We start from the raw sequence: 114,129 nt of genomic DNA, 5'->3' as shown, positions 1-114,129 counted from the left end.
TCCATGTCCAGGTACATGCGCAGGATGGCGCAGCCATAGCGCAGATTCGTCTGCATGTGGAACAGCTTGCTGCGGTCGCTGTCGCCGATGACGCCCGTCCAGAACGGCATCACCTGCATGTAGCCGCGCGCGCCGGCCAGCGAGACGGCATATTTGCGGTAGGCTGACTCGACCTGGATCAGGCCCAGCACAAGGGCCGGCTCCAGGCCCGCGCGGCGCGACTCATACCAGACGGTTTCCAGAAATTCCGTGCGCAGCTGGGCATCCGGCAGCTTGCGCTGCAGGCGTTGCGACATCTGCGCCAGCCATTGCTGGTAGCGCTGCAGGTCGGCAGGGGTGGCAAATCGGGGTTGCGGCGGACGCTCGTCGCGGATCGCGTGCGACAGCGCCAGGCGGACGGAGTCGGCCAGCGCCTCCTCCTTCTGGTTGCCCGCCTGCGCCAGAGAGACGCAGGCCAGGCAGGCGGCCAGCGCGAGCGCGCCGGCCGTCTTGCTTAACGAGCAGCGCTTCACTGCGCCATTTGACCCTGGATGAAGGCGACGATCTCGTCCGGCGCCACGCCGGTGGCTTCCGCATCGCGGCGGCCCTGGTATTCCAGCTTGCCTTCTTTCAGTCCCCGTTCGCCGATGACGATACGGTGCGGCACGCCAATCAGTTCCCAGTCAGCAAACATGGCGCCAGGACGCAGGCCGCGGTCGTCGACGATGACATCCACGCCAGCGCCTTGCAGGGCCGCGTACAGCTTCTCCGTCTCTTCCTTGACCAGTTCGCTGCGGTCCATGCCCATCGGGCACAGCACGACCTCGAACGGCGCGATCGACGCGGGCCAGATGATGCCCTTGTCGTCGAAGTTCTGTTCGATGGCGGCGCCCAGGATGCGCGTGACGCCGATGCCGTAGCAGCCCATCTGCAGCGGCGCCGGCTTGCCGTTTTCATCGAGGAAGGTGGCTTTCATGCTTTCCGAGTACGCCGTACCCAGCTGGAACACGTGGCCCACTTCGATGCCGCGCTCGATGGCCAGTGCGCCCTGGCCGTCCGGCGAGGCGTCGCCGGCGACGACATTGCGCAGATCGGCAACGATGGCAGGCTCGGCCACGTCACGGCCCCAGTTGGCGCCCGTGTAGTGGAAACCGGCCTCATTCGCGCCGCAGACGAAGTCGCTCATGTGCGCAACCGTGCGGTCCGCCACCACGGTGACGGGGACGCGGGTGCCAATCGGGCCAAGGTAGCCAGGAACGGTGCCATAGACTTCCAGGATTTCCGCTTCCGTCGAGAAACGGTGACCGGCCAGGCCGGCAACCTTGCCCACCTTGATGTCGTTCAATTCATGGTCGCCGCGCAGCAGCAGCATGAAGTGCTGTTTCGTGACTTTCTCGTCCTTGCCAACGATTTCCACCGTCAGGGCGATGGTTTTCACCGTCTGCGACAGGGCTATGCCCAGCAGGCTGGCCACGGTTTCGCACTTGACGGTGTCCGGCGTGGCCGTCTTCGTCAGCGTCTGGCTTGCTGCCGGACGCTCGCCCGCTGGCGGCAGCGCTTCTGCCGCTTCCATGTTGGCCGCGTAGTCGGACGTCGGGCAATACACGAGCGCGTCTTCACCCGTGTGGGCGATGACGTGGAATTCGTGCGAACCGGAACCGCCGATGGCGCCGTTATCGGCCGCCACGGCGCGGAATTTCAGGCCGAAACGCGTGAAGATGCGCGTGTAGGCATCAAACATGACCTTGTACGACGCCTGCATGCCGGCCAGGTCGCGGTCGAACGAATAGGCGTCCTTCATGGTGAATTCGCGGCCGCGCATCAGGCCGAAACGGGGACGGCGCTCGTCGCGGAACTTGGTCTGGATATGATAAAAGTTCAGCGGCAGCTGGCGGTAGGACTTGATTTCCGTGCGCACGACGTCCGTGATGACTTCTTCCGACGTCGGCTGGATCGCGTATTCGCGGCCGTGGCGGTCTTTCACGCGCATCAGTTCGTCGCCCATCTTGGTCCAGCGGCCCGTTTCCTGCCACAGTTCGGCTGGCTGCACGAGCGGCATCAGCAGTTCGATGCCGGCGGCCTTGTTCATCTCGTCACGGATGATGGCTTCCACCTTGCGGATCACGCGCAAGCCCATCGGCATGTAGGTATAGATGCCGGAACCGAGGCGTTTGATCATGCCTGCACGCATCATCAATTGGTGGCTGACGATTTCCGCGTCAGAAGGTGCATCTTTAAGTGTGGAAATAAAAAAACGGGAGGCGCGCATAACGGTGAATTCTTTTTAAAAAGAGAGGGTTATAATCAACCTAATTTTAAAGGATTAGCTGGCTGATGCGTCCATACTTTACACAAATGCGCTCAATTGGTGCGATTCCGGCCCTTTTCGCACCCCGAAAAGGCTGCCGGCTTGCGGAGTTGTGGGTAATTATGTAAAAAAAGACGCTCTGTCGCAGAAAGTTTGAGGTGCATTATGCTCGACCGTGAAGGGTTTCGGCCCAACGTCGGCATCATCCTGCTAAACGCCCAGAACGAGGTGTGGTGGGGCAAGCGGGTGCGCGAGCACTCATGGCAGTTTCCGCAAGGCGGTATCAAATATGGCGAAACTCCGGAACAAGCCATGTTTCGCGAACTTGAAGAGGAAATCGGACTCAGACAGGAACACGTCAAAATTGTCGGCCGCACCCGCGACTGGCTGCGCTATGAAGTGCCAGACCACTTCATCAAGCGCGAGATTCGCGGCCACTACCGTGGCCAGAAGCAGATTTGGTTTCTGCTGAGAATGTGCGCGCGCGATAACGACGTCAATCTGCGCCTGACCGACCATCCCGAGTTCGACGCCTGGCGCTGGCATGAGTACTGGGTCCCGCTCGATGTCGTGATTGAATTTAAACGCGATGTGTACCAGCGCGCCTTGCAGGAGCTGTCCCGCTTCCTGACCTGGCCCGTGCATGGCAACGCACAGCAGCAGCACCGCCACACGGCGCGCTACCTGCGCCAGCCCCACGCGCCGCGCGCGCAGGACGGCGTGGCAGCGGCAAAACCTTGCGACGGTCCCGCCGCCGAAGGACGCACGCCGGAGCTGATCCTGCCGGGCAAGGGGTAGTCCGCCGCAATGAACGCATTCTCCCACGCAAAAGGGGCAGCCTGACCAGGCTGCCCCTTTTTTCATGCCGACAGGAAACTCCCCTGCCGGCCAGTCTTGCTTAGTTTGCCGCAGGCGCGGGCGGTACGTCGAGCGTGAACGCCTTCAAGCCCAGGATGCCGCTGCTGTACTGGCGGATCTTGTTGGCCAGGGCCGGGTCGCTATTGAGCTTCTGGCCATACGACGGCACCATTTCCACCATCTTCGCTTGCCATTCCGGCGTCGCCAGGCGGCTCTTGAATGCCGTCTGCAGCACCTTGATCATGATGGGCGGCGCGGTCGAGGCGCCAGGCGATGCGCCCAGCAGGGCCACGATGCTGCCATCGGCGGCGCCGACGACTTCCGTGCCGAACTGCAGCAAGCCGCCTTTGACAGGGTCATCCTTGACGATCTGCACGCGCTGGCCCGCGTTTTGCAGGGTCCAGTCTTCCATCTTGGCGTTCGGCAAGTATTCGCGCAGGGTCTTCAGGCGGTCTTCCGGCGTGTTCATGACTTGCTCGACCAGGTATTTGGTCAGTGGAATATTGTCGTAGCCCGCTTGCAGCATCGGCTTCACATTGCCCGAGCCGATCGAGGCCGGCAAGTCGGTCCACGAGCCGTTTTTCAGGAACTTGGTCGAGAAGGTGGCAAACGGGCCAAACAGCAGGGCTTTCTTGCCGTCGATGATGCGCGTATCCAGATGCGGCACGGACATCGGCGGCGAACCGACGGATGCCTTGCCATAGACCTTGGCCGCATGCGCCGCCACCAGTTCCGGGTTGGTCGTCACCAGCCATTGGCCGCCGACCGGCACGCCGCCGTAGCCCTTGGCTTCCGGAATGCCCGATTTTTCCAGCAATGGCAGCGAACCGCCACCCGCACCGATGAAGACGAACTTGGCGCGCATGGTCTTTTCCTGGCCATCGGCCAGGTTTTTCACCTTGACGTTCCACACGCCATCGGCGCCGCGCTGGATGTCTTCCACCTGGTGGCGCAGGTGCAAGGCCATGCCATGGCTGTCCGTCAGGTATTTCACGAGGCCGCGCGTGAGGTTGCCGAAATTGACGTCGGTACCGATTTCCATGCGCGTCGCGGCCACTTTCTGGCCCTTGTCGCGGCCCTGCATGACCAGCGGCGCCCATTGCGCGATCTGCGCCTGGTCTTCCGAGTACAGCATGCCCTTGAATAAGTTCTGCTTTTGCAGCGCGTCATAGCGCTTGTGCAGGAAAGCAATGTTCGCATCGCCCCACACAAAGGCCATGTGCGGCACGTTGTTGATGAAGGTCTGCGGCGCGCCCAGGTGCTTGTTGGCGACCTGATAGGCCCAGAACTGCTTGGAAATTTCGAATTGCTCGTTGATCTCGACGGCTTTCTTCGTCTCGATGCTGCCATCGGCCGCTTCCGGCGTGTAGTTCAGTTCGGCAAATGCCGAGTGGCCCGTGCCCGCGTTGTTCATCGCGTCCGAGCTTTCGGCGGCCACGGAATCGAGGCGCTCGACCATTTCCATCGTCAGCGAGGGATCGAGTTCCTTGAGCATGCTGCCCAGGGTGGCGCTCATGGTGCCGGCGCCCACCAGCAGCACGTCGACCGGTTTTTCAGACGAGGCCGGCGGGGTCTTGTCACATGCCGCCAGGATCAGGCACGACATCAAAAGTAATAGCGATTTACGCATACGTAACTCCATTGAGGGATACTGAAGGATGATTCTTGTGCGCCACCTCGACAGCGCCATCGCTGCAGCCGATGCAAACAGTCCGCCATCCGGAACGCCAGGGCGGCCGGAAAGGTGTAGGGCTATGGTGTCAGGCATGCTGCCGCGCTCCGGTTGGATGGGGAGCGAGTACGGGTGGCAACGGTGCGGGCAATGGACGGCGCGACATCGTTGTCGGCCGAAAACCGGCAATGAAATCGCCGTCATGTCCAGAGCAAATATCAAGAACGGCGATTTTATCACCGTTATTTGGCGCCGCCGGGGCGCGGGGATCGTGGATAATACTTACTGCAAGGTATTAAATTTCGGTAACTATCGGGTCATGGAGACGGACGGACAGCATAAAAAAGGCCTGCCGCTGCCCACTATTTGCCTACGCGTTACAATGCCGGCTGCCCTTCAGCCATCCAGCCAGCCAGAATACTCAGCCATGTTCAACCCCTCTTCAGACGATGTACGCCGTTTCTTTTGCGAAACATTGCGCAAGCACCGAGCCCACGAAATCCTCACGCCCATGGAAGCCATCGCGCTCGACTGGATCCTCGAGCACCCCGAATACGAAAACGAACTCGCCGACGTGGAAGCGGCGCTGGCGCGCGATTACTCCGTCGAAGGAGGGCAGGCCAATCCTTTCCTGCACCTGTCCATGCACTTGTCGATCACGGAGCAGGTGCAGGTGGACCAGCCGCGCGGCATCCGCCCGGCCGTGCAGCAGCTGACGCAGCGCCTCGATTCGGCCCATGCGGCCCACCACGAGGTGATGGAATGCCTGGGCCAGATGATCTGGGCCTCGCAGCGCTCGGGCTTGCCGCCCGACACGGACGCGTATATCGACTGCGTCCGCCGCCGCTGATACGGCGCACGCCCGCACAAACAAAAGCCACGTCGAGACGTGGCTTTTTGCATGGCGGCGCCGTGTCAACTCAGCGATGGATGACCAGGGTCGTCGGCAGGCTGTGGAAATAGGCCGCCAGGTCCTTGATGTCCTGGTTGCTCAGCGGCTTGACCTGGCCCGTCATGATGGCGTTGTTGCGGCCGTTCGGCTTGTCTCCCCGTTTATAGGCGGTGAGCGCGTGCTCCAGGTAATCCTTGTGCTGGCCCGCCAACTTCGGATACGACGGGTCGATGGGCGAGCCGTAATCCTTGCCGTGGCAGGTGGCGCAGCTGTATTTTTCCGCCAGGGCTTTCCCCGTGTTGATATTGCCGGCGGCGCTGGCACCGAACGAGACAGTGGCGCACACGAGGGCGGCGAGTAATGTTTTCATCTGGCTAGTCCTCAGTTCGACTTGGCTTGTTGCGCATAATAGGCGGCGACGTCGGCGATATCCTGGTCCGACAGGCTGCTGGCGATGCCCTTCATGCTGGGGTGCTTGCGGTCGCCTTTCTTGTAGGCTTGCAGCGCGTTCTCGATGTATTTGGCGGGCTGGCCGCCGATCATCGGCACCTGGAATACTTCGGGGAAGGTTGCCTTGTAGCCGGGAATGCCGTGGCAGCCGATACACATTTCCACCTTGGCAGTGGCTGCCTTGGCGTTTCCTACAATGTCAGCCGCTGTGACGGCATTGGCGATGCCGGCAAGCACGAGAAGTGCAAATATTTTTTTCATAGTGGCAAAGTGAACAAAGGTAATCGGAGAAACGCCAGAGCTGGTTTTTTTTGATTTTATGTGTTGACTTTAAATGTAGACAATTAAACTGTTGATTGCCGATTCTAACCAAGATGTTCTTGCAAGTCCACTCACAAAAAATACACTGTCGCAGGCGGACACAGGCCGCCCGCGTGGCAGTGCGCCACAGTTCTGTTTATACTTGCCCTTTCCCTACTTTGGCAGACCGCTCATGCAAGCACCGCACTCCCAGCAAGGCCAACGCTTCGAAGGTTCCGACAGCTACGTCGCCACCGCCGACCTGAAACTGGCCGTGAATGCGGCGCTGACCCTGCAGCGCCCCCTGCTGATCAAGGGCGAGCCGGGCACCGGCAAGACCATGCTGGCCGAGGAAGTGGCGGCCGCGCTGAACATGCCGCTGATGCAGTGGCATATCAAATCGACCACCAAGGCGCAGCAGGGCCTGTACGAATACGACGCCGTCTCGCGCCTGCGCGATTCGCAGCTGGGCGACGAGCGCGTGCGCGACATCCAGAACTACATCGTCAAGGGCGTGCTGTGGCAAGCCTTCACGGCGCCCGAGCCGGTGGTGCTCCTGATCGACGAGATCGACAAGGCCGACATCGAATTCCCCAACGACCTGCTGCGCGAGCTGGATCGCATGGAATTCTACGTCTACGAGACGCGCGAAATGGTCACGGCGCGCCACCGCCCGCTCGTCATCATCACCTCGAACAACGAGAAGGAACTGCCGGACGCCTTTTTGCGCCGCTGCTTCTTCCACTACATCAAATTCCCCGACAAGGACACGATGGAGCAGATCGTCGCCGTCCATTACCCGCACCTGAAACAGGAGCTGCTGGCGCAGGCGCTGCAAACCTTCTATGCCGTGCGCGACGTGCCGGGCCTGAAGAAAAAGCCGTCGACCTCGGAATTCCTCGACTGGCTCAAGCTCCTGCTGGCCGAAGACATTCCCGCCGAAGCGCTGCGCAGCCAGGATAACAAGACCATCGTGCCGCCGCTGCATGGTGCGCTGCTGAAAAACGAACAGGACGTGCACCTGTTCGAGCGCCTGATGTTCATGTCGCGCACCAACCGCTAGGACGCGGCGATGAACGACATCGTCCCGGACAGCGTCTTTGTCCCCCTGGAACTGCACGGCATACGCCTCGAAGCGCTGGCGCCGCATCACGCGCCGGGCCTGCGCGCGGCAGCCGCCGATGGCGAACTGTGGAAATTGCGCGTCACCTCCGTGCCCGAACCCGAGCACGTGGAACAGTACATCTTCAAGGGCATCGAGATGCGCCCCGCGCGCTTCGCCTTTGCCGTCATCGATACCGCCAGCGGCGAAGTGCTGGGCACCACCAGCTACCACGACGTGGTGCCCGCCATCGGACGCCTGGAGATCGGCTACACCTGGTACGCCAGGCGCTGCCAGCGCAGCCACGTCAACACCACCTGCAAACTGCTGTTGCTGACGCACGCCTTCGAGACGCTCGGCTGCGCACTGGTGGGTTTTCGCACCGATAATTTCAACCGTGCCTCGCAGGCGGCCATCGAGCGCCTGGGCGCGAAAAAAGATGGCGTGCTGCGCCACCACGCGCTGCGCCGCGACGGCACCGTGCGCGACACGGTCATGTACAGCATCGCGCGCGGCGAGTGGCCGGAAATCGCCGCGCACCTGCGCTACAAGCTGGCGCAGCGGCCCATCGCGCCGCTGCCGCTTGCCGGAGAAGCGTCATGCTGATCGATTTTTTCTTCACCCTCAAGGATGCGAAGATCCCCGTCTCGATCAAGGAATTTTTGACCTTGCTCGAGGCGCTGCACAAGAATGTCATCGGCGCCTCGATGGACGATTTCTACTATCTGTCGCGCCTGACCCTTGTCAAGGACGAGGCGCATTTCGACAAGTTCGACCGCGCCTTCGCGCAGTACTTCAAGGGCGTCAATGCGGCCTTCGACGCGAACGCGGCGATTCCCCTGGACTGGCTGTTGAAACGCATGCAGCGCGAGCTGACCGACGAGCAGAAGGCGCAGCTGGAAAAATTCGGCTATGACAAGCTGATGGACCGCCTGAACGAACTGCTGAAGGAGCAGAAGGAGCGCCACGAAGGCGGCAGCAAATGGATCGGCACGGGCGGCACCTCGCCGTTCGGCAATGGCGGCACGAATCCGGAAGGCATCCGCATCGGCGGCAAGGGCGGCAACCGCACGGCCGTGAAAGTGTGGGAAGCGCGCAGCTACCAGGACTACGACAGCGAACGCGAGCTGGGCACGCGCAACCTGAAGGTGGCATTGCGCCGCCTGCGCAAGTTCGCGCGCGAAGGCGCGGAAGATGAACTGGCGCTCGATGCCACCATCGCCGCCACGGCGAACAACGCGGGCTACCTCGACATCAGGATGCGCCCTGAACGCAAGAACCGCATCAAGGTACTGATGCTGTTCGACGTGGGCGGCAGCATGGACGACCATATCGAGCGCACGGAAGAACTGTTCTCGGCGGCGAAGACGGAATTCAAGAACATGGAATTCTTCTACTTCCATAACTGCGTCTACGATACCCTGTGGAAGAACAACCGGCGCCGCAACGCCGAGCGTTTTCCCACCTGGGACGTGCTGCGCAAATACCCGCCCGACACCAAGCTCATTTTCGTCGGCGACGCCACCATGAGCCCCTATGAAATCCTGCAGCCGGGCGGCTCCGTCGAATACAACAACGAGGAAGCGGGCTCCGTCTGGCTGGCGCGCTTTACCAGCGCCTTCCCGAAATTCATCTGGCTCAATCCCGAATCGGAAGGCCTGTGGCAGTACCGCCAGTCCATCGGCGTGATGCGCCAGCTGATGAACGACCGCATGTTCCCGCTGTCGATCGACGGGCTGGAACGGGGCATGCGCTTGCTCAGTAAATAAAGTCGCGCAACAAAAAGTCCATGGCGGCATGCCGCCGCCATGTCGTACACTGCGGTAGAAACACCCGTGCGGAGCATCTCCGCCGCGGGCGGCGCGCCATGATACTGGCCTGCCCCGCCCTGCTGATCTTGTGGCCGGCCGCCATGGCCGTGGCACTGTTCGATTGCGCACATCGTGCGCGCCATCTGCTCCGGTAGAATCGGCGCATCGCGCTGCGCAAACAATGCACCATCGCTGCACCATGCCGTTGCCGCGCCAGCCTCCATGCTGCCGGCCGGTGCCAGCGCAATTTCAAAGGAATGAGCATGCAAAGTCTGATCTCGATCGCCGCCGACCTGTCCTGGCCGTTCGCCATTACCCTGGCCTGGGTGGTCGGCGAATTCGGTCACCGCTGGACGGGCCTGCCGCGCATCAGTTTTTATGGCGTGATCGGTTTCATCCTGGCGCAAACCCAGGTCGGCATCCTGCCGCAAACGGACGCCGGCCCCATGCTCGTGCTGGCCGATGTGGCCTTTGGCCTGATCCTGTTCGAGGTCGGCTACCGCATCAACCTGCGCTGGCTGAAAAACAATCCCTGGATCGCCGTCACGGGCCTGGTGGAATCCCTGCTGACCTTTGCCGTCGTCTACTTCATCGGCATCGAATTCGGCTCCACCTCGATGACGGCGCTGCTGCTGGCATCCCTGGCCATGTCCACCTCGCCCGCCACCATCATGCGCGTGATTAACGAGGAACGCAGCTCGGGCCAGGTGACGGAACGCATCGTCCACCTCACGGCACTGAACTGCGTGCTGGCCGTCTTCATGTTCAACATCATCGTCGGCTTCTGGATGTTCCAGAGCTCCACGGACCTGATCGAAGCGACCAGCAGCAGCGCCGCCGTGCTGGCCGCCTCGGTGGCCGCCGGCACCGTCTTCGGCATCGTCGTGCCGGCCATGCTGCGCCGCCTGGGCAACATGGCGCAGGACGCCACCGTGGCCTTCGCGCTGTCGGTGATGCTGCTCGTCGCCCTGACCTACACCACCAGTCTGTCGCCGCTGCTGGCAACGCTCACCTTCGGCCTGGTGGCGCGCCACCGCCGCGTGGCCTTCAGCCAGGCGCAGCGCAACTTCGGCGCGCTGGGAGAACTGCTGACGGTGCTGCTGTTCGTGTATGCCGCCTCGACCCTCGAATGGGCCAGCGTGACGGCAGGCGCGGGCCTGGCCCTGGCCGTCGTCGGCGGTCGCCTGCTGACGAAAGTCGTCGGCGTGGCCGCGTTCTCGCACGTCAGCGGCATTTCATGGCGCAAGGGCGTGCTGACGGGCGTGGCGCTCACGCCCGTTTCCGTCTTCATCATCCTGCTGCTCGAACACGCGCGCCAGCATGGCGTGAACTTCGGCGACGAATTGAATGCACTGGCCGCCGTCACCCTGGGCCTGGAACTGGTCGGCCCCGTGCTGGTGCAGCGCGTGCTGATGCTGGCAAAAGAAACCCACGAAATCAAGGAGCGCTAAATGCCGCTGGAACCCTTTGGCCAATCGGCCGCGCTGACTTTCGGCGTCGAACTCGAACTGCAGCTGGTGAACCTGTCAGACTACGACCTGACGGCCGCCAGCCCCGACCTGCTGCACCTGCTGAACAAGAAGCCGTTCCCCGGCAACGTCACGCCGGAGATCACCGAGAGCATGATCGAAATTAATTCGAGCGTGCACACGCATCACGGCCCCCTGCTGGAGCAGCTGCAGGAAATCCGCGACACCCTGATCACAGCGGGCGACAAGCTCAATATCGGCATCGCGGGGGGCGGCACGCACCCGTTCCAGCAATGGTCGTCGCAAAAGATCTTTTCCAAGCCCCGCTTCCAGGAAATCTCGGAGCTGTACGGCTACCTGGCCAAGCAGTTCACCATCTTCGGCCAGCACGTGCACATCGGCTGCGCCTCGGGCGACGACGCCATGTTTCTGCTGCACTCGCTGAACCGCTACATCCCCCACTTCATCGCCCTGTCGGCCTCCTCGCCCTACGTGCAGGGACGCGATACCCTGTTCGATTCGGCCCGCCTGAATTCCGTGTTCGCCTTTCCCATGAGCGGACGCGCGCCGTTCACCCTGAGCTGGGAACAGTTCTCCAACGAGTATTTCGCCAAGATGGAGAACACGGGCATCATCAAGAGCATGAAGGACTTTTACTGGGATATCCGTCCCAAGCCGGAATTCGGCACCATCGAACTACGCGTGTGCGACACGCCGCTGACGGTGGAACGGGCCGCCGCGCTGGCCGCCTACCTGCAGGCCCTGTGCCGCTACCTGCTGGAACAGAAGGAAGCGCCACCCGTGGAAGACGATTACCTCGTGTACAACTACAACCGCTTCCAGGCCTGCCGCTTCGGCCTCGATGGCGCCATCACGCACCCGAAAACCTACGAGACGATGTCGCTGCGCGAAGACATCATGACCACCCTGCGCAAGATGGAGCCGCACGCCGAGGCCCTGGGCAGCACGCAGGCGCTGAAGCACCTGTCGGACGTGGCCAAGCAGTGGAGCGACGCGCAATACCTGCGCAAGCAGCACAGCCTGCAGGGCAGCGCCGAGGGCATGGTCGATTCGGCGATCCGCTGCTTCCGCGGCGAGCCGATGATTTACTGACGCCACGCGCGCTGGTAGCGTAGGTCGGATTAGCCCATAAGGCGTAATCCGACAATATTGTTAGCGCCAGTGGTGGCGTCGAATGACGCGCTTGCGCGCTCATCCGACCTCCCCACCCCTCGCCCCAAAAAACCACACCCCGCCTCCCCCATCATTTACAGCTCCCTCCCCTGCTTGTTACAATAAGTGAGAATGATTCTTATTATTGTTTAAACCAATCAACCAGCCCGGCACCGCCGGTCAAGCAAGGGGAACGCGATGCCGCTGGCAGAGCCGCTACACCGCCAGGAAATCGCGACGCTGTACGCCGACCACCACGGCTGGCTGCAGGGCTGGCTGCGCAAGAAGCTGGGCAGCACGGCCTGCGCGGCCGACATGGCGCAGGACACCTTCCTGCGCCTGCTGGACCGCGAAGATGCCGTCGCCGCGCGCGAGCCGCGCGCCTTGCTCGCCACCGTCGCGCAGCGCGTGCTGTTCAACCATTACCGCCGGCAGAAACTCGAAGCGGCTTACCTGGAGGTGCTGGCACAGCTGCCGTCCCGGCATGCCCCCTCGCCCGAGGAACGGGCCTTGCTGCTCTCCACCCTGTTTGATCTGGACCGCATGCTCGACGGCTTGCCGCCGCCCGTCAAGCGCGCCTTTCTATTGCGCCAGCTCGACGAGCTGCCGCAGGAAGACATCGCGCGCCAGCTGGGCATTTCGCTGGCCACCGTGAAACGCCATCTGCAGCGCGCCGGCAGCGCCACGCAGGCGTGGCAGCAGCTGCAACTGCAGCACGAGCACCTGCCTCCCGAGGCGCACGCCATCTTGCTGCGCGCCTGCGTGCAGGCCAATGCGCCGCGCCGCCATGCCGTCAAGACCCTGGCCCTGCTGCTGGCCTGCGGCGCCTCGCTGTATGCGTTCGAACGCCGCAGTCCTTGGCGCAGCTGGACGGCCGACTACCGCACCGGCATCAACCAGCGCCGCGTCGTGACCCTGGCCGATGGCACGCAACTCACGCTCAACACGAACAGCGCCGTGAATATCGGCTACAGCGGCGAACAGCGGCAGATTCAATTGCTGGCCGGCGAAATCTTCATCGCCACCGGCAAGGATGCGGCGCAGCGCCCCTTCTTCGTCGGCACGCCGCATGGCCAACTGCAGGCGCTGGGCACGCGCTTCACGGTGCGCGTGCACGATGGCTATGCCAGCGCCGGCGTGCTCGAAGGCGCCGTCGCCGTGCTGTCCGGCGACGGCAGCCAGCGCCTGGTGCTGCGCCCGGGCGAAGGCGCCCATTTCGACAGGAACAGCCATCACCGCCAGGCCCTGGCGCCGTATGGCGGCGCGTGGCTGGGTGGCATGCTGGTGGCGCGCGACATGCGCCTGGCCGATTTCCTGGCCGAGCTGTCGCGCTACAGCGAAGTCCCGCTGGGCTGCACAGTGGCCATCGCCGGCGCGCGCGTTTCCGGCTCCTATCCGCTGGCCGACGTGAATGCCATCGTCGACGCCGTCAGCGCCAGCCTGCAGCTGCGGCGCAATACCGTTACGCGCTTCTGGGGCCGCCAGGTGGTGCGCATCGAACTGGCGCGTCTCTGAGATTATTTTCTGCAAAGTGAGCTGTTTTGCCGTGCTTGCGTGACCTGGAAGATAGGCAGTCTCCATCTCGCGCATCCACGAAAGGTTTTACTCCATGCATCACGCTTCGCGTTCCCTCCTTACCCGCACCGTCCTGGCCTGCGCCCTGTCGCAGATCGGCATGGCGCTCACCCTGCCGGCGCTGGCCCAGGCACAAAGCCAGCAAGTGCGCGTCTACAGCATTCCCGCCGGCGCGCTGGGCGACGCGCTCACGCGCTTCGGCAGCGACAGCGCCATTTTATTGTCGTTTTCCAGCGAGTCCACGCAAGGTTTGCGCAGCGCCGGCCTGCAGGGCAGCTATGGCGTGCACGATGGTTTCCGCGTGCTGCTGGCCGGCAGCGGCCTGCAAGCCGTGCCGCAGCCGAATGGCGGCTACCTGCTGCAAAAGATCCCCGCCAGCGCGCATGCCGCCACGGCGGACAGCCGCGGCGTGGCCGTCATGAGCGGCGTCACCGTGGTGGCGGCGGCCGAGCGCAACGCCGCCACCAGCGGCACGGGCAGCTACACGGGAGGCCCCGCCAGCGGCGCCACGGGCCTGGCCTTGACGCAGCGCGAGACGCCGCAATCGCTGACCATCGTCACGCGCCAGCAGATGGATGACCAGAACAGCAATGCCGTCTCCGACGTCATGAAAAACGTCAATGGCGTGAGCGTGCAAAACTACGACAGCGACCGCTGGAGCTTCCAGGCGCGCGGCTTTGCCGTCACCAACTTCCAGTACGACGGCGTCTCGGCCATCTATGACGGCGTGTACGACTGGGGCACGACCAACAGCGACATGGCCATCTACGACCGCATCGAAGTGCTGAAAGGCGCGACGGGCCTGATGAGCGGCTCGGGCGACCCGTCGGCCACCGTCAACATGGTGCGCAAGCGCCCCACCGCCGACTTTGCGGGGGCAGCCACCCTTGGCGCCGGTTCCTGGGACAACTACCGCGGCGAAGTCGATGTCTCCGGCCCCTTGAACGCCAGCCGCACGGTGCGCGGCCGCCTGGTGGGCGCCTACCAGGACAAGCATTCCTACCTGGACCGCTACAAGCAGCAAAAATCCGTCGCCTACGGCGTCGTCGAGGCGGACCTGACGCCCGTGACCCTGCTGACGGCCGGCTTCACGCACCAGGACTATAAGCCGCGCGGCTCGACCTGGACCGGCTTCCCCGTGCTGTTTTCCGATGGTTCGCGCACGGATTTTCCCACCTCGTGGAATCCGGCCACCGGCTGGAGCCGCCGCGACATGCAGAACACCTCCCTGTTCTCGTCGCTGGAACACACGTTTGCCAACGACTGGAAAATCAAGCTGAGCGCCAACCAGCTGCGCAGCAAGCATGACAGCGTGCTCGGTTCGGCCAGTGGCGGCAATCCCGATCCCGTCACGGGCGAAGGCGCGTATTTCTTCATGGGCAAATACAAGGGCGACCGCCGCCAGAGCACCGTCAACGTGGACGCCAGCGGCCCGTTTACGGCCTTTGGCCGCCAGCATGAAGCCATGTTCGGCTATTCCCGGTCGAGCGCGAAGCAGGATGGTCCCGTCTACGAATCAATTTATCCGCCCGTCGAAGGCAGTTATTTCGACTGGCGCGGCCAGTATGCGGAACCGGCCTTCAAGCGCCTGGGGAACGACAACGACAGCACGCGCCAGAGCGGCCTGTATGGCGCCTTGCGCCTGCATCCCGTCGACGCGCTGTCCCTCATCGTCGGCGCGCGCGTGAGCGACTACCGGCAGGACCAGGACCGCAGCTTCCTCGACGGCACGACCAGCGACATCACTTCGCGCATCAAGGAAAGCAATGTCATCACGCCGTATGCGGGCGCCGTGTATGACCTCGACCAGACCTATTCCGTCTTCGGCAGCTACACCAGCATCTTCGCGCCGCAAAGCAACCGCGACGTCAACCGGCGGTTCCTCTCGCCCGTGCGCGGCAAGGGCTTTGAAGCGGGCGTGAAAGCCGAATACCTCGATGGCAAGGTCAACGCCAGCGCCGCCGTCTTCCAGATCCGCCAGAGCAATGTGGCCAGCTATGTGGGCGAGGTGAATGGCGAGGAGGCGTATAAAGCCGTCGACGGCATCACCAGCCGTGGCCTGGAAATGGAAGTGACGGGCGAAGTGGCCAGGGACGTGAAGCTGAGCGCCGGCTACACATACGCGCATGTGCGCGATGCGGATGGCAAGGACGTCTTTTCCACCATGCTGCAAACCACGCAGCCGGCCCATTTGGTGCGCGTGCAAGGCAGCTGGCGCCTGCCCGCCAGCCTGGACAAGGTCACGGTGGGAGGCGGCATCAACTGGCAAAGCAGCTATTACGGCAAGCTGTGGAATCCGGCCACCGACGACTATGCGCGCATAGGCCAGGGCAGCTACGCGCTGGTCAACCTGATGGCCCGCTATGAAATCGGCAAGAACATGACGGCCAGCCTGAATGTGAACAACCTGATGGACAAGAAGTACCTGACGGGCCTGGGCCTGTTCGAAACGGGCTTTTACGGCGAACCGCGCAATGTGATGTTCACCTTGCGCACGAAGTTTTAACGATCCGGGCTAAGCGCCATACAGCGCCAGCGCCCAGGCTGGCGGGCGCAGTTCCAACGCCAGGGGCAACCAGGCGGGATCGAAGCGCGCCGCCAGCAGGTACACGTTGGCGGCGCCGCCGCGCTCCCATGCGCCCGTAAAGCCTTTTTCGCCTGCCGCCGCCCGCTTGCGATCGAACGGCACGGCGCTTTTCGCGAACTCTTCGTGCGTCTTTCTGCCCTGCGCATACGGCGACAGCCAGGCCAGCGCCTCGCCCAGGCGCTGCGCTTCCGGCGCGCCATACCAGTCATCGCCATGCGCCTGCGCCATCAGCGCCGTCGCCAGCAGCGGCTCCAGGCTGTAGGTGGTGTAATGCAGGGCGTCGCGCTGCTCGAAGTCGAACGGCAGGCCGCCGGCGCCGATATTGCGCGGCACATGGGCCAGGAAGCGCTCCTTCGCGCGCGCGATCAGCAGCGCCTCGCCCGCGACATAAGCGGCGGCCGTGCCGATCTTGATGCGGTGGCTATGCCAGTTGTTGCGCGCCGTCGAGGGCCCGCCCACCTTGACGGGATCACTCAGGTAGCCCTGCGCCAAAGTGCGGCAAAAGGCCCGCACCTGCTCGCGCTCCACGCCGTTCAGGCGCTCCTGTATCAGGTCAAAGCCCATCAGCAGGCTGGCCAGCTCCGTCTCGTCGACGGGACTGAACGACGGCTGGTAGCCGCTGGTCCACGCCAGCACCAGCTGGCGCGACGCCTCGAAATGCGCCATTTCGCCCGACAGTCGCCAAGCCAGCGCCTGCAGCCGCGCCTGGCGCCAGTCTTCCTGCGCCTGCTGGCTTTTTTCGCGTCCGCCTTCGCCCTTCAGCAAGCCGCCCGTGCGTACTTCGGCCATCAGGTGCACGGGCCGCGCGGCATCCTTGCGCGCCCCCTTGAGCACCTGCCCGGCGATGGCCGGCGCCACGCGCGCCTTGAGCGTGCGGGCGCGGGCGGCGGACGTCAGGGCGAACGCCAGCGCTTCCTCGTGCGGTCGCGGCGCCGCGCGCAACCCCGCCAGGGGCAGCGCCAGCAGGGCGGCCAGCACGCTGCGCCGGCGCATCAGGTGCGCACTCAAAACCGCGTCTCCCGCGCCGCGCGCAGGAAGTTATCGAGGATGGGCGTGCAATCGAGCAGCTCGACGCCGCCCGCCGAATGGAACTCCGGATGCCACTGCAAGCCCATGACGAAGCGCGCCCGCTGGTAGCGGATGGCCTCGACGATATTGTCGCCTTGCGAATACGCTTCCACCGTGATGTCGCGCCCCAGGTCCTTGACGGACTGGTGGTGGATGGAATTGACCAGCGCCTCGCCCGTCTTCGGGAACAGGCCGGCCAGGGACGAGCCTTTCGGGAAGACGATGGTGTGGCGGTGGCGGTCATACAAGTCGTTGACGTGCGAAGTGGCGCCCTCCACGTCCGAGGCGATGTCCTGGTACAGGGTGCCGCCGAAGCCCACGTTGATGAGTTGGCAGCCGCGGCAAATGCCCAGCACGGGCTTGCCCGCGTCGACGAATTCATGCAGCAGCTCCAGCTCGTACAGGTCGCGCGCGCGGTCGCCGCTCCACTCGGGCCGCGTGGCCGTCTCGGAATACGTCTGCGGCGAGACGTCCGCGCCGCCCTGCAGCACCAGCCCGTCCAGGTGGCGCGCATAGTGGCGCAGGGTGATGTTACTCGGATGTAGCAGGCCGCTGGTATTGACGGTCGGGATCATGAATACCAGCACGTCGCGCGACATGACCCACTGCGCGATCGACTCTTCCAGGTACTGCAAATTCTTGCTGCGCAGGCCAGTGGCGCCCGGCTCCGGGTGGAAAATGCGCGCCGAGATGCCGATGCGCAGGGTGCGCCGCATGAAGTCGCGGCTGGCCTTGTCTCGCATGGAGCGGTAGCGCGATGTGATCACCCGCCAGGCCAGCGCCAGCGGCGTGTCGTTGTCCTTCAGGTAGCGCGGCGCGGCGTCGCGCGCGCGGTGCTCGTCATCGGCGGCGCGGCCAACCCGGTCGGGCCGCGCAGGGGGCGCTGCTTCGCTGGAAGGGGGATGCGGCGGATCTTTTTCGTCTGACATGGCGGGGCTGACTGAAAGCGGAGACGTTTTCAATATAAACCCCCGCCTCCGAAAGCACGATTCAATTTTGTAACAAAAGCATACTCGCGGGGCATCCGCGCAACACGCGGGCACGCTTTGCATACAGTCCGTTTACGCCCATCCGCCCGCTTTTTAGAGAATCTTTACGCCCCCGCTGCTACTCTTGAACGTACCTCAACCACCGCTGCAAAGCCGCCATGGAACCCGATACCCGCCCAACCATACGCCACGCCGTCAGTCACCCGGCATGCCATCCCCTGCCCCGCCGCCATCCCCGCCTGCCCGTGTTCCTCATGCATATCACCGTCGATGCGGCTTGCCTGGCCCAGCTGCGCCGGCTCGTCGTGCAGACCTGCGGCACGATGCTGTCCTTCATGCGCGTCGAGGCGGTCGACCATGCCGCACGCATGAAGGTATGGCTGTGCGTGACGGAACCGGCCCTGCGCCTGACCATGGATGCCGTCATGCGCCTGTTGCCGGCGGCGGAATTTGGCCGCATCAGCCAGGGGAAAACCACATGAACCAGCATGCCTGCGACCACGCCATGTCTTGCGCGCGCATCACCGCGCACTTCCAGGGCATCTGGGTGCCGATGGTCACGCCCTTCCGCCATGGCGAACTCGATCTCGACGCAGCCCAGCAGCTGGCCAGCGAACTGGCCGCCAGCGGCATCGATGGCCTGGTTGTCTGCGGCACCACGGGCGAAGCGGCCATGCTGGACGCGCATGAGCAAACCCTGCTGCTCGATAGCGTGCTCGAAGCCGTCGGTCCCCGCTTCCCCGTCGTCATGGGCGTGGGCGGCAGCGATACGCGCCAGGTCAGCGCCACGGTGCAGCGCTACCACGACCACCCGCTGGCGGGCCTGCTGATCTCCGCCCCCGCCTACGTGCGCCCGTCGCAGGACGGCATCGTGCGCCATTTCCAGGCCATCGCCGCGGCCACCGACCAGTCCATCGTGCTGTACAACGTGCCGGCGCGCACGGGCGTGCAGATCGCGCCGGCCACGGCCGCCCTGCTGGCGCGCGACTCGCATTTCGTCGCCATCAAGGAAGCGGGCGGTTCGCTGCAGCAGTTCGCCGAGCTGCTGCTCGAGACGCGCCTGGACGTGCTGTGCGGCGACGATGCGCTGCTGCTGGCCAGCCTGTCGATGGGCGGCCACGGCGCCATGTCGGCCGCCGCCCAGGTGCGTCCCGACCTGTACGCGCAGCTGTACCACCTCGTCAAACATGGCCGCCACGGCGCCGCCGGTGCCCTGTTCAAGGTCATGCTGCCCGTCATCCGCCTGCTGTTCGCCGAACCCAATCCCGCGCCCATCAAGGCGGCGCTGGCCATGCAGGGCAAGGTGCGCGAGGAGCTGCGTTTGCCGATGACGCCCATGTCGGCCGCAGGCCAGGCCGCGCTGGCCGGCGCGCTGGAGCAGCTGATGGCCCTGCCCGCGTGGACGGCCAGCGACAAGGAGGAGCCACGCGAAGGCTGCCTGCTGCAGCTGGTGTCCGCCGCCAATATCATGCCATCCGCGCGCCAAGATGATCATCGCCATCACGGATGATCGGGGAGGATTGGAAAAATCCATCGTCGCCGGACGGCTGGCCGCCTCGCGCGCGCTGGCCGGACGCAAGGTGCTGCTGCTCGACGCCGATCCGCGCCAGGCAGCCCTGGCGCAGGCCGGAAACCTGCGCGCCGGCGGCATGCGGGGCGGGGTGACGGCGCCCCGCCTGATGGCGCGCGCCATCAGCGCCAAGGGCTTGCAGCCGGAACTGGAACACCTGGTGAACTGCTACCACGACATCGTCATCGACAGCGAAGGGCGCGATTCCATGGGCAGCCGTTCCGCCCTGGCCGCCGCGCGCGTGCTGGTGGTGCCGCTGGACGGCGTCGCCGATGCCGCCGCGCAGGCCAGCCTAGCGCGCCGCATCGCGCATGCGCGCAGCGTCAATCCGGAGCTGCGCGTGCTGCTGGCGACAGATACGCACACGGCCGCCGCGCATGCGCTGGCGGCACGGATTCCCGCAGCCCGCGTGGTCAGCCTGGGGCAGCTGTATTGCGCGGTTTTCAAGCTGTCCAACTAGCCCGGCACATGAAAAAAGGCGGCGCCTGCGCCGCCTCTCCCCTCCGTCAATTAAAACGTCTTGCTGAGCGTCAGCAGCAGCGCCGTCTTGCCCATGAACTTGCCATTCACGGGCGAGGCATAGGCGGACTTGCCCGCGTTCGTGCCGACCACGGCCAGCGCGCCCGTGACCACGCCGAAGTCGCGCGTCACGCCCACTTTCCAGTCCGTGTAGCTCGACGCGTCATTGTGTTTCACTTTCTGGTGGCCCGCATGCAGGTTGCCCGTCCAGCCATGGCTCAAATCGATGTTCGCGCCGATATCCAGGTAGCCGCTGTTCTTGCTGTTGACGATGCCGAACAGGTTAGACACGGCATGCGAATACTTGACGTAGGCGGGGCCGTACGACAGCTGGCCATAAACTTCCTGCGTATCCGCGTCGGCCAGGCCGGCGATATGCTTCAAGCCGTTGTCCGCATACACGTACGCCAGCACGCCCACGTCATAGCCAGCATCGCTGGTCAACTGGCCGCGCTTGCCCGCATACAGGTCCACTTCCACGTCGCCGCTGCCGCCCGCGTCCCTGGTCCACTTGATGGTGGACGCCCAGGCGCCCGCGTACAGGCCGGTAGGATTGTTGACGTAGTCAAAGCCGCCCTGCAGGGCGGGCTTCAGGCGCGTCTGCGAGATGCCGCGATAGCGGTAGTCCGAGACACCAGCCAGGTTGAAACTGACTTCATTGTCCGGCTTGGCCTCGTCCGCGCGGGCCAGGCTGCCCGTGAAGGCTGTGGCGACGGCGAGTGCGAATAGCATTTTGTTCATGGTTTTTTCTTCTTCATGGGTGGTATGGGCCTTTGCCAACATGGCGCAGCTGGCCCGCCGCTGCAAAAATTTTGGGTCAAGCGTCCCCCTGGCGCGCGCGGCGCCAATTTTCAAACGGGGGAAGGAATGCGGTTTAGAGCGGCAGCAGCAAGCGGTAACCGACCGCCGTTTCCGTCAGCAGATACTGCGGCTGGGCGGGATCGGCTTCCAGCTTCTGGCGCAGATGGCCCATGTAGATGCGCAGGTAATGGCCATTCTCGCTGTTCGACGGCCCCCACACTTCGCGCAGCAGTTGCGGATTGGTGACCACCCTGCCCGCGTTTTTCACGAGCACGGACAGCAATCGGAACTCCGTCGGCGTCATGTGCACCAGCTGCTTGTTGCGCGTCACCAGGCGGTCCTTCAGGTCGACGCGCACGTCGCCGAACTGCACCACGCCATCGTCGCTGGCAGCCGGCTGGCGCTGGCGGCGCAGGGTGGCGCGCACGCGGGCCAGCAATTCCCCCACGCCAAACGGCTTGCTCAGGTAATCGTCCGCGCCCGCGTCCAGCGCGCGGATCTTGTCCTGCTCGTCAACGCGCGCGGACAGCACGATGATGGGCACGGCCGACCACTTGCGGATGTCGGCGATGAAATCGATGCCGTCGCCATCGGGCAGTCCCAGGTCCAGCACGATCAGGTCGGGCCGGCGCGTGCCGGCGTCGATCAGCCCCCGCTGCATGGTGGCCGACTCGAAAATCTGCCAGCCCTCTTCTTCCAGCGCGGCGCGCACGAAGCGGCGGATTTGCGGTTCATCCTCGACCAGCAGGGCGGTGGCGGAAGGTTCGTTCATGATGGTTTTCCTGTATCAAAATCGTTTGCATCGTCCAGTTCCGCTTCCGGCAAGGCCGGCGGCGTGCCCAGCGGCAGGGTAAATACGAGGGCCGCACCCTGTCCCGGCGCTGGCGGCTGCGCGTGGATGGTGCCGCCATGTGCTTCGACGATGGCGCGGCAGATGGCCAGTCCCAGTCCCACGCCCGGCTTGTTCGATTCGCGCTCGCCGCGCGCGAATTTTTCAAAAATCGCTTCTTCGCGGCCCGGTGGCAGGCCAGGGCCATCATCGGCCACCGTCACCTGCAGGAACTGGCCAAGCGTCCTGGCGCCGATGGTAATGGTGCTGCCCGGCGGCGTGTACTTGGCCGCGTTTTCCAGCAAATTGCACAGCACGCGCTCGACCAGCACGGCGTCATAGCGCACCAGCGGCAAGTCCGGCGCCAGCTGCGTCTGCACTTTGTGCTGCTGCAATTGCGGACCGCTGGCGCGCAGCGCGCTGCCCACCACTTCTTCCAGCGCCTGCCACTGCAGATTCAGGCGCACATTGCCGCTCTCGATGCGCGCCATGTCCAGCAAGTTCGCCACCAGGGCGCTCATGCGCACGGTCTCGGACTGCAGCGAACGGGCCATGTCCAGCTGCGCGGACGACAAGGCGGGCCGCGACAGGGCCAGCGATTCGGCCAGGCCCACCAGCGACGTCAATGGCGTGCGCAGGTCGTGCGACAGGGCCGCCAGCAGCGAATTGCGCAGCCGTTCTGACTCCATCTGCAGCAGCGCCCCCTGCGCCACGTCGATGTAATGCACGCGCTCGAGGGCGATGGCCGCCAGCGCGGCGAAGGTGTCGAGGTGCTGGCGCTGTTCCGGCACCAGCAGCCAGCGTCCGTGCTGCGGCGCCTGCAGCGGCAGCAGCGCCAGCACGCCGCGCGTGCGCATGGGCGCGATCAGCGGCAGATAGAAAATCGGCGAGGCGGGCAAGGTATCGGTGCCCGTGCCGGCCGCCTGCGCATGGTCGAAGGCCCACTGGGCGATGCCCAAGTCCATGCCCGTCTCCAGCGACTCCGCGATGCTCGGCGCCTGCAGGCGGCCCTCGTCGTCGGGCAGCAGCAAGGTGGCGCGCGCGCGGAAAGCCCGTTCTATGGCGCTTTTCGTGATGTCGAAAATCTGCTCTGTCTGCAGCACGCCCGACAATTCCCGCGAAAATTCGTACAAGGCGCGCGCGCGGGCTTCGCGGTGCGACGCCACGCGCGCCTGGAAACGCAGTCCCGCCGTCAGGTGGCCCGTGATCAGGCCCACGGCCAGCATCACGCCAAACGTGATCACATACTGGAAATCGCCCACGGCAAATGAAAAGCGCGGCGGCACGAAGATAAAATCAAAACAGGCCACGCCCACCAGGCTGGCCAGCGCCGCCGGCCCGCGCCCCAGGCGCACGGCCACCAGCACCACCGTCAGCAAGGACAGCATGGCGATATTCGCCAGGTCAAGATAGGGCTGCAGCGGCACGCAAGCGATGGCCGTGGCCAGGCTGGCGCCGGCCGCCAGGAGGTAGCGCCAGTGGCGCGATGGCCGGCGCGCGGCCGGGCCATCCGCGTCCGCCGCGCGGCGCGGCGCGCTGTCGGCAGGCGGCAGCCCCACTTCGACCAGGTCGATATCGGGCGCCAGGCTGGCCATGCGCGCGGCCGGCGGCGCGCTCCACAGGCGCGCCAGCGCACCGCCGCTGCCACGGCCGCGGCCGACGATGACCTTCGAGATATTCGCATTGCGCGCATAGTCGACCACGGCGGCGGCGATGTCGCCTGACGGCACAATGGCCGTGCGCGCCCCCAGGTCCTGCGCCAGTTTCAGGGTTTTCAGGATGCGTTCGCGCGCGGGCGCCGGCAGGCGCTGCAAGCGCGGTGTTTCCACGTACAGCGCATGCCATTCGGCGTTCAGCTGGCTGGCCAGGCGCGCCGTGCTGCGGATCACGTGTTCGCCCCCCGCGCGCGGCCCCACGCAGGCCAGCAGCGCGGCGCCCGTCTTCCAGACGGGGTTGATGGATTTCTCCACGCGGTAAGCCTGCACGTCATCCTGCACGCGGTCCGCCGTGCGGCGCAAGGCCAGTTCGCGCAGGGCGATCAAATTCCCCTTGCGGAAAAAGTTCTGCGAGGCGCGCTCTGCCTGCAGCGGCTGGTACACCTTGCCCTGCTTCAGGCGGCGCAGCAGTTCGTCGGCGGGGATATCGACCAGCACCACTTCATCGGCGCGGTCGAACACCGTATCGGGCAGGGTCTCGGCCACGCGCACGCCCGTGATCCCGCCCACCACGTCATTGAGGCTTTCCAGGTGCTGCACGTTGACAGTCGAGAGCACGTCGATGCCGGCCGCCAGCAATTCCTCGACATCCTGCCAGCGCTTCGGATGGCGCGAACCGGCCACGTTCGAGTGCGCCAGTTCATCCATCAGTATCAGCGGCGGCGCGCGGCGCAGCGCTTCGTCGAGGTCGAACTCAAACAGCGTCTTGCCGCGGTACTCGATCGCCTTGAGGGGCAGCACGGGCAAGCCGTCGAGCAGGGCTGCCGTATCCTGGCGCCCATGCGTCTCCACCACCCCCACCAGCACAGCCTGGCCATCGGCCAGCAGCTTGCGGGCGGCGGCCAGCATCGCGTAGGTCTTGCCCACGCCGGCCGAGGCGCCAAAATAAATGCGCAGCCTGCCGCGCGCGGCTTTTTTTTCCTGCGCCTGCACCTGCGCCAGCAGGGCATCAGGGTCGGGGCGTTGGCTGTCGTTGGGGAGCATGTTGTATTTTAAATCTACTTGGAGCATTGTAGGTCGGATTAGCGCGTCCGAAGGGCGCGCGTAATCCGACGACATTGTTGGCTGCACCGTGGGTAATGTCGGCTTACGCTGCGCTAAGCCGACCTGCGCCGACCTGCGCCGACCTACGCACCGTTGCCGGCTTGCTTTGCCATGGCATCCAATGCCAGATTCAGTTCCAGCACATTCACGCGCGCTTCGCCGAAAAAGCCGATATACGCGGTTTTCTGCACTTTGGCGATGGCATTTTCCACCTGCGCCAGCGGCATGGCGCGCACGCGGGCCACGCGCGGCGCCTGGTAGAGGGCGCCGGCCAGGCTGATTTCCGGGTCCAGGCCGCTGCCCGATGCGGTCACCAGGTCGACGGGAATCGGCTTGCGGTTGCCCGGATCGGCCGCCTGCAGGGCCGCGATGCGCGACTTGACGGCGTCGACCAGGGCCGGATTCGTCGGCCCCAGGTTGGAGCCGCCCGAACCGGCGCCATTATTGGCCATCGGCGCAGTGGCCGACGGGCGGCCCCAGAAGTACCTGGGCGAGGTGAACGACTGGCCGATCAGCGTCGAGCCGACGGGGCGGCCAGCCCGCTCGACGATGCTGCCATTGGCTTCGTCATTGAATGCCAGCTGGCCGATGCCGGCCGTGGCAAACGGATAGACGACGCCGCAGATCACGGTCAGCGCGGCAAACAGGACCAGGGCGGGACGTACGATGGTGCTCATGATGGTTCCTTTAGACGAGATTGAGTGCGGACAGCAGCATGTCGATCAGCTTGATGCCGATGAAGGGCAGGATGATCCCGCCCACGCCATAGATCAGCAGGTTGCGGCGCAACAGGCTGGCCGCGCCGATGGCCCGGTATTGCACGCCCTTTAACGCCAGCGGAATCAGCACGACGATGATCAGTGCGTTGAAGATCACGGCCGACATGATGGCCGAGGCGGGACTGGCCAGCTGCATGATGTCCAGCGCCTTCAATTGCGGATAGGTGCCCACGAAGGCGGCCGGGATGATGGCGAAGTACTTGGCGATGTCGTTCGAGATGGAGAAGGTGGTCAGCGAACCGCGCGTCATCAGCATCTGCTTGCCGATTTCGACGATTTCCAGCAGCTTGGTGGGGTTCGAATCGAGGTCCACCATATTGCCGGCCTCCTTGGCCGCCTGCGTGCCCGAGTTCATCGCCACGGCCACGTCGGCCTGGGCCAGCGCCGGCGCATCGTTGGTGCCGTCGCCCGTCATCGCCACCAGCCGGCCTTCGGACTGGTAGCTGCGGATCAGTTTGAGCTTGTCTTCCGGCGTCGCCTCGGCGAGGAAATCATCCACGCCCGCCTCGGCGGCGATGGCCGCCGCCGTCAGCTTGTTGTCGCCCGTGATCATGACGGTCTTGATGCCCATGCGGCGCAGTTCCGCGAAGCGTTCCTTGATGCCGCCCTTGACGATATCCTTCAGCTCCACGGCGCCCATGACGCGGCCGTCATCAACCACCACCAGCGGCGTGCTGCCGCGGCGCGCGATATCGTCGACGGCGCGCGCCACGTCGTCCGGATACGGCTGGCCCAGCGCTTCCACGTATTTTTTCATGGAGTCGGCCGCGCCCTTGCGCAGCTGGCGCACCTGCTGTTCGCCGGGAATGTCCACGCCGCTCATGCGCGTCTGCGCCGTGAAAGGCACGAAGGTGGCGTGCAGGCTGGCCATCTCGCGCTCGCGGATATTGAACTTCTGCTTGGCCAGCACGACGATGCTGCGCCCTTCCGGCGTTTCATCGGCCAGGGAGGCCAGCTGCGCCGCGTCGGCCAGCTGCTGCTCCGTCACGCCGGGCGCCGGCACGAAGCTCGACGCCTGGCGGTTGCCCAGGGTGATGGTGCCGGTTTTATCCAGCAGCAGCACGTCCACGTCGCCGGCCGCTTCCACGGCGCGGCCCGACGTGGCGATCACGTTGGCCTGCATCATGCGGCTCATGCCGGCCACGCCGATGGCCGACAGCAGACCGCCGATGGTGGTCGGGATCAGGCACACCAGCAGCGCGATCAGCACGGTGATGGTCACGGGCGTGCCACTGCCGGCTGCCGCCACGGAAAACAGCGAATACGGCAGCAGAGTCACGGTGACGATCAGGAAGACGATGGACAGGGCCACGAGCAAAATCGTCAGGGCGATCTCGTTCGGCGTCTTCTGGCGCTTTGCGCCTTCGACCATGGCGATCATGCGGTCGATGAAGGCTTCGCCAGGGTTGACGGAAACGCGTACCAGCAGCCAGTCCGACAGCACGCGGGTGCCGCCCGTGACGGCGGAAAAGTCGCCGCCCGACTCGCGGATCACGGGAGCCGATTCGCCCGTGATGGCGCTTTCGTCGACGGAGGCCACGCCGGCCGTCACTTCGCCGTCGGCGGGAATCACGTCGCCCGCCTCGACCAGCACCGTCATGCCCTTGCGCAGGTCGGTGGCCGGCGTGGGCAGCCACGACGTGCCGTACTTCGGCGTCTGCATTTTCTTCGCCATCACCGTTTGCTTGAGGGCGCGCAGCGAGGCCGCCTGCGCCTTGCTGCGGCCTTCGGCCAGCGCTTCGGCGAAGTTTGCGAACAGCACGGTAAACCACAGCCACACGGCGACGGCGACGATGAAGCCGAACGGCGCCTCTCCCTGGCCGCCGCTGATCCCGGCCTGGGTCGCCAGCAGGGTCGTGATGATGCTGCCCACGTAGACGACGAACATCACGGGGCTGCGCCACTGCGTGCGGGGGTCGAGTTTTTTGAACGCATCGACGATGGCTGGGCCAATCAGTGCGGAATCGAACAAGGTCAGGCTTGTGCGTGACATGGTAGCCTCTTATTTTGTGAAAAGTTGCAGGTGTTCCACGATCGGGCCCAGGGCCAGCGCGGGAACGTAATTGAGCACGCCGACCAGCACCACCACGCCGATCAGCAGGCCGATGAACATGGGGCCGTGCGTGGGCATGGTGCCGGCATTGGCCGACAGGCGCTGCTTGCCCGCCAGCGAACCGGCCACGGCCAGCACGGGCACGATCACGCCGAAGCGGCCGAACCACATGGCGATCGCCAGCATCACGTTATAGAACGGCGTGTTGGCGGACAGGCCGGCAAACGCGCTGCCGTTGTTGTTGGCCGCCGACGTGAAGGCGTACAGGATTTCGGAAAAACCATGCGCGCCCGGATTGGCCACGCCCGCCGTGCCCGGTTCCACCATCACGGCGATCGCCGTGCCCGTCAGCACCAGGGCCGGCGTCACCAGGATGGCCAGCGAGACCATCTTCATTTCATAGGCCTGGATTTTCTTGCCCAGGTATTCCGGCGTGCGGCCGATCATCAGGCCGGCGATGAAGACGGCCAGGATGGCGAACATCAACATGCCGTACAGGCCCGTGCCCACGCCGCCGAAGATCACTTCGCCGAACTGCATCAGCAGCAGCGGCACCATGCCGCCCAGCGGCATGTAGGAATCGTGCATGGAATTGACGGCGCCGCACGATGCCGCCGTCGTCACGGCCGCGAACAGGGCCGATGAGCTGATGCCGAAGCGCGTTTCCTTGCCTTCCATGTTGCCGCCCGATTGCAGGCTGCTGGCCTGCTGGTCCACGCCCAGCGCCTGCAGGGCGGGATTGGCTTGCTGCTCGGCGCTCATCACGCCCGCCGTCATGACGACGAAGATCAGCGTCATGGCCGCCAGCACGGCCCAGCCCTGGCGCATGTCGCCAGCCATGCGGCCAAACGTGAAGCACAGGCCGGCGGGAATGAGGAAAATAGCCAGCATCTGCAGGAAGTTCGACAGCACGCTGGGGTTTTCATACGGGTGGGCGGAATTGGCGTTGAAGAAGCCGCCGCCGTTCGTGCCCAGCAGCTTGATCGATTCCTGCGAAGCGACGGGACCCATGGCGATGGTCTGCGTGGTTGCCACTTGCGCTTCCATCACGGGCTTACCGGCCGCATCGAGCACGGCTTGGCCATCGGCCGCCACCTTCGGCGTTGCATACGCCACCTGGTCGAGCAGGGTCACTTCCTTGTACGGCGAAAAATTCTGGATCATGCCTTCGCCCATGAAGACCACGGACAAGGCCAGCGACAGCGGCAACAGGATGTACAAGGTGGAACGCACCAGGTCGACCCAGAAATTACCGATCGATTTGCCCGAGCGCGAGGCAAAGCCGCGCACCAGCGCAAAGATCACGGCGATGCCGGTGGCGGCCGAGAAGAAGTTCTGGCACGCCATGCCCAGCATCTGCGTCAGGTAGCTCATGGTTTGTTCGCCGCCGTAGCCCTGCCAGTTGGTGTTGGCGACGAAGCTGACGGTGGTATTGAACGAGGAATCGGGGCTGACGGCGCCGAGTCCCTGCGGATTCAAGGGCAAGAAGCCCTGCAGGCGCTGCAGGCCGTAGACAAAGAAGGCGCCCACGGTATTGAAGAGGATCAGGGCGATGGCATAGCTTTTCCAGCCCATGGCCTTGTCGGCGGGCAGGCCGGACCAGCGGTACAGCAGGTTTTCCAGTTTTTGCAGCCAGCCCAGCCCGCGCACGGGCGCATCGCCTGCCACCTTCGCCATGTACAGTCCCAGCGGGTAGGCCCCCGCCAGCAGCACGAGCAGGAAAGCGGCCAGCAGGAGTATCGATTGCGTCGTCATCACAGTTCCTCCGCCTTCAGCAGCGCCACCAGCAGATACACGAGCAGGCCGGCCGAGACGACGGCGCCCAGCACATAAAAGGCATTCATTTGAAGCTCCCCAGTTTGTCGCAGGCCACGGCAAAGCCGGCCACCACGACGAAAAAAACGGCAATCAAGCCGAGATACACGATGTCCATTCCCACCCTCATACAGGTTTGTTTTGATAGTGAGCAGATTAGCCAAAAGGGTCTAAAAAATTCGTAAAGACTGGGGAGGCGGCTGTAAACAAGATGTAAAAATGGCGGCTTTACCGCATAAAATCCTTCACAATTGGCGCCAAAGCGCGCGCACGGCGCACCGTTGTTGCCCTGGAGTAGCGCTATTGCTCGCGGGACAAGATAGAATGCGCGAGCGTCCGCACAAGGACGCCTAGCCTGCCGCACTGCCCTCCCACAGTGACGCTGGACGGGATATACTGTATATTCATACAGTTATCGCCGCCGCTGTCACTGCGCCGCGCAGTGCCCCGGCCTGGCGTTCCAACCCTAGTCTTTATTTAGCTTGAACACGTATGGCCACTAAAAAACCAGCATCTGACTACAGCGAATCATCCATCCGTGTCCTGAAAGGACTGGAACCCGTCAAGCAGCGCCCGGGGATGTACACCCGCACTGAAAATCCGCTGCATATCATTCAGGAAGTGATCGACAATGCCTCCGACGAGGCGCTGGGCGGTCATTGCACGCATATCGCCGTCACGCAAAACACGGATGGCAGCATCACCGTCGAAGACAATGGCCGCGGCATTCCCGTCGGCCTGCACCCGGAAGAAGGCGTGCCGACGGTGGAAATCGTGTTTACGCGGCTGCACGCGGGCGGCAAGTTCGACAAGGGTTCCGGCGGCGCCTACGCGTTCTCGGGCGGCTTGCACGGCGTCGGCGTGTCCGTCACCAATGCGCTGTCCTCGCGCCTGGAAATCACCGTCTGGCGCAAGGAAAGCGACGGCAACGGCTTGCATCACATGGTGTTTGCCAACGGCGACGTGATCGAGCCCCTGAATTCCCGCCCTGCCCCGCGCGACGGCAAGAAGTCCGGCACGCGCGTCACCGCCTGGCCCGATCCGAAGTATTTTGATTCGCCCAACATTTCGCAAACCGAGCTGCAGCGCCTGCTGCGCTCGAAAGCCGTGCTGCTGCCCGGCGTCACCGTCACCCTGACGAATGCCAAGACGGGCGATACCCAGACCTGGCAGTACGCGGAAGGCTTGCGCGGCTACCTGACCGAAACGCTGGCGCAGGTATCGAATGGCGAAACCCTGATTCCCCTGTTCGAAGGCGCCCAATATGCGGGGCCAGACTCGGAAGGCTTTGCCGAAGGCGAAGGCGCGGCATGGGTCGTGGCCTGGACGGAAGAAGGCGCCATCGTGCGCGAATCGTATGTCAACCTGATCCCCACCTCGAATGGCGGCACGCACGAATCGGGCTTGCGCGACGGCCTGTTCGGCGCCGTGAAAAACTTCGTCGAAATGCACTCGCTGCTGCCCAAAGGCGTGAAGCTGCTGCCGGAAGACGTGTTCGCGCGCGCCTCCTTCGTGCTGTCGGCGAAAGTGCTGGACCCGCAATTCCAGGGCCAGATCAAGGAGCGCCTGAACTCGCGCGACGCCGTGCGCCTGGTCTCGACCTTCACCAAGCCGCCGCTGGAACTGTGGCTGAACCAGCACGTCGACTACGGCAAGAAGCTGGCCGATCTGGTGATCAAGCAGGCGCAGTCGCGCCAGCGTTCGCTGCAAAAAGTGGAAAAGAAAAAATCCTCGGGCGTGGCCGTCTTGCCGGGCAAGCTGACGGACTGCGAATCGTCGGACATCACGCGCAATGAACTGTTCCTCGTCGAGGGCGACTCGGCGGGCGGTTCGGCCAAGATGGGCCGCGACAAGGAATTCCAGGCGATTCTGCCCCTGCGCGGCAAGGTGCTGAACTCATGGGAAACGGACCGCGACCGCCTGTTCGCAAATAACGAGATCCACGATATCGCCGTGGCCATCGGCGTCGACCCGCACGGCATCGGCGACACGCCCGACCTGTCCGGCCTGCGTTATGGCAAGATCTGCATCCTGTCCGATGCGGACGTGGACGGCTCGCACATCCAGGTGCTGCTGCTGACCTTGTTCTTCAAGCACTTCCCCGCGCTGATCAACAAGGGCCATATCTGCATCGCCCGTCCGCCCCTGTACCGCGTCGACGCGCCCGCGCGCGGCAAGAAGCCGATGCAGAAGATCTACGCGCTCGACGACGGCGAACTGCTGGCCATCGAGGACAAGCTGCGCAAGGAAGGCGTGAAACAGGGCGCCTGGTCCATCTCGCGCTTCAAGGGCCTGGGCGAAATGAACGCGGAACAGCTGTGGGAAACGACGATGAACCCGGACACGCGCCGCTTGCTGCCCGTGACCCTGGGCGAAATCGACCACATGACGTCCGCCGCCCGCTTCAATATGCTGATGGGCAAGGGCGAGGCGGCTGGCCGCCGCGCCTGGATCGAGGAACACGGCAATGAGGCGGAGGCGGATATCTGATGATCATCGGCATCGACCTTGGCACCACCAACAGCCTGGCCGCCATCTGGCGCGACGGCAAGGCGAGCATCATCCCGAACGCCCTGGGCGAGCACCTGACGCCGTCGTGCGTGAGCATCGATGACGATGGCACCGTGCTGGTGGGCCGCGCCGCGCGCGAGCGCCTGCAGACGCACCCGCAGCTGACGGCGGCCGTCTTCAAGCGCTACATGGGCAGCGAAAAGAAAATCACCCTCGGCACGCAGCAATTCCGTCCGGAAGAACTGTCGTCGATGGTGCTGCGCGCGCTGAAGGAAGATGCCGAAGCCTTTTTGGGGCACAAGGTCGAGGAAGCCATCATCACCGTGCCCGCGTATTTCAGCGATGCGCAGCGCAAAGCCACGCGCATCGCCGGCCAGCTGGCGGGCTTGCGCGTCGAACGCCTGCTGAACGAGCCGACGGCCGCCGCGCTGGCCTACGGCATCCGCGACAAGGAACAGGAAAGCAAATTCCTCGTCTTCGACCTGGGCGGCGGCACCTTCGACGTGTCGATCCTGGAGCTGTTCGAGGGCGTGATGGAAGTGCGCGCCTCGGCCGGCGACAATTTTTTAGGGGGCGAAGACTTCGTCACGCTGCTGGTCGACGCCTTCATGGAAGGCAGCGGCTTGCGCGGCGCCGTCGGCAGCCGCCTACTCGACCCGCGCCAGCAGCAGTTGCTGCGCGACGAGGCGGAACGCGCCAAGCGCCTGCTGTCGGACCAGCCAGCCGCGCGCATGGCCACGCGCTACCTGGAGCAGGAATACAGCTGGGAGATCAACGAAGACAGGCTGGCGCAATTGTGCGAACCGCTGCTGGCGCGCCTGCGCCTGCCCGTGGAACGGGCGCTGCGCGACGCCACCATCCGCGCGGCGGAACTCGATGAAGTGGTGCTGGCCGGCGGCGCCACGCGCATGCCGCTGGTGCGCAAGCTGGTCTCGCGCATGTTCGGCCGCTTCCCCGCCATCCACCTGGACCCGGACGAAGCGGTGGCGCTGGGCGCCGCCGTGCAGGCGGGCCTGAAAATGCGCGACGCCGCCCTCGACGAAGTCGTCATGACGGACGTGGCGCCGTATTCGCTGGGCATTTCGATTTCGCGCCAGATCGGCCCGAACCAGTATGAAGGCGGCCACTACCTGCCCATCATCGAGCGCAATTCCGTGGTGCCCGTCTCGCGCACGGAAAATATCATCACCATCCACGACAACCAGAAGGAAATCAACGTGGCGATCTTCCAGGGCGAGTCGCGCCTGGTGGCCGACAATGTCTTCCTGGGCAAGATCAGCTTCCCGATTCCCGCGAAAAAGGCGGGCGAGATCGGCATCGACGTGCGCTTCACCTATGACATCAGCGGCGTGCTGGAAGCGGAAGTGACGGTGCTGGCCACGCAGGAAAAGCACAAGATGATCATCAGCGACAATGCCGGCGTGATGACGGCCGAGCAGATCGAGCAGCGCTTTGCGGAACTGGCGGATTTGAAGATCCACCCGCGCGAACAGATGGAAAACCGTACCCTGATTTCGCGCGCCGACCGCCTGTACGAACAGTCGCTGGGCGACGTGCGCCAGTACCTGGCCGCGCATACGGCCAATTTCCAGGCCGCGCTCGAGTCGCAGGACCCCGCCATCATCCGCAAGGCGCGCCAGGCGCTGGATGACGCGCTGCGACACGTCGAAAGCGAGAGTTTCCTGTAAATGGACGGCGGCATGCACAACGCGACGCGCGGCCTGTGGGATATCCTGGGCACGGAACCGACGGGCGACGAGCGAGCGCTCAAGCGCGCGTATGCGAAACGCCTGAAAGTGACGCGTCCCGAGGACGACCCGGCCGCCTTCCAGGAACTGCGCGATGCGTATGAGTATGCGCTGCGCCACGCGCACCTGATCGCCGCCGAACTGCAGCAACAGGGGCAAGGAGCGGAAGAACGCGAAAGCGCAGCGACTGTGGACGAAGCCGAGGCGCTTCCAGCAGCGGCGCCAGATGCGCAGGCCGAGGCCGCGCCAGCGGCGCCGGCCGAACTATGGGGCGTCATCGCCGATGCGGCGCAGGAAGCGCAAGAGTCGCAGGAGGCGCCAGCGGAGAAGTGGGGCGTCATCGCACAGGAACAGGCACCGCCGCCGGAGCAATGGGGCGTGGTCGCCATCGACCCGGCGCAGGAAGCGGACCATCTGTGGCAAGGCTGTCTCGCGCTGGCGCGGCACGCGGATGCCAGCGAGGTGCTGGCCCGCGTGCTGCAGGACGACGCCTTGCTGAACCTCGACGTGCGCGAGGAGTTCGACCTGTGCGCGTTGCGCTACTGCGCCAGCGCCGGCTATGACCTGGCGCTGCGCCAGGCCCTGTTCGAACAACTGGGCTGGGAGCACGATTTTTCCTATCTGGCGCGCAGCCACGCGGACCTGGTGCGCAGCGCCGTGCAGCGCTACCGGGCAGACCGCTCGTTTGCCCATTTCAGCGACAACCGCGACAGCTATCCTGGCCTGGACTGCATCATGTCGCAGCAATCGCCATCGGCCTACGCGCGCCAGCTGTTCGATCAAAAATTCAACCAGCAGCTGCGCGAGCTGCTGCAGGCCATACGCTGGCAGCATGGCGAAATGCTGGCCTACAAGCTCGATACGGCATTGTTCGAACAGTGGGAACACGCCGTCTTTTCCAGGCGCTACTTCAAGCAGACGGCGCTCGCCTCGTGCGGCCTTGGCTTCGCGCTGCATTTCATGCTTTCCGGCGTGCTCGATTCCGCCGGCGTCAAGCTGGGCGACATCGGCGCCTATGCCAGCCTGCTGGGCTTCCAGGCGCTGGCATTCCTGCTGCTGGCCATGAACGCATGGCAAAAGCCGGCGCCCGTCCATGCATGGCTGGCGTCCCTCGGCGAGGAACTGCACGCCTGCCTGCCGGTGCTGCGCAGGCAGCCGGGCCTGGAGCAATTGGGCTGGCTGCTGCCCTTCCTGTGCCTGGCCCTGCTGCTGTTCATCCCCGAGCCGGAAGCTCCGCTGCGCATCGCCACCTCGGCGGGACTGTGCATCGCGGCGCTGCTGGCCACGAAAGCCAACTACGCGCTGCTGCGCGGACGCCTGCTCGCCTGCATCCTGATCGCCTTTGCGGCAAGCATGGTTTTCACGCTGGACAAGACCGATACCGGCCTGGCAATGAGCGACGGCATCCTGCTGCTGTTCTGCGTGCAGGTGCTGGCACTGCGCTCGATGGCGGGACTGTATGTCGATTGCGGCGGGCAGCCGCGCTCCCTGCCGCGCCTGCGCGCTGCCTGGATGATCGGCTGCGCCATCGCCTTCCTGGCCGTGCATCTGCATGCCGCGCCAGCGCATGTGCTGGGTGCCATGCTGTTTGTCTGGTCCTGCATCGGCATGCTGTTTGCGCCGTTCGAATTGAACTGGCGCGCCGCGTGGCCGCTGGTCATCACGCCCGCAGCCGCCACCTTCCTGCTCGCCGGCCGGCTCGGCGGTCCGCCGGACCAGGCCATCGTCAAGCTGAGCGCCGTGCTGGCACTGTCCGTCCTGTATTTCACCGTGCGTCACCTGTATCTGCAGCAGCGCAGGTCCGCACAAGCAAGCGGGCTGTCATAATCAGTCCCAAGAATTCAAACGCCACTACTACATACTGAAACAAGCGCCATGTCCACACAAACCAATTTATTTGACGATGCCCAGCCTGAGCCGATCGAGCCGGATGAACCGGTATTCGACGGCGAAGCGCTGACCCTGTCCACCTTCGCCGAGCGCGCCTATCTCGACTACGCCATTTCCGTGGTCAAGGGCCGCGCCCTACCCGACGTCTGCGATGGCCAGAAGCCCGTGCAGCGCCGCATCCTGTATGCGATGAACGAGCTGGGATTGAATGCCACGGCCAAGCCGCGCAAATCGGCAGCCGTCGTCGGCGACGTGCTGGGTAAATTGCATCCGCACGGCGACCAGTCCGTGTACGACGCGCTGGTGCGCATGGCGCAGGATTTCTCGCTGCGCTACCCGCTGATCGACGGCCAGGGCAACTTCGGCTCGCGCGACGGCGACGGCGCGGCGGCCATGCGTTACACGGAAGCGCGCCTGACGCCGATCGCCAAGCTGCTGATGGATGAAATCGGCATGGGCACGGTGGATTTCCAGTCCAACTACGACGGCTCGACGGAAGAGCCGAAACTGCTGCCGGCGCGCCTGCCGATGGTGCTGCTGAACGGCGCCTCCGGCATCGCCGTCGGCCTGGCGACGGAAATCCCGTCGCACAACCTGGCGGAAGTGGCCAAGGCAGCCGTCGCCATGATCCGTGATCCGAAGATCACGCACGCCGAACTGATGGCCATTATGCCCGGCCCGGACTTCCCCGGCGGCGGCCAGATCATCACGCCGCCTGCGCAGATCCAGGACATGTACGCGAGCGGCCGTGGCAGCATGAAAGTGCGCGCGCGCTGGAAGATCGAGGAACTGGCGCGCGGCCAGTGGCAAGCCGTCGTCACGGAACTGCCGCCCGGCACCTCGTCGCAAAAGGTACTGGAAGAAATCGAAGAACTGACGAATCCGAAGATCAAGCTGGGCAAGAAGGCGCTGTCGCCGGAACAGGTGGCCCTGAAGGCGCTGATCCTCAACTCGCTCGACACCATCCGCGACGAATCGGGCCGCGCCGCGCCCGTGCGCCTGGTGTTCGAGCCGAAATCGAAGAACCAGGACCAGACGGAATTCATGCTGATGCTGCTGGCGCATACCTCGCTGGAATCGTCGACCTCGATCAACCTGGTGATGATCGGCGGCGATGGCCGTCCGCGCCAGAAGGGCCTGGGCGACATCCTGCGCGAATGGATCGATTTCCGCTTCGCCACAGTCACCCGCCGCACCGGCTACAAGCTGGGCAAGGTCAAGGACCGCATCCATATCCTGGAAGGGCGCGAAGCGATACTGCTCAATATCGACAAGGTGATCCAGATCATCCGCAATTCGGACGAGCCGAAAGCGGCCCTGATCGAGGCGTTCAAGCTGTCCGAGCGCCAGGCCGACGATATCCTGGAAATCCGTTTGCGCCAGCTGGCGCGCCTGGAAACCATCAAGATCCAGCAGGAGCTGGCCGAGCTGCGCAAGGAAGAAAAGTCGCTGCAGGATCTGCTCGACAACCCGGGTTCGATGAAGCGCGCCATCATCCGCGAAATCGAGGCGGACGCCAAGCAGTTCGGCGACGCGCGCCGCACCCTGATCGAGGAAGCGCAGAAAGCCGTGGCCGAACAGAAGGTGGTCGACGAACCCGTCACCGTCATCATTTCGGAAAAAGGCTGGGTGCGCGCGCGCACGGGCATCGGCCACGATGCGGCGCAGTTCACCTTCAAGGCGGGCGATTCCCTGCATGGTGCCTTCGAGTGCCGCACGGTCGACACCTTGCTGGGCTTTGGCAACAACGGCAGGATTTACTCGGTGCCCGTCTCGGCCCTGCCCAACGCGCGCGGCGACGGCGTGCCGATCACCACCTTGTGCGACCTGAGCGGCGGCACGCCGGGCAATGCCGTGCGCATCCTGCACTATTTTGCGGGCAATGGCGCCACCAGCCTGCTGCTCGCGTCGAGCGCCGGCTACGGCTTCATCGCCAAGGCGGGCGACATGGTCAGCCGCCTGAAGGGCGGCAAGGCCTTCATCACCCTGGACGATAGCGACGTGCCGCTCGAACCGAAAGTCATCCCGGACGCGGCCAGCGCCGTGGCTTGCCTGACGCAAGGCGCGCGCCTGCTGGTATTCGGCCTCGATGAAATGAAGACCCTGTCCAAAGGCGGCACGGGCGTGAAACTGATCGACCTGGAAGGCAAGGACAAGCTGCTGGCCGTGCAGCCGATCACGCAGCGCGGCGTGGTGGTCTCGGGCATCGGCCGGGCGTCGAAACCGCAGGATGCATCGCTGGGCGCCACCGCCCTGGCTGACCATTTCGGCAAGCGCGCGCGCAAGGGCAAGCAGCTGGCGGCCAAGCTCAAACCCGTGTCGATGGCGGCCATCGGCTGAACAGTGCCTGCATAAAACAAAAAAGACAGGCGTGCCTGTCTTTTTTTTCGCCTGGCCGGCACGGCGTGCTAGCGTTGATTCCCCTGGTGCCGCGCCAGTCGCAGGATTTCCGGCGTCGCTTCGACGATTTCAATCACGTCCTGCGGCGCCGCCAAGGAACCGGCCAGGGCATAGCGTCCCATGCCCAGCGGCTGCAATGGCGCGGCAGCCCCGGCACGGGGACGGTCGTCGGGGCCGGGCGCCATCGACGTCAGGGTGGCGCCGGCGCCGTCCTGGCCGCCGCTGCCCGCACCGAATTCCAGCACCTTGCGCCCCTTGCGGCTGGGTGGAAAGGGGAACGTGGCCGTGGGCCGGTACACCTCGATGCCATCCGCATCCTCCTCGAACGAATGCGTCCAGCTGCCGCTGGGCAGCGTGCCTGTCATGCCATGCATGCTCATTGCTCTCCCCCCTCCGTCAGAAACACGATACCACGCCGTCCAGGCTTTCATAGCCGCTGACGGACGGCGACCAGGCAGTGCCGTTCCACGCCTTGTGGAACAGGGCGCCATTTGTCCCCGTGACAAACACGTCGAGGCGGTTTGCCGCCCACGCCGTGGCCCGTGGACGCGAAGTACAGATGCCGCCCAGGCTTTCAAAACCCGTCAGCGATGGCGACCAGGCCGTGCCATTCCACGCCTTGTGGTACAGGGCGCTGTCCGTGCCGATAACGAACACGTCGAGCCGGTTGGGCGCCCACGACACGGCTTCCACCTCGCCCACGCAGATGCCGCCCAGGCGCTCGAAGCCATCGTTGGACGGTCCCCACTTCGCCCCGTCCCACCACTTGTGGTACAGCGCGCCATCGGTGCCGGTGACAAACACGTCGAGACGGTTCGGCCCCCACGCCACGGCCTTCGGCGACGAGGTGCAGATGCCGCCCAGCCGTTCATAGCCCGTCAGCGACGGCCCCCAGGCCGTGCCGTTCCACCACTTGTGGTACAGCGCGCGGTCGGAGCCGACAACGAAGACGTCGAGGCGGTTCGGCCCCCACGCCACGGCCTCGGGCTGGCCCAGGCAGATGCCGCCCATGGCTTCATAGCCCGTCAATGACGGTCCCCAGGCGGCGCCGTTCCACCACTTGTGATACAGGGCGCGGTCCGTGCCGACGACAAACACGTCGAGCCGGTTCGGCCCCCAGGCCACGGCGCGCGGATCGCCCACGCACAGGCCGCCCAAGGCTTCATAGCCCGTCAACGACGGTCCCCAGGCCGTGCCGTTCCACCATTTGTGGAACAGGCCGCTGTCCGTGCCCGTGATGAAGACATCGAGCCGGTTCGGCGCCCACGACACCACTTGCGGCGCGCTGGTGCCGATGCCGCCCTGTGCCTCATAACCGGTGATGGACGGTGCCCAGGCCGTGCCATTCCACGCCTTGTGGTACAGCGCGCGGTCGGTGCCCAGCACGAAGACGTCGAGGCGGTTCGCGCCCCACGCCACCACGGGCGAGGAACTCTGGCGCGGCGTGGCGCCGCCGCCCCCGCCGCCGCCCGCCGTGCCGATGCTGGCCCGCGGACCGTCGAGGCACGCCTGCATGCGCGCCACCTGGCCTGCGGTAAACATGAACATGGCGGGATCGTCGACGTAATCCATGTAATTCATGAACATGTCGCCGTTCGGCCCATTGCTGCAGGAAACGTGCGGAAACGATGGCTGTCCCGTATTCGGCCCGCCCTGGTTCGGCGTGTCGGCCACGTTGTCCGTGCCCGTGCATCCCGTGCCATCATCGCCCCAGATGTGGTTCAGGTTCAGCCAGTGGCCGATTTCATGCGTGGCCGTGCGTCCCAGGTGGAAGGGCGGCGCGGCCGTGCCGATGGTGCCGAAGGCCGATTGCAGGATCACCACGCCGTCGGTGGCAGCCGGGCCGCCGGGAAATTGCGCGTAGCCGAGCAAGCCGCCGCCCAGCTGGCAGACCCAGATATTCAGGTAAGTGTCGGCGGGCCAGGCATTCATGCCGCCCGTGGCCTGCGACTTGACGGCATCGTCGGCGCCAAACGAGGTCACCGTCGTCTGGCGCCGCTCGATGCCGCTGCTGGCAGCCCCGTTCGGATCGGTCGTGGCCAGCGCGAATTCCACGCGCGCATCGGCCGTCAAGGGCAGGAATGGCGCCGGCGTGCCGCCCACATCGGCGTTCGTGCGCCGGTAATCGCGGTTGAGCACATCGATCTGGCTGGCGATCTGCGCATCCGAGATATTCTGCGCCGCCGTGTTCCACACCACGTGCACCACCACCGGTATCTGCGTCACGCCCGCGCGCCCGGCGATACTGCCGTCGCCCTCGTACAGGCTGGCCAGGTTTTCGATTTCGTCGCGCACGCTCGCATAGGCCGGATCTTCGCTCAGCAGGCGGCGGTGCACGTCCATCGTGGCGCAGGTGCGCACTTGCGGCGTGCCGCCGCCCTGCCCGCCGGCACCGCTGCCGCCCATGCCGCCACCGCCACCACCGCCGCCCGCGCCGCGCTCGCCGTCATGGCCCATGCCCATGCCGCCGCCCTCGTGCGCCGGCATGCCGCTGCCGCCCGCCGGCCCTGGCGCTGCCGGCTCCTGCTGCATGCCGCCGGCCGCCTCGCCGGCTGCCTGGTCGGCGTAGGACACGCCCTGGCGCGCGCCTGGCATGGCATCATCGCCATCGGTCGCCCGCACATCACCCTCGACGGGCATGGGCAGCATCGCAGACATGGCTGGCATGCCGGCAGCGGAACCGGTGGCCGGTGATTTTTTCGTTTTGGAAGTGCTCATGATGTCTCCTTCGTCTGTTTGCCAACTCACTATGGCATGGCGAAAAGAGGAGCATTTGCGCCAGATCAAAACTGGCAAGCGACACCGGGGAAAAGGGATGGGCAAAAAAAAAGACAGCCGAAGCTGTCTTTCCGAGCGCGCGGGCCGCAGCCCGCAAACGCTGCATTACTTGGCGGCGGCAGCCTTGACTTCAGCGTCGGCCTTGGCCTTGGCTTCTTCCGTCTTGGTGGCGGCGATGGCCTTGTCCTGGTTCGCTTCCACTTTTTCCTTGGCGACCTTGGCATTCGCTTTCACGGCAGCCTTGTGTGCTTTCGCATCGGCCTTGGCATCGGTTTTATCCGCCTTGGCTTCCGCTTTCATTTTGTCTTCCGGATCGGCGTCAGCCACTTTGTCGTGGGCCTTGGCCTTGGTTTTGTTGGCCTTGTGCTGGGCGTCGGCTTTCTTTTCGTCAGCCTTCATTTCCGCCTTGGCGACATTGGCATCAGCCTTGGCATCGACTTTGGCTTCCTTGTTGGCAGCCTTGTTGATGTCATGCTGCGCAGACGCCTGGGCGCTTGCAACGGCTGGGGTAACCGGCGCCGTTTGCGCGATGGCAGCGGTGGCGAACAGGGTAGCGATCAGGGTGGCGAGTAATTTGTTCATGATGTGACCTTTCAATATGGATTCGATTTATTTTTACTAAAGGCGGGCAAAATGTTCCAAATTTGCCAGGCACCGCGCTGTGGTTGTCAGCAGCTCGATGGCATGACTTCATAGTAAAGACAAGACGCAAACCACACAGTGCGTTAGCGCACTCAAGGAGAAATATGTGCAATTCGGCAAATTTCCCCCTTGAGCCCGCTACGACGCGTCCTTTACTCATGCGCCCACGGCCAGCGCCGCGTGGCGCGCGGCCACCCACTCCTCGTTGGCCGGCTCCACTCCCACCACAATGCGGCTGGCATCGCTGGAAATACGGCTGGCATTGCGCGCATTCGCCTCGCCGTCGAGCACGGGACCGATGAAGCCCAGCTCGGCGCAGATGCGCTGGCGCAGCTCCGCGCTGTGCTCGCCGATACCGGCCGTAAACACCAGCATGTCCAGCCCGCCCAGCACGGCCGTCAAGGCGCCGATCTCGCGCACGATGCGGCGGATGTACAGCGCCAGCGCGGCGCGGATGCGCTCGCCCGTCGCATCCTGCCGGTCCTGCTGCGCCAGCAGGATGGGCGGATCGGCCGACACGCCCGACACGCCCAGCAGGCCCGATTCGTGGTACAGCACGTGCGCCACTTTTTCCAGCGACAGTTTTTCGATTTCCATCAGGTAGATGACGGCGCCCGGATCGAGCGAACCGCAGCGCGTGCCCATCATCAAACCGTCCAGCGCGGAAAAGCCCATGGTGGTGGCCACGCTGTGCAGGTTCTCCATGGCGCACAGGCTGGCGCCGCTGCCCAGGTGGGCGACGATGACCTTGCCGCGCGCGACAGCACCAAAACGCTGTTCCAGCACCAGCGACTGGTATTCATACGACAGGCCGTGGAAGCCATAGCGGCGCAAGCCCCGCTCCCACGCATCGTACGGCAAGGCCAGCATCTGCTCGACCTGCGGCACCGTGTGGTGAAAGGCCGTGTCGAAGCACGCCACTTGCGCGATGTCGGGCCGCGATTCGAGCAGCACCTCGATCGCCTCCAGGGCGAACGGCTGGTGCAATGGCGCCAGCGGCACGAAGCTTTTCAGGTCGGCCAGCACGGAAAAATCGATGCGCACGGGGGCGAAATACTTGCTGCCGCCATGCACTACGCGGTGCGCCACGGCGCGCAGCGGACGCCCCGCCAGGCGTTCGACGACCTTTTCGCGGATGTGCGCCAGGGCCGCGTGGTGCGGCTGTTCGGCGTCCAGCTGCAGGGCCTGCGCCGGCTGGCCGCCGGCGCGGTAACTGGCGCTTTCGCGGCCGATGCCTTCGACCTTGCCGCTCCATTCGGCCTGCTGCGGCAGCACGCCGCCGGCCTGCTCGAACAGGGCGAACTTGATGCTCGACGAGCCGCAATTGAGCACCAGGATCAGGCTGCCGTCTGCATGGGGGACTGGCGCGTTCATGGCGGCGTGCTCCGGTAATGGTTGGCCAGCATCACGGCGATGGCGCACGAAGCGATGCGGCTGGCGCGCGAGTCGGCGCGGCTGGTGAGGATGACGGGGATCTTCGCGCCCAGCACGATGCCGGCGCTGTCCGCGTCGCCCATGTATTCGAGCTGCTTGGCCAGCATGTTGCCGCTTTCCAGGTCGGGCACCAGCAAAATATCGGCGCGCCCCGCCACCTCGGAGACGATGCCCTTGACCGTGGCGGCAGCGATCGAGACGGCGTTGTCGAAGGCCAGCGGGCCGTCGAGGATGGCGCCGGTGATCTGGCCACGGTCCGCCATCTTGCACAGGGCGGCCGCGTCCAGGGTGGCCGGCATGTCCGCGTTCACCGTTTCTACGGCGGCCAGGATGGCCACGCGCGGCTGGGCCACGCCGATCACGTGCGCCAGGTCGATGGCGTTGCGCACGATGTCGGCCTTCATGGCCAGGTTCGGCGCGATATTGATGGCGGCGTCCGTGATGATGAACGGGCGCGGATACGCAGGCGTCTGCATGAGGAAACAGTGGCTGATGCGGCGCTTGGTACGCAGGCCCGCGCTGGCCACCAGCACGGCCGACATCAGTTCATCCGTATGCAGGCTGCCTTTCATGATGGCTTCCACTTCGCCCTTGCCCGCCAGTTCGGCGCCGCGCGCGGCAGCCGCATGGCTATGCTCGACGTCTTCGATGGCGATGCCTGCCAGGCTCAGTCCCGCTTCCAGCGCCACGGCTTCCAGGCGCGCGCGCGGCGCCACCAGCACGGGCGTGATCAGGCCGGCCGCATAGGCGTCAAGCGCGCCGGACAGGCTCAGTTCATCGCACGGGTGCACCACGGCCACCTTGATGGGGCCCAGGGTGCGCGCGTGTTCCAGCAGGCGGCGCGTGCCGTCGCCGTTATGCAGGCGCACTTCGGGCAGGGTGGCGCGCTGGCGCTCGATCTGCTCGGCGGGCGCGATCACCTGCGCTTCGCCATCGAGCACCACGGCGCCATGCTGGTTGACGCAGCGGCAGGCCAGGGTCACGTGGCGGCTGCGCGCATCGAGTCCGGTGACGGTGACGCTGATGGCCAGCGTATCGCCCACCCGCACGGGTTGCAGGAAGCGCAGGGTCTGGCCCGTGTACACGGTGCCGGCGCCGGGCAGGCGCGTGCCCAGCACGGCCGAAATCAACGCCGCGCCCCACATGCCATGCGCGATCACGCCCTGGTAGCGGCTGGAGGCGGCGAATTCCGCGTCCAGGTGCTGCGGGTTGTCGTCGCCCGACATCACCGCGAACAGGGCGATATCGTCCATGCTCAGGGTGCGCGTGATGCTGGCGGTATCGCCGATGGCGATCTGCTCGAAGGTGCGGTTGCGCACGATATTCAAATCATCGTCTTGGGTGGTAGTCATCTTGGCCTTCTAGGCTGGGGTAATGTTCTTGGCGGATTTGGCTTTTGGCTTTGTCGTTGCGGCAGATACCGGCGTCGATTCTGCCACGGCGGGCGCCTGCGCCTGGTTTTGCAGCTTGTCCTGCGTCTTGCCTTGTGCCTTGGCGGCGCGGTCGAAGACATCGAGCATCTGCTGCAGGCTCGCTTCCTCGTCCGGCGTCGGCGCGTCGGGCACCAGCAGCACCTGCTGCAGCCATTCGGCCAGCGCGTGGATGGATTCCGGGTCGGCGCGCGACAGCAAGGTTGGCAAGGCGGCGACGGCGGCGTCGAAATCATGCATCATCAGGCGCGCCTGCTGGCGCACGATATGGCGGAATTCCTCCATGCTGACATCCTGCCGGTACTGCGGCTTGATCAGTTTCAGCGCCAGGTTGACACGGCGTTCATCGGCGATCATGCGGAAGCGGTAGATATAGAACAGCGCGCGCACGGCCGCTTCCACCAGGCCGCCCCTTTCCATGTCTTCGTCCATCTTGCGCGTTTCGCAGCGCACGTATTCGCAATGCTCGGGCGAGATGCCGGGGTGGGGGCGCGGCGGATTGGCGTCGCCGGGACTTTGACCCGTCAGCGCCTGCACCAGCGGCGAGCCGTACACCATGTCGAAGGTGGCTTCCTGCATGCTGTCGCGCCAGTCGCGCCAGCTGTTCAAGCCCGCCGTGATGGCGCCGGAAACCGCCTCCTGCATGGCCAGCAGCGGATTGTCGGGCGCCACCGGCTGGCGCTGCGCGCGCACTTTTTCCGCCTCTTTCGCCACCAGCCTGGCCAGCGGATTATGGTCGGTCCAGCGCTCGTACGACACGCGCAGCGGGTGCGACAGCTGCAGGAAGCGCGCCGTCTGCGGCGTCACCATGGCGCGCACCCACGGCTGCGCGAAGGTGCGGTACAAGGCCAGGTTGACTTCGGAGACGCGCGCGGCGGCGGCGAACTTGCGGTCGTTTTCCACGCTTGGCTGCACGATGGCGCGCACGTCCTCGATGCTGCGGCGCTCCACCTGCAGCACATAGTCGCCGCTGGCCAGGTCGGCGTTCGGCGTGTCGGGCGTCTTGTCGACGATCAGCGCCTGGTAGATGCCGGCCGGCAGCAGGTTGATCAGGTCGATATTGCTGGCGAATTTCTGGTGCTCCTTGCGCCCCACCTTGGCCGAGACGAAAATGCCCAGGTGGCCGATGCTGTCATGCACGGCATACACGATGGTCTGGTCGTGCATCAGCACGTCGGTGTCGTCGCGGTACAGGTCCGTGATCCAGCCCAGCGCCTGCGGCGGCGGCGTGATGTTGTCGCCGTTCGAGCAGAACACGACGATGGGCGAGCGGATATTGCGCAGGTCCAGGCGCACGCCGTCCGAGGTGATCAGTTCGGCCGTGGCCAGGCGGTTGCCGATGAACAGATTGTCGACGATGTACTGCATCTCGACGTCGTTCAGGAAAACGTGGCCACCCCAGTATTTTTCAAATTCCAGGTAGCGCGGCGCTTCCGTGTCGATGTTCGCATACAGGTTGTACTGCTTGGTCCACAGGGTGTTGGCCGGGTTCAGGTTCTCGAAATTCTGCACCAGGCTGGCGCCGTCGAAACGGCCGTTGCCCAGGTCGCCCGCCAGCGCCGTGGCCCAGCTGCCGCCCATCAGGCCGCCCGCGTAGCGCATCGGGTTGCGGCCATGCCAGCCGGCCCAGTACGACACGGGCGCGCCGGCCACGATGATGGGGCCGAACAGGTCGGGCCGCATGGCCGCCGTCATGAGGATTTGCCAGCCCGCCTGGCAATTGCCGATGACGACGGGCTTGCCTTCGCTGTGCGGATGCAGGGCGATGACCTTTTCCAGGAACTGCGCTTCCGCGTGCATGACGTCTTCCACCGTCTGTCCCGGCACGGGGTCGGGCAAAAAGCCGATGAAATAACACGGGTGGCCCGCGCGCAGGGCCACGCCGATCTCGCTTTCCGCCTTGAAGCCGCCGATGCCGGGGCCGTGGCCGGCGCGCGGATCGACGACGACGAACGGCCGCTTCGTCGGATCGGGTTCCGGCGCGTCCGGCGTCAGGATGCGCGCCAGGCCGTAGTTGACGGGGCGCGCCAGCTCCAGGCCGGACATCACCAGTTCGGCGGGAAAATCAAGCACGTTCGGCACTTCCTCGGCCAGGTGCTCCTGGTACTGGTTGCCGCGGCGGCGCATCACGTCCGCATACAGCACGATGCGCTGCCAGGAGTCGCGCGCATAGTCGCCCAGCATGCCCAGCGACGGCAGGCCGCCGGTGGAGAAAAATGGTGCAGCTTCGGTTTTCATGGCTATCCTTTTCATGCGAACAAGCGCCGGACCATTCCGGCGCGGGGTCTACGCCATCTGGCTAATGGTCTTGCGAAAACGGGCAAGGGCAAACGTGAACAGGGCCGTGCCGATCGCCAGCAGGGCCAGGAAGGGCTTCCACACGACGTCGATGCCGGCGCCGCGGTACAGGATCGCCTGGCTCAATTCGACGAAATGCGTGGTCGGCGCGATCAGCATGATGTTTTGCACCAGCTGCGGCATGCTTTCGCGCGGCGTGCTGCCGCCCGACAGCATCTGCAGCGGCAGCAGCACGAGGATCAGCAGCATGCCGAACTGCGGCATGCTGCGCGCCACGGTGGCGAGGAAAATCCCCATCGAAGTGGTGGCAAACAGGTGCAGCGCCGCGCCGCACAGGAACAGCGCGATGGAGCCCTCGATCGGCACGTGCAGCATGCCGCGCACCACCAGGTTCAGCGACAGGGCGGCGGCCAGCAGCACCACCAGGCCCATCGACCAGACCTTGCCCAGCATGATTTCGGCCGGCGTCACGGGCATCACCAGCAGATGCTCGATGGTGCCGTGCTCGCGCTCGCGGATCAGGGCCGCCCCCGTCAGGATGATCGACAGCATCGTCACCTGGTTGATGATTTCCATCAGCGAGCCAAACCAGGCCTGGCTCAGCGAGGGATTGAAGCGCGCGCGCATCACCAGTTCCACGGGCGACACCGTTGCGCCCCGGTAGCGCTTGGCGAATTCGGAGATCTCGCCGGCAACGATCTGCTGGATGTAGCCGCTGCCGCTGAAGGCCTGGCTCATGCGCGTGGCGTCCACGTTCAGTTGCAGCTCCGCCTGGCGTCCGCCCAGCACGTCGGCCTGCAGCTTGGGCGGAATCGTCAGCACGAAGGTGTACTGGCCTGCATCGAGGCCCGCGTCGACCTGGCTCTGGTTGATCATGGCCGGCGGCGTGAACTGCGGCGGGAAGAAGGCCGAGGCGATGCGCCCGGACAGGGGCGAGCCATCCTCGTCGACGATGGCGATCGAAGCCATGTGCAGGGTTTCCGGCTTGGCCGTGGCGGCCACGTAGATGGCCAGGGTAAACGTGTAGAGGATCAGGATCAGCATCATGGGATCGCGGATCAGGCTCCAGATTTCCTTCACGCCCAGGCGGTAAATGTTTTCAAGGTGTCGCAAATCAGCTCTCCTGTTTCTTCAGCAGCGCCACCGTCACGCCAAGGATCACGGGAATGGCGATGATCAAGGGCCAGAACGAGGCGTGCAGGTCGCCGAAGCCCAGCGCCTTGTTGAACACGCCGCGGCTGATATTGAGCATGTGCGTGGCCGGGTACATCAGGCCGATGGCCTTGCCCACGCCTTCCATCGACGAGACGGGATTGAGCAGGCCGGAAAACTGGATGGCCGGGATCATGGTGCCGATCATGGTGACGAACAGGGCGGCGATCTGGCTGCGCGTAAACGTCGAGGCGAACAGGCCGATGCCGGTGGCGCAGATATTGAAGATGAAGGTGGCGCCGATCAGGGTCGGCAGGCTGCCCTTGATCGGCACGCCGAAGGCGGTCACCGCCAGCAGGGCCATGAGGACGAAGTTGAACATGGCCAGCACCACGTACGGCACCTGCTTGCCGAGCAAGAATTCCAGGCGCGTGACGGGCGTCACGTACAGATTGATGATGGAACCGAGCTCCTTCTCGCGCACCACGGACAGCGCCGCCAGCATGGCCGGCAGCATCAGCAGCAGCAGCGGAATCACGGCCGGCACCATGGCGGGCAGGCTTTTCACGTCCGGGTTGTAGCGGTAGCGCGTTTCGATGGCGACGGGGTTGGCCGCCTTGACGCCGTAGCGGTGCAGCGCCTGGTCGGCCAGCCACAGCTGGTGCATGCCCTGCACGTAGCCCTGCACGGTTTCCGCGCGCATCGGCATGGCGCCGTCGATCCAGGCGCCCACCTGGGCCGGCGCGCCGCGCTGCACGTCGCGCGCGAAGCCGGGCGGGATCTCGATGGCCAGCGACAGTTCGCCGCTGCGCATGCGCTTGTCGATATCGGCATAGTCGCGCAGCGGCGGACGCTCGATGAAGTAGCGCGAACCGGCCAGGTTGTTCGCGTAATTCTGGCTCAGGGTCGTCTGGTCGTGGTCGAGCACTGCATACGTCAAGTCTTCCACGTCCAGGCTGATGCCGAAGCCGATGACGAACAGCAGCAGCACGGAGCCGCCCAGCGCCAGCGTCAGGCGCACGGGATCGCGCCGCAGCTCCAGGGTTTCGCGCCACATGTAGCTGAGCATGCGGCCCAGGCTGAAGCGGCTGCGCCGGCGTTCCGGCACGGGCTTGGCGGGTTTGCTGTCAGGCGCCTGGCTGGCTGGCGCCGCCGGTGCGCTTTGCGCCTCCGGCGGCGTGGCGCCGCCCGCCTCCTTCAGGTAGGAAATGAAGGCTTCCTCCAGGGTGGCGCTGCCGCGTTTTTTCACCAGCTCGGCCGGCGCATCGCTGACCAGCACTTTGCCCGCATGCATCAGCGAGATGCGGTCGCAGCGCTCGGCCTCGTTCATGAAGTGGGTGGAAATGAAAATGGTGACGTGGTCGCGCCGCGCCAGCTCGATCATCAGACGCCAGAAATTGTCGCGCGCGATGGGATCGACGCCGGACGTCGGTTCGTCGAGGATCAGCATTTCCGGCTTGTGCACCATGGCCACGGCCAGCGACAGGCGCTGGCGGATGCCCAGCGGCAGGCTGTCGGGCAAGTCGTCCATCACTTCGCGCAGGTCGAAGCGCTGCGCCATCTCGTCGACGCGGGCGGGAATCTCGCCTTCCGGCACGTGGAACAGGCGCGCGTGCAGCACCAGGTTCTGGCGCACCGTCAGTTCGCTGTACAGGGAAAAGGCCTGCGACATGTAGCCGACCCTGCGGCGCGTGTCGATATCGTTGGAATCGACTTCCTTGCCGAACAGCCAGGCCTTGCCTTCCGTGGCGGGCAAGAGGCCCGTGAGCATCTTCATGGTGGTCGACTTGCCGCAGCCGTTCGAGCCGAGGAAGCCGAAGATCTCGCCGCGGCCGATGCGGAAATTCACATGGTCGACGGCCGTGAAATCGCCGAAGCGCATGGTCAGGTCTTTTGCCTCGATGGCGACGTCCTGCGCGCTGGCCGCGTCCAGCGGCGTGATGACGACGGGCTGATGGCCCGCGCGCTTGGCCTCGGGCAGCAGCTTGATGAAGGCCGCTTCCAGGTTGCTGCTGCCGGTGCGCGCCAGCAGTTCTGCCGGCGTGCCCGTACCCCGCACCTTGCCGTCATCCATCGCCACCAGCCAATCGAAGCGCTGCGCCTCGTCCATGTAGGCCGTGGCGACCATCACGCTCATTTGCGGGCGCTGCACGCGGATGCCGGCGATCAGGTCCCAGAACTGGGCCCGCGCCAAGGGATCGACGCCGGTAGTCGGTTCATCGAGGATCAGCAGGTCGGGATCGTGGATCAGGGCGCAGCACAGCCCCAGTTTCTGCTTCATGCCGCCCGACAGCTTGCCCGCCGGGCGCGCCAGGAAGGGGTGCAGGCCCGTGCTCAGGGTCAGCTGGTCGATGCGGCGGCGGCGTTCTGCCGCGTCGTGGCCAAACAGGCGCGCGAAAAACTGCAGGTTTTCCTCGACCGACAGGGTCGGGTACAGATTCTTGCCCAGCCCTTGCGGCATGTAGGCGATGCGCGGGCAGACGTCGTCGCGGTGGCGCGCATCCTGCATGTCGCCACCGAGCGCCATGACCGTGCCCTGCTGCACGGCGCGCGCGCCGGCCACCAGCGACAGCAGGCTCGATTTGCCCACGCCATCGGGGCCGATCAGGCCCACCATGCAGCCGGCCGGCACGTCCAGGTCGATGGCGTCGAGCGCCACTGTCTTGCCGTAATGCTGGCTGACGCCCCGGATGCTGACGACAAAGGAAGCGGCGGCCACACTCACTGCGGAACCTTCGCCGTCAGTTCAGCTGGCCATGCCTGATTTGCATCGAGGCGCACCCAGGCGACGCCGGGCAAGCCCACCTTGACCAGGGCCAGGTGCTTTTGCAGCAGTTCGCGGCTGATCTGCGCCTTCACGCGGAACATCAGCTTCTGCCGTTCGCTGGCCGTTTCCACCGTCTTCGGCGTGAACTGCGCGCTGGCGGCGACAAACGAAATCGTTGCCGGAATCACGTAGCTGGGCGCCGCGTCGAGGATGATGCGCACTTCGCCGCCCAGCGCCACCTTGCCAGCCGCCGTTTCGGGCAGGAAGAAAGTCATGTACACGTCCGACAGGTCGACCAGGTTGAGCACCTTGCCGCCGCCGGCCAGCACTTCGCCCTGCTGCGCCACCAGGTATTGCACGCGGCCGTCGCGCGGCGCCGTCAGCTGGCCATCGGCCAGGTCGGAATCGATGCGCGCCGTGGTCGCCTCGGCGGCGGCAACGGCCGAACGCGAGCCCACCACCTGCGCCTTGGCCGCGTCGATGGCCGCCTGCGCCGCCGTTACCTGCGCCTTGGCCGCGTTCAGGGCGGCAGCCACGCTGCGCACGCGGGCGCGGTCGTCGTCGAGTTCCTGCACCGAGGAAGCCCCCTCCTTCGACAGGGTTTCGGAACGGGCCAGGCGGCGCTTGGCCGCATCGAGTTCGCTTTCGCGCTGCGCCACCATGGCCAGCGCGGCCGCCTTGTCGCTTTCGCGCACGGCCACCTGCGCCTGCGCGCCCACCACGGCATCGGATGCCTGCTGCTGGCGCGCGCGCGCCTCGTCGCGCTGGGCCGTCAGCGAGTCGACCTGCATGGTGGCCAGCGGCTGGCCCGCCTTGACGAAGTCGCCCTCGCGCACGAGGATTTCCTTGACGCGGCCCGCCAGCTTGGTGGCGACGTCGATCTCCGTCGCTTCGATGCGGCCATTGCCGCTGACGAAACCTTCACCGGGACCCGTGGGACGCATTTTTTGCCAGGCCACGTAGCCCAGCACGAGGACGGCCACGACCAGCGCGGCGGGAACGAGTTTTTTCTTCAGTTGTGGATTCATGGTGTCGGCGATCGCAATTAATTGGTGAAAGTGGCGGCGGCAGGGGCGCCGCCGCCGAGGGCGGCGTACAGGCTGACCTGGCTGGACAGCAGCGCGCGGCGCGTCTGCACCAGCTGCTGTTCCACCGTCAGCAAGTCGCGCTGTGCGTCCAGCACTTCCAGGTAAGGCGCGGCGCCATTGTCATAGCGCAGCTTGGCCAGGCGCGCGCGTTCGCTCTGCGCGGCCAGGGTCGTCTTGCCGATGTCGACCTGCAGCGCCAGCCAGCGCCGGTTCGACAGCGCGTCGGCCACTTCGCGGAAGGCGCCCTGCACGCTTTTTTCGTAATTGGCCACGGCCACGTCGCGGCGCACCTCGGCCAGGTCCATGTTGGCGCGGATGCGGCCCGCGTCGAAGATCGGCAGCACCAGGCGCGGCGCGAAATTCCACGCGCCGCTGCCCGAATCGAACAAGCCGCTCAATTCCGCGCTGGCCGTGCCATACGCCGCCGTCAATGAAATCGCCGGGAAGAAGGCGGCGCGCGCGGCGCCGATATTCGCCTGCGCGGCGCGCAGCTGGTGCTCGGCTGCCGTCAGGTCGGGACGCTGCGCGAGTAAGGCCGAGGGCAGGCCCGCATGCAGCGGCTGCAGCACGCTGGCGTCGTCGAAGCGGCGCGTGTCAGGCGTCAGGTCGACGGGACCGCCCACCAGTTGCGCCAGCGCGTGCGCCTGCACGGCGCGCGCCTGCTCCAGCTGGGCTGACAGGGACAGGGCCTGGCTGAGCAGGGTTTCCACCTGCGTCAGGTCCAGCTTGGAAATCGCCCCCACTTCAAAGCGCCGCGTAAAGATGCGCAGCGATTCGGCGCGGCTGTCCACCGTGGCGCGCGCCAGCGCTACCCGCTCATCGAGTTCGCGCAAGCCCAGGTAGCCATTGGCCACCTGCGCCACCAGGGCCACGCCGACGGCGCGGCGCGCCTCGTCGCTGGCCAGCAGGGTTTGCAGCGCGCTGTCCTTCAGGCTGCGCACGCGGCCCCAGAAATCGAGCTCCCAGGCGCTCACGTTCAAGCCCACCTGGTACTGCGCGCTCGTCATCGGCCGGCCCGTCAGGCTCAAGTCGCCGGGCACGCGCGTGCGGCTGCCTTCCGCGCCCAGCGCCACTGTCGGGAACTGTTCCGCGCGCTGGATGCCGTACGCGGCGCGCGCCTCCTCCACGCGCAGGGCGGCGATGCGGATGTCGCGGTTGCTGGCCAGCGCCTGGGCGATCATGGCCTGCAGGCGCGCATCGGCGAAGTAGCTTTGCCAGGCGATATCGGCAGCCTGCGCGCCAGCGGGATCAATTTCAGGATACTGCGCCGCCACGGGCAGCGGCGGCGGCGCGTACGGCGGCGCCATCGAGGCGCAGCCGGCCAGCAGCACGCTGACGGTCAATGCCGCCAGCGTGGCGCGCGGGGATAGAGCGGGAACAGCCATGGTCATCATCTTCCAGTCAGTTCAGAATGTTGTAGCCGCCGTCGACATACAGGGTGCCGCCCGTGATGGCGCGCGCGCCGTCACCGGCGAGGAAGGCGCACAGGGCGCCCACGTCCCCGATGGTGGCCAGGCGCCGCAGGGGCGAGCGTTCGATGGCGTCGGCCATCAGGCGGTCGAAGTGGGCGATGCCGGAAGCGGCCCGCGTTTCCAGGGGACCGGGTGAAATGGCATTGACGCGGATGCCCGCCGGGCCCAGTTCCGCCGCCAGGTAGCGCACGGAAGACTCCAGCGCGGCCTTGACGGGGCCCATCAGTCCATAGTCGGCGATGACTTCCTCGGCGCCCAAATAGCTCATGGTCATCAGGCTGCCGCCGTGCGGCATCAGGGGTTCGGCCAGCTTCGCCATGCGCATGAAGGAGTGGCAGGAAATATCCATCGCCTGCGCGAAACCGTCGGCCGAACTGTCCGTGACCCGGCCATGCAAGTCCTGCTTCGGCGCGTAGGCGATCGAATGGACGACAAAATCAATCCGCCCCCACTGCCGCTCGATCTGCGCGAATACCGCTTCCAGCTGGCCCGGCACGGAGACGTCGAGCGGCGCCATGATGGCCGCCTGCACTTGCAGCGCCAGCGGCTCCACGTGCGGACGCGCCTTGTCGTTGAGCCAGGTGACGGCCAGTTCGGCGCCAGCCGCGCGCAAGGCGCTGGCGCAGCCCCAGGCGATGCTTTGCGCGTTGGCGATACCCACCACCAGCCCCCGCTTGCCCTGCAGGGAGGCCGTCATGGTTTTTGCGGCCGCAAGGCGGGCCACGGCGTGGCCGCATTCACGCACTGCACCGCACCGGCGCACACGGAAGCGGCGCAGGTCGCCAGGGTGACGCCGCCGGCGCGCGCATACGGCAGCACGATGGGAGTGTGGGGATGGAGGGTGCTGCATGCGTCAGGCGCGGGGATCTGCATCTTCATGAATCTGGCTTCCGTCACTGAAAATTCGAGGCCAATGCCAGGCCAGGGGAAGTGGACTGGTACGGGGCGAAATTACTCTACAGCATTTAGATGCGTGATTTATGAAGAGTCCCATCCGCATGCTGAATGCCTTGAGCGAGGACAACTATAAGTGCGATTGCGGCGATGCAACATTGATGTACATCAAATTCTACCGCAATATTATTTAAATGAAACAAATTGTAAGCAATCGAATCGCGGTATTTATCTGATAACTATTGTGTGCTGGCGAGAATGAAAGTTACTGCGGGAATGCGAAGTGGTATTAGCGGGTAACGCGAGGATGGAATCGTATTGCAGGAGGGAAATGGGACGAAAGACATGAAAACAGGGGCCATGCTATTGCGACGCAACATGGCACCCCATAGACTACGGGAAGGAATTTTCGTGCTTAACGGGCCACGGCCGGACGCGAATACAGGTCGATGATGGTGCTGATGCCATCCTGGCACACGGAACAGAAGGTCTCGCTGCGGTCGAACATGATGCATTGCATCTCCGGGCGGTAATAGCCGGACGATTCATAGTTCGCGCCCTCGAAGGCGCCCACCGCATGGCGCTGCGGCGCCTTGGAAAACAGCTGCTGCGTGTACGCCAGGTCGGCCTTGAACAAGGCGCTCATTTCGCTCTCCGGGCGGTTGGCCGCGCGCAGGGCGGCGCGCTGCTGCTGGTATTCGCGCGCATGGCTGTCGTACGCTTCCTTCGGCCATGGCGTCGGCAGCGGCGTGCCGGCCTTCACATGGTTTTTCCATTTCAGCCTGGCCGGATCGCGCAGCGCCGTGGCGTTCGGCTCCCACGGTTCCTGGCGCTCGCCATTCGACTGATAGGCCACGGGCGAGGTGTAGTACTCATCGGCCAGGCCGGCGAAGTGGTGGCCGAATTCATGCACGAACAGGTAATTGGCCCAGTCATTGTTGGCCGCCGCCGTGCTGAACTGGCCGAAGATGCCGCCGCCGCCATAGGTGTCGTTGTTGACGAGGATTTCAATGAATTCGTACGGCGCGTATTGCGCCAGGTCGCGCAGGGCGCGGTTGTCCGTCGTCAGCACATAGCGCTCGCTGCGGAAGATATCGTAGCGCGTGCCCAGCGGCGAGGCATGGTGCACGCCCGTCGACGGGCGCGACACGCCCGATTCCTGCGTCGGCGCGGCCATGGCCCACACGTTGAAGTCATTGGCCCGCTCGCGGAACGGCGATACCGTGAACAGGTGCTCGGCCAATTTCCGCGCCGTCGCCTCGAACTTGCCCATTTCCGCCGCCGTGTAGCCGTCGCCCATGATCAGGAGGTCCACCTTGTCGGACGACGGGCCGCTGACGCGGATCGGGATCGGCTTGACGGGCGCCGGCGGCTGCTTGCGGATCACGTCCTGCGCGGCCGGGTCGACATCGGTGCTCCACACGATGGAAAACAGGCCGCGCTCGTCGCGCTTGAGGATGCGCACGCGCACGGGCTGCTCCGGCTGCGGGAAGCGCACCGATTCCTGGAACGCGCGCGTGGTGCTCTTCGCTTCATCGGTGCTGGCCCACTCGCCAAAGATGGTGGAAAAGCCGCGCGAATACAGCACCTTGCCCGACTTGATGTCGACCACTTCCAGCAGGTTGTTGCCACGGTTGCTGTCATCGATGGTGCGCGCCATGTTGCCCGGCCATGGCAGCGGCTCGACCAGCACGCGCTCGACCGCGTAATGCTCGCCCAGCGCATTGCCGCTGTGCTGGTAATCGAGGCGCATGGTGGCTGGCTGCGCAGTCGCAGCGTGCGCCAGCGGCGCAATCCCGGCGGCCAGCGCCAGCGCGCACAGGAAGGATCGGATCGGTGTCTGCGGCATGGCATTCCTAAAACGGTAGAAAAACAGGTGAAGGGAACGGTTTTCCAAACAATCGGCGGCCTTGCCGGCGCGCCTGCGAAAAACCGCTGCGGCACATTGTAGCGACAGCAAGGGAGCCTGCAAAGCCTCCATTTCAGCGCATGCACTTGACCTGCCGGCATGCTCCGATTATATTAGATTGACTAGTTGATTAATAAAAGAAACTACAATATGCGCACCATCGATCCCGACAAGCATGCCGCGCGCCGCGACGCCATCCTGGCCGCCGCGCGCCACTGCTTCGCCCGCAAGGGCTTTCACCAGACCAGCACTGCCGCCATCTGCGCGCAGGCGGGCATGAGTCCCGGCAACCTGTTCCACTATTTCCCCACCAAGCAAGCCATCATTGCCGCCATCGTCGACCAGGAAGGCAGCGAGACGGCCGCCTATTTCGACGCACTGCAAGGCAGCGCCGATGCGTACGGCGCCGTGCTCGCGTTCATGGATGCGGTGCTGGCGCTGGCCGCCGACGGCGGCGTTGCCGGCCTGGCGCTGGACATTGCCGCCGAGGCGCTGCGCGATGCCGATATCGCCGCCCGGGTAGCGCGCAACGACACCACCTTGCGCGCCGGCGTGCAGGCACTGCTGGAAAGCGCCGCCGCCCGGGGCCAGATCGACGCCGCGCTGGAACCGGCGCAAACGGCCGGCTGGATCGCCGCGCTGGTCGATGGTATCTTCAACCGGGTCGCCGTCGATCCGCATTATGCGCCGCTGGCGCAGCGCGCCAGCCTGCACCTGCTGCTGGCGCGCTTCCTGCGTCCGCCCCAGGCATGAGCGCCGCCGTGACGGCAACACCGGCGCGCATCGCCGACGTCGATGCCCTGCGCGGCTGCGCCCTGTTCGGTATTTTGGTGGTGAATATCGGCGCCTTTGCCACGCCATGGTTCGGCCTGGGCCTGACCGATCCCGCCTTTCACGGCGGCGTGGACCGCGCCACGCACTTCCTCGTCGCGCTGCTGTTCGAGACCAAGTTCTACCTGCTGTTCTCGTTTTTGTTCGGCTACAGTTTTACCCTGCAGATACAGGCGGCCGCGCGTGCCGGCGCACCGTTCGCGCCGCGCATGCTGCGCCGCCAGGCGGGCCTGTGGCTGCTCGGCGCCCTGCACGCCGTGATCCTGTTTCATGGCGATATCCTCACCACCTATGCCGTGCTGGGCATCGTGCTGCTGGCCCTGCACCGCTGCAGCGAACGCGCGGCGCTGACTCTGGCCGCCATCCTGCTGACGGTCTGCGTGGCGTTCTGGGGAGCCATGGCGTGGCTGCAAGGCCTGCAGCCGCCAGGCGGCGCGGAGCATGCCGTGGCGATGGCGCGCCAGGCGGCCGCCGCGCTGGCGGCTTACCGCGGCACGCCGGCCAGCGTCGTCGCGCAGCATGTGCGCGAATTGCGGGAAATCTGGATCGTCCTGCTGCTGGTGCAGGCGCCGTGCGCGCTGGCCATGTTCCTGTGCGGCCTGGCCGCCGGCAAGCGCGAACTGCTGCTGCATGCCGCTGATTATCTGCCGCTGCGCCGCCGCCTGCTGCGGGCCGGCGCGCTGGCAGGACTGCCGGGCGCCGCCTGCTATGCGTGGAGCTCCGTGTACGGCGACAGCCAGGCCTGGCAGGTGGCGGGACTGGCCGTCGGCCTGGCGACGGCGCCGCTGCTGGCGGGCGCCTATCTGTCATGCGCGCTGGCCTGCTTTGAACGGCTGCGCGGCGGCACGCTGTTTGCCCTGCTGGCCGACACGGGCCGCATGGCCCTGTCGAACTACCTGTTGCAGTCGGCCGTCTGCGCCGGCCTGTTTCTCGCCTATGGCGCGAGGCTGATGGGCAGCGTCTCGCCGCCGGGTGCCCTGGCGCTGGCCATCGCCATCTTTTGCGCGCAGCTGCCACTGAGCCGCTGGTGGCTGCGCGGCCACGCGTATGGTCCCGTCGAATGGCTGCTCAGGGCCTTGACGATCGCCGCCTGGCCCCGCTGGCGGCGTGAAGCCGCCGGCTATTTATAGCGGTACAAGGGCTGGCGCAGCTGGATGGGACGGATATCGAGGCGCAGCTTCAGCACCGAATACGCCTCCGCCTCGGTGGAGCTGTAGCCGACGCTGTTGACAGTCTTGCTGAACCTGAACTCGAAGCCCAGGTCCGGATACGGATCGCGCGGGTTGCCGAAGGCGATGCCGATGGCTTCCTGCTGCGCGTTGTCGATCAGGTTGCCCATCAGGTCCAGCACCGCGTTGTTGCCAAGGATATCGTTGGTGAACACGGGCTCGCGCATGTCGGGCTGGTTCGGATCGAGCTTGTTGTCGGCCTTGTCCGGCGATGGCGTAAACACGCGCGTGACGAGATTGAACTTGTCGCCCCGGTCCAGGTAACTGATGGCGGCATTACTGATATTGAAATTTTTCACGCCGCGGTCGCTGATGGCACCCGACAGGTCGATCAGCAAGGCGCCGCTGTAGCCGATGACTTCCACGTCGCGCATGGCGTCGACCACCATGGCGCTGTTTTCATCGATGCCCAGCCCCAGGTGATAGCCTTTCTTCAGCATCACGGGAATCATGCGCGCGAAGCGGCCGCGCACCAGCAAATGCTGGTCGACGAACACATCGCTGCCGATGAAGCCCAGCCCTGGCGCGATTTCGCGGCCATCCGTGACGCCCATCTTGAGCATGTCGAGCACCGGCTTGGCATCGTAGAACATGGTGGTGCTCATGATGGCGGCACCGGCGCTGGAGCCGGCGATGACGCCGCCATTGCGGTAGACCGACCAGATGGCTTCCAGCGCGGCCGTGCGGCTGCCGTCCGGACGCAGCAAGGCTTGCGTGATGCGCCCCTGGTCACCGCCCGCAAAATAGATGCCGGTGGCCGACTTGATCTGCGTGACGATGGACGGGTCTTCGGCCGCCTTGCGGTAATCGCTATTGGGCAGCTTGACGGCCAGCGGCACGAAAAACGCGTCGGCGCCGTATTGCTTGAGTTTCTTGATGATGCTTTCACCGGATTTTTCCGGATTCATCGCGGCCGACGCCAGCACGGCGATGCGCGCGCCTGGTCCGCCCGACAGTTTGACGATGCGCTGCCAGACTTCGGCGTTATCGGCCCGCAGGCCGCCGCCGATGATGACGAGAGTACCCTGCGGCGCGGTGCCGATGGCACTGCCGGCCGGCGCCGCCATGGCATGGATGCTGCAAAACGCCAGCGCGAACAGCAGCGCGGCGCACAGTTTTTGATACAGGCTTGCGGATGATTTCATGGTGCCTTTCGAATGCAAGGAAAGTGGCGCGCACCTGGTGATGCAGGCACGCGCCATTGCTGCCAATACTGCTGCTTGCAACCCAACTTCATCGAACTACGATACTACGTGCTGCATATGACAGCGTTGTTGCGGTATCTCCGGTTTTTTACTTGAAGCTGTAACTGGCGCTGGCATAGAAACGCCGGCCGCGCGGGTCCGCATAGCTGGGGTCATAGCCGGACAGGAAGAAATACGCCTGGTTCGAGTACGGCGGGCTGGTATTGAACATGTTCTGTATGCCCGCGCGCAGCTTGAACTGCTTGCTGACGGCGTACGCGCCCGACATGTCCCACAGCGTGTAGGCCTTCACCCGGTTCGCCGCGACCACGCTGCCGTCATCCGTGTTGATGGCCGAGTTCTGGTCATCGTAGCCGCTCGAATACGTGTTCGACAGACTGGCCGAATACGGACCATTGTCCCAGTCCAGCGTGATGGTATGGCGCCAGCGCTGGACCACGCCGTCCGTGACGAATTTATTCAGGTTGCTGATGAAGACGTCGCCCGGGCTGGTCTGGATTTTTGAATCGAGCACATAGGTGCCGCTCAGGTGGCCGCCGAAACGTCCCCACGCCGTTTTCACGCCGTGCAGGTCGGCCGTGATGTCGATGCCGGACGCCTTTTGCGCGCCGCGGTTTTCCTTGCGCAGTTCGATGTAATCGATCAAGCCGTCTTCATCGCGGTGCACCAGGTCGCCGTACTTGGACAGGTTGGCCAGGATGATGTCGTCGCCGATCTCGCTGATCAGGTCCGTGCGCTTGATGTTCCAGTAGTCGGCGCTGAAGGTCCAGTGCTGGCTCGGCTCGAGCACCACGCCGGCGGAAAGCTGGCGGCTGCGCTCCGGTTTCAGCTTGTCATTGCTGTAGCGGCGCGTGTCCCAGTTGTCGGCACAGACGGAATAATCATTGCTCTCGGCCGCGCAATACACGGGGTCGGGCAAGGTAGCCGTCTGGCTGTAGACGGTGGGACGGTGCAGATCCGACATCGACGGCGCGCGGAAGCCCTTGCCGGCCGAAGCGCGCATCAGTACCTGCCGGCTGGGCATGTAGGTCAGGCCGATCTTCGGACTGAGGGCGCCGCCCACCTGCTGGTAATGGTCATAGCGGCCCGACAATTGCGCCTGCCACTGCTTGGTAAAGGGCAGCAGCAGTTCGCTGTAGATGGCTTGCACATTGCGGCTGTCGCTGGTGGGGCCGCCCCCTTCCGGTGCCGCATCGTTATTGATGTTGTCGCTCATCAGCAGCGCCGATGGGCGGAACTCGGTGCGCTCGCGCCGCACTTCGCCGCCCACGGCCAGCGCCATGTCGCCGCCGCCCAGTGCCATCAGCGCGCGCGATGCCTTGAAATCGAGCGCATCCATGGTGCCGCGCGCATGGCGCACTTCGTCGTTGACCTGGATGCTGTCGATCAGCGCCTTGCCTTCCGCGCTGGATGGGCCGAAGGGATTGATGCGGCCATCGGCGATGCCTTCCAACAGCTTGTCGTACAGGACGTAGCCATGCGTATCGCGGTCCTTGACCACATTGACGCTGTGGTTCAGGCCCACGTCGTAATCCCAGCCGGCCAGCGTGCCGGTGGCGCCCACGACGAAACGCTGGCTCTCGCTGGTCAGCTCGCTGGTGCGCATGCCCGCCTCGTTCAGGCGCATGCGCAGTTCCAGTTCGCGCCCGGTCTGGTTGCCATCTTCGTCGACAATGCCATCGAGGCCCGTATTGGCCAGCTGCGGCACCTTGCTGTAATCGAGATAGCCGGTGACGCGCGCCGACGAGCCCACGTAATAGCTGCGCGAGCGGCTCAGCGCCACTTCCACATACAGCTGGTGGTCGCCGTTCAGTTTCAGCACGCCGCGCGTGAGCAGGTTCTGCTTGTCCGTTTTCGGATACAGTTCCGTGTCGCCCATATAGTCGTAGGTGCATGCATCGACGCCGCCGGTGCCCGCCGGCAGGTACAGGTTGGCCGGCGGCGCGCAATTCGGGATCGACAGGTTGATCTGCCGGTTGGTGATGGGCCGCCCATTGAGCAGGAAGCCGTTGTCCTGCAAATAGTCGCGCTGCTCGCCCGACAGGCGGATATTTGCCGGGCTGGTAAAACTCGACAGCAAATGCCCGAGGCGCTGCGGGATCTGCAGGTTCGGAATGAACTTGCGCTGCGAAGTGCTCAGGCGGTCGGTTTTTTGCAGGTCGACGACGGCAAAGATATTGTAGCCATCGGTGGCCAGGTCGCCCGTGCCGGCCGTGATGCTGGCCGTGCGCTTGCCGGCGCCGCCTTCATCGGTGCCGCTGCCGTAGGCATTCAGTTCCACGCCCTGATAATCCTTGCGCGTAATAAAATTGATGACGCCGCCGATGGCGTCCGTGCCGTACAGGGCCGAGGCGCCGTCGAGCAGTACTTCCACGCGCTGCAGGGCGGCGGCGGGAATGTTATTCAGGTCCACGCCCGCGTCGTCGCCGGGCGAGGCAAAGTTGGCCATGCGCCGTCCATTGAGCAGCACCAGGGTGGACGAGGTGCCCACGCCGCGCAGGTTGGCGCTGTTGAAGCCGCGCTGGTCGCCGCCCACGTTGATGCTGGCGCCATCCGTCAGGCCGCCCACGTTGGCCGACACGCGCGCCATCAGCTCGGCCGCCGTCGTCACGCCCGCCTTTTCAATATCGGCGCGCGTGATGACCTGCACCGGCAGCGCCGTTTCCGATTCCAGCCGCTTGATGGCCGAACCGGTGATTTCCACGCGCTGCATTTTCTTCTGTGCCGGTTCCGCATCCGTCCCCTGCTCCTGCGCCAGCGCGCCGCCGCCCAGCGTGCCCAGCGCCGCCGTGACGCTCAAGGCGCCGACGGCCAGGCGCACGGCATGCGCCAGCACCGCTACCCGTGGCAGTGTGCGACTGCCGTCCTGTTTTTCTGCTTGCATGCAAACTCTCCCAGATGGTGTTAACCCTGATTTTTATAATGACTGCTTTTTATGCACTGCCTTGCGCTGCTTGACTGCTGTTTTCCGGGGGCCCTGCGCGCCATGTTCGCCGCCGTACAGGTAGGCGGCGATCACCTCGCTCAGGCGGGCGGCTTTCTCGACGTTGTCCTTGTTCGATACCATCAGCGCCACGGCCAGCGCCTCGATCATGGCCAGCGCCGTGCTGGCGCTGCTGGGCAGGACGGGATGCGTGCTTTGCGCATACAGCGCATGGTCGGCCAGCTCGGCCAGGGGGGAGGCGGGAGAATCGGTGAGCGCCACAATGCAGGCGCCGCGGTCACGCGCGAAGCTGGCCAGGCCGATGCAATCGAGCGTATAGCGGGGGAAGGAAATCACCACCAGCACGTCGTGCACCGTCAGGTTGACCAGGTGGCCTGCCGCCACTTCCGAGCCGCCGATGCCCACCACTTCGACCACATGCGGACAAAATGGCTGCAAATGCTGCACCAGCATGCCGGCCAGGTTGGCCGACAGGCCGAAACCCATCACATACACCACCTTGGCGCGCGTCAGGCGGCGCACGACGGCGTGCATGTCGGGCAGCGACAGCGCGCCCGAGGTGGCGGCGATATTCGCGGCCGCATATTCCAGGCTTTCCGTGATGGGCGAAGTGGCGCGCGCGCGCCGCTCTATCGTGTGGCGCAATTTATCGACAGGCTGCAACAGTGCCTGCAGGGTTTCCGCCATGGCGCTGCGCATGGCGGAATAATTCTTCTGGCCGATGTCCCGCGCGAAGCGGCTGATGGTGGCTGTCGACACCTGGCAGTTGTCGGCCAGCTCCTCGATGCCCAGCGCGATAACGCGCATCTGGTTGCGCAGCAGGTAGTCGGCGATCTGGCGCTGCGAAGCCGAGCCGCTGCCCAGCACATGCATCAGGGCCTGTCCCAGCGGCGATTGTGCAAACGCGGCATCGGGCGACGATGGCGCGGCGCGCATGGTGGCGGCATGGACAGGGCTGGCGGATGCTTTCATATCACTGGCGGCCTGGAGGTCTGGAAATCGGAATCACGGCGTATCGGAGCGGCGAAAAAAACGGCGCTGGAATCCACTCTACGCATATCAAAAAGAAAACTCAACAAATTTTTGTAAAAGCATTTTCATTTATTTACTTCGTGAAAATAATGCTACATAATCGGCCGAAACCCATCAACCATGCACCTTTCCGGGGCGCCCACCATGCACGTACAACAGCATCCGATCTCCACGCCACACGCCAGCGTGTCCTGCCAATTAAGCAGCTTTCACTTCGGTGGCGCGGCCGCCGACAGCCGCAGCGGCAAGAAGGTGTATATCCAGGCGGCCCTGCACGCGGACGAGGTGCCTGGCATGCTGGTGTCGCAGTTCCTGCGCCGCGAGCTGCTGGCGCTGGAAGCGGCAGGCAAGGTGCATGGCGAAATCATCCTGGTGCCGGCCGCCAATCCGATCGGCCTGGCGCAAGCCATCCACGGCGCGCCATTCGGCCGCTTCGACCTGACCACGGGCATCAACTTCAACCGCGCCTACCGCCACGTGGCCGAGGAGCTGAAAACCACGCTCGACGGCAAGCTGGGAGAGGATGCGCAGGCCAACGTGGCCCTGATACGCCAGCATGCGCGCAATGCCGTCGCCGCCTGGCGGCCGGACACGGATGCGGAGACGCTGAAAAAAACCCTGCTGGGCATGGCCATTGACGCCGACATCGTGCTCGACCTGCACTGCGACAACGAGGCGGCCCTGCATATCTATACGGGCACGCCGCTGGCCGCGCAGATCGCGCCCCTGTCGGCGCTATTGGGCGCGCGCGCCGTGCTGCTGGAACTGGCGGCTGGCGAAGAGCCGTTCGATGAGGCGTGCAGCCGCCTGTGGTGGGACCTGGACAGCCACTTTGGCGGCCGCTATCCGATTCCCGCCGCCTGCCTGTCGACCACCGTGGAATTGCGCGGCGAAGTGGAAGTGAGCTACGCCCTGGCCGAGCGCGATGCGACCGCCCTGCTGCGCTTCCTGGCCATCGAGGGCGTGCTGCAAATCGACGGCGCCGGCGACGACCTGCCCGCGCCGCAATGCCAGCCCACGCCGCTGGCCGGCGTCGAACCGATCCTCGCTCCCCACCATGGCGTGCTGGTGTACCTGCGCGAAATGGGCGATGTGCTGGCCGCCGGCGATGCGCTGGCCGACCTGATCGACCCCGTCAGCGGCGAGACGACGACTTTGCGCTGCACGGTCGCTGGTGTATTCTTCGCGCGCAGCGCCCACCGCCACGTCCTGCGCGGCATGAATGTCGGCAAGGTCGCCGGCGCTGTCGCCTTCCGCGGCGGCAGCCTGTTAAGCCAGTAAAAAATCCCAAAAAAGCGCCATGAGAAAATTCAAGCTCCCCAATACCTTCGTCCTGCTATGCGGCATCCTGGCCATGATCGCCCTGGCCACCTGGCTGGTACCGGGCGGGAAATTCGACACCCAGCTGGTGAATGGCAAGCAGCTCATCATTCCCGGCACCTTCCACTACGTCGACAACAAGCCGCAGGGCCTGGCCGCCCTGATGATGGCGCCCATCAAGGGCTTCGTCGACGCCAGCCTGATCATCGGCTTCGTGCTGATCGTCGGCGGCGCCTTCGCCGTGCTGCAAAAAACGGAAGCCTTCGATTCGCTGATCAAGGCCATCGCCAAGGCGCATACCAGTTCGCGCTTCGTGCGCGCCGCCATCATCCCCGTCTTCTTCACCATGTTTTCCCTGGGCGGCGCCACCTTCGGCATGAACGAGGAAGCGATTCCCTTCATCCTGATCTTCGTGCCGCTGGCCCTGGCCCTGGGCTATGACACCATCACCGGCGTGTCGATTCCCTTCATCGGCTCGCAGGTGGGCTTTTCCGCCGCCTTCCTGAACCCCTTCAACGTCGGCATCGCGCAGGGCATCGCCGGCGTGCCGATCTTTTCCGGCATCGGCTACCGCCTGATCGTCTGGGCCATCGCCACGGCGGTGAGCATCGTTTTCCTGATGTGGTACGCGGCGCGCATCAAGCGCCATCCGGAAAAAAGCCCGACCTACCTGCTCGACATCGAAAAGCGCGGCGAACATACGCTGGACCTGGACAGCTTCGCCGGCATGACGCGCACGCACCGCGCCGTGCTGTGGATCTTCCTCGGCACGTTGCTGACGATGGTCGTCGGCGTCGTCAAGTACGACTGGTTCATCGATGAAATCGCCGCCCTGTTCCTGACGATGGCCATCGTCGTCGGCCTGGTCGGCCGGCTCGATATGGACAGCCTGGTCGCGGCCTTCGTGCAGGGCGCGCGCGACATGGTCAGCGTTGGCCTGGTCATCGCCCTGGCGCGCGGCACCATGATCCTGGCGCGCGACGCGCAGATCATCGACACGATGCTGCATGCGCTCACGCCCCTGGTGGCCTCGTCAAGCCCCGTCTTCGCCGCGCAAAAGATGTTCTTCATGCAGTCGGTGATCAACTTCTTCATCCATTCCGGCAGCGGCCAGGCGGCGCTCACCATGCCCATCATGGCGCCGCTGGCCGACCTGGTAGGCGTGACGCGCCAGACGGCCATCCTGGCCTTCCAGTTCGGCGAATTCACCACGCCGATGATCCCCACCTCGGGCATCACGGTGGGCGTGCTCGCGCTGGCGCGCGTGCCCTGGATCACCTGGGCCAAGTGGATGATCCCGCTGCAGCTGATCTACCTGGTGCTGGCGCTGCTGCTGCTGATTCCACCTTGCCTGATGCACTGGCAGTAAAAAATGCCACGGCGAGTCTAGCTCCCCGTGGCATTTTTTCGCGCGCAGATCATGCGCCTGCAGCGGCACTAGTCCTGGCGGCAATCCAGGCAGTTCCGCCAGACGCTAGGGCGAGGTCTCCAGCCATTCGGCCGCCAGTGCATCGACTTCCCTGATTTCCGCCTGCAGGCGGGTACGCTGGCGGTGCGCCCACCACCATCCCCCGCCCAGCACCAGTACCGGGATCAGCAGCGCCACCGCAGTGCGCCAGCCTGCCATCCCGGCGGGCGCCGTGCTCCACACCACCAGCGGCGCCGGCAGCAGGGCGATCACGCTCCAGCGGGTCAGCCGCGCGAGACGCAATCCAAGCTGGGCACGGTGCCGCCGCAAGGCGAGCCACTCGCGCAGGCTGCGCCCATCCGGCTGGCGCAGCGAACGCAGGCGGGTCCAGGTGGCAAGCAGCAGTATTACCATCGTCGCCGCCAGCATCCAGCACCACCACCACGCCTGCACGATACCGTCGGCAAGGCGCGGCCGCAGCATGGCCAGGCCGGCCAGGGCGGCAGCGGCGATCAGCCACTCGCCGGCGAGGACGATCACGGTGTGCCTGCGCTGGCTGCGCGCGCGCGCCATCATCGCCGCCACGTCCGGCAGCCGCGACGGCGCATTGCTGCCCCAGGCATCCTGCAGCGCGTCCCAGTCATTACTCTCGTTCATAGTTCCTCCAGTCGCTCTTTCAGCGCCGCCTTGGCGCGGTTCAGCCGGACGCCCACATTGTTTTCCGAAATGCCCAGCAGGGCAGCGATTTCGTCGTAGCGCATCCCTTCCAGCGCCAGCAGAACCAGCTGGCGCTGGCCGGCAGGCAGCTGGCGCAACGCCGCCAGCAGGCGCTCCTGCTGCTGGTTCCGGCCCGCAGCCATGTCGGGCCCTGGCCTGTCGTCGATCCATTGCTCGTCCAGTTCCTCGTAGCGGGGACGGCTCACCGCACGCATCACATGGCTGGCGCAGCGCCGGTGCGCCACGCCGATGATGAACGTCTTCAGGCTGGCCTCGCCGCGGAAGCCGGGCAGCGCCTGCCAGACGGCGAGCATGATGTCCTGCACCAGGTCATCGCGCTCATGGCGGTTGCGCTCGAAACTGGCGGCAAAGCGCACCAGCATGCGGCCATGTTCCTGCATCAGGCGCTGAAATAACGCTTGCTGTTCCCCGGCCATGCCTACAGTCCGAAAACAAAACGTTCGCTGCCGAGGCGGCGGCTGCCGGCCCATGCCAGCAAGCCGACCGCCGCCAGGCTGATGCCGAGCGACAGCAGCTGCGGCAACGGCGGCATGGACTGGCCGGCCAGCAGTGCCGCCAGCTGCGCGTGCTGGCTCAGCATCGGCAGCAACTGCACCGCCGGGGAGCTTGTGCCAAGCTGCCCGACCACCAGCGCCATCGGCGCCAACTGCAGCAGATTCAGATACGTTTGCGCTTCCTTGTGGCTGCGCGCATGCAGCGCCAGCGTGCACTGCAAGGCCCCCACCAGCAAGGCCATCGGCAACAGCACCAGCAGCATGCGCGCCAGCATGGCCGCATCGGGCGCAAAGGCGACACCCACTTCGTACAGGGGCAGGCGGCCCAGCACCACGGCCGATACCAGCAGCGCCGCCGCACCCGTGGCGTAGCCAAACAGCGACGCGGCCAGCCATTTTCCGGCAAACAGGACGCCTGGCGCCAGCGGCTGCGCCAGGAGCGCTTCGAGCGAGTGGCGTTCCCGTTCACCACCCGTCACATCCAGTGCGACATGCGCGCCGCCCACGAACACGCCGAGCAGCCAGAAGACGGGTAGCAGGCCCAGTACCAGCGCAGCCTTGCCGCCCTGGCTACCCATGTCGCGCAGGTCGAGGGCCAGCGCAGCCGCACTGCCGGGCGCCACGCCAGCGGCCAGCAGGCGCTGCCCGGTCAATTGCATGCCGTAGCCGGCCACCAGTTCCTGTACCCGCTGCGCGCGGCGGCGCACTTCGCCGTCCGACATGTCGGCCCACAGTTCGAGCATGGCCTGGCGCCCCTGTGCCAGGGCCGCCGGCGCGGCCGTCGGCACGACCAGCACCACGGCGGCAGGGTCGCGCGCCAGCAGTTCGGCGGGCGCCTGCGCGCTGGTGTCCAACACCAGTCCCCCGGTCAGCAAATGGGCCACCAGGCCGGGCGCGAGCGCCGCGCCTATCACGTGCACCGGCTGCTGCCCGCCATCGCGTTCGGCCGCGATCATGGCCTTCAGGGCGACGGCCAGCAGCATGGGGCCGAGCAGCGCGAACAGCAAGCCGGCCATCACCGCGCGGCGGTCGCGCAGCGCATCGCGCACTTCCTTGGATACGACGATCCACAATGCCCAGCTATTCATGCCGCAATCCCTTCTTCGCTACCGATCACAGTGACAAAAGCCTGTTCCAGCTGGCCGCTGCCGGTGCTCTCCAGCAGTGCCGGCAAGTCCCCGGCAAAGCGCACGCGCCCGGATGCCAGCACCACCACACGGTCGCACAGCGCCGACGCCTCCTGCATCACATGCGTCGACAGCAGTACGGCGGTGCCGCGCGCACGGGCCCGCAGCAGCGCCGCGCGCACCGCGCGCGTGCTCATGACATCGAGTCCGCGCGTCGGTTCGTCCAGCACCAGCACGGCCGGCTGGTGCAGCAGCGCGCGCGCCAGCGCCACCTTGATGCGCTGTCCGGCCGAGTAACCCTTGCAGGGACGGTCCGCCTCCGCGGCCAGTCCCACTTCGTCGATGACGCGCTCGATGGCGCGTTCCAGGTCCGCGCCGCGCATGCCGTGCAGGCGGCCGAAATAGCGTAGATGATCGCGCGGATCGAGCCGTTCGTACAGTCCGAATTCATCGGTGACGATGCCGAGCTGGCGCCGCGCGGCCTGTGGCGCGCGCGCCACCACGATATCGCCGATGCGCACCTCGCCCTGGTCGGGCGTAAGCAAGCCATACAGGGTACGCAGACAGGTCGATTTTCCCGCGCCATTCGGGCCGAGCAGCGCGGTGATGCTGCCCGCTTCCACCTGGAAGCTGACGTCGTCCAGGGCTTGCAGTGCGCCGTAGCGCTTGCTGACATTTTTCACATGAATCATGCCTGACTCCTTATAAGGTGGGTTGGCCATAGGCCAGCACGAAGGGCGGACGGCGGATCGCCGCCAGGCAGGCGCCATCGACGGCGACCGGGTCGGCGTGCTTGAGGAAGGCGGCGATCAGCTGCGGCGCGCAACCCGTGCCGCTGAAGGTGTGGCCAGCCTGCGGCGCCACCAGCACGCGGCTGTGGCGCAGGGTGCGCGCCGCCAGCTGCGCATGGGCGGGCGGCGTGACGGGATCGAGGCCGCCGGCGAACAGCAGGGCCGGCACCGCCGACACGACTGCCTGGGCCAGCTCCCCGGGCGGTGTTGCGGCGGGCCAGGCGCTGCACCATTCGCGCCAGCTGCGTGCATAGGCATCGCCAAAGATGCTGCCGGCCGCGTCGCGCGCCAGCGCTGCGGCATCGATGAAGGGCGCATCGTCCGTACACAGCGCGGACAAGGTCTGGCCGAACGTCATGCTCTCCAGGCTCCAGCTGGCCGTGGCATCGTACAAGCCTTGCAATGGCCGGAACTGCCCGTTGGCGGCGGCATGGATGGCATACGGCAGCACGCTGGCATGGCTGGGCACATACAGCGCGCCACGCAGCAGTTGCGGGATGGCCGTCCCCGCATGGCGGCCGACGGCCGGCAGCGCCAGCAGGGTCGCCAGATCGCGGCGCAGATGGGGAAAGGCGGCCGCGCAAGCCGGGTCGGCGGCGCAATCGGCCAGCAGGCGCTCCAGCGCCGCCTGGCTATGCGCGGACGACAGCAACACCCTGGCATTGGGCGGCGCGACGGAATCGAGCACCATGCTGCGCACGCTGCCCGGATACTGGCGCGCGTACAGCAAGGCGGTGCGGGTACCGTAGGAGCCGCCCCACAAGTTCACCTGGCGGTAGCCAAGCTCCCGGCGCACCGCCTCGAAGTCGGCCAGCGCTGCGCCGGTATGGTAAAGGTGCGGATCGGCATCCAGGCGGGACAGGCAGCGGCGCAGGTGGGACTGCACGGCGGCCGTGTCGCCATCGCCGATGGCGTCAACTGGCATGGCGCAGGTCAGCGGCGCCGAACGGCCCGTGCCGCGCTGGTCGATGAGCAGCACGTCGCGGCGCTTGCGCACTTCGCGCAAGGTACCCGACAGCAGCGCGCCGTACTCCATGGCCGCCTGGCCGGGGCCGCCGGCCAGCACCAGCAAGGGGTCGGCTTCGGCGGGCCGCGCGGTGGCCGGCACCAGCGCGAAATGGATGGCGATGCGGCGCCCCGCGGGACGGGAGCGGTCTTCGGGCACCTCGATCGCGCCGCATTGCACCCGCTCCGGCAAGTGCGGCAAGTGACAGGGGCTGAGCGCGGGATTGCGCGCGGTGGCCAGGCCCGAATACAAAAGGGCAGCGAGCGACAGCGCCAGTGTTTTCCAGTTCATCATGATCCTCGTGTGGATGGCAATGAACAGGTAGTACGGATCGGCGGAAAAAACTTACACGGCGGATGAAAAAAGGTGGCGCTGCAGGGATGCTGGCGAAAGCAGCTGTTCGTACTCCCGGGGCGAAGTGCAGCCGCCAGCAGAGGCCTGCCCGGTGGCGGACAAGGACCGGGGGCGCCGCCCGTCCTGACTGCCGATGATGTTGTATTGCTGGAACTGATGGTGTGACTGGTACTGCCTGCTGATGAACGGTACTGCCGGCATGGCCGCTTACATCGCGGCTTTTTCCGCGGCGCTCAAGCGCTTGGCGCTGACATACACGGTGTGCATGGTGGCCTGGTCGGCGCTGGCGACGAGGGCGGCAGGTGCGGCGGGAGCGGCGCGGAACTTCGGCACGGCGGCGGTGGCCAGGCTGGTGGCGGCGGCGATGGCGATGATGGCGACGAAGATGGCTTCCATGTTTTTGGCGATGTTCATGATGTTTTCCTTTAGGTGGGTGGTGTTTGCTGTTTGTCCTGCGATGATTGAACTTTAGGCAAATCTCCCCCGCCCTGCCACCGGATTGCGACAAAACGCGCGATTGGCGGGACAGAATACAAAAACGCAGGATGAAACGCGGATGCACGTCCAGTTCCCCCCATCTGACGCCTGCAAGCCGCATTCCCCGCCATTTCGCCGCCTGGCCGCCCCCTAAAAGCCCTACCGCAGGCCAACCTTGTTTATAATCGCCCTACACTAAAGGACTTCTTTCATGACTGATCAATTCTCCAAAAAGGGCGAAGCCTGGTCGGCCCGGTTTTCCGAACCGGTCTCGGACCTCGTCAAGCGCTACACAGCTTCTGTATTTTTTGACAAGCGCCTGGCGCTGTTCGACATCGAAGGTTCGCTGGCCCATGCGGAAATGCTGCATGCGCAAGCCATCATCAGCCCGGCCGACTACGCGGAAATCCAGCGCGGCATGGCGCAAATTTCGCAGGAAATCGCCGCCGGCCAGTTCGAATGGCTGCTGGACCTGGAAGACGTCCACCTGAATATCGAAAAACGCCTGACCGAACTGGTAGGCGATGCGGGCAAGCGCCTGCACACGGGCCGTTCGCGCAACGACCAGGTGGCGACCGACATCCGCCTGTACGTGCGCGCCGCCATCGACGACATCACCGCCCTGCTGGCGACGTTCCGCAGCGCGCTGACGGACCTGGCCGAGCAGCATGCCGACACCATCATGCCGGGCTTTACCCACATGCAGGTGGCGCAGCCGATCACCTTCGGCCACCACATGCTGGCGTATGTTGAAATGTTCGGCCGCGATGCCGAGCGCATGGCCGACTGCCGCAAGCGCGTCAACCGCCTGCCGCTGGGCGCCGCCGCACTGGCCGGCACCACCTTCCCCATCGACCGCCTGCGCGTGGCAAAAACGCTGGGCTTCGACGACGTGTGCCACAACTCGCTGGACGCCGTCTCGGACCGCGATTTCGCCATCGAATTCTGCGCCGCCGCCGCCGTGCTGATGATGCACGTGTCGCGCATGGCCGAAGAGCTGGTGATCTGGATGAGCCCGCGCATCGGCTTCATCGACATCGCCGACCGCTTCTGCACCGGCTCGTCGATCATGCCGCAAAAGAAAAACCCGGACGTGCCGGAACTGGCGCGTGGCAAGACGGGCCGCGTCTACGGCCACCTGATTGGCCTGCTGACCCTGATGAAAGGCCAGCCGCTGGCCTACAACAAGGACAACCAGGAAGACAAGGAACCGCTGTTCGACACCGTCGACACCGTCATCGATACCCTGCGCATCTTCGCCGACATGGCCGGCGGCATCACGGTGAAACCGGAAGCGATGCGCGCGGCAGCCCTGCAAGGCTACGCCACGGCGACCGACCTGGCCGACTATCTGGTCAAGAAAGGCTTGCCATTCCGCGACGCCCACGAAGCGGTGGCCCTGGCCGTGCGCGCCTGCGTCGATGCGGGCTGCGACCTGGCCGACCTGTCGCTGGAGCAGTTGCGCGCCTTCTCGCCACTGACGGGCGAAGACGTGTTCGAGGTGCTGACGCTGGAAGGCTCGGTAGCCGCGCGCGACCACGTAGGCGGCACCGCGCCCAAGCAGGTGCGCGCCGCGATTGCCCGCGTGCGTGCGCAGCTGGAAAAATAAACGGGATGTTCCGCCAGCGCCCCGCTGCAGCGATGCAGCGGGGCGTTTTTCATTGCGCGACGATTTTCGACAGCACGGAAAACGCCGCCCCCGTCTGCGACGCCTCCAGCAGCAAGGTCAGCTCCGTGTAGGTGCAGATGATGTTGATCAGGTTGATGCGGTCCCACGCCAGGCGCCGCAGGATGGCGTGGTACACGCCGGGCGTGTAGCAGGTTTCGGGCGCCAGGTGCAAGGTCACGGCCGTCACGCGCTCCAGGCGCGCCAGTTCCTGCTCGCTGCCGAAGACTTCGTCCACCAGCGCATGCAGGCTGCGGCTGCAGATCACCATCACTTCGTTGACGCCGCGCGTGATGGTGATGAAGGTGCCCCGCTGCGGCGCGGCCAGCGCCAGCAGCTGCCGCTGGCAGGCATAGGTCTGGTCTGAATAGCGGTAGGTAAACACCATCAGCTCGCTGCGCGTGGACAGTTCCCCCGCGCGGTGCGCCAGCACGATCTCGCCGCTCTTGTGCTGCGGCATCCGCTCCGCCAGGCGGCGCAAGGCCATCACCACGGCGGCCTGGCCCACGGGCTTCCACATGTCGGTCTGCAGCTGCGGCTGCAACTGGCGCGCCAGCTCCGACAGGTTGAGCAAGCCGCGTCCCAGGCCCTCGCTGAGAAAGGCCGACTCCATGACGATCTGTTCCACTTTAGTCGCTATCGAAAGCATAGTTCTGTGGGCCGGTGATTCCGGTGCACGCACCAGGAGCCGGCAACCCTTCCTGAAAAAAGAGACGCACTGCGCCCACGGCCACGCCTGGCGGCGCGGCCGGACACCTTGAAAAAAGCCCCTTGCGGGGAAGATCCGGGCGATGGCGGCTAGGAAGGCGGATGCAGCATCAGCGCCGCTCCAGAGGGAAAGTGGCTGAAACCAACAGCAGAGAACAGTACTGACGTCATGTGAGACTCCTGATTTTTCTTCCCGATGCGCTGCATGAACGCGGTCATTGCCGCGTGCGCTTTTTTTGTTGTCGCGTGGCCCACTGGGGACAACGCGCAGACCTAGTGTAGATCGCAACATTTAAAAAATGCAACAGTGTTTTGCGAGCAGAACGGCCAAGTAGAGGGAGTAGTCCAAAACAAAAGTTATGGCTTGCGGCAGATCAAACGTTCGCGTCATAAATCCCGGAGAAATGTTCAATTCTTAACAAAAAAGGGCAACCTGACCCATTTCTTGAAAATTTTGACATGGCGATATCGACAAGTTTAGTGTCGCTCTACCCGGCGTCATCCATCACCAAAACGGCAGGCTATCCGCCCGCCGCCAGACGCGCCGGGGTGGCCATCAGACAATCGCGGCCAGCTCATTCACCATTTTCCTAACCGATACCATGGAGCAGAAATGAATTTACGTTTGACGATAGTTGCCGCATCCATCGCCGCCCTGCCGCTGATGGCCACCACCGCCGGTGCCGCCACGCCGCTGCCACAAACCCTGATGGCCGCCCCGGTCAGCCTGGCGTCGCCACAAGAGACCGCCAGCCTGGTCAACAAACTGGCGGCGCAGGCGCGCAGCCGTGGCCTGAACGCCGAGCATGGCTTTACCGTCGGCGCCCAGCATCCGGGCGTCAGCGGCACGCGCGTCAGCCGCGTGCAGCACACCTACAAGGGCTTGCCCGTCTTCGGCTCCGAGACGGTCGTGGTCAGCAACAGCGCCGGCGACATCGTCAGCGAATCGGTCTCGGACCGCGCCTCCGGCCTCGGCAGCGGCGGCGTCAACTCCGTCACCCGCAGCGCCACCACCGATATCGACACCACGCCCGCCATCAGCGCGGCCGCCGCCATCGCCGCCGCCGTGGACAACATCGGCGTGCGGGCCGTCGACCACGTGCCGCCGCAGGCGCAGCTGCTGATCTACCCCGTCATGAAAACCGTGCGCGTGGCCGGCGCCGAAAACAAATCGGAAGCGTCCCTGAACGCCCTCGACGTGCAGGATGTCGTCGACCATTACGAGCTGGCCTACCTGGTACAGACGCGCATGATCAGCGGCAACAAGCCCGTGTACTACGACACCGTCGTCAGCGCCAAGGACGGTCGCATCCTGCGCCAATGGAAAGCCCTGAAAACCGTGGCCGGCATCGGCAACAGCCAGTACAACGGCCAGGTACCGCTGAACACCACGCTCACCGGCAGCACCTACACCATGAAGGACCCCAGCCGCGGCACGGGCGGCAGCTTCGGCGGCATGGCCATCACCAACGCCAACCACGGCACCAGCTCGGGCAGCGTGTACAGCAGCACCAGCAATACCTGGGGCGACGGCCAGCAATACATCAGCGGCGGCAGCACCACCAATGCGAATGGCCAGACGGCGGCCGTGAACGCCATGTGGGGCCTGATGAACACCTACGACACGCACAAGAATGTGCTGGGCTGGTCCAGCCTGGACGGCAACAACACGGCCACCCACATCGCCGCCCACGTCAACACGGCGTATGACAACGCCTACTACGACAGCAACTGCAAGTGCATGTACATCGGCGACGGCGGCAGCTCGTTCAACAACCTGGGCTCCATCGACGTGATCGGCCACGAAATGGGCCACGGCATCACGGACGCCACCTCGGGCCTGATCTACTCGCAGGAATCGGGCGGCCTGAATGAATCGAGCTCCGACATCGCCGGTGAAATGGTGGAAGCGTATGCGCGCGCCGGCGGCACGGGCACCACGATTCCCAACACGGGCAACGATTGGATGACGGGCAAGGAAATCGCCAAGAATGGCCAGCCGCTGCGCTGGCTGTACAAGCCCAGCAAGGATGGCAGCAGCCCGAATGCGTGGAGCAGCACCATCAAGAACCTGGACGTCCACTACAGCAGCGGCCCGAACAACCGCATGTTCTACTTCCTGTCGCAAGGCTCGAATGCCACGTCCAGCAGCGACTACTACAGCTCCTACCTGAACAAAAGCCCGCTGGCCATGACCGGCATCGGCAGCGACAAGGCCTACCGCATCTGGTTCAAGGCCGCCACCACCAAGTTCACCTCGTCGACCAACTACGCCGATGCGCGCAACAAGGTGCTGCAGGCAGCCGAGGAACTGTATGGCGTGGGCAGCGCCGAGGCGACGGCCGTCAAGCGCGCCTATGCGGCCATCAACGTGGGCACCGACGTCGATGAATCGACGACGGGCGGCGCGGTCACCATCACCAGCCAGCCGGCCAGCATCACCGTCGCACCGGGCGCCACCGCCTCGTTCGCCGTCGGTGCGGGCGGCGGCACGGCGCCGTACACCTACAAGTGGTTCCGCAACGGCGCCGTGATCAGCGGTGCCACCTCGCCGACCTACAGCTTCACCACCGTGGCGGCCGACAGCGGCGCCGTCTTCAAGGCCACGGTGACGGATTCCTCGTCGCCTGCCGTGACGGCTACGTCGAACAATGCCACCCTGACGGTGGGCACCAGTTCGGCCACCGAGCGCGTGACGAACGGCGGCTTCGAAGCCGGCGCCACGGGCTGGAGCGGCACCACGGGCGCCATCGGCACCTTCACGGGCCAGGTTGCGTATGAAGGCACGCAGTACGCCTGGCTGGGCGGCAATGGCACCACGGCCAGCGAATCGCTGACGCAAAGCGTGGCCATTCCGGCCGCCGCCACCTCGGCCAGCCTGACGTTTGCGCTGCACATCGACACGGCCGAAACCGGCACGACCGCCTACGACAAGCTGGTGGTCACCGTGAAGAACAGCGCCGGCACCGTGCTGGGCACCCTGGCCACCTACTCGAACGCGAACAAGGCGGCCGGCTACCAGATCCGCACGTTCGACCTGATCGCCTACAAGGGCCAGACCGTGCAGATCTCGTTTGCCGCCACCGAGGATGCGTCGCTGCAAACCTCGTTCGTGATCGACAAGGTCAGCCTGATCACGCAGTAAGCATGTAAGCACGCGGGCAAGCCTTCGCTGCAAGGGCTTGCCCGCACACGCCACACGGCACGATTGATTTTCTGGCAATTCCAGTCTACCCTGAGGCAGTGATTGCACCTTGCTGCCGGTACCCGCGACGAATTGAACTTTTTTTTTGGATTGTTCCTGACCGATGCCTACTTCGACCTTGTCCGCACGCGCCGTCCCCTCTATCCGCCACGCCATGCTCACGTCCATCGCCATGCTCGCCTGACGCGGCCATGCAGTTCCACCTCCAGGTACAGGGCCCGGCGGGCAGCCAGGCGCTGGCCATCGATGCTGCCAGCGAGGCCGAGGCGATCCGCGCGGCCGTGCGCGGCGGCTGGCGCGTGCTGGCCGTCGACGACGGCGCCGCGCCGGACGCGGGCGCCGTGCTCCGCCCGGGCAAGCAGGGCCTGCCCCTGCTGCAATTCAGCCAGGAGCTGCTGGCCCTGCTCGAAGCGGGCCTGAACCTGGGCGAGGCGATGGCCACCCTGCACAACAAGGAAACGCGCGCGGGCGCCAAGGCGACACTTGCCGCCATCGTGCTCACCCTGCAGCAAGGCCAGAGCTTTTCCGATACGCTGGCCGACTTCCCCGACATCTTCCCCGATATTTATATCGCCACCGTGCACGCGGCCGAACGCTCGGGCAACCTGCCCGAGGCGCTGGCCCGCTTCGTCGGCTACCAGCTGCAGTTCGACGCCATCCGCAAGAAACTCATTTCGGCCGCCATCTATCCGTGCATGCTGCTTGTCGTCGGCGGCCTGGTGACCCTCTTCCTGCTCGGCTACGTGGTGCCGAAGTTCAGCGTCGTCTACGAAAGCTCGGGCCGCGACATTCCCTGGATGTCGCAAATGCTGCTGGGCTTTGGCCAGACCCTGGCCGCCCATCCGCTGCTGTGCGCCAGCGCCCTGGCGGGCGTGGTAGCCGCCGTGCTGTACGGCGTGGGCAATGCCGGCGCGCGCCAGGCCATGGTGCTGCGCCTCCTGCGCCTGCCCGTGCTGGCGGAGAAGGCGGCCGAATTCCGCCTGGCCCGCTTCTACCGGGCTCTCAGCCTGCTGCTGCATGCCGGCATTCCGCTGCACAAGGCGCTGGCCATGGTCGCGCCCATGCTGCTGCCGGCGCAACAGGAGCAGCTGGCGCAGGCGCGCCGCGCGGTGCAGGAAGGCATGCCATTTTCCACCGCGCTGGAGCAGGCCGGCATGGCCACGCCGGTGGCGCAATCGCTGCTGAAAGTGGGCGAAAACACGGGCCGCCTGGGCGACATGCTGGAACGCTCGGCCAAATTCCACGACGAGGAATTCGCCCGCTGGGTCGACTGGGCCTCGCGCCTGCTCGAACCGCTGCTGATGACCATCATCGGCGTCGTCATCGGCGGCGTGGTGGTGCTGATGTACATGCCGATCTTTGAACTGGCCGGGAGCTTATCGTGACGGGTTTACCATGAACGCGCGCGAGGAAGAGCGCAGCGTGCTCGATGCGGCCATGCTGCGCCAGGCCCACGCCAGCGCGCTGGCGCAAGGCCGCCCGCAAATGGCCGTGCTGCAGGAAACGGCGGCCCTGCCGGCCGACGTCTTCGTGCGCCAGCTGGCCGCCCTGTTCCGCTATCCGGCGTGGACGATGGCCGCGCTGCAGGCCAGCCTGCCCGCCTTTGGCCTGCTGCCCTACACGGATTGCGCCCAGCGCGACTGCGTGCTGCTGCAGCCGGAGCTTGCCGGCGCGCCGCCCGTGCTGGTCATCGGCAATCCGTTCAGCGAAGACTTGCTGCAATGGGCCGACTTCGCCCTGCGCACGCCCTTCACGGTGGCGCTGGCGCACCCGGACGACCTGGCCGCCTACCTGCAGCAGCAGGAAAGCGTGCAGCAGGCGATGCAGGAAATGCAGCACGGTGATGATATGCCTGGACTGGACCAGAGCATCGAGGACATCTCGCTCATCCGCATCAGCGAAGACAGCAGCCCAGTGGTGAAACTGGTGAATTCCACCATCTACGACGCGCTGAAATTCCAGGCCAGCGACATCCACCTCGAATGCGACTTGGCCAGCCTGGTCATCAAGTACCGCGTCGACGGCGTGCTGGTGCAGGCGGGCCAGGTGCAGGGCTTGCCGATGGCCGAACAGATTATCTCGCGCATCAAGGTCATGGCGGACCTCGACATCGCCGAGCGGCGCATCCCGCAGGACGGCCGCTTCAAGGTGCGCGTAAAAGGCGCGGAGATCGATTTCCGCGTTTCCATCATGCCGAACATCTTTGGCGAGGACGCCGTGCTGCGCCTGCTGGACCGGCGCGCGCTGACGGAGGCGGCACAGGCGCTGCGCCTGGAAAGCCTGGGTTTGAACGAAGACGCCATCGAGCAGATCCGCCGCCTGGCGGCCAAGCCGCACGGCATGCTGCTGGTGACGGGCCCCACCGGTTCCGGCAAGACCACCACCCTGTACGCGGCCATCACGGAAATCAATACCGGACGCGACAAGATCGTCACCATCGAAGACCCCGTCGAATACCGGCTGCCGCGCGTGCTGCAGATTCCCGTCAATGAAAAGAAGGGGCTGACGTTCGCGCGCGGCCTGCGCTCCATCCTGCGCCACGATCCCGACAAGATCATGATCGGCGAAATCCGCGACGACGAAACGGCGCAGATCGCCGTGCAGGCGGCGCTCACGGGCCACCTGGTGTTTACCACCGTGCATGCGAATAACGTCTTCGACGTGGTGGGCCGCTTCCTGCACATGGGCGTGGACGCCTACAGCTTCACCGCGGCACTGAACGGCATCGTGGCGCAGCGCCTGCTGCGTCTCAACTGCGCCCATTGCGCCGTCGATGCCAGCGCCGAGGTGCTGGCCGATGCGCAGCAGCTGCGCGACAGCGGCCTGGCCCTGCACCAGGTGCAGGACTGGCAGTTCATGGCCGGCAAGGGCTGCGGCCATTGCCGCGGCACCGGCTACAAGGGCCGCAAGGCCGTCGCCGAAGTGCTGATGCTCAGCGACGCGATGCGCGAATTGATCTGCACGCGCGCGCCCCTGAGCCAGATGAAGGAAGAAGCGGCGCGCAACGGCTTCCGCCTGGCGCGCGACGCGGGCCTGGACCTGGTGCGGCGCGGCGAAACCACTCTAGCGGAGCTCAATCGTGTCACTTATTGACCATACCCTGTGCCTGCACCTGGCGCCGCAGGCGCTCCACGGCGTGCAGCGCCGCGCCGGCCGTCCCGTCGCGGACAGCGCTTTTCACGTGCCCATCCTGAATCCCGGCGCCAGCTGGGAAGTGGCGCTGGCCGCCTTGCGCGGCTGGCTGGAACAGGATGGCGGCAAGAAGCTGCCGCTGGCCGTCAGCCTGGCCAGCCGCTGGTGCGCCATGCTGATGGTGCCGTGGAGCGGCGCCCTGCTCGACACCGCCAGCGCGCAGCGCTTTCTGCACAGCCAGTTCGGCGCCGTGCATGGCGACAGCGCGCGCGCCTGGCGCCTGGCCGCCGACGACGCGCCGTATGGCCAGCCGCGCCTGGCCTGCGGCATCGATGCGGCCCTGCTGCAGGGCGTGCAGGAGGCGGCAGGCACGCATGGCCGGCGCTGCCTGTCCATCGAACCCATCGTGGGACCGGCATGGCGCAGCATCGCCGGCGGCAAGCCGGCCGCCTTCGCCCTGGTGGAAGCGGGCCGGCTGCTGCTGGCGACCAGCAGCGGCGGGCGCATCACGGCGCTGCACAGCCAGTCCTGCGACACGGCCTGGGGCGATGAACTGGAGCGGGCCTGGCGGCGCTGGAACCTGCGCGCGCCGCAGCTCGACGCCATCGAACAGGTGGCGCTGCTGGACTTGAGCGGCGTGCCGCAGGCGGATCTGCCGGCGCGCTTCCAGCCCATGCCCGTGAGCAGCCCTGCCCACTTGATGCAGGAGGCCGCATGGGCCTGAGCCGCTTCCATTTCCTGCCCGCCAGTGCGGCGCAAACTTTTTCCGGCTGGCGCCTGGCCCTGTGCCTGGCCGGGGCATTGCTCCTGCTGCCGGCCGCCGTGTACTGGCTGGTGCAGGTGCAGGAAACGCGGCGCCTGGAAGCGCAACTGGCGCAGCTGCAGCCCGCGCATCCCGTGCGCGCGCCCCTGTCCGCCAGCCAGCAGCGCGAACGCGACATCGAACTGAAACAGGTGGCCATCGCCGTGCGGCAGCTCAACCTGCCCGTCACGCGCCTGATCAGGACTGTGCAGGCGCCGCGCGACGTGCGCGTGGCCCTGCTGGGGCTGGACCTGAATGCGCAGCAGGGACAGGATGGCGCCAGCGCCCTCAAAATCGCCGCCGAAGCGGAAACGCCGCAGGACATGCTCAACTACCTGGCCTTCCTGAACCAGCAGCCCATGTTCAGCGCCGTGTATCTGCTCAAGCACGAGATGAGCAGCAACGCGGACGCCAGCATCCCTCAACATCCCTACCGTTTTCAGCTGGAGGCGCAATGGCGGCAGTAAAACCCGTGTTGACAGCCCACGCGCGCGCGGCGCGTCCGCGTTGGCAGCTGCGCCTGCCGCCGCGCCTGCGATGGGAGGCGCAGCGCCTGTGGCGCAAGCTGGGCTGGCCTTGCGCCATCGGCGTGGCCTGCCTGGCGCTGGCCGCCTTCGCCGTGCGGCAGGGCGAAGCGCTGGCGGCGCGCCAGCAGCAATTGACGGCGCAACTGGCGGCAGCGGCAAGACAGTCGGCGCTGCCGCTGGCACCGGCCACGCTCGACGCGGAAGCCGACAGCCTGGCCGCGTTCCACGCCTACCTGCCCGCGCATGACAGCATTCCCGAGCAGCTGAAAACCTTGCTGGATGTGGCGCAGAAAAGCGGGGTCACCCTCGCCAAGGCCGACTACAAGCCGCAGGAAGATGGCAATGCCGCCTTTTTGCGCTACCAGATCACCCTGCCCGTGAAGGCCGAATACGCGCAGCTGCAAGCCTTTGTCGTCGACGCCCTGCAGGAGCTGCCCACCCTGACCCTCGACTCCGTGCTGTTCAAGCGCGAACAGATCGAGGCGGGCGAGATCGACGCGCGCATCCAGTTCATCCTGCTGGTGAAAAAACCCGAGGTGCGATCATGAAAAAAGCCGTACTGGGGGCTGCCGCTGTGGCGACCCTGCTGGCCGCTCTCTTCGCGCCCGAGGACGAAGGCAGCATCGTTGGGCCGGCCACGGCCACGCCGCGCCAGGTGGAGCGCGTGCCGGCACCAGCCATCGCCACGGCGGCCACTGCCGCGCCACCCCGTTCCCCGCTGGCCATCGATCGGCGCCGGGCACTCGACGATGACGAAGCGGCCACCCTGTTCGCCAAGCAAAGCTGGCAGCCCGAGACGCCGAAAAAAATCATGCTCGACCAGCAGGCGGCCCAGGCCACGCGCACAGTCGCCGCCATCGACCCGAATGCGCCGCCTGCGCTGCCCTTTCAATTCCTCGGCCGCTTCGTCGACGAAGGCAAGGCCGCCTACTTCCTGCAGGCGGGCGAACGCAACGTGGTGGCGCGGCCCGGCGACACCCTGGAAGAGCGCTACCGCTTCGACGGCGTGGTGCAGGGCTCCCTGCAATTTACCTATCTGCCGCTCAACCTGAAACAGACACTCGCCGTAGGGGACCTCAATTGAAACGACGCGCACCACGTACGATCTTCACCCTGCTGCCCATGCTGTCCCTGCTGGCTGGCTGCGCCGGCAACCAGGCCTACAACGATGGCCAGGCCATGCTGGGCGCTGGCCACACGCAGCAGGGGCTGGCCCTGCTGGAACAGGCGGCGCAAGCCGAACCGACGAATGCCAAATACCGCATCGCCGTCACCAACGGCAAGATGCGCGCGCTGAACAACCTGAATGGCCGCGCGGAAGCGCTGCGCCAGCAAGGCAATTTACCCGAAGCGCAAGCGCTGTACCGCCAAGCGCTGGCGTTGGACGCCAGCGACGACGTGGCGCAGCGCGGCCTGGCCAGCGTGGCGCAGGACGAGCGCCACCGCAAGCTGGTGCAGGAAGCACAGGCCAGCTACCAGCGCGGCGGCGACGCGAATGTGGCGCAGGCACAGGAAGCCTTGCGCCAGGTGCTGCAGGAACGCCCCGCGCAACGCGAGGCGCTGGCCCTGAAAAGCCGTATCGGCGACGAACAGGCCAGGACCCGGCCCGCCGGCGGCAAGCTGGCAGCCGCCTACCGCAAACCCGTCACCCTGGAGTTCCGCGACGCGCCGCTGCGCTCCGTGTTTGATTTTCTCGGCAAGGTCTCCGGGCTGAACTTCGTCTTCGACAAGGAAGTCGATCCCGCACTGCGCGCCACGATCTCCGTGCGCGACACCAGCATCGAGGAAGCCATCGCCATGCTGCTCGGCGCGAACCAGCTGGAGCAGAGCGTCACCAGCGACAAGTCCATCACGATTTACCCGAACACGCCGCAAAAGGTGAAGGATTACCAGCAGCTGGTGGTGCGCACCTTTTTCCTCGCCAATGCGGACGTCAAGACGGTGGCGTTTTCCATCAAGACCCTGCTCAAGGCCAAGGATGTCGTCACCGACGAACGCCTGGGCATCATCATGCTGCGCGATACGCCGGAAATGGTGCGCATGGCCGAGCGCATCATCAACGTGCAAGACCTGGCCGACCCGGAAGTGATGCTGGAAGTGGAAGTGCTGGAAGTCAAGCGCACGCGCCTGATGGAACTGGGCATCCGCTGGCCGGACCAGGCCAGTCTGACACTGGCCGGTACCGCCGCCAATGGCCTGGGCGGCCTGAAAGTGGCCGACCTGCGCCGCATCAATGGCGAGAATATCAACCTGGGCATCGGCGGCGTCACCCTGAACGCCAACAAGACCGACAGCGACAGCAATATCCTGGCCAACCCGCGCATCCGCGTGCGCAACAAGGAAAAAGCCAAGATCCTCATCGGCGACCGCGTGCCCGTGATTACCGTCACGACGAACAACGGCGTCAGTTCCGACAGCGTCAATTACATCGACGTGGGCTTGAAGCTCGACGTCGAGCCGAACGTGTATCTCGATGACGAAGTGGCCATCAAGATCAACCTGGAAGTGTCGAACGTCGTCAAGGAAGTGATCAGCAAGACGGGCACGCAGGCTTACCAGATCGGCACGCGCAGCGCCTCCACGGTGCTGCGGCTGAAGGATGGCGAGACGCAGGTGCTGGCGGGCCTGATCAGCGACGAGGACCGGGGCACGGCCAACAAGGTGCCCGGCGTGGGCGAACTGCCCGTGCTGAACCGGCTGTTCGGCAGCCAGAAGGATGACGCCATGCGCAGCGAGATCGTGCTGTCGATCACGCCGCGCCTGCTGCGCAGCATCCGCCGCCCGGACCTGATGACGGCCGAATTCAATTCCGGCACCGAGGCGGCCGTGGGCGGCCGAGGCAGCGTGGGCGGCGCGCCGGACACCGTCGCCACGCCAGAACAGCCGCCGCCGCGCGCCGGCTCGCCCATGACGGGCGGCGATGAAGCGCCTGCCGCCGGCGACAAGACAGGCGCCACGCCGGCGGCCACGGTCAAGGGCGGCCAATGAAGCGGACCATGAAACCGCGCGGCTTCACCTTCATCGAACTGATGATCACCCTGGCGATCATGGCCACCCTGGCCACGGTGGCCGTGCCGATGGCGCAGGTGGCGCAGCAAAGGGCCAAGGAACACGAGTTGCGCAGTGCCCTGATCGAGATCCGCGAGGCCATTGATGCCTACAAGCGGGCTTCGGACAATGGCCGCATCAAGCTGTCGCTGGGCGCTTCCGGCTATCCGAAGAAGCTCGATGAACTGGTCGAAGGCGTGCCCGACCAGCGCAGCCCGTCGAAACAGAACATGTATTTTCTGCGCCGCCTGCCGCGCGATCCGTTCCAGCCACGGGAAGAAGGCAGCGCGGCCGACAGCTGGAACAAGCGCGCCTACGCCTCGCCGCCCGACAATCCCAGCGAAGGCGAAGACGTGTTCGACGTTGCCTCGCGCTCGACCAAGGCGGGCCTGAACGGCGTGCCGCTCAATCAATGGTGACGGCCATGCATGCAACGGCTCCGCGGCGCGGTTTTACCCTGGTCGAACTGCTGGTGGTGCTGGCGATCATCTCGCTGCTGCTGACGATCGCCATACCCCGCTATTTCGGCTCGGTGGAAAAATCCAAGGAAGTCGCCCTGAAGGAAAACCTGCAGGTGCTCAGGAGCGGCCTGGACAAATATTATGCCGACAAGGGCGAGTATCCGGCCGCGCTGGCCGACCTGGTCACCCATCATTATTTCCGCAGCGTGCCCATGGACCCCGTCACGGAGTCGTCCGCCACGTGGCAGCTGGTGCCGTCGCCGAATGGCGAAATCGGCGGCGTGGCCGACGTGCGCAGCGGCGCCAAGGGCAAGACGCGCGAGGGCATCCCGTTTGAACAGCTCTAGTTTTCGACGCCGTGCGCGGGGATTTGCATACGTCTGGACCCTGCTGCTGGTGGCCTTCATGGGCGTGGGCCTGGTGGTGGCCAGCGAACTGTTTGCCACGGCCGCGCGGCGCGACAGGGAGCGCGAGCTGCTGTTCATCGGCCATGAATTCCGCAATGCGCTGGGGCGCTACTATGACAGCACGCCAGCCGATGGCCGTCCGCGCTATCCGCTGACCCTGCAGGAACTGCTGAAAGATCCGCGCTTTGCCAACGCCCGGCGCCATCTGCGCCGCGTGTATGCGGACCCCGTCACGGGCAAGGCCGAATGGGGACTGCTGCGCCAGGAAGGACGCATCGTCGGCATCCATTCCCTGTCGCCGCAGCTGCCCATCAAGCAGGACAACTTCCTCGATGAAGACGCGAGCCTGCGCCGCAAGCAGCGCTACGCGGACTGGCAATTCACCTATCCGCACGACCTGGTGCTGGCACCGCCCGATGCCGCCGGCGGGGCGCCCGGCCTCAAGCCGAAAGGCGCAAACTGATATCATGCGGCTTTCCGCAACACGCATCGGCATCACGCATCGAACAAGGAGCAGGCATGAGCATAGGTGGCACTTCCATCGAACAGGCATTGGCATCGCTGTCGGACATGACGTCCGGCATGGTCGCCATCGGCAAGGACGAACACGCGCAGCGCATCGGCAAGGCCCAGGCGTACATGCGCAAGCAGGGTATCGCCGCGATCTACCTGAACGCGGGCGCCAACCTCACCTATTTCACGGGCACCAAATGGTATGCCAGCGAGCGCATGGTGGGCGCCATCCTGCCGGCCAGCGGCGATATCGAATACATCGCGCCCGCCTTCGAGGAAAGCACCCTGACGGGTTTCATGCTCATCGAAGGCAAGGTCAATTGCTGGGAAGAGCATGAAAGCCCGTACCAGCTGTTCGTCGACGTGCTGGCGCGCATGGGAGTCGCCCAGGATGCGGCCACGCCGCCGCGCGTGGGCATCTGCGAAAGCGCCGCCTTTTTCATCTACGACGGCATCTTGCCGCTGGCGCCCGGCTACGCGCTGGAAAACGCACGCGCCGTCACGGCATACTGCCGCAGCCGCAAGTCCGCGGCGGAAATCGCCCTGATGCAGCGCGTGATGGACATGACCCTGGCCGTGCACGTGGCCACGGCCAGCATGCTATATGAAGGCATCACGACGGTGGAAGTGGAAGAATTCATCCAGCGCGCGCACCGCAAGGTGGGCGCGCCCCGCTCCTATTTCTGCATCGTGCTGTTCGGCGAAGCGACCGCCTATCCGCATGGCGTCAACTACGTGCAGCCCCTGAAGGCGGGCGACACGGTGCTGATCGACACGGGCTGCCAGGTAATGAACTACATTTCCGACATCACGCGCACCTATGTGTTTGGCGCCATCAGCGAGCGCCAGCGTTCCGTGTGGAACAGCGAAAAGGCCGCGCAGGCCGCAGCGTTTGCCGCCGCCCAACTGGGCGTGCCCTGCGGCGACGTGGACCGCGCCGCCCGCGTCTCTTTGGCGTCGGACGGCTTCGGCCCCGGCTACAAGCTGCCCGGCCTGCCGCACCGCACGGGCCACGGCATCGGCCTCGATATCCACGAGTGGCCTTACCTGGTCGGCAATGACACGACGCCGCTGGACGTCGGCATGTGCTTCTCGAACGAGCCGATGATCTGCATCCCCGGCGAATTCGGCATCCGCCACGAAGACCATTTCTACATGACGGAAAACGGTCCGCGCTGGTTCACGCAGCCGGCGCACAGCATCGACGACCCGTTCGGCTTGCAGGCGTAGTCCAGGTGTTGGATTACGCTGCGCTAATCCAACCTACGCCATGCCATGCAGGTCAAGCTGGTATCACCGCAATGCCAGGTAGGTCGGATTAGCGCCCTGCGCGTAATCCGACACAGCGCCGCCTTGCGCCAGCTTGAACACGGCCAGCGCCGTGCCCAGCTGCACGGCCTGCTCCTGCAGCGATTCGGCCGCCGCCGACGCTTCCTCCACCAGCGCGGAATTTTGCTGCGTCATCCGGTCCATGCTGCCGATGGCCACGCCGATGTCGCCAATGCCGGCGCTCTGCGCCTGGCTGGCGGCGCTGATCTCGGCCATGATGTCGGCCACCTTTTTCACGGAATCGACGATCTGGCCCATGGTCAGCCCCGCCTCGTCGACCAGCTTCGACCCCACGTTCACCTTGGCCACCGAGTCGCCGATCAACTGCTTGATCTCGCGCGCGGCGGCGGCGCTGCGCTGGGCCAGGCTGCGCACTTCGGACGCCACCACGGCAAAGCCGCGCCCCTGCTCGCCGGCGCGCGCCGCTTCCACGGCCGCATTCAGGGCCAGGATATTCGTCTGGAAAGCGATGCCGTCGATGACGCCGATGATGTCGACGATGCGTTTTGACGAAGCGTTGATCTCGCCCATGGTGCTCACCACCTGGCTGACCACTTGCCCGCCCTTCACGGCCACCGACGACGCCGACACCACCAGTTCGTGCGCCTGTCCCGCGTTGGCCGCGTTGTCGCGCACGGTGGAAGTCAGGCTGTCCATGCTGCGTGCCGTCTGGTCCAGGCTGCCCGCCTGCGATTCCGTGCGCGCCGCCAGGTCCGCATTGCCCTGGGCGATTTCCGCGCTGGCCACCTGGATGGTTTCGGCCGACGCCTTGATGCCGGACACCATGCCGGCCAGCTTGCCGCGCATGTCCTGCAACGCCGCCAGCAGGCTGGCCTGGTCGCCCGCCTCGGTGACGATCCGCATGGAGAGGTCGCCATCGGCCACGGCGCGCGCGATCTGGCGCGCGTATTCAGGCTCGCCGCCCAGCTGCTGCCAGATGGCGCGCACGACGAAATGCGACACGGCCACCAGGCAGACGATGACGGCCAGCGCCACGGCGATGCTGGTATTGAGCGCGTTGCGCACATTCGCCGCGCTGCGCTCGATGCCTTGCCTGAACTGCGTCTGCGCCTGCTCGTTGGTCTTCGCCAGGTCGCCATTGAGCACGGCCAGCGCAGCCTGCATGCGCGCCACGGTCGCTTGCGGATCGCCCTCTTCCATCTCCAGCATGATGCGCGCCGCGCCCAGGGCCGGCGCATAGTAGCCGTCGAACGCCTTGGCCAGCCGCGCGCCGCGCTCGCGCTGGCCGGGAATGGCCGCGAAGGCGGCCAGCTGGGCGCGCAGCTTGACGGCCTGGCCGTCGACCTGGGCGATGCGTTCCTTGTCGCCTTCGCTGACGGCGTCGCGCAAGGCGTCGCCGACGGCCGCCACGTCCAGCGTCAGCGACTTGGCCATGTCGAGCACGGGATAGTCGGCGCTTTCCGTGGCGTGGATGGAATTGAGCGCGGCCGTCGACAGATAGGCGCTGACGGCCAGGCCCAGTCCGAAGATCACGGCCGAGACGACAGGCAGCGCCCAGATCTTGCGTTTGATGCTCATTGCTGTCTCCTGATTGTTATGAGTATGTGCACGGCAGCGTGGCATTACGGCGTCGTCAGCACCACTTTGACGCTGGCGTCGACGGCGCTCTTCTCGATATAGCCGATGGCCTTCGGATCGGCGGCCACGGCCTTCTTCACGTCGGCGCTATTCGCCACCTCTTTCGGCAAGGTGGCCTTGCCCGTGAAGACCAGCTTGGACCACAGGGCCTTGGCCTGCGACGGTTCCTTGTCCGTCACCTTCTTGTAGAACTCGGCGCGCACGGGAGCGCTTTCCGGCTGGTCGATCGGCGTCATGGCCGTCGATTTGCCGAGGAAGAGCTGCGCCACCTGTTCATTCGTCATGGCGCCGGCGGCGCTCTTCGGGTTGACCACCACGACCACTTCGGCCATGGCGGGAACGGCGCTCGACAGGGCCAGCACGGCAGCCACAAAAATAAAGGGTTTCATGCGGCGCTCCTTAGAAAACAAAATCGATGGCGGCGGCGGCCACCGTGACGGGCCCCTGGAAGCCCGGCTTGGCTTGCACGAACAGGCCCGGGCCATTCCTTGGCTTGATGCGGTCGATCTGCACTTTCAGCGCGGCCGAGCGGTGGAAGTCCCAGCGCACGCCGATGCTGTCCGTCGTCTGCTCCAGCTGGTTGCGCGTGGCGGCCAGGGTGTCGACGCCGGCCGACAGGGCGCGCAGGGTCGGCGTGCAGGCGGCGGGGTAGCCCGCCGGGCAGGCGGCCGGCACCGTGTTGTGCACGCGGCCATCGGCCTTCAGGCTGGCGTGGCTGTAGTAGGGCAGGAAGGCGCCCATGCGGTAGCCGCCCATCACGTACCACGAGGTGCTGTCGCTGACATAGCTGTCCGTCTTGCGCTTCGCATATTCGGACTGCAGCAGCACATTGTTCCAGTCCAGTCCCAGGCCCACGGAAGTAAATGACGCCTTCTTGTCCTTGACTTCCAGCGCATCGGCCAGGGCGCCCAGCTGGGCGATCCTGTAGCCGCTGCCGGCCGCGCGCAGGCCGCCCATCAGCGTATTCAGGCTGGGCGAATCGTCGATGCTCAGGCGGGTCTCGGCACGGCCGAAGCGCGCGGTGACGGGGCCGTACTCGGCCACCACGTTGAGGGCGACGATGGACTTGCCTTCCACGTGCACGGTCGAATCGGGGCCCGTGGCCAGGGTGGCCTTGGTGCGGCCCAGCGCCAGCTGCGTCGTGACGCTGGTGTCGCCCGCGCTGAACTGATACGTGCCGTCGATGCCGTCGATGCTGTTCAGCGGCACTTGCGAATACATCTCGCCGGGCGGACGCAGCATGGTGTTGGCATAACCCACGTTGCGGTAATCGGAAATCATGAAGACGGGCAAGCCCATGCGGCCGACGCGCACGCTGAAGCTGTCCGACACCTTGGCCTTGGCGAAGGCCCACGCCAGTTCGGCGCCGAAGTCATTTTCGCCATCCTTGCGCGCCAGGCCCTGCACGGTGGCCGACAGCCATGGATTGACGGTGACATTTGCCTGCAGGCCCAGATTGGAATCGACGCCCGTGCGCGCCGTGCGGCCGGCGCCGCTGGCCTGGTTCGGGCGCGCAAACTGCGCGTCATCGGTATCGGCCACGGTCAGCGCGGCCGTGCCGTATCCGCTGATCTTGATGGCGGGGCCATCGACTTCTTCCGCATACGCGTGGCTGATGGCCAGGGGCATGGCCAGCATGAAAATCAGGACGTGTTTATTCATAGTAATTAAATACCCGTAACGGTGAACAGTAATCGTGGAGTGGGACTCGAGGTCGGAGGTTCACCGGCCGTGACAGGCCGGGTCCGTTTTTTTCGCGCCGCCATTGCCCCGCAGGGCCTGCATGGCGTGTGACCAGTGAGCAAAACAATGCTACAGAGAAAAGGTTTTGCTTTGGAAAGTTTTCTGGTGGCAATGCGCGATTTCGCCGATTTTCAAGGAAAAAGCACGCGTTCTAGAGGGTTTTATCTAAATAGCACGCCGTGCAAAACCACACTTTGCCTATATTTTTCATACACTTATGGACAATTCAACGGACAAGAAACCCTGGCGCCCTGCCTGGCGCGCCAGTCCTGCATTTTTTCTTCAGAGCACGGCTTGCGGTGCCGGCAAGCTGCCGAACAGCGCTTCCAGCGACAGGCCGATGGCCAGCAAGCGGCTGTCGCTGCCCAGCGGTCCGTCGATCTCCATCCCCACCGGCAAGCCGGCAGGCGTCATGCCAGCCGGCAGCGACAAGCCGGGTATGCCCGCGTTGCTGGCCGGGTCCGTGTTACGGATCAGGGTGGTGAACGCATCGCCCGCGGCGCCGCCGTCCACCGCGATGGTGGACGAGCCATGCTCGGCGTCGATGGCCACGGCGCACACGGGCGTGGTGGGGAAAAAGATGGCATCCAGGCGGTACTGCGCAAAATAGTCGCGGTACAAGGCCTGCAGGCGGGGCCGCTGCACCAGCAGGGCGTCGGGGTACGCCGCGCCAAACGCATCGCCCAGGATGGCGCCAAACGCATGCCGCACGTCAGGGCTGGCCACCTGCGCGGCGATGTCGTCCAGCGTGAGCTGCGCGCCGCCGGCGGCCAGGTAGGCGGGAATCGCCTGGCGCGGCTCGTGCAGCGCCAGCGGGAACGACACCTTGCCGTTCGCCTCCATCACGTCCTGCATGCCGAGTTCGACCAGCACCACGCCCGCCTGCGCCAGGGTTTCCCTGGCCTGCCGCATTACGGCTGCCACGTCGGCGTCCAGCGGCTGCCAGAAAGCGGCCGGCACGCCAAAGCGCAGGCCGGCCAGCGGCTCCGGCGAGGGCATGCTCCGGCCGGACAGCACGCTGTCGAGCAGGGCCACGTCGGCCACCGTGCGCGCCATCGGGCCCAGCGTATCACGCGTATGGCTGATGGGCACCGTGCCGCTGGAATCGTAGCGCCGCTCTGCACCGCCATCGCCCACGGACGGACGCAAGCCCACGATGCCGCACAGGGCGGCCGGCACGCGCGTGGAGCCGCCCGTATCCGTGCCCAGGCCTGCCGGCGCGATGCGCGCGGCGATCGCCGCCGCCGTGCCGCCGGAAGAACCGCCCGGAATGCGCGCGCTGTCATACGGATTCTTGACATGCCCGGCAAAACTGGAAAAATTCGTGCTGGTGGCGCCAAACGCCAGCTCGTGCAGGTTCGCCTTGCCAAGCACGATGGCGCCAGCGTCCAGCAGGCGCTGCACGCCTGGCGCATTCGCCGGCGGATACCAGTCGCGCAGGGCCGGCGTGCCGGCGCTCGTCGGCATGCCATGCGTGTCGATATTATCCTTGACGACGATGGGCAAGCCCGCCAGCGGCGGCAAAGGCTGGCCCGCCGCGCGCGCCGCATCGACACGCGCGGCGGCGGCCAGCGCGGCATCCGCATTCAAGGTGATCAGGCTGTTCAAGCCGGCTTGCGCGCGCGCCTGCGCCAGCAAGATGCGCATGTAGTCGGCCGCACCCAGGCTGCCGTTGGCGATGGCCGCCACGGCATCGCTGGCGCTCAGGCCCAGCTGCGCCTGCGCGGCGAGGGAAGGTTGTTCGTCTGCCTTGCTCATGCTGTCTCTCCAAAAAAAATGCGCCGCCCACGCGTACATCGCAGGCGGCGCCGGTCAAGCCTGTCCTGCCAGTGTGCCTTACTCGCGCTTGGAAACGAGGGTCAGGATGTCATAGCTGGCCACCAGCTCCTCGTTCTGGTTCGTCACCTGCACGTCCCACGCGACCACGCCCTGGCCCACGCCAAACACGTCCTTGCGGTTGCGGTCGACCTTGCGCTTGCACGTCAGGCGCGCGCGGATGGTGTCGCCGATGGCGACGGGCGCGACGAAGCGCAGGTTGTCCAGGCCATAGTTGGCCAGCACGGGACCGACGCCGGGCGAGACGAACAGGCCGGCGGCAGCCGACAGCACGAAGTAGCCGTGGGCGATGCGCTTGCCGAACTGCGATTCCTTGGCGGCGATTTCGTCGAAGTGCATGTAAAAGAAATCGCCCGAGATGCCGCCGAAGGCGACGATGTCCGCTTCGCTGACGGTGCGGCGGTGCGTCAGCAGCGAGTCGCCCGTCTTCAAATCCTCGAAATGCTTGCGGAACGGGTGGATCGGGCTTTCGTTGACGTCCGCGCCGCGCACGTATTCGCCCGTGATGGCCGCCAGCATGGTGGGCGAGCCTTGCACGGCCGCCCGTTGCAGGTAGTGGCGCACGGCGCGCACGCCGCCCAGCTCTTCGCCGCCGCCCGCGCGGCCAGGGCCGCCGTGCTTCAGCTGCGGCAGGGGCGAGCCATGGCCCGTCGAATCGACGGACGCCACGCGTTCGAGCACGTGCACGCGGCCATGCGTGGCCGCCACTTGCGGCACCACGCGCGCGGCGATCTTCGGATCGCGCGTCACCAGGGTGCTCACCAGGCTGCCCTTGCCGCGCGCGGCCAGGGCCAGCGCCTCGTCGATATCGTTATAGCCCATCATGGTGCTGACGGGGCCGAACGCTTCCACGTCATGCACGGCGTCGTTGCCAAACGCGTCGCGGCACAGCAGCAGGGTCGGCGAGAAGAAGCTGCCATCCTGCGCCCCATCGCCCAGCGGGTTGAAGCCGTCGGCCGCGCCGAACACCACCTCGTTCCCCTGCGACAGGGTGGCGACACGCTCGGCCACGTCATTCTGCTGCTCCTTCGAGGCCAGCGCGCCCATGCGCACGCCCTCGATGGACGGATCGCCCACCACCACCTTGGCCAGGCGTTCGCGCAGGCGCGTGCCGACGGCATCCATCAGGTGCTCGGGCACGATGATGCGGCGGATGGCCGTGCACTTCTGGCCCGACTTGCCCGTCATCTCGCGCACGACTTCCTTGACGAACAGGTCGAATTCCACGTCGTCGGGCGTGACGTCCGGCGCCAGGATGGCGCAGTTGAGCGAATCGGCTTCGCCGTTGAACGGCACGGACTGGGCGATCAGGTTCGGATTCGTGCGCAGCTTGGCGGCCGTGGCGGCCGATCCCGTGAAGGTAACGAAGTCCTGGCCATTCAGGCGGTCCAGCAAGTCGCCCGTGGAGCCGATCACCAATTGCAGGCTGCCGGCCGGCAGCAAGCCCGATTCGTGCATCATGCGCACCACGGCCTGCGTCAGATAGCTCGTCGCCGTGGCCGGCTTGGCGATGCAGGGCATGGCCGCCAGGAAGCTCGGGGCGAATTTTTCCAGCAAGCCCCAGATGGGGAAGTTGAAGGCGTTGATGTGCACGGCCAGGCCGCCGCGCGGCACCAGGATGTGCGTGCCGGCGAAGCCGCCCTTCTTGCCCAGCGCGATGGCCGGGCCTTCGTGCAGCACGTTGGACGATGGCAGCTCGTTGCTGCCCATGCTGGCGTAGGCGAACAGGGTGCCCGTGCCGCCTTCGATATCGACCCAGCTGTCGGCGCGCGTGGCGCCCGACAGGTGCGAGATCGCATACAGTTCTTCCTTGCGCTCGACCAGGTACAGGGCCAGCGCCTTCAGGCGCGCGGCGCGCTGCTGGAAGTCGAGCGCCATCAGCCCCGGCACGCCCGTCTTGCGCGCATACGTGACGGCTTCGTCGAAGTCGATCTTTTCCGCATGCGTGTGATAGATGACGCGGTTGTTCAAGGCGCTATGCAGGGGCACGGCGGCGCTTTCGCCCAGCCAGCGGCCGGCGATCAGGCTTTGCAGGGTGGATATGTGAGCCATGTGGTTTACTCCTATGTTGGTTTACTGCGCTGCCGCGTTCTTGTGCAAGTGCAGCGGCAAGGCGGATTCAAAATTCAGGCGCTGGCGGTTCGCCTCGACTTCCGTCAGGGCTTCCACCTCGCGCATCGTCTGCATGGAGCGCACGGCCAGTTCGTGGTACTGGCCCGTGCCCGAGCTTTTCCATTTGATTTCATCGTCGCTCAGGGAGCGGATCACCTTGGCCGGCGTGCCGACCACCATGCTGCGCGGCGCGATGATCATGCCCGCCTTGACGAAACTCATGGCGGCGACGATGGATTCCTCGCCGACGATGGCGTTGTCCATTACCACGGCGTTCATGCCGACGAGCGCATTGCGGCCGATGCGGCAGCCATGCAGCACGGCGCCATGGCCGATATGGCCATCGACTTCGACCACCGTGTCGCAGCCGGGAAAGCCGTGCATGACGCAGGTGTCCTGCAGGTTGGCGCCCTCTTCCAGGACCAGGCGGCCGAAGTCGCCGCGGATCGAAGCCAGCGGGCCGATATAGCAGCGCGGACCGACGATCACGTCGCCGATCAGCACGGCCGACGGATGCACGTAGGCGCTGGGGTGGACGACGGGGGTGACGCCGTTGATTTCGTAGACTTTGACCATGTTGTTCTCCTATTCATGCAATGGGGTGACGCTTTCCTGTACCCCACAACCTTGCACTGCCGGGGTCTGACCCTGAGGATCCGACCCCGGTATTTGCCCTTCGGGTTACATCCCCAAATAAGCGCTTTGCACCTGCTCGTTATGCAGCAATTCCGGACCCGGCCCGGACAGGGTGATGGCACCCGTCTCGATCACATAGCCCACGTCGGCGATCGACAGGGCCGCATGCGCATTCTGTTCGACGAGGAAGATGGTGATGCCCTGGTCGCGCAGCTCGGCCACGATGCGGAAGATTTCCGCGATCAGCAGCGGTGCCAGGCCCATGCTGGGCTCATCGAGCAGCAGCAGTTGCGGACGGCCCATCAAGGCGCGCGCCATGGCCAGCATCTGCTGCTGCCCGCCGGAGAGCGTCCCGGCCAGCAGCAAGCGCTTTTCCTTCAAAATCGGGAACAGGCCGTACATGCGCTCCATGTCGCCCGCCACGTCCTGCGGCGGGCGCGTGAAGGCACCCAGGCGCAGGTTGTCTTCCACCGTCATGGGGCCGAACACCTGCCGCCCTTCCGGCACCTGGCAGATGCCGCTGCGCACGCGCCTGTCGGCGCTCATGCGGCTCACGTCCTGGCCGGCGAAGGCGATGCTGCCGGCGCTGATCGGCTGCACGCCGGAAATGGCCCGCAGCAGGGTGGTCTTGCCGGCGCCATTCGCGCCCACCAGCGCCACCAGCTGGCCCTGGCGTACCTGCAGGGCTATGCCGTGCAGGGCCTGGATGCGGCCGTAGTGGCTGGTCAGCCCCTGTATATCGAGTACCAGCGGCGATTGAGGTTTTTCCATCATCATGCAGCCACTCCCAGATACGCTGCCACCACGTCGGGATTGGCGCGCACTTCGGCGGCGGTCCCTTCGGCCAGCTTCTTGCCATAGTCGAGCACCAGGATATGGTCCGACAGATTCATCACCAGTTTCATGTCATGCTCGACCAGCACCACCGTCACGCCCGACTGCGCCACCTTGCGGATCAGGGCTTCGATCTCGCCCGTCTCCGTGTGGTTCAGGCCTGCCGCCGGTTCATCGAGCAGCAGCACTTTCGGCTTGGCCGCCAGCGCGCGCGCGATTTCCAGGCGTTTCAAGGCGCCATACGACATCTGCCCCGCCTCGTCAGCGATATGCCGTCCCACGCCGACAAACTCCATCAGGCCCGCCGCCTCGTCGCGGCAAGCCGCATCGGCGCGGCGCACGGACGGCAAACGCAGCATGGAAGCGAACAAGTTCTGGTTCAGGCGCAGATGCGCGCCCACCATCACATTGTCGATGGCCGTCATGTTCATGCACACCTGCAGATTCTGGAAGGTGCGGCTCATGCCGCGCCGCGCCAGCGCATCGGGCGGCATGGCGGCCACGTTTTCGCCATTGAGCAAAATTTCGCCCTTGCTCGGCGTGTAGACACCCGTGATCAGGTTGAACAGGGTCGTCTTGCCGGCGCCATTCGGCCCGATCACGGAGTGGATATTGCCTTCCTTGACGCTAAAGCTCACGTCCTGCACCGCGTGCACGCCGCCGAAGCTCTTGCTCAGGTTCTTAATCGTCAGCATTTCACACCTCCTGCGCGGATTTGACGGGCGCCTTCGGCGTGGCAGCCCGCTTGCGCGAACGGCTGGCCAGGCTCGGCACGAGGCCCTTGGGCATGAAGATCATGGTGGCCATCAGGATCACGCCAAACACCACCGTCTCCCAGCCTTCAAAGCTGGACAGCAGCTGCGGCAGGATCGTCAGCAGGGCCGCGCCGATGATGGAGCCGAAGATCGACGCCATGCCGCCCACCACCACCATCGTCACCAGCTCGATCGAGTGGAAGAAGCCGGCCAGGTTGGGCGTGATGAAGCCGATGTAATGGGCGCTGATGCTGCCTGCGATGCTGGCGATGACGGCCGACAGCACGAACACGCGCACCTTGAAGCGGGTCGTGTCGACGCCCACCACGCGGGCCGCCACTTCCGAGCCGTGGATGGCCTGCAGCGCGCGCCCGACGGGCGAATCGATCAGGTTCAGGGCCAGCCACGTGACCAGCAACAGCAGCACGGCGCACACCACATACCATGATTTTTCGCCGGCGATTTCCAGGCCACCCAAGGTAAAGGCGGAGACGCCGATGCCGTCCGGGCCGCCCGTCCATTGCGTCTCGTTGTTGATGACGATGGAGATGATGATGCCCAGGCCCAGGGTCGCCATGGCCAGGGTATGGCCCTTGAGTTTCAGCACCGGGCGCGCCAGCAGCAGCGCCAGCAGCCCCGTGGCGACGGCGCCGGCGCCCAGGGCAGCCAGCGGCGGCCAGCCGTAATGCGTGGTCAGCACGGCCGACGCATACGCGCCCAAGCCATAGAAACCCGCGTGGCCCAGGCTGATCTGGCCCGTGTAGCCCATCAGCAGGTTCAGGCCGATGACGACGATGGCGTTCAGGGCGATGCGGATCGCCACGTCATAGTAAAACGCGTTGCTCAGGAACAGGGGCAGGATGGCCAGCACCAGCGCCAGCACCAGCAAGCCGCCGTGGCGCGAGCGTGTGAATAAGTTGGTCATACGCGCTCCGAATTTTTGGCGCCAAACAAGCCTTGCGGCAGGAAGAACAGGATCAGCAGAATCAGCACGAAGGGCACCGCGTCCTTGTAGGCCGAAGAGATGTAGCCGGCCGTCATGGCTTCGGCGATGCCGAGAATCAGGCCGCCGGCAATCGCGCCGGCGCCGCCGCCAAGGCCGCCGAGGACGGCGGCGACAAAGCCTTTCAGGCCCAGCATGATGCCCGCGTCATACGAGGTGTACGTGATGGGGGCGACGAGGATGCCGCCCGCCGCGCCCAGCAGGGCCGACAGGCCGAACGAGAACAGCAGCACCTTGCGCGTATTGATGCCCACCAGCTGCGCGGCCAGCTTGTTGTGCGAGGTGGCCAGCATGGCCTTGCCCATCAGGGTGCGGCCAAAGAACCAGCCCAGCACCAGCACGATGACAACCGTCACGCCCAGCACCCACAGGCTTTGCGGCAGCAGGCTGGCGCCGAGGAATTCGATCGGCGCGTCGCCGGAAAAGGCCGGCAGCGAATGCGTGTCCTTGCCCAGCCAGATCTGCACCAGGCCGCGCAGCACGAGCGAGGCGCCGATGGTGATGATCAGCAAAGTAATGACCTGCGCATTCTGCGCCGGTTCGATCACGGTTTTTTCCATCAGCAGGCCAACCAGGCCGGTGGCGATGACGGCCAGGATGATGGCCAGCGGCAGCGGCACGCCGGCGGCCGACATCACGGCGGCCAGCATCCCGCCCAGCATGATGAACTCGCCCTGGGCGAAATTGATCACGCCGCTGGTGTTGTAGATGATGGTAAAGCCCAGCGCCGCCAGCGCATAGGCGGAACCGACCGTCATCCCCGAATACAAAAATTGCAGAAATTGAGCGACTTCCATGGTGTCTCCATTATGTTCGACTATGCGCGGGCCGCCTTCGGGGGCGGCCTCGCGCAGGTACTTCCGGCTTACCTTCTCGAACTTATTTAGACAATTGCCATTCGCCGTTCCTCACTTCGACCATGCGGAACGCCGACAGGTCCAGGCCCATGTGGTCTTTGGCCGACATGTTGAAGACACCCGTCGTGCCGACAAAACCCTTGGTCTGCTCCAGCGCCGCGCGCACTTTTTCGCGGTCCGTGCCGCCGGCGCGCTTGATGGCGTCGACCGACAGGTTCAGGGCGTCGAGCGCATAGCCGCCGAAGGTCGACGGATCGATCTTGTAGCGCTCCTTGTACGTCTTGTCGTAACCGACGACGACGGCCTTCTGCGCGTCGCTGTCCGGCAGCATGGCGCCGATCAGCAGGGCTGGCGTCGGCAGGCGCACGCCTTCGGCGGACTTGCCCGACAATTTCAGGTACTCGTCGGAGGCCACGCCATGCGACTGGTACAGCGGCAGGGCGGCCATGCCCAGCTGGCCGTAGTTCTTGGTGACGACGGCCGGGCCCTGGCCCAGGCCGAAGACGAACACGGCTTGCACGCCCTTGGTATTCTTGATGCGGGTCAGCTGCGCCGTGATATCCGTGTCTTTCGGGCCATAGGTTTCATCGGCCACCAGGGTGATGCCGTATTTGGAAGCGACGATCTGCGATTCCTTGCGGCCCGAGGCGCCGAAGCCGCTCGTTTCCGACAGCAGACCCACCTTGCTGATGCCGCGCTTCTTCATGTCCTCGAACACCTTTTCGGCCGCCATGCGGTCCGTATGCGGCGTCTTGAAGACCCATTTCTTGACCGGATCGATGATCACCACGGCGCCCGCCAGCGAAATGAAGGGCAGGCTGGCGCGGTCGACCAATGGCGCCATCGCCATCGTCGCACCGGTGGTGGTGCCGCCGATCAGCACATCGACCTTGTCCGACTCGATCAGGCGTTTCGTGAAACCGTTGGCCTTGGCCGCGTCGCTGCCATCGTCGTAGTGCACCAGTTCCAGCTTGCGTCCCAGGACGCCGCCGGCCGCGTTGATCTTCTCGATGTACAGCTGCAGGGTTTTCAGTTCCGGGTCGCCCAGGAAGGCGGCCGGACCCGTGACGGACAGCACGGAACCGATCTTGATGTTATCGGCCGCATATGCGCCCGCGGCGGACATGGCCAGCACGCCGGCGATCAGGGTTTTCTTGAAGATATTGGCAATCATTGTGGTCTCCACCAGGTTGGCACTACGGTCAAATTGGATGGTGCTATCTTGCACCTTGGTTTTTTTATTATTTACTGTTTTTATACGCGTTCAATCACCACGGCGATGCCCTGCCCCACGCCGATGCACATGGTGCACAGCGCATAGCGCCCGCCCGTGCGCTCCAGCTGGTTCAATGCCGCCATCACCAGGCGCGCGCCCGATGCGCCCAGCGGGTGGCCGATGGCGATCGCGCCGCCATTCGGATTCACGTGGGCGGCATCGTCTGCCAGGCCCAGGTCGCGCGTGACGGCCAGCGCCTGCGCGGCAAACGCCTCATTGAGTTCGATGACGTCCATCTGCTCGATGGTGAGACCGGTCTGCGCCAGCACCTTGCGCGAGGCCGGCGACGGGCCAAAGCCCATGATGCGCGGTGCCAGTCCGGCCGTGGCCATGCCCAGCACTTTCGCGCGGGCCTTCAACTTGTATTTGTCGACAGCGGCGGCGGACGCCAGCAGGATGGCGCAGGCGCCGTCATTCAAGCCCGAGGCATTGCCGGCCGTGACGCTGCCATCGGGCTTGACCACGCCCTTGAGCTTGGCCAGCATTTCCAGCGAGGTGTCGGGGCGCGGATGTTCGTCGCTGGTGACCATCTTCGGATCACCCTTTTTTTGCGGCACGGCGACGGGCACGATTTCGCGCTGGAACACGCCGGCAGCATGGGCGGCGGCCCAGCGCTGCTGGCTGCGCAGGGCGAGCGCATCCTGGTCGGCGCGGCTGATGCCAAATTCCACGGCCACGTTTTCTGCCGTCTCCGGCATGGTGTCGATGCCGTACTGCGCCTTCACCTTGCCGTTCACGAAGCGCCAGCCCAGGGTCGTGTCCTCGATTTTCGCCGCGCGCGAGAAGGCGCTGTCGGCCTTGCCCATGACGAAAGGCGCGCGCGTCATGCTTTCCACGCCGCCGGCGATGATCAGTTCCGCCTCGCCCGCCTTGATGGAGCGGGCCGCCATGCCGACGGCGTCCAGGCTGGAGCCGCACAGGCGGTTGATGGTGTTGCCCGGCACGGCCGCCGGCAAGCCGGCCAGCAGCGCGGCCATGCGGCCCACGTTGCGGTTGTCCTCGCCCGCCTGGTTGGCGCAGCCGTAGAACACGTCGTCGATGGCGGACCAGTCGACGGACGGGTTGCGCGCGATCAGCGCGGCAATCGGCAGCGCGCCCAGGTCGTCGGCGCGCACGCTGGCAAGAGCACCGCCATAGCGGCCAAAAGGCGTGCGCACGGCGTCACAGATAAAGGCTTCGTTCATGGTCTATCCTGCTTGATCGATGTAATTAATTTAGGAGAAAATCTTCGGGCGCTGGTCGATCACGCGGCGGGCCTTGCCCGTCAGCGTGCGTTCGATGCCGGAAGCGGCCACCAGGCGCACGCGCGTGCTCACGCCCACGTGGGTCTTGATGCGGTGTTCCAGTTCGCGCGCCAGGGCATCCGTCTCGCTGGCCGAAATGGTGGACGTCAGGTCGATGCGCAGTTCGGCCACCACTTCCAGCTTGTCCAGGTGGCCGTCGCGCGTCACCACCAGCTGATATTGCGGCGACAGGCGCGGCATCTTGAGGATCAGTTCCTCGATCTGCGTGGGGAAGACGTTCACGCCGCGGATGATCAGCATGTCGTCCGAGCGGCCCGTGATCTTGCCGATGCGGCGCATCGAGCGCGACGTCGGCGGCAGCAAGCGGGTCAGGTCGCGCGTGCGGTAGCGGATGATGGGCAGCGCCTCTTTCGACAGCGAGGTAAACACCAGTTCGCCCTCTTCGCCGTCCGGCAGCACTTCGCCCGTTTCCGGATCGATGATCTCCGGGTAGAAATGGTCTTCCCAGATGACGGGGCCGTCCTTGCTTTCGATGCATTCGGAGGCCACGCCAGGGCCCATCACTTCGGACAGGCCGTAGATGTCGACAGCGTCGATGCCGGCGCGCGCCTCGATTTCCGAGCGCATCGCATCCGTCCACGGCTCGGCGCCGAAGATGCCTACCTTCAGCGACGATTCGGCCGGGTCGAGGCCCTGGCGCGTGAATTCCTCGATGATGTTGAGCATGTACGATGGCGTGACCATGATGATCGATGGCTTGAAATCCTGGATCAGCTGCACCTGTTTTTCCGTCTGGCCGCCGGACATCGGGATGACCGTGCAACCGAGGCGTTCGGCGCCGTAGTGCGCGCCCAGGCCGCCCGTGAACAGGCCGTAGCCGTAGGAGATATGCACCATGTCGCCCGCGCGGCCGCCGCCGGCGCGGATCGAGCGCGCCACCACGTTGGCCCAGGTGTCGATGTCGTTCTGCGTGTAACCGACCACCGTGGCCTTGCCCGTCGTGCCGCTGGAAGCATGGATGCGCACCACCTGCTCGCGCGGCACGGCGAACAGGCCGAACGGATAATTGTCACGCAAGACTTTTTTATCGGTGAACGGGAATTTGGCCAGGTCGGACAAGGATTTGAGGTCGTCCGGATGCACGCCCGCCGCGTCAAAGGCGGCGCGGTAATGGGGCACGTTGTCATACGCGTGCTTGAGCGACCATTGCATGCGTTCGAGCTGCAGCGCCTGCAGTTCATCCTTGCTGGCGCGCTCGATCGGCTCGAGGTCATTCGGGGCGGGAATTCGTTGGACCATCTCTGTCTCCTAATCGGTTCTTTAACTATTTAAAGCTGCAACGGCAGTTCAACCCTGCTCTTGTACCTTCAATCACTAATGACTGCACCCGCCACGCGGATCGACTTGCCGCGGAAGAGCGCGATGGCGCGGCCTTCCTGGTTGCTGACCTTGACGTCGTAAACGCCGCTCTTGCCGGCCAGCGCCTGCTCGACGGCATGTGCTGTCAGCACGTCGCCTTCGCGGCCGGGCGCCAGGTAGTCAATGGTGCAGCCGGCGCCCACGGTATTCATGTTGTAGCTGTTGCAGGCAAACGCGAAAGCGCTGTCGGCCAGGGCGAAGATGAAACCGCCATGGCAGGTCTGGTGGCCATTGAGCATGTCGGCGCGCACCGTCATGGTCATGCGCGCATGGCCCGGCCCCACTTCGGCCAGGGCGATGCCCATGGCGGCGGTGGCATTGTCGCGCGACAGCATGGAGGCGGCGGCCGCTTCGGCCAACGCCTGGGCAGCGTGTATAGGGTCTTCCTTATGCATGAAACGGTGCTCCATTGGCGAGTTTGCGGCGCAGCAGCGGCGAGACGCGGTAGCGGTCTTCGCCATAGCCCAGCGCCAGGTGCTGCAGTACGGTCACGATGTGGGAGATACCGACCTGGTCGGCCCAGGCCAGCGGGCCACGCGGATAATTGACGCCCTTCTGCATGGCGATATCCACGGCGGCCACCGTGCACACGCCCTGGTTGACGGCGTCGGCCGCTTCGTTGGCCAGCATCGCGACCGTGCGCATGACGGCCAGGCCCGGCACGTCGTCCAGGCGCGTGACGATGAAGCCGGCCGCCTGGAACAGGCCCACGACGGCCGCGTAGGCGGCGTCGCTGCACTGGTCGGCGCGCGCCACGGCGATGCGTTTGGCACCGGCGTAGTCGAGCGCCAGGTCGAACAGCACCGTGTCCGGATGCTGGTTGTCGTGCGCCCGCTGGGTGGCGCTGCGGCCATCGGTCAGATAAATCGCGGCGCCGTTGCAATGCAATGCAGGCGCCTCGTCATGCGCCTGGCCTTCCTGCATGACGCGGCGGCTGACGGTGACGCCCGCCTGCTCAAGGCGCTGCACCAGGCTGTGGATGATGCCGCTATGGCCACGGCCATCGCCGCCGATGGCGGCGGAAAGCGCGACGAATTCCGGCTTCGCTTGCGCGCCTTCCGCCTGCGCCACGGGAGCGCTGGCGCCTTCGCCATACGGGTAAAAGCCACGGCCCGACTTGCGGCCCAGGAAGCCGGCATTGACCATTTCCTGCTGCAGCACGGACGGCGTGAAGCGCGGGTCGTTGAAATAGGCGCCGAACACGGACTGGGTGACGGAAAAATTCACGTCGTGGCCGATCAGATCCATCAATTCGAATGGCCCCATGCGGAAACCGCCCGCTTCGCGCAGCACGGCATCGATGGTGGCGGCGTCGCCCGCCTGCTCGTTCAGCAAGCGCCAGCCTTCCGCATAAAACGGACGGGCGACGCGGTTGACGATGAAGCCCGGCGTCGATTTCGCATGCACGGGATTCTTGCCCCAGGCGATAGCGGTGTCGTGCACGGTGGCGGCCACTTGCGCGCTGGTGGCCAGGCCACTGATCACTTCGACCAATGCCATCAGCGGCACCGGATTAAAGAAATGCATGCCAACCAGGCGTTCCGGGCGGCGCAGCTTGGCGGCAATCGCCGTGACGGAAATCGACGAGGTATTCGTCGCCAGGATGCAGTCGTCTGCCACCAGCGCTTCCAGTTCGGCGAACAGGCCGCGCTTGACGTCGAGGTTTTCCACGATGGCTTCCACCACCATGGCGCAATCGCTTACATCGGCCAGGCTGCCGGCAGACTGCAGGCGCGCCGTGGCGGCCGTGGCCTCGGCGGCCGTCATGCGGCCTTTTTCGGCCAGCTTCGCATACATTTTGCCAATGTCGGCCAGCGCCTTGCTGACGGCTTCCGCCCGCGTGTCGTACAGTTTCACGCGGTAGCCGGCGGCCGCCGCCACCTGCGCGATGCCGGCACCCATGGCGCCGCTGCCGATGACTGCGACGATACTATTGTTGTCCAGAGCTGCCATATCAGTGTCCCTTGAATTGCGGTGCGCGCTTTTCCATGAAGGCGGCCACGCCTTCGCGGTAATCGTCGCTGTTACCCAGATCGCTCATCATGCGCGCTTCCAGCGCCAGCTGCTGCGGCAAGGTATTGGCGCCGCTGGCGGCCAGCGCCTGCTTGGTGTACGCCAGGCCCCTGGTCGGTGCCGTGGAAAAGTGCACGGCCAGCTTGCGCGCCTCTTGCGCCAGCTCGGCATCGTCCACGCATTTCCAGATCAGGCCCCAGTCTTCCGCTTTTTCCGCCGTCAGTTTTTCACCGAGCATGGCCAGGCCCATGGCGCGCGCGGAACCGATCAGGCGAGGCAGGAAGAAGGTGCCGCCCGTGTCCGGGATCAGGCCCAGCTTGCAGAACACTTCGACGAAGCTGGCCGACTTGCCGGCGATGACGATGTCGCAGGCCAGCGCCAGGTTGGCGCCCGCGCCGGCGGCCACGCCGTTGACGGCGCAGATCACGGGCATCGGCAGTGCCTTCAAGGCCAGCACCAGCGGCGCATAGTTCTTTTCCACCGACTCGCCCAGGTCCACGCCCTTCGAGCCTGGTTCCACGGCGCGGTCGGACAGGTCCTGGCCCGCGCAAAAACCACGGCCCGCGCCCGTCAGCACGAAGACGCGCACGCTGCTGTCGGCGTTTACTTTCGCGATGGCGTCGCGCACTTCCTCGTGCATGGCTTGCGTAAAACTATTGAGCTTGTCGGGACGGTTCAGGGTCAGGGTGGCGATGCCCTGCTCGATGGTGAAGAGGATGTTTTGGTAGGTCATGGCGTGTCTCGGTTTTTAGTTATTTCGCTAGCCCGCAGCGGAAATCTGGGGTCAGTTCCTTCGGAATCGTCATTCGTCCCACTGGGGCGCATGACTCCGTCGGGTCTGATCCCGGCGTTTATTCAGCCTGGTCGAAATCGACCACGACCTTGTCGGTCAGCGGGAAGCTCTGGCAACTGAGGACGAAGCCGCGCGCCACTTCATAGTCTTCCAGCGCGTAGTTGACGTCCATTTCCACCTTGCCGTCGAGGATCTTGCAGCGGCAGGTGGAGCATACGCCGCCCTTGCACGAGTAGCGCATGTCGATGCCCTGACGCAGGCCCGCGTCGAGGATGGATTCCTTGTCCTTGTCCATCGTGAAGGTGGTGTGGTTGCCGTCCATGATGACGGTCACTTCCGTTTCCTGCACGACGTCCGCGGCCAGCTGGGCGCGCGGCTTGTGGGCGCTTTTCGGGATGCTGGCGGCGAACAGTTCGATCTTGATATTCTGCTTGGGCATGCCGGCCGCCTGCAGGGCGGCGGAGACGCCCAGCATCATGTCTTCCGGGCCGCAAATGAAGGCGTTGTCGTAGTCTTCGACCTTGATCCAGTGCTGCAGGAACTGCTCGCATTTTTCCTGCGTGATGCGGCCGTTGAACAATTCGATATCCTGCTGCTCGCGGCTCATCACGTACACCAGGTTCAGGCGCTCCAGGTACACATCCTTCAAGTCCGTCAATTCTTCCTTGAAGATGACGGACGACGAGGCGCGGTTGCCATAGAACAGGGTGAAGCGGCTCAATGGTTCCGTCAGCAGGGTCGTCTTGATGATGGAGAGGATGGGCGTGATGCCGCTGCCGGCCGCAAAGGCCAGGTAGTGCTTGCGGTTGACGCAGTCGAGCGGCACGTTGAAGTGGCCCATGGGCGGCATGACGTCGATGGTGGCGCCGGCCTTGAGTGTATCGTTGGCCCAGGTGGAAAAAGCGCCGCCGGGCGTGCGCTTGATGGCCACGCGCAGGCTGCCGTCCTGCACCGCGGAACAGATGGAATACGAGCGGCGCACGTCTTCCGCATTGATGTGGGCGCGCAGGGTTAGGTGCTGGCCCTGCTGGAAGCGGAACTGCTGCTGCAGTTCGGCTGGCACGTCGAACGTGACGGCGATGGTGTCGCGCGTTTCGTTGCGCACGTTGGCCACCGACAGCGGATAAAATTTACTCATGCTTCATCTCCAGTTTCTTCGGAACGTGTGCCTGGTTTTTTTAGTGGCACTTGAAGTAATCAAACGGTTCGCGGCAATCCAGGCATTTGTACAGGGCCTTGCACGGCGTGGAGCCGAACTGGCTGGTCAGCTGCGTATGCGTCGAGCCGCAATTCGGGCAGATCACGTCCAGCTTCGGCATGGCCTGACGCTTGACGCCACCACGCAAACCGCTGATGTCGATCACCTGCTGCTGCGGCGGGGCGATGCCATAGCCTTTCAGCTTGGCCTTGCCCGTCTCGCTCATCCAGTCCGTGGTCCAGGCGGGCGACAGCTGGTTCACCAGCGTCACCTTTTCCACGCCATGGCTGCGCAAGGCATCCGTGACGGCGTCGGCGATCACCTGCATGGCCGGGCAGCCCGAATACGTGGGCGTGATCGTCACGGTGCAGGCGTCGCCATCGGTGACTTCGACGGCGCGCACGATGCCCAGGTCCACCACCGAAATGACGGGGATTTCCGGGTCGGGCACGTCGCCCAGCCAGGACCAGACCTGGGCGGCATCCAGCGCGACGGCGCCAGCGGCGGCGTTCATTACCACTCCGCCCCGGGATAGGCGCGCTGCAGGAACTGCATCTCGGCCAGAATAAAGCCCAGGTGTTCCGTGTGCGTGCCCTGCTTGCCGCCCTTTTGCATCCAGGCGTCGGGCGCCGGCATGCTCAGAGTCGCTTCGGCGAAGATCTCGGCCACGTGTTCCAGGAAGGCCTGGCGCAGGATGTCGGATGGCGGCGCAATGCCGGCGGCCACCATGGCCTGGTCGACGGCGTCGTACCTGAACATCTCGCCCGTGTACATCCACAGCTTGTCGGCGGCGGCCTGCGTCTTCGCGTGGCTGTCCGCCGTGCCGTCGCCGAGGCGCACGATCAGGTCACCGCTGCGGCGCAGGTGATAGGTGACTTCCTTGATCGACTTCTGCGCCACTTCGACGATGCGCGCATCCGCCGATTTCGTCAGCTCCAGCAGCTGGAAGTAGTGCCAGCTGTCGAAGAAGAACTGGCGCATCATGGTGTCGGCGTAATTGCCATTCGGCTGCTCGACCAGCAGACAGTTCTTGAAATCGTGGGCGTCGCGCAAAAAGGCGATGTCGTCCTCGTCGCGGCCCGCGTTTTCCAGTTCGGCCGCATAGCTGAACCACAAACGCGTCTGGCCCAGCAAGTCCAGCGCCACGTTGGTCAGCGCCATGTCTTCTTCCAGCGCCGGGCCCTTGCCGCACAGCTGCGACAGCTGCTGGCTGAGGATCAGGGCGTTGTCGCCCAGGCGCAGCAAGTAGTTAACTTTGTCATCCATTGCCGGCGCTCCCATCACAGGTTCTTGACTTCTTCCGGCATCGGGAAGAAGGTGGGATGGCGGTACACCTTGCTGTTCGACGGCTCGAACAGGGCGCCCTTGTCGCCGGGGCTGCTGGCGACGATGTCGGCCGCGCGCACCACCCAGATGCTTACGCCTTCATTGCGGCGCGTGTAGACGTCGCGCGCATGGTTGACCGCCATGGTGGCGTCGGAGGCGTGCAGGCTGCCCACATGCTTGTGCGCCAGGCCGTGCTGGCTGCGGATGAAAACTTCCCACAATGGCCATTCTTTGCTCATCTTGCTCTCCCCTATCACTGTCTTTATATGTTTTATGCTGCCGCTTTGACTGCGGCTTGCTTGTCGGCGTAGGCGACAAGCGCATCGCGGAACCATGCGCCGTCTTCATACGCTTTCACGCGCGTTTGCAGGCGCTCGCGGTTGCACGGGCCATTGCCCTTCAGGACATTGTTGAACTCGGACCAGTCGATCTCGCCGAATTCATAGTGGCCCGTTTCGGCATTGAATTTCAGGTCGGGATCGGGCACGGTCAAGCCCAGGTATTCGATCTGCGGCACGGTCTGGTCGACCATGCGCTGGCGCAATTCGTCGTTCGAGAACAGCTTGATGCGCCATTGCGCCGACTGGGCGCTGTTGACGGAGGCGGCGTCGGAGGGGCCGAACATCATCAGCGACGGCCACCACCAGCGGTTCAAGGCATCCTGCGCCATGGCTTTCTGCGCCGGCGTGCCCTTGCACAGCGACATCATGATGTCGTAGCCCTGGCGCGCATGGAACGATTCTTCCTTGCAGACGCGGATCATGGCGCGCGCATACGGCCCGTACGAGCAGCGGCACAGAGGAATCTGGTTGATGATGGCGGAACCATCGACCAGCCAGCCGATGGCGCCCATGTCGGCCCACGACAGGGTGGGATAGTTGAAGATGCTGGAATATTTGGCTTTGCCCGAGTGCAAGGCGGCGAGCAGGTCGTCGCGCGAGACGCCCAGGGTTTCCGCGGCGCTATACAGGTACAGGCCGTGGCCCGCTTCATCCTGGATCTTTGCCAGCAGGATGGATTTGCGTTTCAGGGTGGGAGCGCGCGTGACCCAGTTACCTTCAGGCAACTGACCAACGATTTCCGAATGCGCATGCTGTGAAATCTGGCGCACCAGGGTCTTGCGGTAGGCATCCGGCATCCAGTCCTTGGCCTCGATCTTGATGCCTTCGTCGATGCGCGCCTGGAAAGCGCGTTCTTCCTGGCCCATGTCGTCGATGGAGCGGACATTTTTGAGGCCGGTTTCAACCATTTGTGCGTACATGATGTGTCTCCCATGTCGGTGATGTGCGCAGCAGCGCAGCGCGATGAACAGATAATACGATACAAAAAACGATTTGCATACACTTGATGTGAATCATTTTAAAATTTCGTATCTTGTGCCGCTTTTTTGTGCGTATGATATTGCTTATGAGAAAACACTCCGGGGCGCTACCAGCGCGCCCGGCAAATTATTGACGCGCTACCCGCGCAGCCAAGTAAACTGCTGCTTTTATTGAATCGACCGCAACACGGCCAGACCGGAACCACATGAAGAACACCCGCTGCACGGCATGGATAGCCGATTTCCTGGAAAGCGACCCGCCGCGCTCGAAATCCCTGGTAATGACGATTTTTGGCGACGCCATCGTGCCGCGCGGCGGCGCCATCTGGCTGGGCAGTCTGATCGAACTGCTGGCGCCGTTCGGCGTGAATGACCGTTTATTGCGCACCAGCGTGTTCCGCCTGGCGCAGGAAGGCTGGCTCAGCTCGCAAAGGGATGGCCGCCGCAGCGTCTACACCATCCGCGCCGATGCCATGGCCCGCTTCGAGCGCGCCTATCGCCGCATCTATGCGCCGCTGGTCGTGCACTGGGATGGCAGCTGGACCCTCGTGATCGGCCCGGCCGGCAGCATCGGCGCGGCCGAGCGCGGCGCGCTGCGCAAGGAATTATTGTGGGCCGGCTATGGCTTGATTTCTCCCGGCATCTTTGGCCACCCGGCCAGCAATGCGGAAGCGCTGGAAGATATCCTCGCGCGCAACGAGGTGCAGGGCAAGCTGTATGTCTGCCACACAACCGAATTGCCGGGTGTCAGCACGCGCCCACTGCGCGACATGGTGGGCGAATGCTGGGATCTGTCGGAGGTGATGGCCGGCTATGAAAAATTCATCGCCAGCTTCCAGCCCCTGCTGACCCTGCTCCAAGAAGAGCCCGTCTTCGACGCGGAGCAAGCCTTCGTCATCCGTTCGCTGCTGACGCACGCCTACCGCCGCGTGCAATTGCACGACCCGCAACTGCCCGTCGAACTGCTGCCCGAACCGTGGCCCGGCACGCAAGCCTATGCGCTGGCCCGCGACCTGTACCGCATCACCCATGCGGCGGCCGAGGAACATATCCTGGCCACCCTGCGGCGCGAGGATGCGCAGGCGCCGGACGTGGAGCCGTGGTTCTTCGAGCGGTTTGGGGGACTGAACGCCTGAGCAAATGTCCATGACAGCGTGGCAGGGCCTGGGCCTACGGTCGTGCTGCCTGCGGCCCTGCGCCTTGCCTGAACATTTTTCAGGCGTTAGGGATCAGGCACTGCTGGCGCTCGCTGTCTGTTCACTGCTTCACCACCACCTGCTTGGCCCCTGCCAATAAATCCTGCCCCAGCTTTTCCAGCGCATTGACCTGCACCAGCATGGTGTCGAGGATGGCCACGTTGAAGGTGAATTCGGCCGGCGTCGTATAGCCGGGGAAACGTATGATGCGCAGCAATTCCTGCAGGGTCGTGCCCTTGCCCAAATGGGCCAGAGCGTCGCTGAGCGCGCTGATTTTCTTTTCCAGCTCGCGTATGTGGCTACCATTGTCGTCCATGATGATCTCCCCGTGTTGGAGCTATCACGTTAGCAAAGCATGCCCCGCCTCGTTTGCGCCAGCACAAAGGGGCGGGCAAAACGGGTATCATCGCGCCATTGCACACGATGCAAAACCCATACGTTTTTATCAGGAACACACATGACCATTAAAATCAGCCAGCAATTCGACGCCGGCGCGATCGAGGTGCTGCGCGCCGACGATGCCCAATCCATCGAGCTGAACATCCGCAAGGATTCCCACGCCGACATCACGCAGTGGTTTTACTTCCGCCTGCAAGGCGCGCAAGGCGAGGCGTGCACGATCCGCTTCATGAATGCAGGCAAGTCCGCCTATCCGGACGGCTGGAAGGATTACCAGGCCGTGGCCAGCTACGACCGCGAAACCTGGTTCCGCGTGCCGACCAGCTATGACGGCACGGTGATGACCATCGAACACACGCCGGAAGAGGAAAGCGTGTACTACGCCTACTTCGAGCCATATCCATGGGACCGCCACCTGGCCCTGATCGACAGCGCACAAGCGTCGCCGCTGGTGCGCTTGATCGACCTGGGCAGCACCGTGGAAGGCCGCGACATGAATCTGCTCGTCGTCGGCGATGCCGATGCGGAGAAAAAAGTCTGGGTTATCGCGCGCCAGCATCCCGGCGAAACGATGGCCGAATGGTTTGTCGAAGGCATGCTCGAAGCGCTGCTGGACCAGGCCAACCCGTTTGCCCGCCAGTGCCTGCAGGACGCCGTCTTCTACGTCGTGCCGAACATGAACCCGGACGGTTCCGTGCACGGCAACCTGCGCACCAACGCGGCCGGCGCCAACCTGAACCGCGAATGGATGACGCCGACGATGGAACGCAGCCCGGAAGTGTTCCTGGTGAAACAGAAGATGCACGAAATCGGCTGCGACCTGTTCCTCGACGTGCATGGCGACGAAGGCCTGCCTTACGTATTCGTGGCCGGCAGCGATGCGCTGGAAAACTTCACGCCAGCGCAAAAAGCCGAACAAGACCGCTTCATCGCCGACTTCAAGGTGGCCAGCCCGGACTTCCAGGACGTGTACGGCTATGAAGATGGCCCGTTCACGCCGGAAGTGCTGACCATGGGTTCGCCCCATGTCACGCACGCGTTTGGCTGCCTGTCGCTGACCCTGGAACTGCCATTCAAGGACAACGCCAACGATCCCGACCCGCAAACGGGCTGGAGCGGTGCCCGCAGCGCCGCCCTGGGTGCGGCCGTGCTGCAACCGATCCTGGCGACCCTGCGCGCCTGAGCCGCGCGTGACGCCGGCCCGCCACGCGTGACGTGACGAGCCGGGCCGGCGGCGCCCCAGCCGCCGGCTTTGTCAGACCCGTTTTTCAGCTCGTTTGCCTGCCCCTTCTTGCGCAGCGCAACATCATAAATCGTTGCCTTGCCGTCCATTGCTGCCTATACTGGCCCCAGCATTCCTGTCCATCCCCTTGCCGACAAGCCATCCTGCCTATGACCAGCCAAGACCCGCCCTGCGCCGTGGCGCGCTTTTTCAGGAACCGATTTGCACACGTGTGCATTTTCGTACTTGCCAGCCTGCACGCAGCATTGTGCCTGGCGGCGGAACTCAGCCCGGCCGCGCAACTGGGGCGGCAGATCTTTTACGATGCCAGCCTGTCGGCGTCGGGCAGGCAATCCTGCGCCAGCTGCCACGACCCCGCCCATGCCCATGCGCCCGGCAACGGGCTGGCCGTGCAGCTGGGCGGCGCCGATGGCCGCATGGCGGGCTACCGCGCCACGCCTTCCTTGCGCTACCTGGAACACACGCCGCCCTTCCGCTTCGACGAGGAGGGTGCACCGAATGGCGGCATCAACCGCGACGGCCGCGCCGCCAGCCTGGCGCAACAGGCCGAACGGCCCTTCCTGGCGCCGCACGAAATGGCTAACGCCAGCACGGATGAGGTGGTCGAAAAACTGGGCCGCAGCCCCTATGCGGTGCAGTTCCGCGAGGTCTTTGGCGACGCCATCTTTGCCCAACCGCAACATGCCTTCCAGCGCCTGACCCATGCCTTGCAGCAGTATCAGCAGGAAGACCCGGACTTCCACCGCTACGATTCCAAGTATGACCTCTACCTGGCCAACAAGGTTCCGCTGGAACTGGCGGAACTGCGGGGCCTGGCCCTGTTCAATGATGCGCGCAAAGGCAATTGCGCCGCCTGCCATCCCAGCGTGCGGGGTGAACGGGGCGCGCCGCCCCTGTTTACGGATTTCAGCTATGACAACCTGGGGCTGCCGCGCAATGCGCGCATACCCGCCACCGCCGATGCCGCGTATTTCGACCTGGGCCTGTGCGGTCCCGACCGCACCGACCTGGCCGGCAAGGGCGCGCTATGCGGCGCCTTCAAGGTGCCCAGTCTGCGCAATGTCGCCACGCGCCAGGTGTTTTTTCATAACGGCGTGTTCGACAACCTGACCGACGCCCTGCGTTTCTACGTGCGGCGCGATACGCATCCGGAAGAATGGTATCCGCGCGACAAGCGGGGAAACGTGCAGAAGTTCAACGACGTGCCGGCCCGGTACCGCGCCAACGTGAACACCACGGAGGCGCCGTTCGACCGCAAGCGCGGCACGGCGCCCGCGCTGACGGCGGGCGAAATCGAGGATATGGTGAAGTTCCTGGCGACCCTGACGGATGGCTATCAGGTGCAGCAATGACGACAGTGGGCACGCCATCGCTGCAGCGCCCCACCGTCCAACCGTCAGTTAGCCACGCGCGACTTTACGCAAGGCATCGACCAGCCGGTCCAGATGCGACTCCGGCGTAAAGATGCCCGGCGTCACGCGCACGCACGCGCCCGACGCCAGGCCGTCGCGCGGCACGGCAAAGATGCCGTGCTCCTGCACCAACTTTTTCGACAAGGCAAAACTGTCCGCCACGCTGGTCTTGCCTTTCAGGCGGAACGACGCGATGGCGCTGGTCAAACGCGGATCGCTGGACGCCAGCACCTCGATGCCATCGATGCCGCGCGCCGCCTCCACCCAGCGGTTGCGCAACAGCCGCAGCCGCGCCTGCTTGTTGGCCACGCCGATCTGCGCGTGCAATTCCAGCGCCTTCGGCAAGCTCAGGTAGGCGGCAAAGTTGACCGTCCCCGTATGCACGCGCGAGCGGATATCCTCGCCCGCCTTTTCGCCCAGCCAGGGATCGATATCGGCCACCCTGCCCCGCTTGATGTAGGCGGCGCCCACGCCCACGGGCGCGCCTATCCACTTGTGCAGGTTGATGCCGGCAAAATCCGCCTGCAGGTCAGGAATCGTCATGTCCAGCTGGCCAAAGCCGTGCGCCGTGTCGACGATCACATCGATGCCCCGCTCGCGCGCCAGGCGGCTGATGTGCGCCACCGGCAGCACCATGCCGTTGCGGTGATTGACATGCGTGAGCAGCATCAGTTTCAGCTTCGGATGGCGGTCCATCGCGGCAACATACGCGGCGATCACCTTGTCATGCGTAAATGGCTCCGGCATGGCAATGCTGACCACCTCGGCGCCGCGCCGCTGCTGCAGCCAGCGCGTGACCGTGATCATGTTGTCGTAGTCGATATCCGCGTACAGCACCGTGTCGCCGGGACGCAAGCGGTTATAGCCGGCGATCAGGACTTGCAGCGCTTCCGTGGCGCCCCGCGTCAGCACGATCTCATCGGTTGCCACGCCCAGCGCCCTGGCCGCCGCCGCGCGCGCCGCCTCGAAATCGGCGGGAAAGCGCATGCGCGCATACCAGGCATTGTCGCGGTTGACCATCGCCAGTTGCTGCTCGTAATGCGCCAGCACGGGCCGGGCCATCGAACCCCAGAAGGCATTGTCGAGCTGCAGCACCTCCGTGGGGCTGTCGTACTGTGCGGCCACCGCCCGCCAGTAGGCCTGGTCGGTGGCCAGCATGCCTGGCGTGGTGCCGGCCGGCACCGCCGGCAACGGCACCGCCGGCACGGCATCGGCCGCACCGGCAGCACCCGCCGCGAAGGGCAGCGCCGCCGCCAGCGATCCCGCGCGCAGCAAGGCGCGGCGTTGTGGATTCATGTTCACGCTATCCCCTTAGAATTTCACTTTGTACTCGACGTACAGGTTGCGGCCGTCCGTGTCGTATGGTGCGTTGCGCGAATAGATCAGACC

The 114,129-nt window shown here is 65.2% G+C and carries 97 protein-coding genes and 1 pseudogene (2 of these 98 only partly in view); 37 read left to right on the top strand and 61 right to left on the bottom strand.

The window, feature by feature from the left end; translation table 11 throughout:
* On the bottom strand, positions 1-512 hold the 5' portion of the coding sequence (locus tag ACZ92H_RS09745; protein ID WP_465049168.1) for a lytic transglycosylase domain-containing protein. Its footprint begins 106 nt before the window's first position; the window shows 512 of its 618 coding nt (coding positions 1-512); its start codon is at positions 510-512; its stop codon lies beyond the left edge, outside the window.
* Positions 509-2,248, bottom strand: coding sequence for a proline--tRNA ligase (locus tag ACZ92H_RS09740; RefSeq protein ID WP_465049167.1), 1,740 nt, complete (start codon positions 2,246-2,248; stop codon positions 509-511). The genes ACZ92H_RS09745 and ACZ92H_RS09740 overlap by 4 nt, the downstream gene beginning before the upstream one ends.
* Before the next feature lie 204 nt (positions 2,249-2,452).
* On the opposite strand from ACZ92H_RS09740, the gene ACZ92H_RS09735 reads away from it, so the two are divergent.
* Entirely contained in the window at positions 2,453-3,085 is a 633-nt protein-coding gene (locus ACZ92H_RS09735) for an RNA pyrophosphohydrolase (protein WP_131373610.1), read from the top strand.
* A gap of 100 nt (positions 3,086-3,185) precedes the next feature.
* On the opposite strand, the gene mqo is transcribed toward ACZ92H_RS09735, so the two are convergent.
* A complete protein-coding gene (gene mqo, locus ACZ92H_RS09730) occupies positions 3,186-4,775 on the bottom strand; it encodes a malate dehydrogenase (quinone) (protein WP_465049166.1) in 1,590 nt (529 codons plus the stop codon).
* Positions 4,776-5,244: 469 nt separating this feature from the next.
* Between mqo and ACZ92H_RS09725 the strand changes: the two genes are divergently transcribed.
* Positions 5,245-5,667, top strand: coding sequence for a DUF1841 family protein (locus ACZ92H_RS09725; protein ID WP_131373609.1), 423 nt, complete (start codon positions 5,245-5,247; stop codon positions 5,665-5,667).
* A 70-nt stretch (positions 5,668-5,737) separates the two neighbouring features.
* Here ACZ92H_RS09725 and ACZ92H_RS09720 read toward each other — a convergent pair whose 3' ends face one another.
* Complete coding sequence (locus tag ACZ92H_RS09720) at positions 5,738-6,079, bottom strand: c-type cytochrome (RefSeq protein ID WP_092796426.1); 342 nt, start codon at positions 6,077-6,079, stop codon at positions 5,738-5,740.
* A gap of 11 nt (positions 6,080-6,090) precedes the next feature.
* Complete coding sequence (locus tag ACZ92H_RS09715; RefSeq protein ID WP_131373608.1) at positions 6,091-6,420, bottom strand: c-type cytochrome; 330 nt, start codon at positions 6,418-6,420, stop codon at positions 6,091-6,093.
* A gap of 232 nt (positions 6,421-6,652) precedes the next feature.
* Between ACZ92H_RS09715 and ACZ92H_RS09710 the strand changes: the two genes are divergently transcribed.
* From ACZ92H_RS09710 to ACZ92H_RS09675, 8 genes and pseudogenes are all read left to right on the top strand, one after another.
* Positions 6,653-7,522: an AAA family ATPase gene (locus ACZ92H_RS09710; protein ID WP_465049164.1), complete on the top strand. Its 870-nt coding sequence runs from the start codon at positions 6,653-6,655 to the stop codon at positions 7,520-7,522.
* Between the two features lie 9 nt (positions 7,523-7,531).
* Entirely contained in the window at positions 7,532-8,167 is a 636-nt protein-coding gene (locus tag ACZ92H_RS09705) for a GNAT family N-acetyltransferase (RefSeq protein WP_465049163.1), read from the top strand.
* Complete coding sequence (locus tag ACZ92H_RS09700) at positions 8,161-9,330, top strand: vWA domain-containing protein (protein ID WP_465049162.1); 1,170 nt, start codon at positions 8,161-8,163, stop codon at positions 9,328-9,330. The genes ACZ92H_RS09705 and ACZ92H_RS09700 overlap by 7 nt, the downstream gene beginning before the upstream one ends.
* Before the next feature lie 305 nt (positions 9,331-9,635).
* Positions 9,636-10,823 (top strand): cation:proton antiporter, encoded by a 1,188-nt coding sequence (locus tag ACZ92H_RS09695; protein ID WP_314633356.1) that lies wholly within the window; start codon positions 9,636-9,638, stop codon positions 10,821-10,823.
* Positions 10,824-11,954 (top strand): YbdK family carboxylate-amine ligase, encoded by a 1,131-nt coding sequence (locus ACZ92H_RS09690; RefSeq protein ID WP_131373603.1) that lies wholly within the window; start codon positions 10,824-10,826, stop codon positions 11,952-11,954.
* 258 nt (positions 11,955-12,212) lie between these two features.
* Positions 12,213-12,695 (top strand): annotated as a pseudogene (locus tag ACZ92H_RS09685) (sigma-70 family RNA polymerase sigma factor); the annotation flags it as partial.
* An 81-nt stretch (positions 12,696-12,776) separates the two neighbouring features.
* Positions 12,777-13,529, top strand: a complete 753-nt coding sequence (locus ACZ92H_RS09680) for a FecR family protein (protein ID WP_465049245.1) — start codon at positions 12,777-12,779, stop codon at positions 13,527-13,529.
* A gap of 94 nt (positions 13,530-13,623) precedes the next feature.
* On the top strand, positions 13,624-16,095 hold the full coding sequence (locus ACZ92H_RS09675; protein WP_465049161.1) for a TonB-dependent siderophore receptor: 2,472 nt from the start codon (positions 13,624-13,626) through the stop codon (positions 16,093-16,095).
* A gap of 9 nt (positions 16,096-16,104) precedes the next feature.
* Here the strand turns inward: ACZ92H_RS09675 and ACZ92H_RS09670 are convergent, their stop codons facing one another.
* Positions 16,105-17,184: an alginate lyase family protein gene (locus ACZ92H_RS09670; protein ID WP_465049160.1), complete on the bottom strand. Its 1,080-nt coding sequence runs from the start codon at positions 17,182-17,184 to the stop codon at positions 16,105-16,107.
* On the bottom strand, positions 17,181-18,173 hold the full coding sequence (locus ACZ92H_RS09665) for a gamma-glutamyl-gamma-aminobutyrate hydrolase family protein (RefSeq protein ID WP_131373599.1): 993 nt from the start codon (positions 18,171-18,173) through the stop codon (positions 17,181-17,183). The genes ACZ92H_RS09670 and ACZ92H_RS09665 overlap by 4 nt, the downstream gene beginning before the upstream one ends.
* A 218-nt stretch (positions 18,174-18,391) precedes the next feature.
* Here ACZ92H_RS09665 and ACZ92H_RS09660 point away from each other — a divergent pair, with 218 nt between their 5' ends.
* From ACZ92H_RS09660 to ACZ92H_RS09650, 3 genes are read left to right on the top strand one after another with little or no spacing between them, the layout of a single operon-like run.
* On the top strand, positions 18,392-18,715 hold the full coding sequence (locus ACZ92H_RS09660; protein ID WP_465049159.1) for a hypothetical protein: 324 nt from the start codon (positions 18,392-18,394) through the stop codon (positions 18,713-18,715).
* Positions 18,712-19,743 (top strand): 4-hydroxy-tetrahydrodipicolinate synthase, encoded by a 1,032-nt coding sequence (gene dapA / locus ACZ92H_RS09655; protein ID WP_465049158.1) that lies wholly within the window; start codon positions 18,712-18,714, stop codon positions 19,741-19,743. Before ACZ92H_RS09660 ends, dapA begins: the two co-directional genes overlap by 4 nt.
* Positions 19,721-20,263, top strand: a complete 543-nt coding sequence (locus ACZ92H_RS09650; RefSeq protein WP_465049157.1) for a division plane positioning ATPase MipZ — start codon at positions 19,721-19,723, stop codon at positions 20,261-20,263. The genes dapA and ACZ92H_RS09650 overlap by 23 nt, the downstream gene beginning before the upstream one ends.
* Positions 20,264-20,313: 50 nt before the next feature.
* Here the strand turns inward: ACZ92H_RS09650 and ACZ92H_RS09645 are convergent, their stop codons facing one another.
* From ACZ92H_RS09645 to kdpF, 7 genes are all read right to left on the bottom strand, one after another.
* A complete protein-coding gene (locus ACZ92H_RS09645) occupies positions 20,314-21,063 on the bottom strand; it encodes a TorF family putative porin (RefSeq protein WP_131373597.1) in 750 nt (249 codons plus the stop codon).
* 133 nt (positions 21,064-21,196) lie between these two features.
* Positions 21,197-21,895, bottom strand: a complete 699-nt coding sequence (gene kdpE, locus ACZ92H_RS09640; RefSeq protein WP_131373596.1) for a two-component system response regulator KdpE — start codon at positions 21,893-21,895, stop codon at positions 21,197-21,199.
* Positions 21,892-24,651 (bottom strand): DUF4118 domain-containing protein, encoded by a 2,760-nt coding sequence (locus ACZ92H_RS09635; protein WP_465049156.1) that lies wholly within the window; start codon positions 24,649-24,651, stop codon positions 21,892-21,894. The genes kdpE and ACZ92H_RS09635 overlap by 4 nt, the downstream gene beginning before the upstream one ends.
* Before the next feature lie 143 nt (positions 24,652-24,794).
* Positions 24,795-25,388, bottom strand: coding sequence for a potassium-transporting ATPase subunit KdpC (gene kdpC, locus ACZ92H_RS09630; RefSeq protein ID WP_465049155.1), 594 nt, complete (start codon positions 25,386-25,388; stop codon positions 24,795-24,797).
* Between the two features lie 10 nt (positions 25,389-25,398).
* Positions 25,399-27,483 carry a potassium-transporting ATPase subunit KdpB gene (gene kdpB / locus ACZ92H_RS09625; protein ID WP_465049154.1) on the bottom strand — a complete coding sequence of 695 codons (2,085 nt, stop codon included), beginning with the start codon at positions 27,481-27,483 and terminating at the stop codon, positions 25,399-25,401.
* A 9-nt stretch (positions 27,484-27,492) separates the two neighbouring features.
* Complete coding sequence (gene kdpA / locus ACZ92H_RS09620; RefSeq protein WP_465049153.1) at positions 27,493-29,298, bottom strand: potassium-transporting ATPase subunit KdpA; 1,806 nt, start codon at positions 29,296-29,298, stop codon at positions 27,493-27,495.
* Positions 29,298-29,387 carry a K(+)-transporting ATPase subunit F gene (gene kdpF / locus ACZ92H_RS09615; protein ID WP_034746483.1) on the bottom strand — a complete coding sequence of 30 codons (90 nt, stop codon included), beginning with the start codon at positions 29,385-29,387 and terminating at the stop codon, positions 29,298-29,300. Before kdpF ends, kdpA begins: the two co-directional genes overlap by 1 nt.
* Before the next feature lie 463 nt (positions 29,388-29,850).
* Between kdpF and ACZ92H_RS09610 the strand changes: the two genes are divergently transcribed.
* Genes ACZ92H_RS09610 through parC form a run of 4 tightly spaced genes read left to right on the top strand, consistent with a single transcriptional unit; the run spans position 29,851 to position 37,847 of the window.
* Entirely contained in the window at positions 29,851-31,848 is a 1,998-nt protein-coding gene (locus tag ACZ92H_RS09610; RefSeq protein WP_131373591.1) for a DNA topoisomerase IV subunit B, read from the top strand.
* On the top strand, positions 31,848-33,557 hold the full coding sequence (locus ACZ92H_RS09605) for a molecular chaperone HscC (RefSeq protein WP_131373590.1): 1,710 nt from the start codon (positions 31,848-31,850) through the stop codon (positions 33,555-33,557). Before ACZ92H_RS09610 ends, ACZ92H_RS09605 begins: the two co-directional genes overlap by 1 nt.
* Before the next feature lie 12 nt (positions 33,558-33,569).
* The gene (locus tag ACZ92H_RS09600; RefSeq protein WP_465049152.1) at positions 33,570-35,444 is read left to right on the top strand and encodes a hypothetical protein; all 1,875 of its coding nucleotides are present in this window, start codon (positions 33,570-33,572) and stop codon (positions 35,442-35,444) included.
* 48 nt (positions 35,445-35,492) lie between these two features.
* A complete protein-coding gene (gene parC / locus ACZ92H_RS09595) occupies positions 35,493-37,847 on the top strand; it encodes a DNA topoisomerase IV subunit A (protein WP_465049151.1) in 2,355 nt (784 codons plus the stop codon).
* 68 nt (positions 37,848-37,915) lie between these two features.
* Here parC and ACZ92H_RS09590 read toward each other — a convergent pair whose 3' ends face one another.
* The 13 genes from ACZ92H_RS09590 to ACZ92H_RS09530 all read right to left on the bottom strand — a co-directional run bounded on the left by ACZ92H_RS09590 (position 37,916) and on the right by ACZ92H_RS09530 (position 55,711).
* The gene (locus ACZ92H_RS09590) at positions 37,916-38,281 is read right to left on the bottom strand and encodes a hypothetical protein (RefSeq protein WP_131373587.1); all 366 of its coding nucleotides are present in this window, start codon (positions 38,279-38,281) and stop codon (positions 37,916-37,918) included.
* A gap of 22 nt (positions 38,282-38,303) precedes the next feature.
* Complete coding sequence (locus tag ACZ92H_RS09585; protein ID WP_465049150.1) at positions 38,304-40,625, bottom strand: DUF8189 domain-containing protein; 2,322 nt, start codon at positions 40,623-40,625, stop codon at positions 38,304-38,306.
* A gap of 165 nt (positions 40,626-40,790) precedes the next feature.
* Positions 40,791-41,267, bottom strand: a complete 477-nt coding sequence (locus ACZ92H_RS09580; RefSeq protein WP_131373586.1) for a hypothetical protein — start codon at positions 41,265-41,267, stop codon at positions 40,791-40,793.
* Between the two features lie 216 nt (positions 41,268-41,483).
* The gene (locus ACZ92H_RS09575) at positions 41,484-42,701 is read right to left on the bottom strand and encodes an acetate/propionate family kinase (protein ID WP_131373585.1); all 1,218 of its coding nucleotides are present in this window, start codon (positions 42,699-42,701) and stop codon (positions 41,484-41,486) included.
* Positions 42,698-44,113: a bifunctional enoyl-CoA hydratase/phosphate acetyltransferase gene (locus tag ACZ92H_RS09570; RefSeq protein ID WP_131373584.1), complete on the bottom strand. Its 1,416-nt coding sequence runs from the start codon at positions 44,111-44,113 to the stop codon at positions 42,698-42,700. Before ACZ92H_RS09570 ends, ACZ92H_RS09575 begins: the two co-directional genes overlap by 4 nt.
* Before the next feature lie 9 nt (positions 44,114-44,122).
* On the bottom strand, positions 44,123-46,429 hold the full coding sequence (locus ACZ92H_RS09565; protein ID WP_465049148.1) for a DUF3141 domain-containing protein: 2,307 nt from the start codon (positions 46,427-46,429) through the stop codon (positions 44,123-44,125).
* A gap of 48 nt (positions 46,430-46,477) precedes the next feature.
* Positions 46,478-47,602, bottom strand: coding sequence for an ABC transporter permease (locus ACZ92H_RS09560; protein WP_102295099.1), 1,125 nt, complete (start codon positions 47,600-47,602; stop codon positions 46,478-46,480).
* A gap of 1 nt (position 47,603) precedes the next feature.
* On the bottom strand, positions 47,604-50,360 hold the full coding sequence (rbbA, locus tag ACZ92H_RS09555) for a ribosome-associated ATPase/putative transporter RbbA (RefSeq protein ID WP_465049146.1): 2,757 nt from the start codon (positions 50,358-50,360) through the stop codon (positions 47,604-47,606).
* Between the two features lie 2 nt (positions 50,361-50,362).
* On the bottom strand, positions 50,363-51,436 hold the full coding sequence (locus ACZ92H_RS09550) for an HlyD family secretion protein (RefSeq protein WP_131373582.1): 1,074 nt from the start codon (positions 51,434-51,436) through the stop codon (positions 50,363-50,365).
* A gap of 17 nt (positions 51,437-51,453) precedes the next feature.
* On the bottom strand, positions 51,454-52,887 hold the full coding sequence (locus tag ACZ92H_RS09545; protein ID WP_465049243.1) for an efflux transporter outer membrane subunit: 1,434 nt from the start codon (positions 52,885-52,887) through the stop codon (positions 51,454-51,456).
* A gap of 10 nt (positions 52,888-52,897) precedes the next feature.
* Entirely contained in the window at positions 52,898-53,665 is a 768-nt protein-coding gene (gene fabI / locus ACZ92H_RS09540; protein WP_465049145.1) for an enoyl-ACP reductase FabI, read from the bottom strand.
* Positions 53,662-53,847 carry a hypothetical protein gene (locus ACZ92H_RS09535; protein ID WP_131373579.1) on the bottom strand — a complete coding sequence of 62 codons (186 nt, stop codon included), beginning with the start codon at positions 53,845-53,847 and terminating at the stop codon, positions 53,662-53,664. Before ACZ92H_RS09535 ends, fabI begins: the two co-directional genes overlap by 4 nt.
* Before the next feature lie 430 nt (positions 53,848-54,277).
* Complete coding sequence (locus ACZ92H_RS09530; RefSeq protein WP_465049144.1) at positions 54,278-55,711, bottom strand: IgA Peptidase M64; 1,434 nt, start codon at positions 55,709-55,711, stop codon at positions 54,278-54,280.
* Positions 55,712-55,921: 210 nt separating this feature from the next.
* On the opposite strand from ACZ92H_RS09530, the gene ACZ92H_RS09525 reads away from it, so the two are divergent.
* Entirely contained in the window at positions 55,922-56,524 is a 603-nt protein-coding gene (locus tag ACZ92H_RS09525) for a TetR/AcrR family transcriptional regulator (protein ID WP_465049143.1), read from the top strand.
* The gene (locus ACZ92H_RS09520) at positions 56,521-57,732 is read left to right on the top strand and encodes a DUF418 domain-containing protein (RefSeq protein ID WP_465049142.1); all 1,212 of its coding nucleotides are present in this window, start codon (positions 56,521-56,523) and stop codon (positions 57,730-57,732) included. Before ACZ92H_RS09525 ends, ACZ92H_RS09520 begins: the two co-directional genes overlap by 4 nt.
* Here ACZ92H_RS09520 and ACZ92H_RS09515 read toward each other — a convergent pair.
* From ACZ92H_RS09515 to ACZ92H_RS09505, 3 genes are all read right to left on the bottom strand, one after another.
* Positions 57,723-58,976, bottom strand: coding sequence for a cyanophycinase (locus ACZ92H_RS09515; RefSeq protein WP_131373575.1), 1,254 nt, complete (start codon positions 58,974-58,976; stop codon positions 57,723-57,725). The genes ACZ92H_RS09520 and ACZ92H_RS09515 overlap by 10 nt on opposite strands.
* Positions 58,977-59,124: 148 nt before the next feature.
* A complete protein-coding gene (locus tag ACZ92H_RS09510) occupies positions 59,125-61,920 on the bottom strand; it encodes a TonB-dependent receptor (protein ID WP_465049141.1) in 2,796 nt (931 codons plus the stop codon).
* A 33-nt stretch (positions 61,921-61,953) separates the two neighbouring features.
* On the bottom strand, positions 61,954-62,952 hold the full coding sequence (locus ACZ92H_RS09505; RefSeq protein ID WP_465049140.1) for a MurR/RpiR family transcriptional regulator: 999 nt from the start codon (positions 62,950-62,952) through the stop codon (positions 61,954-61,956).
* A 204-nt stretch (positions 62,953-63,156) separates the two neighbouring features.
* Between ACZ92H_RS09505 and ACZ92H_RS09500 the strand changes: the two genes are divergently transcribed.
* Together ACZ92H_RS09500 and ACZ92H_RS09495 are read left to right on the top strand one after the other, a co-directional pair.
* On the top strand, positions 63,157-64,293 hold the full coding sequence (locus ACZ92H_RS09500; protein WP_465049139.1) for a succinylglutamate desuccinylase/aspartoacylase family protein: 1,137 nt from the start codon (positions 63,157-63,159) through the stop codon (positions 64,291-64,293).
* A gap of 19 nt (positions 64,294-64,312) precedes the next feature.
* Positions 64,313-65,701, top strand: coding sequence for a YfcC family protein (locus ACZ92H_RS09495; protein WP_131373572.1), 1,389 nt, complete (start codon positions 64,313-64,315; stop codon positions 65,699-65,701).
* A gap of 105 nt (positions 65,702-65,806) precedes the next feature.
* Here the strand turns inward: ACZ92H_RS09495 and ACZ92H_RS09490 are convergent, their stop codons facing one another.
* The 6 genes from ACZ92H_RS09490 to ACZ92H_RS09465 all read right to left on the bottom strand — a co-directional run bounded on the left by ACZ92H_RS09490 (position 65,807) and on the right by ACZ92H_RS09465 (position 70,664).
* Positions 65,807-66,397, bottom strand: coding sequence for a hypothetical protein (locus ACZ92H_RS09490; RefSeq protein ID WP_465049138.1), 591 nt, complete (start codon positions 66,395-66,397; stop codon positions 65,807-65,809).
* Positions 66,394-66,894, bottom strand: coding sequence for an RNA polymerase sigma factor (locus tag ACZ92H_RS09485; RefSeq protein ID WP_465049137.1), 501 nt, complete (start codon positions 66,892-66,894; stop codon positions 66,394-66,396). Before ACZ92H_RS09485 ends, ACZ92H_RS09490 begins: the two co-directional genes overlap by 4 nt.
* 2 nt (positions 66,895-66,896) lie before the next feature.
* Positions 66,897-68,060 carry an ABC transporter permease gene (locus ACZ92H_RS09480; RefSeq protein ID WP_465049136.1) on the bottom strand — a complete coding sequence of 388 codons (1,164 nt, stop codon included), beginning with the start codon at positions 68,058-68,060 and terminating at the stop codon, positions 66,897-66,899.
* Complete coding sequence (locus ACZ92H_RS09475; RefSeq protein ID WP_465049135.1) at positions 68,057-68,791, bottom strand: ABC transporter ATP-binding protein; 735 nt, start codon at positions 68,789-68,791, stop codon at positions 68,057-68,059. Before ACZ92H_RS09475 ends, ACZ92H_RS09480 begins: the two co-directional genes overlap by 4 nt.
* A gap of 10 nt (positions 68,792-68,801) precedes the next feature.
* Entirely contained in the window at positions 68,802-70,190 is a 1,389-nt protein-coding gene (locus ACZ92H_RS09470; RefSeq protein ID WP_465049134.1) for an alpha/beta hydrolase, read from the bottom strand.
* 267 nt (positions 70,191-70,457) lie between these two features.
* Entirely contained in the window at positions 70,458-70,664 is a 207-nt protein-coding gene (locus ACZ92H_RS09465; protein WP_131373566.1) for a hypothetical protein, read from the bottom strand.
* A gap of 274 nt (positions 70,665-70,938) precedes the next feature.
* Here ACZ92H_RS09465 and argH point away from each other — a divergent pair, with 274 nt between their 5' ends.
* Positions 70,939-72,336, top strand: a complete 1,398-nt coding sequence (gene argH, locus ACZ92H_RS09460) for an argininosuccinate lyase (RefSeq protein ID WP_131373565.1) — start codon at positions 70,939-70,941, stop codon at positions 72,334-72,336.
* A gap of 49 nt (positions 72,337-72,385) precedes the next feature.
* Here the strand turns inward: argH and ACZ92H_RS09455 are convergent, their stop codons facing one another.
* Entirely contained in the window at positions 72,386-73,021 is a 636-nt protein-coding gene (locus ACZ92H_RS09455; protein ID WP_465049133.1) for a hypothetical protein, read from the bottom strand.
* A 693-nt stretch (positions 73,022-73,714) separates the two neighbouring features.
* On the opposite strand from ACZ92H_RS09455, the gene ACZ92H_RS09450 reads away from it, so the two are divergent.
* The 12 genes from ACZ92H_RS09450 to ACZ92H_RS09395 all read left to right on the top strand — a co-directional run bounded on the left by ACZ92H_RS09450 (position 73,715) and on the right by ACZ92H_RS09395 (position 86,426).
* The gene (locus tag ACZ92H_RS09450) at positions 73,715-76,246 is read left to right on the top strand and encodes a M4 family metallopeptidase (RefSeq protein WP_465049132.1); all 2,532 of its coding nucleotides are present in this window, start codon (positions 73,715-73,717) and stop codon (positions 76,244-76,246) included.
* Between the two features lie 251 nt (positions 76,247-76,497).
* Positions 76,498-77,691: a type II secretion system F family protein gene (locus ACZ92H_RS09445; RefSeq protein ID WP_465049131.1), complete on the top strand. Its 1,194-nt coding sequence runs from the start codon at positions 76,498-76,500 to the stop codon at positions 77,689-77,691.
* Positions 77,692-77,701: 10 nt separating this feature from the next.
* Positions 77,702-79,399: a GspE/PulE family protein gene (locus ACZ92H_RS09440; protein WP_465049130.1), complete on the top strand. Its 1,698-nt coding sequence runs from the start codon at positions 77,702-77,704 to the stop codon at positions 79,397-79,399.
* The gene (locus tag ACZ92H_RS09435) at positions 79,386-80,162 is read left to right on the top strand and encodes a hypothetical protein (protein ID WP_465049129.1); all 777 of its coding nucleotides are present in this window, start codon (positions 79,386-79,388) and stop codon (positions 80,160-80,162) included. The genes ACZ92H_RS09440 and ACZ92H_RS09435 overlap by 14 nt, the downstream gene beginning before the upstream one ends.
* Positions 80,153-80,707 (top strand): hypothetical protein, encoded by a 555-nt coding sequence (locus ACZ92H_RS09430; RefSeq protein ID WP_465049128.1) that lies wholly within the window; start codon positions 80,153-80,155, stop codon positions 80,705-80,707. The genes ACZ92H_RS09435 and ACZ92H_RS09430 overlap by 10 nt, the downstream gene beginning before the upstream one ends.
* On the top strand, positions 80,695-81,315 hold the full coding sequence (gene pilO, locus ACZ92H_RS09425) for a type 4a pilus biogenesis protein PilO (protein ID WP_465049126.1): 621 nt from the start codon (positions 80,695-80,697) through the stop codon (positions 81,313-81,315). Before ACZ92H_RS09430 ends, pilO begins: the two co-directional genes overlap by 13 nt.
* Positions 81,312-81,851: a hypothetical protein gene (locus tag ACZ92H_RS09420; RefSeq protein WP_465049125.1), complete on the top strand. Its 540-nt coding sequence runs from the start codon at positions 81,312-81,314 to the stop codon at positions 81,849-81,851. Before pilO ends, ACZ92H_RS09420 begins: the two co-directional genes overlap by 4 nt.
* The gene (locus ACZ92H_RS09415; RefSeq protein WP_465049124.1) at positions 81,848-83,755 is read left to right on the top strand and encodes a secretin GspD/PilQ domain-containing protein; all 1,908 of its coding nucleotides are present in this window, start codon (positions 81,848-81,850) and stop codon (positions 83,753-83,755) included. The genes ACZ92H_RS09420 and ACZ92H_RS09415 overlap by 4 nt, the downstream gene beginning before the upstream one ends.
* An 8-nt stretch (positions 83,756-83,763) precedes the next feature.
* Positions 83,764-84,234: a type II secretion system protein gene (locus ACZ92H_RS09410; protein WP_290603125.1), complete on the top strand. Its 471-nt coding sequence runs from the start codon at positions 83,764-83,766 to the stop codon at positions 84,232-84,234.
* A 5-nt stretch (positions 84,235-84,239) separates the two neighbouring features.
* The gene (locus ACZ92H_RS09405) at positions 84,240-84,623 is read left to right on the top strand and encodes a type IV pilin protein (RefSeq protein ID WP_465049123.1); all 384 of its coding nucleotides are present in this window, start codon (positions 84,240-84,242) and stop codon (positions 84,621-84,623) included.
* Entirely contained in the window at positions 84,610-85,146 is a 537-nt protein-coding gene (locus ACZ92H_RS09400; protein WP_465049122.1) for a type II secretion system protein, read from the top strand. The genes ACZ92H_RS09405 and ACZ92H_RS09400 overlap by 14 nt, the downstream gene beginning before the upstream one ends.
* A 56-nt stretch (positions 85,147-85,202) precedes the next feature.
* Entirely contained in the window at positions 85,203-86,426 is a 1,224-nt protein-coding gene (locus tag ACZ92H_RS09395) for a M24 family metallopeptidase (RefSeq protein WP_465049119.1), read from the top strand.
* Positions 86,427-86,489: 63 nt separating this feature from the next.
* Here the strand turns inward: ACZ92H_RS09395 and ACZ92H_RS09390 are convergent, their stop codons facing one another.
* The 21 genes from ACZ92H_RS09390 to paaA all read right to left on the bottom strand — a co-directional run bounded on the left by ACZ92H_RS09390 (position 86,490) and on the right by paaA (position 108,430).
* On the bottom strand, positions 86,490-88,064 hold the full coding sequence (locus ACZ92H_RS09390) for a methyl-accepting chemotaxis protein (protein ID WP_465049118.1): 1,575 nt from the start codon (positions 88,062-88,064) through the stop codon (positions 86,490-86,492).
* Positions 88,065-88,108: 44 nt separating this feature from the next.
* A complete protein-coding gene (locus ACZ92H_RS09385; protein ID WP_465049117.1) occupies positions 88,109-88,513 on the bottom strand; it encodes a type 2 periplasmic-binding domain-containing protein in 405 nt (134 codons plus the stop codon).
* Positions 88,514-88,523: 10 nt separating this feature from the next.
* Positions 88,524-89,786, bottom strand: coding sequence for a hypothetical protein (locus tag ACZ92H_RS09380; RefSeq protein ID WP_465049116.1), 1,263 nt, complete (start codon positions 89,784-89,786; stop codon positions 88,524-88,526).
* 363 nt (positions 89,787-90,149) lie between these two features.
* Positions 90,150-91,625: an indoleacetamide hydrolase gene (gene iaaH, locus ACZ92H_RS09375; protein WP_465049115.1), complete on the bottom strand. Its 1,476-nt coding sequence runs from the start codon at positions 91,623-91,625 to the stop codon at positions 90,150-90,152.
* Between the two features lie 78 nt (positions 91,626-91,703).
* On the bottom strand, positions 91,704-93,755 hold the full coding sequence (gene paaZ, locus ACZ92H_RS09370; RefSeq protein WP_092796534.1) for a phenylacetic acid degradation bifunctional protein PaaZ: 2,052 nt from the start codon (positions 93,753-93,755) through the stop codon (positions 91,704-91,706).
* A gap of 21 nt (positions 93,756-93,776) precedes the next feature.
* On the bottom strand, positions 93,777-94,391 hold the full coding sequence (gene paaY / locus ACZ92H_RS09365) for a phenylacetic acid degradation protein PaaY (protein ID WP_465049114.1): 615 nt from the start codon (positions 94,389-94,391) through the stop codon (positions 93,777-93,779).
* Positions 94,392-94,496: 105 nt separating this feature from the next.
* Positions 94,497-95,228, bottom strand: coding sequence for an ABC transporter ATP-binding protein (locus ACZ92H_RS09360; RefSeq protein ID WP_131373548.1), 732 nt, complete (start codon positions 95,226-95,228; stop codon positions 94,497-94,499).
* Positions 95,225-95,980, bottom strand: a complete 756-nt coding sequence (locus tag ACZ92H_RS09355) for an ABC transporter ATP-binding protein (protein WP_131373547.1) — start codon at positions 95,978-95,980, stop codon at positions 95,225-95,227. The genes ACZ92H_RS09360 and ACZ92H_RS09355 overlap by 4 nt, the downstream gene beginning before the upstream one ends.
* A gap of 1 nt (position 95,981) precedes the next feature.
* Complete coding sequence (locus ACZ92H_RS09350; RefSeq protein ID WP_465049112.1) at positions 95,982-96,965, bottom strand: branched-chain amino acid ABC transporter permease; 984 nt, start codon at positions 96,963-96,965, stop codon at positions 95,982-95,984.
* Entirely contained in the window at positions 96,962-97,840 is an 879-nt protein-coding gene (locus ACZ92H_RS09345) for a branched-chain amino acid ABC transporter permease (protein WP_046684305.1), read from the bottom strand. The genes ACZ92H_RS09350 and ACZ92H_RS09345 overlap by 4 nt, the downstream gene beginning before the upstream one ends.
* An 82-nt stretch (positions 97,841-97,922) precedes the next feature.
* Entirely contained in the window at positions 97,923-99,074 is a 1,152-nt protein-coding gene (locus ACZ92H_RS09340; RefSeq protein WP_465049111.1) for an ABC transporter substrate-binding protein, read from the bottom strand.
* 80 nt (positions 99,075-99,154) lie between these two features.
* Complete coding sequence (pcaF, locus tag ACZ92H_RS09335) at positions 99,155-100,360, bottom strand: 3-oxoadipyl-CoA thiolase (RefSeq protein ID WP_465049110.1); 1,206 nt, start codon at positions 100,358-100,360, stop codon at positions 99,155-99,157.
* Positions 100,361-100,390: 30 nt separating this feature from the next.
* Complete coding sequence (gene paaK, locus ACZ92H_RS09330; protein ID WP_131373543.1) at positions 100,391-101,719, bottom strand: phenylacetate--CoA ligase PaaK; 1,329 nt, start codon at positions 101,717-101,719, stop codon at positions 100,391-100,393.
* Between the two features lie 68 nt (positions 101,720-101,787).
* Positions 101,788-102,234 (bottom strand): hydroxyphenylacetyl-CoA thioesterase PaaI, encoded by a 447-nt coding sequence (paaI, locus tag ACZ92H_RS09325; protein ID WP_465049108.1) that lies wholly within the window; start codon positions 102,232-102,234, stop codon positions 101,788-101,790.
* A complete protein-coding gene (gene paaH / locus ACZ92H_RS09320) occupies positions 102,227-103,792 on the bottom strand; it encodes a 3-hydroxyacyl-CoA dehydrogenase PaaH (RefSeq protein ID WP_465049107.1) in 1,566 nt (521 codons plus the stop codon). Before paaH ends, paaI begins: the two co-directional genes overlap by 8 nt.
* Position 103,793: 1 nt before the next feature.
* Positions 103,794-104,585 carry a 2-(1,2-epoxy-1,2-dihydrophenyl)acetyl-CoA isomerase PaaG gene (paaG, locus tag ACZ92H_RS09315; RefSeq protein WP_465049105.1) on the bottom strand — a complete coding sequence of 264 codons (792 nt, stop codon included), beginning with the start codon at positions 104,583-104,585 and terminating at the stop codon, positions 103,794-103,796.
* A 118-nt stretch (positions 104,586-104,703) separates the two neighbouring features.
* Positions 104,704-105,783 (bottom strand): 1,2-phenylacetyl-CoA epoxidase subunit PaaE, encoded by a 1,080-nt coding sequence (paaE, locus tag ACZ92H_RS09310; RefSeq protein ID WP_465049104.1) that lies wholly within the window; start codon positions 105,781-105,783, stop codon positions 104,704-104,706.
* Between the two features lie 40 nt (positions 105,784-105,823).
* A complete protein-coding gene (gene paaD, locus ACZ92H_RS09305) occupies positions 105,824-106,357 on the bottom strand; it encodes a 1,2-phenylacetyl-CoA epoxidase subunit PaaD (protein ID WP_465049102.1) in 534 nt (177 codons plus the stop codon).
* Positions 106,357-107,109 carry a 1,2-phenylacetyl-CoA epoxidase subunit PaaC gene (gene paaC, locus ACZ92H_RS09300; protein WP_131373537.1) on the bottom strand — a complete coding sequence of 251 codons (753 nt, stop codon included), beginning with the start codon at positions 107,107-107,109 and terminating at the stop codon, positions 106,357-106,359. The genes paaD and paaC overlap by 1 nt, the downstream gene beginning before the upstream one ends.
* 14 nt (positions 107,110-107,123) lie before the next feature.
* Positions 107,124-107,408: a 1,2-phenylacetyl-CoA epoxidase subunit PaaB gene (gene paaB / locus ACZ92H_RS09295; RefSeq protein WP_034746356.1), complete on the bottom strand. Its 285-nt coding sequence runs from the start codon at positions 107,406-107,408 to the stop codon at positions 107,124-107,126.
* A 32-nt stretch (positions 107,409-107,440) separates the two neighbouring features.
* The gene (gene paaA, locus ACZ92H_RS09290) at positions 107,441-108,430 is read right to left on the bottom strand and encodes a 1,2-phenylacetyl-CoA epoxidase subunit PaaA (RefSeq protein ID WP_131373536.1); all 990 of its coding nucleotides are present in this window, start codon (positions 108,428-108,430) and stop codon (positions 107,441-107,443) included.
* Between the two features lie 266 nt (positions 108,431-108,696).
* Here paaA and paaX point away from each other — a divergent pair, with 266 nt between their 5' ends.
* Positions 108,697-109,626: a phenylacetic acid degradation operon negative regulatory protein PaaX gene (paaX, locus tag ACZ92H_RS09285; protein WP_131373535.1), complete on the top strand. Its 930-nt coding sequence runs from the start codon at positions 108,697-108,699 to the stop codon at positions 109,624-109,626.
* A gap of 121 nt (positions 109,627-109,747) precedes the next feature.
* Here the strand turns inward: paaX and ACZ92H_RS09280 are convergent, their stop codons facing one another.
* Positions 109,748-110,002 carry a hypothetical protein gene (locus ACZ92H_RS09280; RefSeq protein ID WP_131373534.1) on the bottom strand — a complete coding sequence of 85 codons (255 nt, stop codon included), beginning with the start codon at positions 110,000-110,002 and terminating at the stop codon, positions 109,748-109,750.
* Between the two features lie 141 nt (positions 110,003-110,143).
* Here ACZ92H_RS09280 and ACZ92H_RS09275 point away from each other — a divergent pair, with 141 nt between their 5' ends.
* Together ACZ92H_RS09275 and ACZ92H_RS09270 are read left to right on the top strand one after the other, a co-directional pair.
* On the top strand, positions 110,144-111,268 hold the full coding sequence (locus tag ACZ92H_RS09275) for a M14 family metallopeptidase (RefSeq protein WP_465049101.1): 1,125 nt from the start codon (positions 110,144-110,146) through the stop codon (positions 111,266-111,268).
* A 269-nt stretch (positions 111,269-111,537) separates the two neighbouring features.
* Positions 111,538-112,680, top strand: coding sequence for a cytochrome-c peroxidase (locus ACZ92H_RS09270; protein ID WP_465049100.1), 1,143 nt, complete (start codon positions 111,538-111,540; stop codon positions 112,678-112,680).
* Positions 112,681-112,728: 48 nt separating this feature from the next.
* Here the strand turns inward: ACZ92H_RS09270 and ACZ92H_RS09265 are convergent, their stop codons facing one another.
* Positions 112,729-114,036 (bottom strand): aminotransferase class V-fold PLP-dependent enzyme, encoded by a 1,308-nt coding sequence (locus ACZ92H_RS09265; RefSeq protein ID WP_465049099.1) that lies wholly within the window; start codon positions 114,034-114,036, stop codon positions 112,729-112,731.
* 15 nt (positions 114,037-114,051) lie between these two features.
* A protein-coding gene (locus ACZ92H_RS09260; protein ID WP_465049097.1) for a TonB-dependent receptor plug domain-containing protein crosses the window boundary here: on the bottom strand, positions 114,052-114,129 show its end. The gene runs 2,334 nt beyond the window's last position; the window shows 78 of its 2,412 coding nt (coding positions 2,335-2,412); its start codon lies beyond the right edge, outside the window; its stop codon occupies positions 114,052-114,054.

Source organism: Janthinobacterium foliorum, from assembly GCF_978021625.1.
Note: the sequence above shows the minus strand (reverse complement) of the source record. Positions and strands in the feature narration are given on the sequence as shown.

Excerpts from the sequence above, each read along its gene's own strand:
- ACZ92H_RS09740 (WP_465049167.1), bottom strand. The coding sequence starts at position 2,248 with ATGCGCGCCTCCCGTTTTTTTATTTCCACACTTAAAGATGCACCTTCT.
- ACZ92H_RS09735 (WP_131373610.1), top strand. The coding sequence starts at position 2,453 with ATGCTCGACCGTGAAGGGTTTCGGCCCAACGTCGGCATCATCCTGCTA.
- mqo (WP_465049166.1), bottom strand. The coding sequence starts at position 4,775 with ATGCGTAAATCGCTATTACTTTTGATGTCGTGCCTGATCCTGGCGGCA.
- ACZ92H_RS09725 (WP_131373609.1), top strand. The coding sequence starts at position 5,245 with ATGTTCAACCCCTCTTCAGACGATGTACGCCGTTTCTTTTGCGAAACA.
- ACZ92H_RS09720 (WP_092796426.1), bottom strand. The coding sequence starts at position 6,079 with ATGAAAACATTACTCGCCGCCCTCGTGTGCGCCACTGTCTCGTTCGGT.
- ACZ92H_RS09715 (WP_131373608.1), bottom strand. The coding sequence starts at position 6,420 with ATGAAAAAAATATTTGCACTTCTCGTGCTTGCCGGCATCGCCAATGCC.
- ACZ92H_RS09710 (WP_465049164.1), top strand. The coding sequence starts at position 6,653 with ATGCAAGCACCGCACTCCCAGCAAGGCCAACGCTTCGAAGGTTCCGAC.
- ACZ92H_RS09705 (WP_465049163.1), top strand. The coding sequence starts at position 7,532 with ATGAACGACATCGTCCCGGACAGCGTCTTTGTCCCCCTGGAACTGCAC.
- ACZ92H_RS09700 (WP_465049162.1), top strand. The coding sequence starts at position 8,161 with ATGCTGATCGATTTTTTCTTCACCCTCAAGGATGCGAAGATCCCCGTC.
- ACZ92H_RS09695 (WP_314633356.1), top strand. The coding sequence starts at position 9,636 with ATGCAAAGTCTGATCTCGATCGCCGCCGACCTGTCCTGGCCGTTCGCC.
- ACZ92H_RS09690 (WP_131373603.1), top strand. The coding sequence starts at position 10,824 with ATGCCGCTGGAACCCTTTGGCCAATCGGCCGCGCTGACTTTCGGCGTC.
- ACZ92H_RS09675 (WP_465049161.1), top strand. The coding sequence starts at position 13,624 with ATGCATCACGCTTCGCGTTCCCTCCTTACCCGCACCGTCCTGGCCTGC.
- ACZ92H_RS09665 (WP_131373599.1), bottom strand. The coding sequence starts at position 18,173 with ATGTCAGACGAAAAAGATCCGCCGCATCCCCCTTCCAGCGAAGCAGCG.
- ACZ92H_RS09660 (WP_465049159.1), top strand. The coding sequence starts at position 18,392 with ATGGAACCCGATACCCGCCCAACCATACGCCACGCCGTCAGTCACCCG.
- dapA (WP_465049158.1), top strand. The coding sequence starts at position 18,712 with ATGAACCAGCATGCCTGCGACCACGCCATGTCTTGCGCGCGCATCACC.
- ACZ92H_RS09650 (WP_465049157.1), top strand. The coding sequence starts at position 19,721 with ATGATCATCGCCATCACGGATGATCGGGGAGGATTGGAAAAATCCATC.
- ACZ92H_RS09645 (WP_131373597.1), bottom strand. The coding sequence starts at position 21,063 with ATGAACAAAATGCTATTCGCACTCGCCGTCGCCACAGCCTTCACGGGC.
- kdpE (WP_131373596.1), bottom strand. The coding sequence starts at position 21,895 with ATGAACGAACCTTCCGCCACCGCCCTGCTGGTCGAGGATGAACCGCAA.
- ACZ92H_RS09635 (WP_465049156.1), bottom strand. The coding sequence starts at position 24,651 with ATGCTCCCCAACGACAGCCAACGCCCCGACCCTGATGCCCTGCTGGCG.
- kdpC (WP_465049155.1), bottom strand. The coding sequence starts at position 25,388 with ATGAGCACCATCGTACGTCCCGCCCTGGTCCTGTTTGCCGCGCTGACC.
- kdpB (WP_465049154.1), bottom strand. The coding sequence starts at position 27,483 with ATGTCACGCACAAGCCTGACCTTGTTCGATTCCGCACTGATTGGCCCA.
- kdpA (WP_465049153.1), bottom strand. The coding sequence starts at position 29,298 with ATGACGACGCAATCGATACTCCTGCTGGCCGCTTTCCTGCTCGTGCTG.
- kdpF (WP_034746483.1), bottom strand. The coding sequence starts at position 29,387 with ATGAATGCCTTTTATGTGCTGGGCGCCGTCGTCTCGGCCGGCCTGCTC.
- ACZ92H_RS09610 (WP_131373591.1), top strand. The coding sequence starts at position 29,851 with ATGGCCACTAAAAAACCAGCATCTGACTACAGCGAATCATCCATCCGT.
- ACZ92H_RS09605 (WP_131373590.1), top strand. The coding sequence starts at position 31,848 with ATGATCATCGGCATCGACCTTGGCACCACCAACAGCCTGGCCGCCATC.
- ACZ92H_RS09600 (WP_465049152.1), top strand. The coding sequence starts at position 33,570 with ATGCACAACGCGACGCGCGGCCTGTGGGATATCCTGGGCACGGAACCG.
- parC (WP_465049151.1), top strand. The coding sequence starts at position 35,493 with ATGTCCACACAAACCAATTTATTTGACGATGCCCAGCCTGAGCCGATC.
- ACZ92H_RS09590 (WP_131373587.1), bottom strand. The coding sequence starts at position 38,281 with ATGCATGGCATGACAGGCACGCTGCCCAGCGGCAGCTGGACGCATTCG.
- ACZ92H_RS09585 (WP_465049150.1), bottom strand. The coding sequence starts at position 40,625 with ATGAGCACTTCCAAAACGAAAAAATCACCGGCCACCGGTTCCGCTGCC.
- ACZ92H_RS09580 (WP_131373586.1), bottom strand. The coding sequence starts at position 41,267 with ATGAACAAATTACTCGCCACCCTGATCGCTACCCTGTTCGCCACCGCT.
- ACZ92H_RS09575 (WP_131373585.1), bottom strand. The coding sequence starts at position 42,701 with ATGAACGCGCCAGTCCCCCATGCAGACGGCAGCCTGATCCTGGTGCTC.
- ACZ92H_RS09570 (WP_131373584.1), bottom strand. The coding sequence starts at position 44,113 with ATGACTACCACCCAAGACGATGATTTGAATATCGTGCGCAACCGCACC.
- ACZ92H_RS09565 (WP_465049148.1), bottom strand. The coding sequence starts at position 46,429 with ATGAAAACCGAAGCTGCACCATTTTTCTCCACCGGCGGCCTGCCGTCG.
- ACZ92H_RS09550 (WP_131373582.1), bottom strand. The coding sequence starts at position 51,436 with ATGAATCCACAACTGAAGAAAAAACTCGTTCCCGCCGCGCTGGTCGTG.
- ACZ92H_RS09545 (WP_465049243.1), bottom strand. The coding sequence starts at position 52,887 with ATGACCATGGCTGTTCCCGCTCTATCCCCGCGCGCCACGCTGGCGGCA.
- fabI (WP_465049145.1), bottom strand. The coding sequence starts at position 53,665 with ATGACGGCCTCCCTGCAGGGCAAGCGGGGGCTGGTGGTGGGTATCGCC.
- ACZ92H_RS09535 (WP_131373579.1), bottom strand. The coding sequence starts at position 53,847 with ATGAAGATGCAGATCCCCGCGCCTGACGCATGCAGCACCCTCCATCCC.
- ACZ92H_RS09530 (WP_465049144.1), bottom strand. The coding sequence starts at position 55,711 with ATGCCGCAGACACCGATCCGATCCTTCCTGTGCGCGCTGGCGCTGGCC.
- ACZ92H_RS09525 (WP_465049143.1), top strand. The coding sequence starts at position 55,922 with ATGCGCACCATCGATCCCGACAAGCATGCCGCGCGCCGCGACGCCATC.
- ACZ92H_RS09520 (WP_465049142.1), top strand. The coding sequence starts at position 56,521 with ATGAGCGCCGCCGTGACGGCAACACCGGCGCGCATCGCCGACGTCGAT.
- ACZ92H_RS09515 (WP_131373575.1), bottom strand. The coding sequence starts at position 58,976 with ATGAAATCATCCGCAAGCCTGTATCAAAAACTGTGCGCCGCGCTGCTG.
- ACZ92H_RS09510 (WP_465049141.1), bottom strand. The coding sequence starts at position 61,920 with ATGCAAGCAGAAAAACAGGACGGCAGTCGCACACTGCCACGGGTAGCG.
- ACZ92H_RS09505 (WP_465049140.1), bottom strand. The coding sequence starts at position 62,952 with ATGAAAGCATCCGCCAGCCCTGTCCATGCCGCCACCATGCGCGCCGCG.
- ACZ92H_RS09500 (WP_465049139.1), top strand. The coding sequence starts at position 63,157 with ATGCACGTACAACAGCATCCGATCTCCACGCCACACGCCAGCGTGTCC.
- ACZ92H_RS09495 (WP_131373572.1), top strand. The coding sequence starts at position 64,313 with ATGAGAAAATTCAAGCTCCCCAATACCTTCGTCCTGCTATGCGGCATC.
- ACZ92H_RS09490 (WP_465049138.1), bottom strand. The coding sequence starts at position 66,397 with ATGAACGAGAGTAATGACTGGGACGCGCTGCAGGATGCCTGGGGCAGC.
- ACZ92H_RS09485 (WP_465049137.1), bottom strand. The coding sequence starts at position 66,894 with ATGGCCGGGGAACAGCAAGCGTTATTTCAGCGCCTGATGCAGGAACAT.
- ACZ92H_RS09480 (WP_465049136.1), bottom strand. The coding sequence starts at position 68,060 with ATGAATAGCTGGGCATTGTGGATCGTCGTATCCAAGGAAGTGCGCGAT.
- ACZ92H_RS09475 (WP_465049135.1), bottom strand. The coding sequence starts at position 68,791 with ATGATTCATGTGAAAAATGTCAGCAAGCGCTACGGCGCACTGCAAGCC.
- ACZ92H_RS09470 (WP_465049134.1), bottom strand. The coding sequence starts at position 70,190 with ATGATGAACTGGAAAACACTGGCGCTGTCGCTCGCTGCCCTTTTGTAT.
- ACZ92H_RS09465 (WP_131373566.1), bottom strand. The coding sequence starts at position 70,664 with ATGAACATCGCCAAAAACATGGAAGCCATCTTCGTCGCCATCATCGCC.
- argH (WP_131373565.1), top strand. The coding sequence starts at position 70,939 with ATGACTGATCAATTCTCCAAAAAGGGCGAAGCCTGGTCGGCCCGGTTT.
- ACZ92H_RS09450 (WP_465049132.1), top strand. The coding sequence starts at position 73,715 with ATGAATTTACGTTTGACGATAGTTGCCGCATCCATCGCCGCCCTGCCG.
- ACZ92H_RS09445 (WP_465049131.1), top strand. The coding sequence starts at position 76,498 with ATGCAGTTCCACCTCCAGGTACAGGGCCCGGCGGGCAGCCAGGCGCTG.
- ACZ92H_RS09440 (WP_465049130.1), top strand. The coding sequence starts at position 77,702 with ATGAACGCGCGCGAGGAAGAGCGCAGCGTGCTCGATGCGGCCATGCTG.
- ACZ92H_RS09430 (WP_465049128.1), top strand. The coding sequence starts at position 80,153 with ATGGGCCTGAGCCGCTTCCATTTCCTGCCCGCCAGTGCGGCGCAAACT.
- pilO (WP_465049126.1), top strand. The coding sequence starts at position 80,695 with ATGGCGGCAGTAAAACCCGTGTTGACAGCCCACGCGCGCGCGGCGCGT.
- ACZ92H_RS09420 (WP_465049125.1), top strand. The coding sequence starts at position 81,312 with ATGAAAAAAGCCGTACTGGGGGCTGCCGCTGTGGCGACCCTGCTGGCC.
- ACZ92H_RS09410 (WP_290603125.1), top strand. The coding sequence starts at position 83,764 with ATGAAACCGCGCGGCTTCACCTTCATCGAACTGATGATCACCCTGGCG.
- ACZ92H_RS09405 (WP_465049123.1), top strand. The coding sequence starts at position 84,240 with ATGCATGCAACGGCTCCGCGGCGCGGTTTTACCCTGGTCGAACTGCTG.
- ACZ92H_RS09395 (WP_465049119.1), top strand. The coding sequence starts at position 85,203 with ATGAGCATAGGTGGCACTTCCATCGAACAGGCATTGGCATCGCTGTCG.
- ACZ92H_RS09390 (WP_465049118.1), bottom strand. The coding sequence starts at position 88,064 with ATGAGCATCAAACGCAAGATCTGGGCGCTGCCTGTCGTCTCGGCCGTG.
- ACZ92H_RS09385 (WP_465049117.1), bottom strand. The coding sequence starts at position 88,513 with ATGAAACCCTTTATTTTTGTGGCTGCCGTGCTGGCCCTGTCGAGCGCC.
- ACZ92H_RS09380 (WP_465049116.1), bottom strand. The coding sequence starts at position 89,786 with ATGAATAAACACGTCCTGATTTTCATGCTGGCCATGCCCCTGGCCATC.
- iaaH (WP_465049115.1), bottom strand. The coding sequence starts at position 91,625 with ATGAGCAAGGCAGACGAACAACCTTCCCTCGCCGCGCAGGCGCAGCTG.
- paaZ (WP_092796534.1), bottom strand. The coding sequence starts at position 93,755 with ATGGCTCACATATCCACCCTGCAAAGCCTGATCGCCGGCCGCTGGCTG.
- paaY (WP_465049114.1), bottom strand. The coding sequence starts at position 94,391 with ATGGTCAAAGTCTACGAAATCAACGGCGTCACCCCCGTCGTCCACCCC.
- ACZ92H_RS09360 (WP_131373548.1), bottom strand. The coding sequence starts at position 95,228 with ATGATGATGGAAAAACCTCAATCGCCGCTGGTACTCGATATACAGGGG.
- ACZ92H_RS09355 (WP_131373547.1), bottom strand. The coding sequence starts at position 95,980 with ATGCTGACGATTAAGAACCTGAGCAAGAGCTTCGGCGGCGTGCACGCG.
- ACZ92H_RS09350 (WP_465049112.1), bottom strand. The coding sequence starts at position 96,965 with ATGACCAACTTATTCACACGCTCGCGCCACGGCGGCTTGCTGGTGCTG.
- ACZ92H_RS09345 (WP_046684305.1), bottom strand. The coding sequence starts at position 97,840 with ATGGAAGTCGCTCAATTTCTGCAATTTTTGTATTCGGGGATGACGGTC.
- ACZ92H_RS09340 (WP_465049111.1), bottom strand. The coding sequence starts at position 99,074 with ATGATTGCCAATATCTTCAAGAAAACCCTGATCGCCGGCGTGCTGGCC.
- pcaF (WP_465049110.1), bottom strand. The coding sequence starts at position 100,360 with ATGAACGAAGCCTTTATCTGTGACGCCGTGCGCACGCCTTTTGGCCGC.
- paaK (WP_131373543.1), bottom strand. The coding sequence starts at position 101,719 with ATGGTCCAACGAATTCCCGCCCCGAATGACCTCGAGCCGATCGAGCGC.
- paaI (WP_465049108.1), bottom strand. The coding sequence starts at position 102,234 with ATGCATAAGGAAGACCCTATACACGCTGCCCAGGCGTTGGCCGAAGCG.
- paaH (WP_465049107.1), bottom strand. The coding sequence starts at position 103,792 with ATGGCAGCTCTGGACAACAATAGTATCGTCGCAGTCATCGGCAGCGGC.
- paaG (WP_465049105.1), bottom strand. The coding sequence starts at position 104,585 with ATGACCTACCAAAACATCCTCTTCACCATCGAGCAGGGCATCGCCACC.
- paaE (WP_465049104.1), bottom strand. The coding sequence starts at position 105,783 with ATGAGTAAATTTTATCCGCTGTCGGTGGCCAACGTGCGCAACGAAACG.
- paaD (WP_465049102.1), bottom strand. The coding sequence starts at position 106,357 with ATGAACGCCGCCGCTGGCGCCGTCGCGCTGGATGCCGCCCAGGTCTGG.
- paaC (WP_131373537.1), bottom strand. The coding sequence starts at position 107,109 with ATGGATGACAAAGTTAACTACTTGCTGCGCCTGGGCGACAACGCCCTG.
- paaB (WP_034746356.1), bottom strand. The coding sequence starts at position 107,408 with ATGAGCAAAGAATGGCCATTGTGGGAAGTTTTCATCCGCAGCCAGCAC.
- paaA (WP_131373536.1), bottom strand. The coding sequence starts at position 108,430 with ATGTACGCACAAATGGTTGAAACCGGCCTCAAAAATGTCCGCTCCATC.
- paaX (WP_131373535.1), top strand. The coding sequence starts at position 108,697 with ATGAAGAACACCCGCTGCACGGCATGGATAGCCGATTTCCTGGAAAGC.
- ACZ92H_RS09280 (WP_131373534.1), bottom strand. The coding sequence starts at position 110,002 with ATGGACGACAATGGTAGCCACATACGCGAGCTGGAAAAGAAAATCAGC.
- ACZ92H_RS09275 (WP_465049101.1), top strand. The coding sequence starts at position 110,144 with ATGACCATTAAAATCAGCCAGCAATTCGACGCCGGCGCGATCGAGGTG.
- ACZ92H_RS09265 (WP_465049099.1), bottom strand. The coding sequence starts at position 114,036 with ATGAATCCACAACGCCGCGCCTTGCTGCGCGCGGGATCGCTGGCGGCG.